Here is a 115,343-nt window from a genome sequence, read left to right on the forward strand (position 1 = left end):
TAAATAGTACAGGTGTACTACAAGCGATTATAGATGGTCCAAACCATGTAAAAGTAATTCCTACAGATCCTTTAGAACTACCAATATGGATGAGCACCAGAGAAACAGCAAAAGAGAATCCATACTACTTAACAAAAATATTAGCATCAATATCTATAAGAGATAATGGAGGACCATGTAATGTCAGCAGTGATTGATAATTTAATTAGTAAAGAAGAGTATAATATTTATGTAAATGAATATATAAGAGATGAAAAATTATGTGAATTAGCCTCTTTATTAGAAAAGGAGGATGATAATTTAGAAACTTATTTTAACACAAGGAGATATAAATCTAAATTTTTATGGGTTAATATTTTATATATTATAGAAAGAATGAGCTATGCTAAAAGAATAGAATACATACCATTTTTAATAGAGTTTTTGCAAGATGTAAACTGGCCAGTATTTAGATATACTATTTCATCACTTATGTCCTATAAGAAAACTGATTTAGTACCATTTGTAGAGCAAGCACTATGGACTGCATATAGAGATGATGATGAAATGTGGATAGCAGGAATAGCTAGACTTATGGAAAAAGATAATATAAAACAACAGGATTTTAAAAATCCAGAAACTTATGATTTATTAAAGTATAGAGATTTTTAGAGTTCTTAGTATTATAAAATAATGCATAGGATTAATTTAAAGAAGAAAAAGGGAGTATACCCTAATAGGGAATATAGTTATGATAAAAGAGGTAACTTAAAGTCTGTATTAAGAGGAGGTGAACTTATAATTAGATAAGGTTCAAAATTCGTTTGTAAAAGTTACATTATTTGATGTAAGTCCTGGTGATAAGCCAATTAGAAGTAATTATAATATACAAAAATTCAAAGTTGAAGAACATACAGAATATATAAATAAAAAATCAAGTATATATGGAGAGAGGTATCTGCTAGTAGGGATTGGGTTACTTAAAAAAACAAAGAATATAGATGATTTAAGTAAAGGAATGGAAAAAACTTTTGCTAATATAAATCAATATTTTAATTCTGGTAGGTAAAATGGTAGAGATGAAAAATAAACATATTATTTTTGGGCTGATTTGCGTTTGCTTTGTTTTATACTTTATTATTACGAATTTGAAATGCAAAACAATAATAAAAGGGGATATTTTAGTTAAGATACAAAGTGGTATTATTGAAAAAAAAGAAGATATTGCAGAGTTTAATGTTCCTGAAGGAGTAACTATTATTGACAACTATGCTTTTGGAGAATGTTGGAATTTACGTGTGATTAATTTGCCAGATACAGTTAAGATTATAAGAGAAAAAGCATTTTGTAATTGTATTAGCTTGGAAGAAATTATTTTACCAAATAGTTTAGAAAGGATAGAAAATGGAGCTTTTTTAAATTGTAAATCATTAAAGAATATTAAATTACCAGAAAAAATGATTATTATTGAAGGTAACACTTTTTCGGGATGTACTTTATTAGAAAATATTGATTTACCTCAGAAACTAACAGAAATAAAAACAAGTGCTTTTGAGGATTGCAAAAGCTTAAGAAAATTAGTGTTACCAAATAGTATTAAGAGTATTGAGAATTGGGCATTTAAAAATTGTAGTAGTTTAGAAGAAATCAAAGCACCAGAAAATATCAGAAGCATTGGGGAAGATATTTTTGAGGGAACAGCTTTTCTGACTCAAGCACAAACTGAAGAAGATGGGGGTATATATTGGGGAAGAATACTATTAAAGTACACGCTGTTAAAAGAAAGTGTAAAGATAAAAAAATTTACTAAAGTTATTGCAGCCAACGCATTTAGAGAAAATAAAACAATAAAAAATATTGAGTTACCTGAGGGCTTATTAGAAATAGGAAATACAGCTTTTGCTTATTGTGAAAGTCTGGAAGATATAAACTTACCTACGAGTATTGAAAAAGTAGGATTGGATATTTTTGAGGGGACAAAATATTTAAAAAAATTACAGGTAGACGAGTATGGTTGCAAGTATTCAGAAAATATATTGTTAGAATATAAAACTAAAGGAATTGATAAAATAAAGATAAGAGAAAACACAAGGATAATCGCTGGAAATGTATTTTATAAAGCAGAGGATATCAAAGAGGTATATATTCCTGAGAGTGTGAATTGTATCTGCACTCAAGCTTTTATTGATTGCAATAATTTAGAAAAAGTTGAGTTTGAAGAAGGTAGTAAATTGGAGACCATTGAGAGTTATGCTTTTTCAAGTTGTAATAGTTTGAAAAGTATTAGCTTGCCGATAAATCTTAAGAGTGTATCCCAATTTGCTTTTTGGTGGTGTGGTTTTGAAACTATAAGAATACCAGAAAATGTGGAATATTTAGATTTATGGGCTATTGCAGATTGTCTTTATCTAAAAAGGATAGAACTTCCTAAAAGCCTAGAGGGGAAGTATTATTGGATTTCTGATAGACCAAAGCCAGAAATTGCGTTTTATTAGGACTAATATCTACTTATTACTAATTGAATATTGAAGTTTGACTAATAATAAAATAAAAATAACTAAGAGGTACTTATGAACGACTATATTGATGAAAAAATAATACCAATAAAGGTAAGTAATACCGATGAATCTCACCAATCCCTAGAAGAGGGTTACTACATATCAGGTAGGCTTGAAACTTTCTCTAAGGAAAAGTATTTTGACGCGTGACACTCAACTTTAGAGGCTTTAAATAGTACAGGTGTACTACAAGCGATTATAGATGGTCCAAACCATGTAAAAGTAATTCCTACAGATCCTTTAGAACTACCAATATGGATGAGCACCAGAGAAACAGCAAAAGAGAATCCATACTACTTAACAAAAATATTAGCATCAATATCTATAAGAGATAATGGAGGACCATGTAATGTCAGCAGTGATTGATAATTTAATTAGTAAAGAAGAATATAATATTTATGAAAATAGAAATATATCAGATGAAAATTTGGAAGAATTAGCCTTATTATTTCAAATGGAAGGTAATAATTTAGAAGATTATCTTTATTTAGGTAACTACAAATCTAAGTTTTGCTGGTTTAATATTCTATATATTATAGAAAAAATGAAATATTCTATGAAGATTAGATATATACCGTTTTTGATAAGATTGTTACAAGATGCCAACTGGCCTGCATTTGAATATGCAGTTTCTTTATTATCATCTTATAATAAAAGTGATTTGATTCCATTTATAGAAGATGCATTGTGGAAAGCATATAAAAGTGATGATGGAATGTGGATATCAGGAATTGATATACTATTGGAACATATCCCTATAAAGCCAAGTGAATTTGAAAACCCTAAAACCTATGGCTTGTTAAAATATGGAGATTTTTAGAGTTCTTATTTTTTGAAGGTGTGAGAATTATATTTTAGCTCAGCTTGTAGAAGAAAGTGGAGTATCTCCTAATAGAAAATATAGTTACGATAAAAGAGGTAACTTAAAGTCCGTATTAAGTGCAGGAGAGCTTATAAGAGCTTATGAGTATGACAGTACAGATAGGCTTAGTTTAAGTTATGATTTTTCAGGACAAGCAAAGAATTATATCTATGACGGATTAGGAAATAGAATAGGAAATAATGAGTATAGAGTAGACAAGGATGATTTAAAAGATATTTCTAAAGACAGTCTACAAGAACTTGATATAGTAAGTAAAGAAGAATATCTACTTGATATAACAAGACCATACCATAATCTACTGCAAAGAAATGAGAAGTTTAGGAATATAGAACACAGCCAGAGCTTTATATGGGATTATAACACTGCTTTTATGGAAGAGAAGGATAAAACCTATACCTACTTGCAAGATGAGCTTGGAAGTCCTATAAGGCTACTTGAGCTTGGAGAAACAGAGGAAACTAGGCAGATGGTATATGGCTATGATGAGTTTGGAGTGGATACATATAAAATGCAAGGTAGGATACAACCATTTGGCTATACAGGATATAGGCATGATGAGGTAGCTAACACCTACTTTGCACAGGCAAGAGAGTATATGCAGGGTATAGTGGTGTAGTTGTCAAGACAAAAATCTAAGATTTTTATAATGAACTGATATAGCTGAATAATCTGTGCCTCAATGAGCCACCTGTCCGGTGAGATTGAGCCATCAGTCCGTTTTGCTGTGAGCCACCATTCCGGTCACAATGAGCCACTTGTTTTATAATAGAATTATGCACAATTATTGTGTAAATCTATTATACAGGAGGTCACCATTATGTAAGCGCCTTATAAGATAATGCCTTATATCCAATAGATAAAGAAGCAGTAGTTAGAATACGTGTTAATCAAGGTGTATTCAAGGAACAGTTATTGTGTAGGTATAGTCATTGTTGTTTATGTAATGTAACACAGAAAGATTTTCTTATTGCAAGTCATATTAAACCATGGAAAGATAGCGATGAGAATGAGCGTTTGGATATTGACAATGGATTATTACTTTGCCCAAACCATGATAAGGCATTTGATAGAGGGTATATATCGTTTGATGATAATGGTTTGATTATAATTTCAGATGAGCTTGATGATACAAATAGAGTATTCCTAAATCTTAGACAAGATATGAGTATAAAGCTTACAGATGGAAATAGAGAATATTTGAAATATCATAGAAAAAATATCATGGTGATAAACAGATAATTTTATAGATACATAGTCTCATGATTATTTTATTAGCCAAAGAGTTATTTGAACAATTGGATTTTACACGGAGGTAAATATGTTTATAGGGAATAAGTGGGAATGGTCTGAAGTATATGTCCTTTTAAGACTTTTGGCAGAAGAAAAGATATATGCTAATGACAATGAATTAAATAAGCTTGAGGATGTTTATTTTCCTATTATTAAAGTGCTCAGAGAAGAAAACAAGGGTGAAATAAAAGAGTATACCGCCGGAGAAATGATATCGATTTATATTGATGGAGCAAAAGTGAAGGAATTACCTGTGACAGAGTTTGAATCGGAGTACGGAAATTTGTTGAATGAGATTAACAGCAAAGATTCAAAGTGCACATTTCCTGTAGAAAGTACGCAGAATTTCATAGATAAAATTTTGTGTTATAAGATTTTTACACCTGCAACGGATAAAAGTGATATCAAGGTAAAAATAATTGATGCAGATACAGTATACAGTCCTACTATAGGTTCATCAATGAAATCCGAATTGGGTTCATCTCCGACTTTGTTGAATGCAGGAAAAACTACAAACTTTATCTATAAGATAGTACATAATCATCCTGACTTGATAAGAGAAGCGAACGGAATATACAAGGTGTCAGGAGGTAAGAATCATACTGATGTCAGGGGACGTATAAATAAGATAATTAAAGAAAACGGAACTCTTGAATATCGAAAGATGAACAATCAGATTTTTGAAGATAATCTGGTGCTTATCGACAGTAATATGGATAAAATTATTGCAGAGACTCTTTTATATTTTTATAAAGACGGAATCAGCAACTGCAATGAGATGGTTGAAAAACTTGAACAGGAAAATCCTATGAACTACGGTAATGTAAATGCCTATAAATATAAGTTCAAAAAGTTTTTGACAGCTGTAGCATTGGGAATGAAACCTGCTACAGTGTGGGACGGTTTGGATGAGGCTACAGGTGGATATATTGTAGTTACAAAGGAAGGCAATGTTCTTGCTTATCATATATACAACAGAAATCACTTTGAAGAATATTTGTTAAGTAATACAAAATATGAAACAGCATCCACATCAAGACATGATTTCGGGGAAGTGTACAGTGAAAACGGAGAAGATTTTATAAAACTTAATTTGCAGGTAAGATTCAGATAATGAAGAAGAGTAAGCCGATGACCAGAAGTGAAAATATGGCAAAAGTTAAAAATAAGAATACACAACCTGAAGTTTATTTGAGGAAGCTTTTGTGGCATAGGGGGTTTAGATACAGATTAAATTATAAGAGTTTACCCGGAAGTCCGGATATCTATATTTCTAAATATAAGATCGCCATATTTGTAAACGGGTGTTTTTGGCACATGCATGAAAATTGCAGGTATGCATCCATACCTAAGAATAATCATGATTTTTGGAAAAACAAGTTGGAGGGGAACGTTCAAAGAGATAAGCAAAACTACATCAAACTTGAGAGCATGGGTATTAATGTTATAGTGGTGTGGGGATGTGAAATCAAACAGATGATGAAAGATAAGATGATAGAACAGGAAAAAGTGGATAATCTCGCCAAATACATTTTTTCTACGCCAAAATCCGAATAATGGCGAGATTATTCTCGTCTATAGTTATTTTTCATAGCCAAATACTCCAAAATGGCTATGAAAAGTCATTTTAAATATATTAATTTTAGATGATTTGGATATCTCGTTTCAGCTTTTTAAAAATAAAACAGAGAATAAAAATTGAGGGTACTATGACGGCGCTACAAAACAGATATGAAGAATTGAAAAGACAAAACTTCCCCGATAGCGAAAGAATAAAATTTATTGCAGACTTAGGAGCAAGTGAAGAAATAGAATATCATTATCAATTAATTTGCACAGACCGGGATGAAGGTACTAACCTAAATCTGTCAGGCAGTTTTTATAAACATGATAAAGAAGGCTTGGAGTATTTGTTTGAAGTTTTAGATAATGAAAAAGACGAAAGTATAAAAGTATTTGCCGCATACCTTACGGCAGAAACTCTTTCCAAACTAAGACATAGAGATTTTTACGTAGAATTTTGCAACAGACTTATTCCTGTTATGAGTTCATTGATAGAAATAAGAGATGATTTGCTCCGTAGAAAAGTTATTATAGCTCTCGGTTGGATAGGATCTTCAGATGAGATTGATATTTTGACAAAACGGATGTCGGAAGATAAAGACAGTCTTTGCAGAGCATGGTCTGCATCAAGTCTTATGCAAATGTCGTTTCACGGAGTTAAAAAAGAATTGCTTCAGGAAAAGACGAAGGCGTGTCTGGCTTTGGCAATTGCTAAAGAAGACGATTTATATGCCTGCGGTATTATGATAGAGGCTACACAGATTTTATTCGGAAAGAAATGGATAAGCTCATCGGCTGTGGAAGATGTTGATGCCGAAAAAATAGAAAAGGCAAGGAAATCGGCGATGAGATTTTTGAAGAGGTAGGAATATAAATAAAAATCAAAAAAAATAAGTTTTGGTAAAGTTACTGAATTGTAAGTTGTATATTCATATATTATGAATACTTTGTATAATGAGATAAGATTATTTTATTTGGAGAGATTGTAATGATTGAGATGGTGACAGATAAGCATTATGATGCAATAGTATCATTGTTTGAAGAAGCGCAGAATGAAATAAAAATTATAAGCCCTTTTTTATCTGAAAAGACAGCAGAATTGCTATGTAATGCAGCTAAAAGAGGGATAGTCTGCTCATTTATAACAAGACTATATCTCCAAGATTTCTTAGATGGTTCTAATACACTTGAGGGATTACAAAAAATGCTAAGTTCTGGAGTAAAGTTACATGCGCTCATTGGTTTACATACTAAGCTTTACCTTTTTGATTCAGATGATGCAATAGTTGGAAGTGCTAATTTTACAGAGAGTGGCTTGACTAGAAATATAGAGCTGTCTATACATTTGAATAGAGAAATAACTATTAACAGCTTACATAAATACTATGATGATATAGCTGCTAAAATAAATGATACTAAGGATGGCTGCATTACTCAAGATATACTAGATTATTATAAATTAAGGTATCAAGAGCATAAAAAATCTATATCCAAGGTTGATGGAGGGAAAAAAATTGTAACAACGATTTATGGTGCTGCCCTTGATACAAATGCAAAACGTATTAAGGAAGATAGAAATGAGGCGTATAATGAAATCGATAGTAATACTTCAGAACGACGGACAGATCCGGTTTATTCTGCGTTGGGTGGAGAAACATCTATAGTATCATATAAAAGTTTAAAAAATATATTGTTAAAATTCTCTGCTTCGGCCAGTAACAGAGCTGATGGAAAAGAAGCGATGTATATGTATGCTTTTGATGACAATGGAAAAGAAATATATATATCAAATTTTTCAGAGGCAAGAGCAAAGAGTGCAAAAACTGTAGAAGAAGGAGATGAAACCTTCTTTTGTGTGCATTCTTATGATAAAAGTGGCAAGGAGTGCCCTTTAATTGTAGGAAAAGGATATTTTAAAGCATTTAACTCGAATAATGATGCCAGAAAAAAAACATGGAGTAAGCAATTTGATTGGCTTAAAAAATATCCTATTTATTGTGTTATATCAGAAGCAAAAATTATAGATGCTCCTGTAAATTGTGGTATTCCGCTTCGTGAAGTTACGGATGCTCTAGGATATAAGACTTATATTCATACTAAAGATAGTCCGGATAAATATACTGAGGAAAAAGTAGCAAAGGCTCATAGACAGCAGGCTATGCTTGCATTGTCTCATGAAGCGAGGGAGTATATTGATAAAAGATTAGAAGAGATTGGAAAACAGCATGGTTGGAAAACATATAGGTCAGAGTAGTGAAAAACTATTGTAAATTATTTAAAAAAAACCAATATTATATTAGAAAATAAATGCTCAAAGGTATAGATGCCTTTTATAAGTATTATTATATAGATAAATAGATTGAATTAGTGAATAGTATGAGTAAGAAGAGGGGTGAATTATAATAGGTAAACCACCCCTAAATATATTATTGTATTTTTTTCACACTATCCCTTACATAAAGTTTTGTCGGTACAAGTACTTTAACTCCTATTGTTCTACCGTCCTTGATTTTATGCTCAAGCACCTCGACGGCATGCTCACCCATAAATTCCATATATACTCTGACAGTTGTAAGAGGTGGAATCATGTACTTTGCTCCGGGGATATCGTTAAAACCTATGACGCTTATATCGCTGGGTATATCCAGTCCAAGCTCATATGCGGCTCTGTATATTCCGGTTGCAACGGAGTCATTTGAGGCAAATATGGCAGTCGGTAGATTGCCTTCATCATATAATTCTTTAAAAAGGTTTCTTCCTGACTTGGCCTTATAAGGGCATATCTTTATAAATTTCTCATTATAGAGGCTCTTCTTTTTTAAATAGTCACAAAATTCCACATATCTGGAATCATCTTGGGAGCTTTCCTCCGGATTTTCCGCTGCTCCTCCAATAAATCCTATTTTGCTATGTCCGTTATTTATAAATTCATCCAAAATGTTTTGTACTGCACCCTTGTAATCGACTGTTATGGTATCACTTTGTGGAGTTCCGGAATATGTATCTATAAAAACAGTGGGTTTGTTCCATCCTTCAATTGTCTTTAGCATATCTTTTGTAAAAGTACCTGTGCATATAACTCCATCCAAAGAGTTTACAGTATCCTGTGATGTGTTTAGAGATAAAACCGCCTTTTTATGTCCTTCCTGCTTTATCTTTTTTTCAATAGCCAGGCGTATACAAAGATAGTATGGATCTTCCAGCTCTTCTTCAGGAGAATAAGAGTAGAATGTACCTATTTTAAGTTTTTTTGAAACCTGTTTTGTTATTTTTCTGGAATACTCCAGTTCCTCTGCAATCTCGAAGATACGTTTTCTTGTTGTTTCTTTTACATTTAAAGAATCATCATGGTTTAAAACTCTTGAAACGGTTGCAGGAGAGACTCTTGCTTTATCTGCAATATCTTTTATTGTTACCATACAGTTGCCTCCGTATGTTTTATTCTTGTTTTTCTTTGAAAATTTGTAATTCGGACATTAAAACAGCAGATAATATCATTATTCCACCTATTATCATTTTTATTGTGAGTTTTTCGCCCAAAAGTATGATTGAAAATAATGTTCCGAATACCGCCTCCATTGACAATATTATTGCTGATTTTGTTTCATCCACATATTTTTGTGCAGCAGTCTGTAGGAAATAACATATTGCGGTACTTACAACTCCAAGATAAATTATAGCAGAAATTCCCTGTGTTGAAAGTGATAAATTAATTTTACCACTGAATAAGGGTCCTATAACCGACAAGCAAAATGCCGTGAACATTTGTAAAAAGTTCAGTATTGAAGGCCTTATTTGCTTTCCGAATATTCCTGTCAGATATATTTGGAAAGCAAAACCCATGGCACAGAAAAGCGTAAATATATCACCGGTACCTATGGAGAAATTGCTTTGTAAAGATAATACGCCTACACCTATCAATGCTGTAAAAGATCCGACTATATCTGCTTTATTGAGTTTTTTTCGTCCTATAATATATGCGATGAAAGGGACCATGACTACATTTGTTGCTGTGAGAAAAGCATTATTTGAAGGAGTTGTGTATTTAAGTCCTATTATTTGCAATGCAAATCCTGAAAATAATGCTACACCTAAAACAGAGCCGTATATGATCTCGTCTTTACTTATTGTTTTTAAATTTTTCCATGCAAATATTCCCATCAAAATACTTGCGATTAAAAATCTATAGCTCATTATTTCAAAGGGGCTTAGTTCGTTTAAGGCAATATCACTTGCTACAAAGCCACCACCCCAAATAATAGTGACAATTACAAGTCCTATTATACCTAAAGTTTTCTTCATATCTTACCCTTTATATTAAAATTCAAAAGTCAAATTTAAATTATAGTCGTTTAAACGTACCTTGTTTTTATAGGTCTGTTCTTCACCGCAGGAGTTACTTCCAAGTCCTGAATGTTTTGCATCTATGTGTAAGATTACCTCATCGATTGTCTCGAGTTCATTCCAATGTTTTGCCTTTTCTAAAGCCTTTATAGTATAGTTATGGACATCAAAACCTATCGGTTTTAAAGAGTTTATAACAAGAGTATCTTCTTTGCTGTTTAATTCTATAATATCTGTTCCTTCACGGTGACCGTTTTCTTGAGGTTTTATGTAAACATTGCTCATATCTTCTATGTTTTTTGAATATACTCCGTATTTAACATGTGATTTCATATCAGGATAATTTTCATAAGGACCTAATCCATACCATTTTACATTTGTAAATGCTGAAGGTAACCTGAGTTCTATTCCTATTCTTGGAATAAACTCCGGGGCGAAGCTTGTTTTCCTAAAGCCATTTAGATCAAGGTTCATAATTATCTTTCTATCAGGGAAAATATAGTAAGTGTATTCGGCTTTAAATCCGAATGCCATACTCAAAGGTGAGAAATGTTTACCTATACTTACCTTTACAAAGCCCTTATATTCATGTGCATCAAAATATTCTAATTGTTCCTGCTGTTTTTGTATAAAATATTTGTTGTACCAGTCACCAACCTTATACATATCATTATCTATAGCGGCTCTCATCATATTTAAGGAAGGACCTTTATTGAATATATTTTGACCTTCACTTTCTAAACTAAGCAAATCTCCTGTTACTTTATCAAATTTCACAGAGTAGCCTTTACCTCTGACTTCAAAACATGTATTAGTTTCAAATATTTCACAACATGAATTTCCGGACTTTTCTTCATAAATTTGTGTATCATTTTTTAATGCCGCTTTTATTAAAAGCTGATCAAATGAAACTTCATATCCTTTTTCGCAAAACGGCATATCCTTATTGTAGATAAATGATATATCAATATAGCAGTCGGCAGTATTATCAAAATGATTATATGCCGATACAATATCCGGAATAATCAGCTTTGATTCACATCCTGCTTTTATGTTAATTGTTGGAATCCTACCTTCAAAAATACAGTTTCCGTTTTGATGAATTTTATAAATAAGACTTATATAGGAAGTATCTGCAAAAATATTTTTGTTTTTAACACTTATTTCGCCTGTTTTAATATCAGTTATGCTTGCTTTAAAAGGTCTTATTACCTGCTTATAATTTTTTAGTCCGGTAGAAATCTTTCTGTCAGGGGATAGAAGTCCGTCCAAACAAAAATTGCTGTTATTGGGGGTATCGCCATAGTCCCCTCCATAGAGATAAACTGTATTACCGTTTTCATCTTTTTCGGCCAGTCCCTGATCATACCATTCCCATATAAAGCCTCCCTGAAGTCTGCCATATGCTTCAAATAACTCTTGATACTCATCAAGGTTTCCCGGGCCTACTCCCATGCTATGTCCGTATTCACATAAGATATGCGGCTTATTATGAGCATCATTTCCATGTGCAATCTTAAGCATGCCGTCAAGCCTTGTATACATGGTAGAGTAAACGTCGCTAATATCGGCATTCATATCACCTTCATAGTGTACAATTCGGCTTTTATCAAGCTTTCTTACAGACTCTGCCTGTGCATCTACATTTGGTCCGGTAGATGCCTCATTTCCCAAAGACCACATAATTATAGAAGGATGATTTCTATGCTCCCTGACCATTCTCTCAACCCTGTCAACATAAGCACTTTCCCAGCTTTTTTCTTCATTGAGCCATTTGTAATTCTCAACCCATTCAAAACCGTGATTTTCAAAATCCGCTTCATCTATTACATATAAACCGTATTTATCACAAAGACTGTAGAAGTAGGAAGCTTTAGGATAATGAGCACATCGAACAGCGTTGATATTGTGGCACTTCATTATTTTTATATCTTCTTCTATTATAGCTTTATCGACAGTTAAACCGCCTTCGGGTGAGAAGTCATGCATATTTACGCCATTAAATAATATGGCTTTTCCGTTTATGCATATCTGATTATTTTCAATACTGACCCTTCTAAAACCTATATAGCTTGAGACTTCATCAATGATTTTTTCATTATCGGTGATTTTTAAATTTAATTTATACAGATTTGGACATTCAGCGCTCCATGGATAGACTTTGAGTTCATCTTTGAAAAAATGAAAGGAATCTTCACTTGAAAGAGTGCTTTCCTTAAAAATAATCTTATCATTTGAATCAAGCAGTTCAACGTATATTGTTTGGTCTTTGTCTATATAAAAGTAAAGAGACAGATCAATGGAACCCGAATTTTTTGAAGAATCAAAGTCTGATATTATATGAAGATCTTTTATACCGTTTTGTGGTACAAAAAGTAAATATACATCTCTGAATATACCTGATAACCACCACATATCCTGACATTCAAGATAGGAACCGTCTGACCATTGGTAGACTCTTACTGTAAGTTGATTGATTCCCTCGCGTATATATTTTGATATATCAAATGAACTACCAAGTCTGCTTACTTTACTGTAACCTACATGTTTTCCATTTATCCAGAGATCGTACGCGCTGCTTACACCGTCAAATCTTAGGATGATTTTTTTGTTTGGATCTAGTGTTTCAATATTAAAATCTCGTCTGTATATTCCGGTCGGATTTTTTGACGGTACAAAGGGGGGATTAATAGGGAACAAATACCATACATCAGTATAGTGGTTGTGCCCGTAGCCTTGTCTTTGCCAGCAAGATGGGACTTTGGTGCTGTTCCAGATACTGTCATCAAAAGTTGTTTCAAAAAAGGCATCGGGGGAATATTCCGGAGCATCTAAAAATAAGAATTTCCAATCTCCGTTAAGACTTACAGTGCGTGAAACTGTAGTACTATGCATAAAATCCGCCCTTGCTTCTTCTCTTCCCATCATCAGCAGCTCTTCGTTTTCCCAACGTTTTTTTTGCCTTATCATAAAACCTCCAAAGTACTGTAAAAATATAATATATGGTAAAATCTTTAGTTTTAAACTTATTTGTAATAAATAAAGATTAGCATAGAATAGGGGGCTGAGTCAATTGATTTAGTAAAAATTTACTTATTTAAAATATGATATAATAAGCTTAAAAAAGGCTTATAAATACAGATAAGAAATAAGGTTCAAATAGTATTTATTTACTTTTTAATTAGTAAATGATATAATAAATTTACTAAAATTTACGTGAGGTGTTTATGAAAAAGAAAATAGCTATGAGTTGCATCGCGCTTCTTTGCGCAAGTACAGTTTTATCAGCCTGTGCATCAGGTGGTAACAGCAGTGAGTCTAAGAATGGTAAGGTTAAGGTTAGATTTGCTTCATGGGATGTTGCGGAAGATATTGATAAGCAACAAAGCCTTGTAGACAAATTTAATGAGTCACATGATGATATTGAGGTAGTGCTTGAGGCCTATGGAAGAGATTTTGACACTAAGATAAGTGCCGGTATGGGCTCTAAGGATGCACCGGATATTATGTATATGTGGAATTATCCTGCATACTATGAAGGATTAGAGCCACTTGACTCATACATTGAGAAAGAGGGAGAGGATTTTAAGAAGAATTATTATTCGGCTCTCTGGGATTACAATTCTATAGAAGGCAATATTTACGGTATGCCTGTAGGTTTTACTACACATGCTTTATTCTATAATAAGGATTTATTTGAAGAGGCAGGGGTTGACTTACCGGGTGAAAATTTTACATGGGATGACTTAAGAACTACGGCTAAGACAATTTCTGAGAAAACAAACGCAAAGGGATTTGCCTTCCAAATGAAGCCGGATCCATATGATTTTGAAATGTATTTATGGAGTAATGGTACAGCTTATTGTGATGATAAAGGAGATATGAAGGGTAAAATAGACTCGCAAGAATCACAGGAAGTATTTAAGATGTTCCAGGACATGGCAAAAGAAGAGGTTGCGGCTGTGACTGAAGGAAACGGTACGGATGAATTCCGAGCAGGACAGGTTGCCATGTATATATACGGTTCATGGTCTATAAATTCTTTAAATGAAGACAATATGAACTATGGAATAACTAAGCTTCCAAACTTCGGTTCAAAGCCATCTGTAAGTATATTAAGTTCTTCAGGTATAGCAATGTCAAAAGACAGTAAGAATAAGGATGCCGCATGGGAATTTATGAAGTATTGGACAGGTGAAGAAGCTAATAGGGCAAGGATAGGTCTTGAACTTCCGGTTCTTGAGACTGTAATAGAGTCGGAAAAAATAATGGAAGACAGCACATATGCACCATTTTATGAAATGCTTAAGCAAAGTGCGGGATATACACCTGCAAGCTTCATACAGAAGAATTGGTCTGAGGTTTCTGAGAATCTTTCTCTAAGCTTTGAAGAAATGTTTAACCCAAGTACATATAAAGATGTAAAAGCAACACTTGAACAAGCAGCACAACAATAATTATGCAAAAATCAATTAAAAAAATAACACCATATTTATTTATTCTACCTTGGATAATAGGCTTTTTGGTATTTACACTTGGACCTTTGATATTTTCTCTTATAATGAGTTTTTATAATTGGTCACTGACAGGTAAACCTGAGTTTGTAGGATTTGGAAACTATATCGAGATGTTTACAAGTGATAAACAGTTTTCAAAATCTCTGATTATAAGCTTAAAGTATGCGGCGGTTTTTGTACCGCTTAATATGGCAATAGCTTTGTTTTTAGCCATGCTTATAGCTCAACCTGTAAAACACACAAAGATATTCAGAACTATTTTTTATATTCCTTCTGTAATATCCGGAGTAGCTGTTTCTATAATATGGAGTTGGATACTTAACAGTGATTATGGTATTTTAAATTATTTACTTTCTCTTTTGGGTATAAAGGGACCGAAATGGCTTGTGGACCCGGGGTATGCAATGCTGGCTGTTATAATAGCAAGTGCATTCGGAGTAGGATCTATGATGCTTATTTTCTATACTGATATTAAAGGGATTTCAACAACTCTTTATGAGGCGGCTTCGCTTGACGGAGCCTCCTCTTTTAGGCAGTTTTTCTCTATTACATTGCCACTTATAACTCCGACACTATTATTTAACTTGATAACCTCAATAATAAGTTCGTTCCAACAGGTGACACTGGTTATGCTTTTAACAGGTGGAGGACCTTTGAAATCAACCTATTTTTATGGTTTATATACCTACAATAATGCTTTTAAACATCATAAACTTGGATATGCAAGTGCAAATGCATGGGTTATGTTTGTTATTATTTTGATATTAACGATGCTTGTTTTCAAAACTTCATCAAGCTGGGTATTTTATCAATCAGAAAACTCAAAAAACAAAAAAAGGAGGAAGGCATAGATATGCATTTATCTAAAAAAACAAAATTTATTATCTATTTTCTTTTGATAATATTTGCGATTTATTTTACCGCTCCTTTTATTTATATGGTTTTCTCGGCATTTAAGACAGAAGCTGAAGCTATAGCTTATCCGCCAAAGTTTTTACCATCACAATGGCATTTTGAAAATTTTATAAAGGCATGGAAGTCACAGCCGTTTGGCACATACTTGTTTAATTCAATTCTTGTTACAGCTCTTACAACACTTGGGCAGGTTATTTCCTGTTCATTGGTTGCATATGGATTTGCGAGATTTGAGTTTAAAGGCAGAGATATTCTTTTTATGATACTTATGGCCACAATGATGATTCCATGGGATGTTACAATGATTCCACAATATATGGAATTTAACAAGTTCGGATGGATCAATACACTTAAACCTCTTATTGTACCTGCATGGTTCGGATCTGCTTATTATATATTTTTGATGAGGCAGTTTTTGCTTAGTGTACCTAAGGACTTTGAGGAGGCGGCAAGAATAGACGGGGCAAATGCTTTTCAGATATATTTGAAAGTATTTATGCCTATACTGAAGCCTTCTCTAATATTGGTTGCAGTGCTAAATATGATTACGGTATGGAATGATTACCTGGGTCCTTTAATATTCTTGCAGGAAAGAAATAAATATACTCTGGCTCTTGGTTTGGCGGCATTTAAGGGAGTACATTCCACAAAGATAATACCAATGCTTTGTATTACGATTATTATGATAATACCTCCTGTGCTTACATTTATATTCTCAGGAAAGCACATAGTTGAAAGTACAGGCGGAGGAATAAAATAATGGAAAGAAAAGATAGTATAAATATTTTTGAAGATAAAATTAAAGCACTTAAGAGTACGGATGAGTTTATTATTCCCGAAGATCTTTATAATGAGAAAGAGAATCTTAAATTTGAAAGTTTATTTGCCTTGTCAAATTCCTACCTTGGTATAAGAGGAAGTCATGAGGAAGGAATGAAGATTTCTCTGCCTTACTTTTATATAAACGGAGTTTTTGATAAATCCGAAACCTTTATGAGAGAACTTGCGACATTGCCAAATCCTTTGGGAATTAGATTCTATATAGAAAAAGAGCTTATAGGAATAGAAGATTGTGAAATCTTGGAATATTTAAGGGAGCTTGATCTAAAAAATGGTATTCTGTGGAAAAGTCTGATCCTTAGAGACAGCAAGGGAAGAGAGACTAAAATAGAGGGTTGTCGTTTTGTAAGCAGAAAAAATGTACATAGAATAGGGATGATCTATAATCTTATTCCAATCAATTATGATGGAATAATAGAGGTGGAGAGCGAAACTGATGGAACCATAATCAACTTTGCGGACGCTCCCAGATTTAAGGTTAAACATACCAATACTTTAAAGAATGAGGAGTTAAGTGATTTTGGTGGAAACTATATTGAAGTTGCTACAAGAGATAGAAATCTTCATATTGGTGTGGGTAGTTATATAGAAGCTTTTAAAGAAGGTGAACCTGTACTTAGTAATCGAAATTTTAATTCTTTTGGAGAAAAGAGTATAGAATTTGCTGATGTAAAAGTAAAAGCCGGAGAAAATATAAATTTTATAAAGTACATAGCAGTATACACAGAGAATGATGTACACAAAGAAGAAATAAAGAAATGTGTCACTAAAGAAGTTACAGACTTTATAGAAAATGGATTGTACAAAGAGATTGCAGACCACTGCTTAGAGTATAGCAAACTGTGGGATATGGCAGACATTAAAATTGATTGCGATGAAGAACTTAATAAGGCAATAAGATTTAATATATTCCACCTTATGAGTACCGGTAGTTCTACAAATAACAGTATAAATATAGGGGCAAAATTATTGACCGGTGAAGAGTATGGTGGTCATGCATTTTGGGATACCGAGCTTTTTATGCTTCCTTTCTTTTCATATGTTTTTCCTGATATTGCAAAGAATCTCGTTAGTTACAGATATAGACTGCTTGATGCTGCAAAGGAAAATGCGCTTAAAAACGGATATAAAGGGGCGCAATATCCATGGGAATCTGCGGATGATGGAACTGAGCAGTGTCCGGCGTATACTATAGAGCCTGATGGAAGTTGTTACAGATGTTATGTGGCAGATTATGAGCATCATGTGAGTGCGGCAGTGGCATATGGAGTTTACAATTATACACGAATTACAGGAGATTTGGAATTTTTCTATAGTAAAGGAATTTATATACTTATAGAAACTGCAAGGTTTTGGGCAAGTCGCTGTGAGTATATAGAAAAAGAAGACAGATATGAGATTCGTAAAGTTACAGGTCCTGATGAATGGCATGAACCGGTGGATAATAATGTTTATACGAATTATTTGGTACGTTGGAATTTGCTGTATGTAAAGAGAAAGCTGGATGAGTTAAAAGCTGATAACAGAAGTCTTTATAAAGATGTCCTTGAAAAGACACAGTTTTCAGATGAAGAAGCCGAAGAACTTAAGTCAATTGCAGATAAGATATATCTTCCCAAAATGGCCGGTAGAAATATACTTGAGCAATTTGAGGGATACTTTGGATTAAAGGACTGTATTATAGAAAAATATGATGAAAATGACTGGCCAAAAAGGCCTGAGATATTAAAAGAAATTACTATTGATAAGACATCTCTGATAAAGCAGGCGGATGTAGTTATGCTTATGTATCTTTTAGAGAATGAGTTTACTGCAGAAGAAATAAGAGATAATTATCACTATTATGAAAAAAGAACATTGCATGGATCATCACTAAGTCCTGCAATATACTCTATAGTAGGTTTAAGAACAGGTGATAAAGGTAAGGCATACAGATATTTAAGGAGAGCGGCTTTTATTGATTTACTCAATTTGCAGAAGAACACAAGAGAAGGTATACATGCGGCAAATGCAGGGGGTGTATGGCAGGTAATTGTTTTTGGCTTTGCGGGAGTTAAGACAGATGATAAGGGAGAACTTATCATTGAGCCTAATATGCCAAAGGATTGGAAGAACCTTAACTTTAAGCTTTGGCATAACAATAAGCGCTTGAATATAAATATTTATGCTGATAACAGCTACAATATAGAAGAAATTTAATATATACGATTTGACGTCCGGCCTGATTTTCTGTATAATACTTTTCGTCAAAAAATGACGTAGACTTAAAGGGGAGCATAATATGCTACCCTTTTATTATTCAGTTAAGGAGGTATAGCGTATTAAAGGTATAAGAAAGAACTTAAGCTTTGTATTTATTATATTGATGTTTGCACTGTTGGTTTCAGGCTGTGCAAAGCAAAGTGAAAATAATAATATTCATATCGGAACAGGTGGGACAGGCGGTACATATTTTGCATATGGAAATGCCCTAAAGGATATTGCCGAGCAGGAAAGTGATATTGAAATGAGCATACAGATGAGTGCCGGTTCGGCGGCAAATCTAAGATTGCTTGAAAACAATATCGTCGGTATGGCAATAGTTCAAAATGATACTCTTACAGACGCTTACAACGGAAAAGGTGAGTTTGAGGGGAATCCCTTAAAAATAACCAAGGCTGTTGCGGGCCTTTATACGGAGAGCTATCAAATAGTCGTAAATAAGAAATTAAAGCTGAACTCTGTGGAGGATTTGGCAGGACTTAGAGTTTCGGTAGGTGAAGAGGGATCAGGTGTTTTAAAAAATGCAAAGAATATCCTTAGAGCCTACGGTATGACTGTAGATGATATTGATGTGAGATATCTTTCATTTGAAGATGCCGCAAATGCCTTAAAAAACGGGGAGATAGATGCATTCTTTGTAACGGCGTCGGCACCTACAAAGGCAATTTCAGATTTGGCTGATTCAAATGTACCTATTGATATTCTTTCATTGGATGAAAGGGCAATAAGATTTCTTCAAAACAGCTATAACGGATATAGCGTTACTACAATTAAAAAAGGAACGTATAAGGGTATAAATAAGGATATTACTACAGTTGGAGTAATGGCTGTGCTTGTGGCAAACAACAATATGAGTTCAAGCAATATTGAAACTGTATTAAATCTTATAAAAGCACATCAAGACAGCTTCAATAAGATATCAGGTAATACTGTAGATTTTTTTGATGAAGCAACTTTAAACAGTATTGTGGTACCTTTCCATAAAGCGGCAAGTGAATGGTACAGTGCAAACGGAATAACAGGATTAAAGGCTGAGGTTAAGGCTGATAATGTTTCAAGAAAAACTTTGAATCTGGATATGTATCAGACGGTTGCGGTAGCGGTACTTGCACTATTTATAGGAGTACTTTTAAAGGAAAGAATAAAGTTTTTAACTACATTTTGCATTCCCGCTCCTGTGGTAGGAGGAATGATTTTCGCTATAATATTCTGTGCATTGTATGCACTTGGCATTCTTGAGATAAATTTTGATGAGACTCTTAGAAATGTATGCATGGTTATGTTCTTTACCTCAGTAGGATTCCAGGCAAATATGAAGGTACTAAAGAGTGGTGGTAAGGGTACATTTATTTTCCTTGCGTTGGTATTGGTACTCATAATATCTCAGAATTTTGTAGCTGTCGGTCTATCAAAACTTCTTGGTATAAATCCGCTTATAGGTATGTGTACAGGTTCTATATCTATGATTGGAGGACATGGTACTGCGGGAGCATTCGGTCCTTTGCTTGAAGATATGAATGTTGACGGTGCGACCACTTTGGCTACAGCAGCGGCTACTTTCGGTCTTGTAGCCGGTTCACTGATGGGTGGTCCATTGGCAAACGGACTTATAAAAAAGAAAAATCTTATGGATACTGCAGTGTATGAAGATGACAGCATGCTTGTTGAAGAGGAGATAAAGCATAGAAGAGAGGTTTCAATGTATGCACCTGCAGTGTATCAGCTGACTTTGGCAATGGGTATTGGAACTGTTATATCTTTTGTACTTTCAAAGACAGGTATGACCTTCCCTATATACATAGGCTCTATGATAGTGGCGGCTGTAATGAGAAATATCAGTGAATATACAGACGGCTTTAGAATACATATGGGTGAAATAAACGATCTTGGAAGTATTTGTCTTTCACTTTTCCTGGGTGTAGCTATGATTACACTCAAGCTTTGGCAGTTGACTGCACTTGCCCTTCCTCTGTTTATACTATTGGCAGGTCAAGTAGTTCTTATGTATATCTTTGCAAGATTTATTGTGTTCAAATGTATGAGAAGTGATTATGATGCGGCTGTTTTGGCAGCAGGCACATGTGGTTTCGGTATGGGTGCAACACCTAATGCCATGGCAAATATGCAGGCTGTTACAGAGAAATATTTGCCTTCGGTAAAGGCATTCTTACTTGTGCCGATAGTCGGAAGTATGTTTGCGGATTTCTTAAACAGTTTGACAATAACATTTTTCATAAACTTCTTAGGTTAAAAATAATTTAAGCCAATTTAAAAGCTCACCTTATAAGAGGTGAGTTTTTTTATTGGAATAGTATATTTTGACTAAGATTTTAGTTGAACTTTTTGTAATAAAATATTATATTTTATAGTATAGCTTTTGTAAAAAGTCTTATGTGAAGTAGAAGAGAAAATGTTGGAGAGTACAAGACTTTTTGACTTAAAAATTATAAATATAGATACCTAGGGGGTCAAATGTTAAAAGGAAGGGTAACAATACCTACAGATGTTGATATCATTGAAGAGACAAAGGAAATAATGGAGCTTTGGGGTGCTGACGCTATCAGAGATTGTGACGGAACAGATATGCCGAAGGAAATAGAGGAACTGGATGCGAAGATCTATGCCACTTATTATACCACCAGAAAGGATAATGAGTGGGCAAAGGCTAATCCTGATGAAGTGCAGCAGATGTATATAATGACTGACTTTCATATGGCAACTGAGGATACTCTCAGAATCAGATTGATGGAAGGCTTACATCCGGATCTTTTAAAGGTCAATGATTATGATGATATAAAAAGATGGTGGGAAGTCATGGACAGGACAATCGGAGAGCCTGTGAGTGACTGGAGTTATGAAGACGGTGAAGTAATTATAAATGCAAAGAAATATCATGAATATACAGTAAGTTTCTTAGCTTATATAATTTGGGATCCTGTACATATGTACAATGCGGTGACAAACGGCTGGACAAATTTTGAAAAGCAGATAACTTTTGATGTGCGTCAACCAAAAACAAAAGTTTATTCTATGAAGAGACTTAGAAAGTTTTTGGAGGAGCATCCAAAGGTTGATGTAATAAGATTTACCACATTCTTTCATCAGTTTACATTGATATTTGATGAACTTGCAAGACAAAAGTATGTGGATTGGTATGGATATACAGCTTCTGTAAGTCCATATATTTTAGACCAATTTGAAAAGGAAACCGGTATTAAGTTCAGACCTGAATATATTATAGATCAGGGTTATATGAACAATACTTACAGAGTTCCGTGTAAGGAATATTTTGCCTTCATAGATTTTCAAAGAAGAGAAGTTGCAAAACTTGCCAAAGAGATGGTGGATATAGTTCACGAGTACGGCAAGGAAGCTATGATGTTTTTGGGTGATCACTGGATAGGCATGGAGCCGTATATGGAAGAGTTCAAAAATATAGGTCTGGATGCAGTGGTTGGAAGTGTAGGCAACGGTCAGACACTTAGACTTATCAGTGATATAGAAGGTGTGAAATATACAGAGGGCAGACTTTTGCCATATTTCTTCCCGGATACATTCCATAAGGGTGGTGATCCGCTTGGAGAGGCAAAGAGAAATTGGATAACAGCCAGAAGAGCAATACTTAGAAAGCCTGTAGACAGAATAGGCTATGGCGGATATTTGAAGCTTACACTTGATTTCCCTGAGTTTATAGATTATACAAAGCAGGTATGTGATGAGTTTAGAGAACTGTATGCAAATGCACAAGGCTGCAAGGCTTATTGTATCAAAAAGATTGCCGTGCTCAGCGGTTGGGGAAGGTATAAGGCATGGGGAAATCATATGGTACACCATGCTATATATTATAAGAACAACTATTCATATGCAGGAGTAATAGAGGCACTTAGCGGTTCACCTTTTGATATTGACTTTATCAGTTTCGAAGATATCTTAAAAGATAAGGATATATTAAACAGATTTGATATAGTAATGAATATCGGTGATGCGAACACAGGACAAACCGGTGGAAAGTATTGGAGTGATGAGAGAATACTTACAGCTGTAAGGGATTTCATATATAATGGCGGAGGCTTTATAGGTGTAGGTGAACCAAGCGGATATAATTATCAGGGAAGAACATTGCAGCTTGCAACTCAGCTTGGGGTAGAGCTTGAAAACGGCTTTACTTTGGCAAAAGGCAAGTATTATAAAGAAGTAAAATCACATTTTATTACAGAGGAAGTTTGTGATGAGATATATTTCGGTGAAGGTAAGGACTTCATATATGCACTTGACGGTACAGAAATTCTTGCACTAAGAGGAGATTCAGTACAGCTTGCATGTAAGGAGATTGGAAAAGGGCGTACGGTTTATATCAGCGGTTTGCCTTACAGTTTGGAAAACAACAGATTGCTATATAGAGCAATACTTTGGGCTTCACATGATGAAGAGGGTATACACAGATGGTTTAGCACTAACTTGAATGTAGAGGTAAATGCCTATGTGGAAAATAATAAATTCTGTGTGGTAAACAATACCTATAAATCTCAGGTTACAAATATATATAAAGGGGATGGAAGTTCGTTTGAACTTAAACTTGAGCCTAATGAAATAAAATGGTTTGAAATAGAGGGGAAAGTATGAAATCAAGTATAATAGAAGTATTGCAGCAATATGATAATTTTACCGAATTAAAAGAGTTTTCGGAGTATGGTAACGGTCATATAAATGATACCTATCTTCTGGATTATGAGGGATCAGGTAAGGTTATTTTACAAAAGATAAATAAATCAATATTTAAAGAGCCTAAGAAGCTTATGGAAAATATTGCCTTGGTAACATCATTTTTGAGAGATAAGATTGAAAAAAACGGCGGAGATCCGGACCGTGAGACTCTAAATCTTATAAAGACCAAAGACGGACAAAGTTTTTATGAAGACAGTAAAGGGGATATTTGGCGAGCTTATAATTTCATAGCGGATACTATATGCTATGAACAGGTTACAAATGCTAAAGAGTTTTATGAGTCAGGCTTTGCTTTTGGAAATTTTCAAAATCTTTTGGCAGACTTCCCGGTTAATAAACTTAGTGAAGTTATCAAAAACTTCCACAATACTGAGGACAGATTTGCTACATTTAAAGCACAGATAAATGAAGATCCTTTGGGCAGAGTAAAGGATGTCAAAGAGGAGATAGACTTTTTCTTAAACAGAGAGGAATATACCCATATCTTTAACAGAGCACTTGCAAATAATGAGATCTCATTGAAGGTTACACATAATGATACCAAGCTTAACAATATTTTATTTGATAAAGATACAAAGAAGGCATTATGTGTAATAGATTTAGATACTATAATGCCGGGAGTTGCGGCTTTTGATTTTGGTGATTCCATTCGTTTCGGTGCAAATAAAGGACTTGAGGATGAGGTTGATCTGTCAAAGGTAGGTCTTGATATTGAACTGTTTGAAGCTTTTACAAGGGGATTTTTGGAAGCTTGCGGTAAGAGTTTAAATAAAAGAGAGATTGAACTTTTGCATATGGGAGCTGTAGTAATGACTTATGAATGCGGTATAAGATTTTTGGGAGATTATATTGCAGGTGATAAGTATTTTAAGATAGCAAGAGAAAATCATAATCTTGACCGTGCGAGAACTCAAATAAAGCTTGTTTCGGATATGGAAGAACATATTGAAGAGATGAAAAAGATTGTAGAAAAGTATATTTAGTTTATGAGTTGGAAGCCACAAGTGTAGTAAAACATTTGTGGCTGTTTATAGAAACGGATACTGATATATGTTAAATAAAAAAATTATACTTTGCGGTTTTATGGCAAGCGGAAAGACAACTGTAGGAAGAGAATTGGCTAAGGAGATTAATACTCATTATATAGATACCGATGAGCTTTTGATAGAAACTTATGAAATGGATATACCGACTATATTTACTAAATATGGTGAAGACTATTTTAGAGATTTGGAGCATGAAATAGCTATAAAGGTTTCCGAAATGCCGGCCGGAGTTATTTCCACAGGCGGAGGAATGCTTACCTTTGACAGAAACGGTGAGGTTTTGAAAAAGGGAGGCACTATCATATGCCTTGTAAGGGATTTTGATAAGATTTATGAAGATTTGCTATCAGATACAAACAGACCTCTTGCAAGAGATAAGTCAAAGGAAGAACTTAAGCAGATGTATGATATGAGAATTTTAAAATATCAAAAGTATGCCGATTATACTGTTGAGAATAACGGCAGTATAGAAGATTGTGTAAAAAAGATAATATCCATTATTGACGTAAATTAAAATAAATTATATACTGTTACGAAAGTATGTTCGAACTGTTCGAACATGTTTATGGAGATAATAATGGATACAAAATATATAAAAATAAGAGGTGCCAATGAGCACAATTTAAAAAATATATCAGTGGACATACCAAGAGGAGAATTGGTTGTTTTAACAGGGCTTTCCGGTTCCGGAAAGTCCTCTTTGGCGTTCGATACCATATATGCTGAGGGACAAAGAAGATATATGGAGTCAATGTCTTCATATGCCAGAATGTTTCTGGGACAGATGGAAAAGCCTGATGTGGAAAGTATAGAGGGGCTGTCCCCTGCGATTTCAATAGACCAAAAGTCTACGAACAGAAACCCGAGGTCTACAGTGGGTACCGTTACGGAGATTTATGATTACCTCAGACTTTTGTATGCAAGAATAGGCATTCCTCATTGTCCTTGTTGCGGTAAGGAGATACATAGACAGAGTATTGATCAGATGGTCGACAGGGTGCTTACACTTCCTGAAAAGACCAAGTTTATGATACTTGCACCTGTGGTAAAGGGTAAAAAAGGAAGACATGAGAAGGTACTTGAAAGTGCAAAAAAATCAGGCTATGTGCGTGCTATGATAGATGGAAATATGTATGAACTCAGCGAGGAGATTACACTGGAAAAGAACATCAAGCACAGCATTGATATTGTAATAGACAGACTTTCAGTAAAGGAAAATATAGAAAAAAGGCTTACAGATTCATTGGAAGCCGCTCTAAATCTTGGTGGAGGCTATGCAACCATTGATGTAATAGACGGTGAGCCTATGAAGTTTTCACAAAACTTTGCCTGTCCTGATTGCGGTATTTCAATTGATGAGGTGGAGCCGAGAACCTTTTCTTTTAACAATCCATTCGGAGCCTGTCCGGACTGTGCAGGACTTGGATACACCATGGAATTTGATGAAGATCTGATGATTCCCGATAAATCACTTTCTATAAATCAGGGAGCTATAATAGTACTTGGTTGGCAAAGCAGCAATGATAAAAAAAGCTTCAGCAATGCTATGCTAAGAGCACTTGCAGAAAAGTTTAACTTCAGTCTGGATACACCTTTTGAGGATTATCCGAAGGAAATACATGATATATTGATTTACGGTACTACTGAGCAGGTGGATGTAGCTTATACCGGCCAGAGAGGTAGCGGAGTATATCCTGTTATATTTGAAGGTCTTATAAAGAACATGGAAAAGCGTTATAGAGAGACATTTTCACAGTCTGCCAAGGAAGAGTATGAGCAGTATATGAGAATTGCACCATGTAAGTCATGTGGTGGAAGGAGGCTTAAAAAAGAGGCTCTGGCTGTAACTCTTGGCGGAAAGAATATATATGATGCTACAGATGCGTCTATTACCGATTTTAGAAACTTTATAGATTCTTTGGAACTTACAAAGATGCAGGAAGCTATAGGAGCATTAATTTTAAAGGAGATCAGAGCAAGAGTTACATTCCTTATAGATGTAGGTCTTGACTATCTAAGCCTTACAAGAGCGACAGGTACACTTAGCGGCGGTGAAGCACAAAGAATAAGACTTGCTACTCAGATAGGTTCTGGGCTTGTAGGTGTGGCATATATACTGGATGAGCCGAGTATAGGACTCCATCAAAGGGATAATGATAAGCTGCTTGCTACTTTAAAGCATCTAAGAGATATAGGAAATTCAGTTTTGGTGGTGGAGCACGATGAAGACACTATGATGGAAGCCGACTATATAGTTGATATAGGTCCGGGAGCCGGAAGTCATGGCGGAGAGGTAGTGGCTACAGGAACCGCCAAGGAAATAATGGCAAATCCGGATTCAATTACCGGTAAGTATCTTTCAGGTGAAATAAAGATACCTGTTCCGGAAAGCAGAAGAACACCTACAGGTTGGCTTAAAGTCAAGGGTGCGTCTCAAAATAATCTAAAGAGTATAAATGTAGATATACCTACAGGAGTGATGACCTGTGTTACAGGTGTTTCAGGCTCAGGTAAGTCTTCTTTGGTAAATGAAATAGTATATAAGGCATTGGCAAAGAAGCTAAACCGTGCTCATACTATTCCGGGCAAGTATAAGTCAATAGAAGGTACAGAGCAGCTTGATAAGGTAATTGCAATAGACCAGTCACCGATAGGAAGAACTCCAAGATCAAATCCTGCCACATATACAGGTGTATTTGATATGATTAGAGACTTGTTTGCGGCAACTCAGGATGCCAAGATGAGAGGATATAAGAAGGGGAGATTTAGTTTCAATGTAAAGGGTGGAAGATGTGAGAGCTGTTCAGGTGACGGTATCATAAAGATAGAGATGCATTTCCTGCCTGATGTATATGTACCATGTGAAGTTTGTGGTGGAAAGAGATACAACAGAGAAACTTTGGAAGTAAGGTATAAGGGTAAATCCATATATGATGTACTTGATATGACTGTGGAGGAGGCTTTAACATTTTTTGAGAATGTGCCTACTATAGCAAGGAAAATACAGACTTTGTATGATGTGGGGCTTTCTTATATCAAACTTGGTCAGCCGTCTACAGAGCTAAGCGGTGGAGAGGCTCAGAGAATAAAGCTTGCAACTGAGCTTTCAAAGAGGGCTACAGGAAAGACTATTTATATCTTAGATGAGCCTACTACAGGTCTTCATTTTGCAGATGTACACAAACTGGTGGAGATACTTAGAAGACTCTCAGACAGTGGAAATACAGTACTTGTTATAGAGCATAATTTGGATGTTATAAAATGTGCCGATTATATAATAGATATAGGTCCCGAAGGCGGTGCAGGAGGTGGCGAAGTGGTAGCTACAGGTACACCTGAGGAAATAGCTGATATAGAAAAGTCATATACGGGAAAGTATGTGAAGAGATATTTGTATTAAAGTTATATAAGTATACTGTATACATGTGCAATAAGAGTTGATTTAGCAATAAAAAATGATAAAATATAATTGCCTCTTGATAGAGACTATCATTTCAAAAGTTTTATATCAGCAGATATATTTGAAGCTTAATATTAATTTTTGAAAAGTTGGAGGTGATAGAAATGGATTGCATAAATGGTATTGTTTTGCAGAAAGGAATATTTTATGAAACAGGAATTACTTGCAAAAATGAATGCTTATTTAGCAAATCAGGAGATTATGTACATCAAACTACATAATATGCACTGGAATCTGAAGGGACATGGATTTTTCACTCTTCATTCCAAATTAGAGGAATATTATGATCAGACAGCCGATATTATTGATGAGGTGGCTGAGAGAATACTTGCTAAGGATGCTCTACCGATAGCTAACTTAAAAGAAGCGTTGGAAATTAGCAAGGTAAAGGAACTTCCGGACAAAGCCATCAACATTGACGAGGCTATTCGCATACTCACTATTGATGTTGAATACTGGGTAAACGATTCAAAGGAAATTGTGGAATTGGCTGATAAGGAAGGCGATGTCGTTACCGCAGATATTTTTACAGGCTATGTAAAAGAATATGAGAAGACATTGTGGATGCTTAAGGCATTTGCACAAAACTAAACACTAAAAAGCTCAAGGCACAGTCGGAAATGGCTGTGCCTTTTAAAAATTTAAATATCCAAAACAGCTACTAAAATATAATCACTCGGATTTTTAAAATCATGTTTGATATTTGAAACATCAAGGCTCCAGTTTCCGATTCCCGAATACTTTGATGACAATATCATATGGAAGTTGAGCATTGCAGCACCGAGTCCAAGGAAATTATCATCATCTGTAACCATCTCGTCAAGCTGGTTAAACAGATAGATATGAGTTCCGTTTATAACGAAGCGATAATTTTGATGATTCAAAAAGCTTGGTGAAAGGCTGGCTGCATAAAGTGCATCGGCAATGACAGGATCCGCATATTCATCATCAAAATTATATGGGGTATTGAAGTCACTATCAAATGCCAATGCAGTAACAGCAATTTTTGGAGCGATATGTCCGGATTTACTGCTGATACTTACATTTGAAGGTGAGTGTATATCTATCTTTGTAGTATCCTTTTCTTTTTTGCCATAACCAAATGCAATCACAGTTGCTACAGCAAGGTCTGAATCAATAAGTAAAGCCTTCTTTACTATATCGTCATCATCGCATGTAAGGTAGCATGAGGACAATCCCATTTCTTCAAGCTTTAATAAAATATGCTCAGACACAAATCCTGCATTTATAAGGTAATTATCCTTTTCTTCAGATAACATAACAAGATAGGAAGGAGCATTAAAGGCATTTCCACGATATCCGACCACGCCTGTAAGTCTTTGAGCAGTATCTTCATTTGAAAATATAAGTAATTGAGTATTCACGTCAAAAAGATTTTGAGCTGAATTAAAAAATCCTGTTATCTCATCTAATTTAGCTTGCTCAACAGGTTTTCTGAGAAAATCTCTGATAGAATTTCTCTTTTCAATAAGTTCTAAATAATTCATACATTTATTCCCTCCACAGTACAAATTCCAAAAGATTAAATTATATATATTATACAAAAAAAAGTCTGTAAGGTCAATTTTATATATGTTTTTATTTGAAAAACATATTGCAAAGGCATTTTTTATCGGATTGTTAAAGATAGTTTTTTAAAATAAAATTTTACTTTAGAGTTATGTAAGAATATAGAGAAAAATGCACAAAAAATAAAATATATTATCGCTATATAAAATTATAAAAAGTTAAAATAGCTAAAAATAATTAAAACAAAAATCCTGACGGGAAATATGTACAATTATTTAAAGTAAGTATAGTAAATTTGCCTATATACAAAAATATAGTAAGTGATATTATCATATTTATATAAGATGAAATCGGTTACATAAATACTGATACAGGATGGTTTTAAATTGAACATAAAAGAGATTGCCAAACTGGTTGGAGTGTCATCGGCTACTGTATCCAGAGTGTTAAATAATTCAGGATATGTTAAAGCTGAAACCAGAGAAAAGGTTTTACAAGTAATAAAGGAGAACAATTATATACCAAGTGCTATTGCCAGAAGTCTTAGTAATAAAGAGACCAATAGCATAGGTGCCATTATTCCGGATATTCAAAATGAGTTTTTTGCAAAGCTTATTTCAGGAATAACCGAATCGGCAGATAGACATGGTTATAATATGGTGCTTTTAAATTCCAATGAAGATATAAATAAGGAACATGAGATACTTTCAATGGTGGAATCACAACACTTCAAGGGAGTTATTATAACGCCGGTTGCATATAATGATACTATAACCAAAGATTTTTTATTAAGATTTGAAAATGTAGGAATACCGGTTGTACTTGTAGATAGAGATATAAGATCGACATCTTTTGCAGGTGTATTCGTAGACAATTTTAAAGGTGCATTTGACGGTGTAAATGAGCTGATAAAAGCGAATCACAAAAGAATTGCTATTATTAGCGGACCTGAGACATCCAGACCGGGAAAAGACAGGTACAGAGGATATATAGCCGCATTGGAAGAACAAGGTTTAGATGTAGATAAAAAGTATATAGTACATGGAGATTTTAAAGTAGATAAGGCGTATGAGTGTACAAAAGAGCTGTTAAGTTTAGAGCAAAAACCTACTGCTATATTTACGTCAAATAATCTTACAACAATGGGATGCTTGAAGTATCTTACTGAGAATAATATAAAACTGGGAAAAGACATTTCAGTTCTTGGATTTGATGATATAGATGCTTTAAAAATGATTGGATATAATATATCAGTCGTAAGCAGGGATGCAGGTTTGCAGGGTGAAGAGGCAATGGAATTGTTACAGGAACGTTTTATAAAGCGGGACGGTATAGACGGAAAACAGGTAATGGTTCCATACAAGATTATACTTAGAGGCTCTGAAAAGTGTGAGAAGTGAACTTAGACTATATTTTTGTTGTAAAATATGTAACCGATTACATAATAAAAATATAGACGAAATAAATTTATAAAAAAGGGAGGTAAAATGAGCAAAGCAGTTGTTTTTGGAAGTTTTGTGGTCGACTTAATGGCCAGAAGTCCACATCTTCCGGTTCCCGGAGAGACAGTCAAGGGAAGTTATTTTAAGATGGGGCCGGGAGGAAAGGGATTCAATCAATGTGTAGCGGCTCACAAAGCCGGAGCGGATGTTGTCATGGTGACAAAACTGGGAAAAGATACCTTTGGGAAAGTAGCGACGGATACTATGGACAGCTTAAATATGCCAAAGGAACATCTCTTATTTTCAGATACTGAGGATACGGGAATAGCACTGATCTTAGTTGATGAAAATACGGCACAAAATGAGATAATTATAGTTCCATGTGCGTTAAACACAATAACAGATGAGGAAGTAAAAGGAACTGAGAAGATTCTGGAGGATGCCGAATATGTATTATTACAATTGGAAGTGAATCAGAGTGCAAATGAAAGCATAGTTAAGTTGGCTAAAAAGCATAATTGTAAGGTGATAGTAAATACGGCACCATATTCTCCTGTTTCAGATGAGTTCTTGTCAGATGTATATATGGTAACTCCTAATGAAGTAGAGGCAAGAGAAATCACTGGGGTAGAAGTAAAGGATCTTGAAAGTTGTGATAAGGCTGCAAAATTCTTTAAAGAAAAGGGGGTTGAAATTGTAGTTATTACTTTGGGTGAGATGGGTGCCTATGTTTGTACAAATGAACAGTCCACAATAATTCCACCGTATAAAGTAAAAGCGGTCGATACTACCGGAGCGGGTGATGCATTTAATGGAGCATTATTAGCAGCGCTAACAGAAGGAAAGGATATTTTTGAGGCGGTAAAATTTGCTAATGCAGTAGCAGCATTATCTGTACAAAAATATGGAACAACACCTTCTATGCCTGACAGAAATGAAATAGAAGATTTTATTTTGGCCCAAACCAAAAAATAGGGCAAAATATAAGATAGTAGTATTAAGTTCAAATTAAGGAGAGATGGTATGTTAAAAGGAATTCCTGAAATAATAGGTTCAGATTTACTGAAGGCTATGGCGGATATGGGACATGGTGATTTATTGGTTATTGCAGATGATTTCTATCCACCATTCAGTAAAAGTCCAAATGCAAGAAGTATACAGGCAAAGGGAAATACCGCACCTGAGATGTTGGAAGCAATACTTAAGCTTTTGCCGATTGATACAGAATATGTAGCTCATCCTGTGGAGTACATGGTTCCGGATAATGATTCGGGAATAGTTATGGAGAGCAATCCTGTATGGAGCGATATTAAAGTTGTAATGGAAAAGTATGGTTACAAGGATGCAGTAGGTACTATTGAAAGAACAAAGTTTTATGAAAAAGCAAAAGATGCATTTGTAACGGTGTGTACAAGTGAGAGACAGCCTTATGGCTGCATAATATTACAAAAAGGTGTAATGTAAAAGGAGGACAATATGAGAAAAACAGCTTTATTTTTAGCGGCAATGATGGTTTTAGCAACCGGTTTAACAGGATGTGGTGGAAAGACAACTACAGGAGAAAATACTCAAAACAGCAGTGCAAATGAACAGGCTGCTCAAGGAGGAGATGAGAAAACTTATGATATAGTATATCTTTCTCCATCAACAGCTTCACAGTTTTGGACTTATGTAGGTATTGGAATTGAGAATGCTAAGAAGGATTTGGAAGAAAGTAAAGGCATAAAGATTAACTTTTCTACTGTAGGTCCTGCACAGGAAGCACAAACAGAGGACTATATAACAGCTTTTGAACAGTGTATAGCAAAGAAACCGGCAGCAATTGTAACTGCAACTTTAGCAATAGACGCAACTATACCAAAGGCTGCAGAAGCTACAAACAACGGTATTGTTTTAAACTTTGTAAACTGTGGCTTAGGAGTTGGAGATGATGGGGCAAATGCAGACACATATAATCAATTCTACTATTGCTCTAATGATACTATTGGAGAAATGGCTGCAGAGGCATTTGTAAATGCGGCTAAAGAAAAAAATATTGCTTCAGGTGTAGTCGGAGTAAATATGAATGTTGAAAATGAAGCTTTAAATCACAGAATTCAAAGTTTCAGAGATTATATGGCAAAGAATGCGCCGGAATTCGAATTAACAGATACATACTATAACGGAAATGTTGTAGAGACAGCTCAAAGTAATGCAGAAAATGTTATTTCAACATATGGTGATAAGCTTGTAGGAATGTATTCAGGAAATAACATAACAGGTGACGGAGTTTGCCTGGCAGTAGCTTCAGCAGGTATTGGATCAAAGATAGTTTCAGTAGCTGTTGACTCAGATGATAGTGAGATTGAAGCATTGAAGGCAGGAAATTTAAATGCAATTATTGTTCAGGATGCGTATGCACAGGGTTATAAGTGCATGGAGAATGCAATCTTAACACTTTTAGAAGGGAAAAATCCTGAAAGTAAGAAGCAGGTAAATTGTCCACCTGTAGTTATAAATTCTGAGAATATGGCATCTGAAGAAATGCAAGATCTGTTAGATCCTACAAGACTAAAAAAATAAGATTAAGGTGGCATAAACCATGGAAGACTTAATATTGAAAGTGGAAAATGTATCTAAATACTATCCGGGAGTTACAGCACTGAATAATGTCAGTTTTACAATAAAAAAAGGTGAAGTAAGAGCACTGGTTGGAGAGAATGGTGCGGGAAAGTCTACATTGATTAAATGTATTATGGGTGTTGAACGACCGGATACAGGTCATGTCGGTATGAACTATAATGGTGAATGGGTTATAAATACCGATGCATTGGAAGCACAAAGGCATGGGGTATTTGCTAATTACCAAAATGTAAATATTGCAGACGAATTGAGTGTGGCAGAGAATTACTTTTTAGGGAATCAACCACGCAATGCTTTTGGTATTATAGACTGGAAGAAAATGAATGAAGAAAGTTCCAAGATATTACATAAATTTTCTATGGACATTGACCCAAGAGAAAAAATAAATAGGCTGCCACTGGCAATGCAAGCAATGGTTACCATCAGTAAGATAGACCTAAATAAAAATATAAAACTGGTTATTTTTGATGAGCCTACCGCACTTTTGGAGAATGAAAAAACAAAGATTCTCTTTGACTTTATAAAGTCTTTGAAAGAGCAAGGAGTAAGTGTCATTTATATTTCTCACAGGCTGGAAGAAATAATGGATATATGTGATAGTGTAACAGTACTAAAAGACGGTACTTATGTAGACACTCAGCCTATTGAAAATGTGAGTAAAGATATACTTATTTCAATGATGGTAGGTAGAGAAATGTCAGACATATATAATATCAGACATTTTAAACCGGGAAAAGAGTTGCTGAGAGTAGAGCACTTTTCAGATGATGATAATTTTAGAGATATAAATTTTCAGGTTCACGAGGGTGAAATAGTCGGGTTTGTAGGGTTGGTTGGTGCCGGAAGAAGTGAAGTGATGAGAGCTTTATGTGGTCTAAGTCATAAAACAGGAGATGTTTATATTAGAGAGACTAAAACTGATATAAAAAATCCGGCAGACGCTATGGAAAAAGGTATAAGTTTTTTAACGGAAGACCGCAGAAAAGACGGATTGGCACTGCAGTTACCGATAAGTATAAATATTAATATGAATTCCTATAAAATGATAAGTAGTAACGGAGTTATATCTTTAAGCAAAGAGATTGAAAGAGCAAAGGATTTTTGCAAAAAGGTAAATGTAAAAACTCCGAATATTTCACAATTGGTGGGAAATCTTTCAGGTGGTAATCAACAAAAGGTCGTTATTGCAAAGTTACTTTGTTTAAATCCTGATATATTGATTTTTGATGAGCCTACGGTAGGTGTAGATGTAGGTGCCAAGGAAGAAATATATAAGATCATGGAGGATCTGACTTCGCAAGGTAAGGGAATTATATTGATATCTTCATATCTACCTGAAGTGATGGGATTATCAGATAGACTTATTGTGATGGCAGGTGGACAAGTCACGGGTGATTTTAATAGAGAAGAAGTAACTAAGCTTCGAGAAGAAGATGTGCTTTTATGTGCATCACATGAAGCCGTAGTATAGGGGGAATAGATGTTAAATAAGGATAAAACATTCAAATTAAAAGATTTAGCTAAACATACAGAGTTTACATTAATAATTATTATAGTTGGTTTGTTTATATTGGCATCTGTTTTTACCGAGAATTTTTTCTCAACCTATAACATTACAAATCTTATGAAGCAATGTGCTATCATTGGAGTTTTGGCTGTAGCACAGACCATTATAATATCAACAGGCGGTATAGACATAAGTGGTGGTGCTATAACAGGGCTATCCTGTATGGTTTTGGCACTGTTACAAAGAGATACCAATTTAAATGTATTTGTTACACTGATTATAGCTGTCATAGTATCTGTTATTGCAGGATTTATTAACGGATTTATAATACATGATTTTAAAGTACCTCCAATGATTGCTACATTGGGAAGTGCAACAATTATCAGAGGTATAGTAAAGATAATCAGTAAAGCGCTGACAGTCAGTGGATTAAATAAGGGTATTTTGGATATGGGTAATCTCAGTCTTTTCAATTTAATACCTGTATTGGCTATCATATGGATAGCGGTAGCGATTATTATTTTCTTGGTATTGAAGTATACAATATTTGGACGAAATCTGTATATCATAGGTAGTGGAGTTGAAGTAGCAAGGCTTAGCGGTATTAAAGTAAGAAAAATGTTCTACTCTGTATATGCTTTGGCAGGATTATTATATGGAATAGCAGGAATAATGTTGGCCGCCAGAGTACAGTCGGCACTTCCTACAGGAGGTGAGGGCTATGATATGAATGCCATTGCGGCAGCTGTAATAGGTGGTGCATCACTTTCAGGTGGAAGAGGAACTGTAAGCGGTACTTTACTCGGAACTATACTCATGGTTATTATTAATAATGCCGGAGTACAATTCGGATTGAATACCCATATTCTGGAAATAACAAGTGGTGTTTTGATAGTATTTGCTGTAACAATGGATATGTTAAAGAATAGAGTAAAAAAATAGAATACGAATATTTCCAATAAAAACGTCAAGTCTTGTTGCTTGGCGTTTTTATTAGAAAACGATTGTTAAAAAAGTATTCTTTCTATAAAATTTATTGTTATAATTGCATTTATTAGATATTATGATATAATAAATTTACAATATTATTAAGTGGAGTAGGGTATAAATATTAACAATTATGAAGTGATTTTATACTCATATGTCTAGACAAGGAGGAATTTTATGACAGGTTTACCACTTATATTCGTGTTTATTTTGGCGGTTATCGTTATGATAGTTGCCATCTCAAAGTTTGGTGTACATCCGTTTATATCGATTATGTGTATATCACTTATTTTGGGACTTGTAGCAGGAATACCGCTTGTAGATAAGACATTGGAAGACGGAACAAAGATACAAGGTCTTGCAAGTGTTATCGGAGCAGGATTTGCAGGTACTTTTTCAAGTATAGGTATTGTTATTATACTTGGTGCTCTGATCGGAACAATTTTGGAGAAAACAGGTGCGGCTTTTAAACTGGCAGATATGGTTATAAAGCTGGTTGGAAAAAATAATCCTGTTTTGGCAGTAGAGCTTATGGGTTGGGTGGTTTCAATTCCTGTATTCTGTGATTCGGGATTTGTTATCTTAAACCCTATCAGAAAGGCTTTGGTAAAGAGAACCGCTCAGTCATCTGTAGCTATGACAGTTGGACTTTCTGCTGGTCTTTACATTTCACATGTATTTATACCGCCTACACCGGGACCTATAGCGGCAGCTTCTACACTCGGTATCGGTGATAATCTCTTACTTGTAATGGGTATGGGTGCAGTATGTTCTATATTCCCTCTTTTAGCCGGTTTATTCTATGCTAAATTCATCGGCAAGAGAGTAAAAGCTGATGATGAGGCTGATTCAGGTGAAGTTACAAAGACATATGAAGAGCTTGTGGCAGAATATGGAAAGCTTCCAAGTGGATGGCTGTCTTTAGCACCTATTTTAGTTCCTGTATTACTTATGGCTATTGCATCAATAGTTGCAATGATGAAGATGAGCGGTACAGGTGCGGATGTTTTAAAGTTCCTCGGAACACCTATTATAGCTCTTGCAGTCGGTACAGTTTTCGGTGTATTACAGCTCCAAGGTGCAGGTAAGATGAAGGACTTCTACAGCATTACAAATGATACGTTAAAGACTGTAGGACCTATATTGTTTGTGACTGCGGCAGGTGGTGTACTTGGTAAGGTTATAGCATCTTCAGATATGGTGAACTTTATAAAGGATCATGCAGCGGTTCTCAGCACAATGGGTATGCTTTTCCCATTCTTATTATCTGCTATTTTAAAGAGTGCACAGGGTTCATCCACAGTAGCTCTTACAACTACTGCAGGTATTGTGGCCCCACTGTTGCCGGCTCTTGGATTTGCAAGTCCAATGAGTGCTACACTTGTAACTATGGCAATCGGTGCAGGTGCAATGACAGTTTCACATGCTAATGACTCATATTTCTGGGTTGTTACAAACTTCGGTGCAATGACTCCTGAAAAAGGATATAAGACACAGACAGTGTGTACATTACTTTTAGGTATTGCAGGTATTGTTGAAATAATGCTTCTCAGCTTATTTTTACATTAATTAAACAGACTTTTATTAAGAGGCACAAATCTTATTTGCTTGTAAGACTTGTGCCTTATTTTTATTGAAAAATATTATATTATAAAATCTGCTGACAGTAATTTTTATATATGGTATATTTATATTGATTGCGCTTAAGGCGTTTTAAGGATGGATTCCTAAGTTTACTGATATAAGATCAGTAAGATAAAAATATAAATTTTATAGGAAAATAACATGGAATTACTTGAACAATGTAAAACCTGGAATGATGACGGTGAGTATGAGAGTGTAGTTGATGCACTTGAGATATTGCCGGAGAATGCCAGAACACCTGAGATGGATTCGGAACTTGCAAGAGCTTATAACAACATTGGAGAACCGGGGGAATATAAGTTGTTTGCGCAGGCACTTGAACTTTTAAAGCCTCATGAGGAGTACTTTAGAGGAAATCATAAGTATTATTTCAGGCTGGCATATTCATACTATTATTTGGATGAAGACGGACTTGCCCTACACTACTTCAAAAGAGCTTTGGATTCAAAGCCGGGAGACAGTGATACCATAGAAATGATGACTTCCTGTGCCGATATGCTGTCAGAATCGGATTTAAGAATAAAAATGTCTGACAGAGTAAGTTCAATGTGGGAAGGTGTAAGCAAAGATATAAATAAGTACAACAAACTTGATAAAGACTTTTATTCAAATGCTTTGTCCATCATTGCAAAAGGTATTAAGGAAATATCAAAAAGAACCGATGCACATATAATAGGTGACAGAGCAATGGAACTTGAGGCAGGTGATGATAAATCCGATATTTTCATGCTTCAATATATACTTGATAGGATGCCGAAAGACTTAAGAGAACATGTTGATTTAAAAATAGGTATATCACCGAAATCGGATATTCCCGATACATCTTTTTTTAACGACAGAGAGTATGATATAACAGGACTTAGATTTTTTGTCAGTGATGACAGGCAGATAGTTATCTATGCGGATGAATTCGATATGCCTCTGGAGGTGTTTGAGAAGCTCTTTATTGATATATTCGGTGAAATAGATCTGATGGCAAATGATTTTGAGTTTGATTTTGCAGATAAAGAGGATTTTGATTCTCCTAACGATGAGACTTGCAGCATAGTACTTAAATTTAAAAACAGAGAAGATTTTTTAAAGGAATGTGTTGACTACAGAGGACTTAGAGCATGTGCCGAGAGTAAGGGCGCAAGACTAGGAATAAATGCAAAAGACTATCTTAAAATGTATTCAGGCTATCAGTTGCCGTCTATAGTAGAGGATGAAATAAGAGAGGATATATATACAGGAACTACCTGTTTACCTTCTCTTGTAAGTGAGTATATGTCCTCGAATCTGTTTGATAAAATGCCGATAATGGATGAGTTATACAGAAACGGAGTTGCGGCCGGATTTTTCTGCTTCAGCATTGACCAAAAAAAATACTCGGATGATATGCTGGAATATGAGTTTGAAATAATGAACTTAAGGAATCAGCTTATTGAATATATCATGAAGAGGTTGAAAGAAAAAAACAGAGAACATGATATCGCATTCCTTGAGGGTGCAACCGGTAAAAAATACGGATATCTTGATTTTTTAATATTTGGAAGTTTTATGCTTATAATGAATACTGCATGTGATTTTTTTGAAAAGAATAAAATACCTTTTGCAGGCTATAAAACTTTTAGAAAAATATCAAAAATAATAACTTTTGTGGAGGACTAATGTTTAATTTTTTTAAGAAAAAGCAAAATGAGGTAGAGATACCACAGGTACAGCCTATGGCTGCATGGGAGGAAAACTCTTATATGCATGTACTTTCTGACCGAGTAGATGATGAAGATCTTAGCGGAGCCAAGAAAAGAATAGAGGCAATTGAGGGTGTAAAACTTATAGAGTTTAACGAAAGAGATGACGGATCAGGCAATCTTACATTGGAATATAAGGGTGAAGAGTATGGTGTAGGATTCTATTTTGAGGACTTTGTTTTGGAGAGTTTGTATTCTTTGCAGAACCAAAAGATTCATGATGAAGACTTTTTAGAGATAAAGGAAAAGGATTCTTCATTTGTTATTCATATGAATTTCAATAAAAATTATTTTGATTCATATCATTTACAGCTAAAGCTTATAATGGCATTTTTCCCGGATGCACTCGCTGTAGTAGATGAAAGTGCAGAGAGGCTTTTAAGTGGAAGATGGGTAAAACTTGCGGCAGAGTCAAGTGTTACACCTAATGCAGAAAGCTTATTTACAGTACAGGCAGTATTTGATGATGAGACAAAGAAAGTATGGCTTCATACACATGGTATGTGTAGAACGGGATTTTCAGAGTTTGAGCTCCTGGATATAAGCCAGGAAAATGCAAATGATATTTATTACTTACTAAATACAGTGGCTTGCAGAGTATTGTATCAGAATGAAGCTATAGAAGATTATATATTCCTTGGGGAGTTTATAGATGGAAATGAGATAGTTGTGGCACCACTGCCTTGGAATGTTGCTATTGAAAAATATCCTTCTACCATACTTGGAGGTCCTGCAGACAGAGTCGACAGTCATAATACAAACAGTCAGGTTATTTTCCTGTTCTTATCAGAGGAAGATGCAAACAATGCTAAATATACAAAGCCTTCCGAGGTAGAGGAAAAGCTTATTGAAAATCCGCTCTATTATTATACAAATGAGCAGACTGAACATATGAAGTTTATGGCAAGAGACAGATATGAACTTATGAAAAAGTCAATCCTGGAAAATCCAAGTTACAGAGCATTGATAAAGGTCGGATTACCTACAGACGGTGAGGATGGAAATCCTGATTATGAAAACCTTGAGCATATCTGGTTTGAACTTATAGAGTTTACAGAGGAAGGATTTAAGGCGGTGCTTACACAGGCTCCATACAGGGTTGCGGCCATGAAAGAGGGCGATGAGGGTGAATATACCGTCAATGATGTAACTGATTGGATTATTTATACAGATGAAATGAGTATAGATCCGAATACTGCATATTTATTATAAAGGGGTGGGGGTATGTTTTTTACAAACATAAAGCTTGCTGAGAAGTATAATTATTTAAATGAAAAGTTTTTGGCCGCATATGACTGGTTAAGAAACAATGATTTAAAGGCGTTGGAGCCGGGGAAGTATGAAATAATGGGCGATGATGTTGTCGCAAATATACAAGTATACGATACATTGCCTGTTGAAGAAAAAAGATTTGAGGCACATGATAAATTTTTTGATATCCAGTGTCTGGTGGAGGGTGTTGAATTTTTCGGAGTATGCAGTAGAGACTCTCTTAAAGTAATTGAAAGTATACCTGAAAAAGATGTAGTGTTCTACGATAAACCGGAGGTATACGGACATGTTATACTTTATCCGGGAGATTTTATAGTAGTAGCTCCGGAAGATGCACATATGCCCGGATGTGCACTTACTGCTCCTGCAGCTGCAAAAAAGGTGGTTGTAAAAGTAAGAGTATGATAAAAAAAGGTTTTTTAATCGGGCTGTTACTTTTCGGTATATTTTTTGGGGCGGGGAATCTGATTTTTCCTGCGGAACTTGGGTTTAGAGCCGGAGAGAATTTCTATCCTGCCATACTCGGTTTTGTATTATCAGGTGTAGGCATTGCGATAATTACCTTGGTACTTGGCACTATGGTAAAAGGCGGGTATAAAAATGAGATCAGCATAAAGGTGGACCCACATTACGCAACAGCCTATTTGACGTTACTCTACCTTGCTATCGGACCCTTCTTTGCAATACCGAGAACGGCAGGAACTTCATTTTCCATTGGAATAGCTCCTGTGACCGGCAATGGAAGATTGCCGCTACTTATATTCAGTGCAATTTATTTTTTATTTGCATATCTTATAGCCATCAATCCTTCAAAGTTAATGGATAGAGTAGGTAAGATACTTACTCCTATGTTTGCAATGCTGATAATTATTCTTATAGTGATTGGAAATATGAATTTCCATGCTATAAATCAGGGTGAGATGAGTGGTGTAATGTCGGCATTAAAAACCGGATTTCTTGAAGGCTATAATACTTTGGATGCACTGGCTGCAGTAAGTTTTTGTCTGATTGCCACTTCGAGTATAAAGACTTTCGGATTTTCTTCAAAGAAGGAATATATAAAGATAATGACTGTAGTGGGTATAGTAACAACTATATTCTTCAGTACACTTTACATAGGTCTTGGAGCATTGGGAAATAAATTCGGTATACCTGCAGATGTATTGGCAGATCCTGACACAAATATAGGAACTTATATATTGTCAAAAAGCTCATATGAGCTCTTTGGTAGCTTCGGACAGGTGTTTTTGGGTGCAATGACTATACTTACCTGCTTTACAACTACTGCAGGTCTTATAGTAGTGGTTTCTGAGTATTTTGTGGATACGTTCCCAAGATTTAAGTATAAAACATATGTGAATATATTTACTCTTATAGGATTTGCTATGTCAAACTTCGGACTTAATACTATAATTAAGATATCGGTGCCTGTACTTAGAATTTTATATCCTATTACAATAGTTATGGTTGCAATAATTATCTTAAATAAATTTGTAAGACTTTCAAAGTCGGGTATGGCAATTACAATGATTCTAACAACTGTTTTTTCAGGAATAGAAGTAATGGGAAGTGTCTTAAAAGTGAAGTCAATAAACTCTATTATGGCTCTGTTCATAGGAGGAGATTCCGGATTTTTCTGGATTAATATTGCTGTTTTGGGAATAGTATTATCACTTTTACTGAAAGATAAAATAAAGGGCGATAGCTTTGAAATATAAAAATGAGCTGTTATAGGGAAGACCTTATAACAGCTCGTTTTTTAGAATCTTAAAACTTTCATAGATGTTGCTTCATGTGATGCAAGACTGTAGGCACAGTTCTTATCAAGGGATTCCATTCTTACCCATTCAAGGGAACGCATGGTTGCTTCTTTATCAACTGTAACAGCAGGAGGAGCAAGCTCTTTCCATGCAAGTTCTCCGTATCCGGCATCAGAGTACAATAAAGTAAATTTGTTATTTTCAGATGTTACTTTTACTCCAAACATTCCTGCGGAATGTCCGTAAAGCTTCATAAGTATAATGGAGCCGTCGCCTAAGAGATCCAAAGATTTTTCAAAAGGACCTTCTTTGCCGTTCCAGTCAAAAATTGAAATATTTGCATTCTTCCACCAGCTTCTGGAATATCTTAAAGGATTTTTTACAGCAGCCTTTGCCTCATCTCTGGAAACAAGTATCTTTGTTTCTGAAGAAAAGTCTGCAACACCGCTGACATTTTCAAAGTCCAGATGTGTAAGAAGCACGTAGTCAATATCTTTTGGTGAAAGATTCAACTCTTCAAGTCTTGAAACAAGTGAAGAATCCTTTGGCAAATGAAAGCGTGTGGAAGCAAAGGTGAGAGGTGCTTTTATAGCTTTCAACTGCTTGTCAAAGCTAAGTGGTTCTTCAGATTCCAGCTCTCTTTTTATGCCTGTGTCTACAAGAATATTTTTGTTACCGGTTTGTATAAGGAATGAAAGTACCGGAATATTTACTCTATCATCACTTTTAAGTAATAAACCATGTGTCTGCGGATTAAAGCCGGTGTTTCCATTATATGCAAGAGAAGGAGCTACCATCACTTCTCCGGTTTGTAATATATGTATTTTCATAAATAACCATACCTTAAATTTATTTTTAGTTGTTTCAAATACTATTATACAAAACATAATAGCCAAGGTCAAACTTAATATATTTTTTGGTTGCTAAGACTTACCTCATTACGTATAATTATAGAAATGTGAGGTAAGAGAGAAATGACAAAAAAGAAAAAAGACGGTGGAAGTTTGCTGAAAAAACTGCTTTGGTGGCTTCCGATAATAATACTTGGCTTAATGTTTGCTCTGGGTGCATGCACAAGGCAGGAAGCAAAGAAAGAGAGCGCGAAAACAGAAAGCTCTAAGATAGAAAGTTCTAAAACGGAAAGCGTCAAAGACGGAAAAAATCAAAGTAAAGATTCGACAAGCAAAGAAGATACTACCACGATTGCCGAGTCTGAAGAAGAAACGCTTCAAGAAAGCGTAACAGAAAAAGAAGTACAGGTAGAAGAAAACGGAAATTATACTTCCAAGGAAGAAGTTGCACTATACATTCATACTTATGGAAAACTTCCGGTAAACTATATTACAAAAAAAGAAGCACAGGATATGGGATGGGATCCTTCAAAGGGAAATCTCTCAGATATACTGCCGGGAATGAGTATAGGCGGAAGTGCTTTCGGAAATTATGAGGGCGCACTCCCAAGAGCAAACGGAAGAAGATATTTTGAATGTGATATTGATTATGACGGTGGATACAGAGGTGCCAAAAGGCTTGTTTATTCAAATGACGGCCTGGTATTCTACACAGAAGATCATTACAATACTTTCGAACAAATATATTAGGGAAAATTAAATGAATAATATAACTTTGAAATTAGATAAATTTAGCGGTAAAAATGAGATACATAATTATTTGAAAAAGAAAATGAAATTTCCTGATTATTACGGCGGAAATCTTGATGCACTTTATGATTGTCTGACAGATATAAGTACAGATACAGCTGTAGATATAAGATATGATGAGGAAAATGATATGCAAAGAGCCGTGCTTGAAGTATTCAGTGATGCAGTGGCTACAAATACACATTTGGCTATAATAAAAACAAAGGTAAATAAGAAAAAGCAATTGTAAGTTCGTTTTGAAATTTTAGATTGGAGAATAGATGGAGTCAAAGTGGATGCTTTATACAAAGCGGGCTGAGTTTGAAAAAATATCAGCCCGTTTTAATATTTCACCGGTATTGGCAAGGATTATAATAAACAGGGATATAAAGGAAGAAGATTTTACGATATTTCTTCAAAATGATATGAGCCTTATGCATAATCCGAAAGACTTGACCGGCATAAATGAGGCTTATGATATCATAACGGAAGAAATAAATGCAGGAAAAAAGATAAGAGTAGTAGGAGACTATGATATAGACGGAGTATGCTCGTCTTATATTCTGGTAAGATCATTAAAATATTTCGGAGCAAATGTAGATGTTAGGATACCGGACAGAATAAAGGACGGTTACGGAATCAATGATAATATAATAAATGAAGCCGCAAATGACGGAGTGGATATGATTATTACCTGTGATAACGGTATTGCGGCACATTCTCAGATGGAGCTTGCAAGAAAACTTGGAATTAAAGTAATTATCACCGATCATCATGAGGTGTATCAAGAGAATGATAAAGATCTTTTACCTGTTGCAAATGTAGTAATAAATCCGAAAAGAAGTGATTGTGAATATCCTTTCAAGAGTATATGCGGAGGTCTGGTGGCATATAAGCTTATGGAATATATTTATGAGAAGCGAAATAACACAAAAAAGATTTATGATGATCCGGAGCTTAAAGATCTCTTAGAAGTAGCGGCTATAGCTACTGTCGGAGATGTTATGCCGTTAATTGATGAAAACAGGATATTGGTAAAAAACGGGCTGAAAAGTTTGATGAATACAAATAATCTTGGGCTTCAGGCTCTTATAAGGGCTACAGGTATGGAGGGTAAAAAACTCAGTGCGTACAGTATCGGATTTGTACTAGGACCATGCCTAAATGCCGGAGGAAGACTTGAAAATGCTCTGATTGCACTTAATATGTTTATGGCTGAAAGTAAAGAAGAAGCGGATGAATATGCCGCTCATTTAAAGGAATTAAATGACGAGCGAAAAGACCTTACATTAAAGAATGTAAAAAGAGCTATAGAGATTGCAGAAAATGAATATATAGATGATGATATTCTTGTAATACATTTAGATGATTGTCATGAATCAATTGCCGGAATAATAGCCGGAAGAGTAAGAGAGGCTCTTGGAAAACCGACTATCATACTTACGGAAGCCTTCGGAGAGGAAGATATGATAAAGGGATCTGGCAGGTCTATAGAAAGCTACAACATGTTTGAAGCACTATATGAAGTCAAAGATGTATTTGTAAAATTCGGCGGACATCATATGGCTGCCGGAATGAGCCTTGAAAAGAACAGGCTTGATGAGTTTAGAAACAGGCTTAATATGAATTCAAAACTTTGTGAAGAGGATTTTGTGCAAAAGATCTGGATAGATATTGCTCTTCCGTTTTCATATTTGAACCTCGATTTCGTGAGAGAACTTGAAAAACTTGAGCCTTTTGGAAATAAGAATGAAAAACCCAAGTTTGCCAGAAAAGATATAAAAGTACTTTCAAAAAAGGTACTCGGAAAGAACAAAAATGTTGTAAAGATGCTTTTGGAAGATACAGACGGGACTGTAGTGGAGGGAATCTATTTCGGTGACGGTGAAGAGTTCTTTGAAGACATAAAGGAAAGAAAAGAGATAGATATTATATATTATCCTGATATTAATGAGTATAATGGAAGAGAAAGCCTGCAGATAGTTATAAGTAATTATAGGTAAAAACATATAGCAAAGAGATTTGATTTATTGTATACTTTCATAGACAACAGCAATATAGTTGTAGTTAGGAGATAAAGATATGGTTAATGAAGTGATGAACTTTTTAAAGGAACTTGACCCTGAGGTTGGCATTGCGGTAGAAAAAGAGGCAAACAGACAGAGAAGAAATCTTGAGCTTATTGCATCTGAAAACATTGTATCCGAAGCTGTAATGATGGCAATGGGAACAGTCCTTACAAATAAATATGCCGAAGGATATCCCGGGAAGAGATATTACGGCGGATGTGAAGATGTAGATATAGTAGAGAGTATTGCAATTGAGAGAGCAAAGAAGCTTTTCGGCTGTGACTATGCAAATGTACAACCACACTCGGGAGCACAGGCAAATATGGCTGTATTTTTGGCAATGCTTGAGGCCGGGGATACAGTGCTTGGAATGAATTTGAATCATGGAGGACATTTGACACATGGTTCAGCTGTAAACTTTTCAGGAAAATATTTTAATATAGTACCTTACGGTGTAAATGATGAAGGCTTTATAGACTATGATGAGCTTGAAAAGATTGCCATCGAGTGTAAGCCGAAAATGATAATAGCAGGTGCAAGTGCATATGCAAGAACTATCGACTTTAAGAGATTCAGAGAAGTTGCAGATAAGGTGGGTGCATATCTTATGGTTGATATGGCTCATATTGCGGGACTTGTAGCTGCAGGACTTCATCCATCACCTATCGGAATTGCTGACGTTGTAACTACAACAACACATAAGACACTTAGAGGACCGAGAGGCGGACTTATTTTGGCAAACAAGGAAGCCGCTGAGAAATTTAACTTTAATAAGGCTGTATTCCCGGGAATACAGGGCGGTCCGCTTGAGCACGTAATAGCATCAAAGGCTGTATGCTTCGGTGAGGCTCTAAAGCCTGAATTTAAGACATATCAGGAGCAGATAGTAAAGAATGCCAAGGCATTGGCTGATGCTTTGATAGCTGAGGGATTCAATATCCTTACAGGAGGTACAGACAATCATTTGATGTTGCTTGATCTTAGAGGTACAGGTGTTACCGGAAAGGAACTTCAAAATAAATGTGATGAAGTATATATTACTTTGAACAAGAACACTGTCCCAAATGATCCTGAGAGTCCTTTTACAACAAGTGGAGTAAGAATAGGTACTCCTGCCGTAACAAGCAGAGGACTTGTGGAAGAGGATATGAAGACTATAGCAAGACTTATCAGAATGACTGCATTTGAGTTTGATACAAAGGCAGATGAGATAAGAGCTGAAGTTACAAAGCTTATGGATAAGTATCCTATCTATAAATAATATTGTAAATATTTCAGAAAGGCCGGCCCAATAGATATTTTGGGACGATTTGGTGTGTATTATGAAAGAATTAAAGGACTATGTAAGAAGTATCCCTGATTTTCCGGAGCCGGGAATCATATTTAGAGATGTTACCACTATATTACAGGATCCCGACGGACTTGCCCTGAGCATAGACGGCTTGAGAGCCGAGATCAAAGATCTTGATTATGATCTTATCTTGGGCCCTGAATCAAGAGGCTTCATCTTCGGTGTACCTGTAGCCTATGCAGAGCATAAGGCTTTTATCCCTGTAAGAAAAAAAGGTAAGCTCCCATGTGAGACTGTAAGCATGGATTACGATCTGGAATATGGCAAGGCTACAATAGAAATTCATAAGGATGCTATAAAGCCGGGCGACAAGGTTGTTATAATAGACGATTTGATAGCTACAGGCGGTACAATAGAGGCTATTACAAAACTTGTTGAAAGTCTTGGCGGTGAAATCGTAAAGATTGTATTTGTAATGGAGCTTGAGGGACTTAATGGCAGAGAAAAGCTTTCAAAATACAATATTGCCAGCCTTATAAAGTATGAGGGGAAATAAAAATTGAAATAGTATATGGGCATAACTCTTTATATACAAGGGTTATGCCTTTTTTGATTGTATAAAGGGTAGTACTAAATGCAACTATTGTAAAAGTTGAATATGTGTAAGACTAAATTTAACTTTAATATAGGGATAGTGAAAATAGACTTTTCATCTTAGGTATTACTTCTATATCAAAACTTGACAAAATTGTATTGGATTATTATAATTAAAATACAAATATCGTCGAATATTTAAGCAAATCAAATTTGATGTAGAAGTGAAATTTATAATTGTTCTTGAAAATCAAAAAGTATTGTTCGAATTAAACTTTACAAATATCACTTCAAAATACGAGCTGAAAATATGGTAGAACCATAAAGAGGAGGAAAAAATGAAAAAAAGAGGGTTAGCGTTAGCGGTTGTATCAGCCATGTTGATTACAACATTGGGTGCGTGTGGAGGTGGCTCAAAGCAGGCTACAAGTGACAGTACTACAGCGGCAGGACAGTCACAGGAAGCTGCAGAGACTACAAAGGCGGCTGCAGAGAATCTTACAGGTGTAGATGCGATAATTGCAGAGGCTCAGGGGATGACATTGGAAGAACTTGCAAAGAAGGCTATTGAAGAGTCTAACGGACAGACATTCTATGGTGTAGGAAACTCAAGCCGTGGAAAGACTGCAATACCATTATTTATTTCATATTTGCAGACAATCAATCCAAGTTATAATATGAATTTTGAGTGGCAGCAGCCTAAGAATAATAAGATTTTTGAGCAGCTTAGTGCAGATTCATTAAAGCCTACAGGTACATTTGCAATGACTTTGATACAGGACGGAAACCAGATACAGACTAAAATGGTAGAAACAAATATATTAAAGACATTTATCCCTAAGGACTGGGCAGATGCTAATAAGGTGACTGCAGACAGTTATACAGGATTCCTTCCTCTGCAGACATTGAATAAAGTATTTATGTTCAACAATACGGGAGATGCAAAGTTTGCTAACTGCTGGGACTTTGTATATGAAGGATCACATCCTTTGTTTATGGATATAGACTCCGAGCTTGTAGGAAAGAACTTCCTTTATATGCTTACAAAGGATACATATGCGGATAAGTTAAAAGAAGCATATGACAAGCTTGATGAAACTAAGAAGGCATACTTTGATCCAACTATTAAAGAAGTTGAGACAGATGCAAAAGACCTTGGATTGTCTGATAATGGAAAGTACGCTCTTGCATGGATTAAGCTCTGGGTTGAAAACTATACAGAAGAAACAGATGACGGACCTATATGTAATACTCTTGTAGATGCATCAGCAAAGAATCAGTCAGGACTTTTGGTTTATTCAAAACTACGTTCTATAGAGGAATCTTCAAATATATCAGTAAATAATGTAACTGTTGCGGCATATCAGGATGATTATACAGGTATGGGTGGTTACGGATATAACCACTATCTCTTCCTTACAAAGAACAGTCCTCTTCCTTGGACAGCATGTGCATTTATAGCATATATCACATGTACAGAAGATGGATTCAGCGCATGGGGTAAGGATATGGGAGGATATTCTTCAAATCCTAAGGTTATGGAAGAAACTGAGGCTAAGTATCAGCATCAAAAGGGTGGATACAATGAGGCAGGAGAGGACCAGTTCCCGGCTAAGAATGATAGAGGCTATGAGTGGTGGACAACTGATGGAGGTCTTGTACTTGAAGACCCACAGTACTGTGCAGAGGTTTCATTTACTGTAGGTAGCTGGATTGAAATGTTAAGTAAAGCTTCAGATAAGAACTAATTTGACCGGTGCTGCCTCGTGCAGCACCTTTTTAAGGAGAAAATTATGGGAATACTAAAAAATAGAGTTAAAACTTTTTTTAGCAAGCCACAAAATATTATTTTGCTTATTTTTGGAATAATGCTGACATTCAGTACGATCGCACCGGTCATTGCCATAGTAAAGGATACTTTACAGATACATCCCGGTACAATTGATCAGCATCTTACAGGAAAGGCATCAGGCTACAGTATTGTAAACTATACAGACTTATTTACAAGTAAACTTGCGATGTCCAATCTTTGGAGACCGCTCTTTAACACAATACTTTTGGCTGTACTTACATGTATAATATCTATTCTTTACGGTGGATTTTTTGCATTTCTGGTTACAAGAACCAATATGAAGTTCGAAAAATATCTGAGCTCAATTTTCATTTTTCCATATATAATGCCGCAGTGGACATTGGCAGTTGTATGGCAAAATATGTTTAATTCCAATGCTGTTCTAGGAACTTCTGACGGTTTAATTGCCTCACTTACAGGCATTACTTTCCCTAAATGGTGGTGTCAGGGACTATTTCCAAGTGCTGTAGTATTAGGCCTTCACTATGCACCTTTTGCATATATTATGATTGGTGGAATTTTCAAGAACATGGATGCCAATCTTGAAGAGGCGGCTACAATACTTGATACACCTAAATGGAAAATTATGACAATGATCACATTGCCTATGATCACACCTGCTATACTCAATACTATTTTGCTGGTATTCGGTTCGGCAATGGGCTCATATCCTGTGCCTCATTATCTTGGGCTTACCACATTGTCAACAAAGTATATTTCTATGAACAGTAAATATACAGGCGAGGCAAGTATACTGGCAATCATTATGATGGTATTTGGTATAATGATACTTGGAATAAATCAGCTTTCCCTCAGAAGTAGAAAAAACTATACAACAGTTACAGGAAAATCAGGTCAGCTCTCAAAGATTAATATAGGAAAGATAGGAAAATATGTCGTAGGAGCAGTATTTGCAGTACTGACTTTCTTTACAAGTATTTGGCCTATTATGCTTTTTGCACTTGAAACATTCCTTCCAAATCCGGGAGATTACAGCTTCCTTTACACACATGATTTCAGTAATCTCACTACAAAATGGTGGTTGACAAGTGAAAATGTTACAGAAAACGGACTATACGGTCAGTTTGGTATACTACACAACCCTACTATATGGAAAGCATTCTGGGGTACACTACTTTTAGCATTTGCTTGTGCGGCCATTGCAGGTACTATAGGTACTTTGATTGGCTATGCGGTAGCAAAGAACAGAAGATCAAAATGGGCCTCATATGTAAATAATATGGCTTTTTTACCTTATTTGATGCCTTCTATAGCAGTGGGTGCAGCGTTCTTTATATTATTTTCAAATGAACATATAAATTTATTTAACACATATTATCTGCTTATTATAGCAGGTGTTATAAAATACATTCCATTTGCAAGTAGGGCATCTTTAAACTCAATGCTTCAAATCAGTAATGAGCTTGAAGAGGCTGCTATAATTCAAAATACAGGATGGTTTAAGAGAATGGTAAGAATAATTATACCGATTCAGAAATCTTCTATTATAAGTGGGTTTAGCTTACCTTTCATGACTTGCCTCAGAGAGTTGTCATTATTCCTCTTACTTTGTACACAGGGATTTATATTGTCAACTACACTTGATTATTTTGATGAAATGGGATTGTACGCATTTTCAAGTGCTATAAACTTAATTTTGATCGTAACTATACTTTTCTTTAATACATTGGCAGATAAACTTACAGGTTCAAGCCTGGACAATGGAATAGGAGGTTGATATGCCGGCAATTACATTAACAAATATTACCAAAAGATGGAAAAACTATTTTGGTGTGGATAACTTAAGTCTTGAGATACCTGACAATTCATTTATTACATTGCTTGGACCTTCGGGTTGCGGAAAGACAACTATTCTTCGTATGATTGCAGGTTTGGAGACACCTACAGAAGGAAGAATAACTATCGGAGATAATGTGGTATTTGACAGCGAGAAGGGAATTAATGTACCGGCAAATAAGAGAAGAGTAGGATTCTTATTTCAAAACTACGCTCTTTGGCCAAATATGACTGTTTATCAGAATATAATGTTTGGACTAAAGAATATAAAGGAAGAACTTCCGGTAATAGATGTAGAAGCAAAAAGATATACAGATATTATGAGAGCATTACAGAATGGTAAAAGAATAAAGGCCGAAGTAATGGATTGCTATGATAAAAACGGAAAGCTGGATAATAACAGAGCCTATGTAAAACTGATAGATGCTTTTGAACTGTCAATATTCAGTGCAAAAACTGTATTTGAATTAAAAATTCATGAAAGTGATAACCCGGATGAGGTTGCCGATAAGTATAGAGCGGAGTATGAGCAAAAACTTGTAAGCATTGTAGATGCACATAGAGCAAAGGGAGAAGAACTGAATAAAGACTTTGAAGTTGTTAAGGCAGGTAATGTAGTGACAGAAGTCCGTAAGCTCACTGATGAGGAAATGGATTCAAGACTTCGCCAGGTAGCAAGAATTGTTAAGATCGGTATGTTTATGGACAGATATCCGGCAGAGCTTTCAGGTGGTCAGCAACAAAGAGTTGCTATTGCAAGAACACTTGCACCAAGGCCACAGGTTCTTTTTATGGATGAGCCACTCTCAAATCTGGATGCAAAGCTTAGACTTGAAATGCGTTATGAGCTTCAAAGACTTCATGTAGAGACAGGAAGTACATTTGTTTATGTTACACATGACCAGATGGAGGCTATGACACTTGCAACTCAGATTTGTCTTGTGGAAAATGGTGTATTGCAGCAGTATGCACCTCCACTTGAGGTTTACAGAAGACCTGAAAATCTCTTTGTTGCCGATTTCGTTGGAAATCCTTCTATTAACTTTGTAGAGGCAAAGGGTACTCAGCAGGGTGATGGAAGTATTTCTTTGGACATCCTTGGCGGTGTAAAGGCAAAGTTTGTCACAAATGAAAATATAAAGCTGAATGAATGGTTTGAAAAAAGAGATAGCGATGCAGCAAAGAAGCAGGAACTGCTTAAAGGACTTATGAAGGATAAGCATTATGTGGAAAAGGCTAACAAGGATGAGGTATTTAAGTATCATATAGCAAAGGTTATGGAAGAGGACAGCAGCATACAAAGTGAGCCTGTTGTAAGTAATGAGGACTTTGTAGTTGCAATAAGACCGGAGGCCATAGGAATAACATCAGGAGAAGGGCTTCATACAACTATTTACGGTGCGATGCCTACAGGAATGGAAAGCACATTGAAGTTAAGATTTGGAGATTATCTGCTTACGGGAGTTATATTTGGAAACACAGCCTATAAAATAGGTGAAAATGTAAACATCAATATAAACGGAGATGATATATTATTGTTTGACAGAAGATCGGGCATGAGAGTTGCAACAGGACATCTGGTGCTTGAGAATGCCTAAAAAGCGTGTAAGTTTTCATAAAAAAGCTCAAATATTGGTATTGACAAATAAAGGTAAGTTAAATATAATTATTAATTGTGACATTAGAGATTAATGCTTATTCCAATGCCCCGGAGAGCATTTATCCATATAAAGCGAAGTTAAAAGATTAATGGAGGTCAGTCAATGAAAACTTTTATGGCTAATCCGGATAAGATCGACAGAAAATGGTATGTTGTCGATGCAAAGGGAGCTACATTGGGACGACTTGCTTCAGAAGTTGCAAGTGTATTAAGAGGAAAGAACAAACCGGAATTTACACCACACGTTGATTGTGGAGATTATGTTATCGTAATCAATGCTGCTGAGGTAAAGGTTACAGGTAAAAAGTTAGATCAGAAGATTTATTACAACCATTCAGAGTATGTTGGTGGTATGAGAGAGACAACTCTTCGTGAACTTCTTGCAAAGAAGCCTGAGAGAGTAGTAGAGCTTGCCATCAGGGGCATGCTTCCAAAGGGACCACTTGGTAGAGATATGTACAGAAAGCTTCATGTTTATGCAGGAGAGACTCATGGACATCAGGCACAGAAGCCGGTAGTATTGGAAATTAAAGGCTAATAATCTTTAAGAAGGAGAATGGTATGACTAACGATAAGTTTTACGGAACAGGTAGAAGAAAAAGTTCTATCGCCAGAGTATATCTTGTACCTGGAACAGGTAAGATAACAATAAATAAAAGAGATATTGATGAGTATTTTGGTCTTGAGACATTGAAGGTTGTTGTTCGTCAGCCTTTAGTGGCTACAGACAATGTAAATAAGTTTGATGTACTTGTAAATGTTTGCGGTGGTGGTTTCACAGGCCAGGCCGGAGCTATCAGACATGGTATATCAAGAGCACTTCTTCACGCAGATGAGGAGTACAGACCAACTTTAAAGAAGGCCGGATTCCTTACAAGAGATCCAAGAATGAAAGAGCGTAAGAAATACGGTCTTAAGTCAGCGAGAAGAGCACCACAGTTCAGTAAGAGATAATCGAGACTTGGAAGAATCAAAAAACCCCGGAAAATCAATGGTTTTCGGGGGTTTTTTGTTGCCAAAAATTCTGCTGTAATTTGTTATCAGGCGTCATCATTTATTAGCATCTGTTGTTTATGAATCAAATTTTAGATACATAGAGCGTTAGCTCATTCTTTAAAGTTGAAGAATGAGTTGAAGCTCTTTTTTACATACCATCACAAATCTAGAGGAGATTTTTATATTCAGTAACAAAAAAGTGTCGTATTTATACGGCTTTTGGCGTTTCGCAAACGCCTATAAGTATTCAACATCTAAGGAACATTCTTGGGGGACAAAGGAACTGTCCTCATGAACTATTAGTAGAGATTGCTTGTGTATCGGATATCAGTATGGAAAAATAATGTTCCGAAATGTCTCGTAATGTTATTGGGATAGCAAAATAAGCATTTAGAATTTTTTTGAGGAGACAGTGTATAATATCTATTGAAATTCGTAATGCTTCGCAATGTGTCCGTAATGTTCCGAAATGTTATTGCAATGTTCTGAAATGTTTGGTATGTTTTATAAGAAGAATATTGGAGGTACTTGGATGCAAATAAAAGAATTATATCCGGATGTAATTGCAGAGGATATAGAGTATGAATATAAAGCAAGGTTAAACTCTGATAAACCGATTAAATGGGCTAAAACTATTGTAGGATATGCAAATGGCAATGGTGGAACCATGTTTGTCGGAGTCTCTGATAGTGGGGAGGCTTTTGGTATTGATTTGGATGAAATTGATAAAACAAAATTATTGATATCAAAAATTAATGATAGGCATATTTTCCCACATGCAAAAATTCGCTATATGATGAGGAGTGTTGATGCAGATGCAGAGAAATTTGTTTTAGCTGTCAATGTTATTCAAGCTGATTCTGTTGTGAGATACAAAGAAGGAGATTTTAACGAAACTGTATATATAAAAGGGGATGGAAATTCAACCACGGCTTCACCGGAAGATATTATTTCATTATCCAAAAGAAAATTTGGGGTTGATAATGAAACAAGTGAAATACTTTATGCTGAAAATCAATGGAGAGAGTATCTTGATTTGTGCAGGGAATACAGAGAAGAGTCATCCATACCTACTATTAAGGATTTGCAAAATGAAGAAATCGTTTCTAAGGAAGGGTATGCAAAATCCGGTTTTCTTATGTTTAGTGATGACTATGATGGTGATGACTCGTTAATTTGCTGTCGGCTTTGGAAGGGAAAAGATAAAACAGGCATAGTGCTGGATAGTGGAAGATATAAAGGTTCCTTAGCTAAAGTTTTTAAAAATGCATTGAACTTTATAGAGAGGAATACACGAACCGGATGGCGAAAAACGGAGTCAGGTGGTCGTGAAGAGGTTCGTGCCTATCCCAAAGAAGCCATTAGAGAGGCATTAGTGAATGCGATTGCACATCGAGATTATTCTATTGCCGGCACACAGATTGATGTGGACGTCTATATTGACAGGATTGATATTGTGTCCCCGGGGTCGTGGCTATTGCCAAAGAGCTATAATCGATATCCGGTAGGTTCTATTCCTTCTATCCGGAGAAATTCGATTATAGCGGCATGTTTGGATATGGCAAATTTGATGGAGCGTGGTGGAACAGGATTTCAAACAATGGTTGAAAGTTATAAAGGCAGTGCAGAACATTTGCAACCCGGAGTTTTGATCTATCCCGGGTTCCTTGATCTACGGTTATTTGATCTTATATACGAAGATAGTGCAATGCCGGTGGTACAAGATGAATTATCTGATAGACAAAAGATTTTGGAGATTCTAAGAACGGAAGGATCAAAGCATGTGAAGGAACTTCAGATAGTTACAAGTTATAAAAGCAGGAGCCAATTTTTGGTTGAAGTTATAAATCCTCTGATAGAAGAAGGTGTTATCTATAGGGATGGCAATGTAAAGTCTCCAAAGTCTCTAATAAAGTTGAAAAACAAATGATGATTTTATAGGTGTGGGAACGATTGCTCTCACAGTAATGTGGGGGTGATCGTTTTTTGTCTGCATAATAATATTGAAAATCCTCTTCAACCCGGTAATCGTTAATAACTGATAATTTCCATAAACTGATACATGCAAGGACAAAAGTTTTTTAGCAGCTCCTTGAAAACTGAATATCATTCACTTGGTACATTACTTTTTGTGGGGGCCTGAAATACGTGATGATGTCCATTGGGACGGTAGCGGATACGTATTGTAGAAATGGTCAAGGATGTCAGTATGCAGCCGGCATTATAAGGATTACAAGAAGGGACAATGATACTTCCGTAATTCGCGGCCCGGTCATAGATATTTAAAGCGGCTCTCGATAGTCGTGTGATTGGAAAAGATCCGACACTCTATCTTTCATCAGAAGGCGGAGGTATACTGCAGAAAGACAAGGAGGCACTTACGGACGAACAGGCAGAACGTCTGATAGATGAGGTAAGAGGTCTTTCAATCTACACATTTGTAATGCTTGGTTTATATGCAGGTTTACGATGAGAATAAATTCTGGTATTGCAATGGGATTGTGTTTTTCTGGATGCATTAACACCGTACATTTCAGTAAGAAAGGCATGGAGAAATGATCATAACAGAGCAGATATTAGTACTAGCGAGAAGAGCGCCCCAGTTCTCAAAGAGATAATCAGGTATTGCAATATTACACTCCGAAACAATGTTTCGGAGTTTTTTGCGTTTTAATAAAAGGTTGAAAATTATGAATATAAAAAAGTCTACAACTTAAGCAGTCGTAGACTTTGAATAATTGTACTCGATTTTAAAATTTATTATTTACTCTACCGTAACAGACTTTGCCAGATTTCTTGGCTTATCAGGATCTAATCCTTTTAGGAGGCTGACCTGATAGGAGAGAAACTGTAGTGGAACTACCAAAAGGCTTCCGGCAAAGAGAGGATGGGTACTTGGTACACTAAGATTTTGTACAAAGTCATTCTCATCTATAGAAATATTTTCCATTGTGAGAGCAAAGCATTTTGCTCCACGACTTTTCACCTCGTGAATATTTGAAATACTTTTTTTGGAGAGTTTCTCTTGGGAAAGAAGAGCGATCACAGGACTGTCTTTTTCTATTAGGCTTATTGTGCCATGCTTTAACTCACCGCTGCTGTAGCTTTCACAGTGAATATAACTGATTTCTTTAAGCTTCAAAGCTCCTTCCATGGAGATGGCCCAGTCAAGACCTCTTCCAAGGAAGAAAATATTGTCTGAGTCCTTCAGCTTCTTTGCCATAGGTAGGATTTCGCCATCCAGGGAAAGACATTGTTGAATCTTACCGGGGAGAAGGAAAAGTTCATCTCTGAGGCTTTGAGCTTCTTCATCTTTAATTTTACCATTTGCTTTAGCTAAAAGTATTGAGAAAATGTATCCGGCAACAAGCTGACAGCTATATGCCTTTGTAGTGGCGACTGCAATTTCAGGTCCTGCCTGTGTATAAAAGGCAAAGTCGGATTCCCCGGCAATTGCAGATCCCTTGACATTTACAATGGAAAGAGTTTTTGCTCCCAATTTCTTTGCTTCTTTTACCGCAGCTAAAGTATCCGCAGTCTCTCCGGACTGGCTTATACTGATAACCAGTTCACCATCTTCTAAAATCGGATGATTGTAGCGGAACTCACTTGCAAGTTCCACCTGTACCGGAACTCTTGCCAGGCTTTCACAAACTGACTTTAATACATAGCCTACATGGTATGCAGATCCACACGCGATTATTCTGACTCTTGAAATATTCCGGAAATCCCTTTCACTCATAGAGAAGGCCTCATAGGAAAAGTCATCATTTTCTTTGCCGCAGGCATAAAGTAGAGTATCTTTTACAGCCTGTGGTTGCTCAAAGATTTCCTTCTCCATAAAATGCAGATATTCTCCTTTATGAATTCGGCTTTGATCAAGATCGGCTATACCGGAAGAGCGTTTTACCTCTTCCTTATTTTTGTTATAAATATGTATTTCATTTTCGGAAAGGCTTAAAATCTCCTTGTTTTCCAAGGCATATATTTCATTTGTATAGTCCAAAAATGCGGAAATATCTGAGGCAATATAAAAAGAATTTTCACCTTTTCCTACAATTAAAGGACTGTCCTTTCTCATTGCATAAAGAGTATTTGCATCATCTTCGAACATAATTGCAAAGGCGTAAGAACCTTTCAACTCTCTTTGCACTAAGAAGAGAGTATTTAAAATATTCTTTTCTTTCAAGTAAAAATATTCAATCAGGTTTACAGCAACCTCGGTATCGGTTTCTGAGTAGAAACTGTATCCTTTTTCTTGTAAAAAGTTCTTTAAATCTGCAAAATTTTCAATAATACCGTTATGAACCAGCACCACTTCTTTATTCATAGATAAGTGTGGATGAGAATTTTTTTCGTCAGCTTTACCATGAGTTGCCCAACGTGTGTGACCGATTCCCATAGAGCATGGAAAATCACATTCTTTGGAAGCAACAACCTTTTTTTTCAATTCCTCCAATTTACCTACAGATTTTACTACAGTAAAAGGATGAGAATATAGAGCTATTCCGGCAGAATCATAGCCTCTGTATTCTAGACGCGAAAGACCGGACAGTAGAATATCCTTCGTATTCCCCTGCCCAACAAAACCAACAATACCGCACATAGTATTTTACTCCTATTTAATTGTTTATTGTGCGAAGAAAGCTTTTGTTACGATCTTGATTTCGCTTTTTTTCTTTCTTTTACGATGCACTACTCCGAAACAGCATCCGCCGAATCTTTCGATAACTGTTTACCTCGTCAGCTAGGGGAATCCCCGAAGCCCTGGCGCTAATTTTCCCTTATTCCTCAGTAAAGAAAAATTTGTGTTATGATAACATATGAAAAAGAAATTTGGAATGCTTTTTTGCAAAAATTAAAAAAATTATATAAAATATGGTAGAATAATCATATGTAAATACGTAAATAGGAGGGTAAGTATGAGCGCCAGATTATTATTTATAGGGTTAATGGTTTTCCTTGGAGTTTGCTTTATTGCTATAGCACTTTGGCTTAGAATCAGCTTGAAGAAAAGTTCAGCATACGGTATGCGAGGAGCGGCAAATAATCAAACCGATACAAGTAAAATGAAAATAGGTGAGATATTTTTATATATTCTAAGTATAGTTATCACGGTACTGATAGTTCTGAAGTTAATGAGTGTTATGGGATCAGGGGCTGCGGCTCTTGGCGGAATGATTATAGCAATACCTGTAAGAGCTTTTTTTAATGCAAGAAAGCGTACATATAATGCTATATTTTCTCTTGCAGTATTGGCATTATTGATTGTCTTTTTATGCTTCGGATATATTCTTATAGGTTTACCGGTAAAGCCCCCTGTAATGAGTGTAGGAGGGATGAAAATAACATTGAGTAAGACAAGTGTAGAAGACCTCTTAGACGGAGGATTTGATATATACATTATGAATGATGAGGATACATATGAGTACAGTGAATTGCTGACAAGCGGTTCTTATACAAAGTTTGAGAGAAATCAAAATATTACTGTAGAAAAGGGATATAGAAGTACAGGAGAGACTCTAAGGGGAGCGCCATATTTATTAGTTAAAGATGATACACTTATAGGTGCAATAGATTTGTACGGAAGTCTTGACAAAGATGTGGATATAAAGGATGCCAAGGTCGTGAATTTCTATATGGATAATGACTGTGAGAGTGCAGTGAAAAATGCCGGTATAGATATTGAGCTTGAAGTGCTGGATCTGTTAGATACTTTTGATACAGATAATATAAAAAATATATTTAAAAAGAAACTTTGGCTAATACCGGATGAATCCGAGCCTACAGACTCTGTATATGGAATAGCATGGCGTACCAACAGTGATTCTATATTCTGGAATGAGTATTATGCTTATATACGAATTGATGAAAATAAGAATATGAGAAATTTTATAGTTTCAACAAGCGTTGCTAAGGACAAACCTGAAAAGTAAAATTATACGTTTAAGAACAATAGAATATTTGCGTTTTTTTTCTATTTAGGATATATTATTGTATGTACAAATTAATTTATCAAGTATAGGAGATACAGATGGAATTAAAGCAGGAACTTATAATTGTTTTGGACTTTGGAGGCCAGTACAACCAGTTGGTTGCAAGAAGAGTAAGAGAAAACAATGTATATTGTGAGATCTATTCATATAAAACCCCTTTAGAAGAGATCAAGAAGAAAAATCCGAAGGGAATCATACTTACAGGAGGACCGGACAGTTGCTATCTGCCTGATTCAGCTACATATTCAAAAGAGCTTTTTGAACTTGGAGTTCCTGTACTTGGACTATGCTACGGTGCACAGCTTATGCAGCATCTACTTGGCGGAAAGGTAGAAAGAGCAAGTGTAAGAGAGTATGGTAAAATCAAACTGACAGTGGATAAGACTGACAGTGCACTGTTTGAGAATGTGCCGAAGGAAAGTATTGTGTGGATGAGCCATACAGACTATATAAGTAAAATTGGTGAAGGATTTGAGATTACATCACATAGTGATGACTGTCTTGCAGCTTCATATGAGAATACAGCGAAGAATCTATACGGAATTCAGTTTCACCCTGAAGTTTTGCATTCAGAGTACGGTTCTGTAATGCTTGGAAACTTTATAAAGAATGTCTGCAAATGTGAATGTAACTGGAAAATGGATGCCTTTGTAGAAAACAGTATAAAGGCAATAAAAGAAAAGGTAGGCAACGGTAAGGTACTTTGTGCACTTTCAGGCGGTGTTGACTCATCGGTTGCAGCAGTAATGCTAAGCAAAGCGGTAGGTGAAAACCTTACCTGTGTATTTGTTGACCATGGACTTCTTAGAAAAAATGAAGGTGATGAGGTTGAGGCCGTATTCGGACCGAACGGCAATTATAAGCTGAACTTCATCAGAGTAAATGCAGCGGAAAGATTCTATTCAAAACTTGCAGGTGTAAGCGAGCCTGAAAAGAAGCGTAAGATAATAGGTGAGGAATTTATCAGAGTCTTTGAAGAAGAGGCGAAAAAAATCGGTAAGGTAGATTTCTTAGTACAGGGAACAATTTACCCTGATGTTGTGGAATCAGGACTTGGCGGAGAGAGTGTAGTAATCAAGTCACATCACAATGTAGGAGGACTCCCTGACTATGTTGATTTCAAGGAAATCATAGAGCCGCTTAGAGATCTTTTCAAGGATGAGGTAAGAAAGGCGGGACTTGAGCTTGGCATACCGAAGCATCTTGTATTCCGTCAGCCATTCCCGGGACCGGGCCTTGGTATAAGAATAATAGGTGAAGTGACAGCAGAAAAGGTAAAGATAGTTCAGGATGCAGACGCTATATACCGTGAGGAAATAGACAAGGCAGGACTTTCACAGGAAATCAACCAGTACTTTGCTGCTCTTACAAATATGAGAAGCGTAGGAGTAATGGGCGATTACAGAACTTATGACTATGCCATAGCACTTCGTGCAGTAAAGACAATAGATTTTATGACAGCAGAGGCTGCCAGACTCCCTTGGGAAGTACTTGAAAAGGTGACCAACAGGATTATCAATGAGGTAGACCATGTAAACAGGGTACTCTATGATATCACAAGCAAGCCACCGGGAACTATTGAGTTGGAATAGCAGAAGCAAATATGTTACTGCTATAAAACTGTTGAAAACAATGAGTTTCAGCGATTTTGATGTAGCGAATTTCTCTAAATGATACTATTTTGATACTAAAAAGCTGAAATAGTAGGTTAAAAAGGGAGTTGTTGAATTTAGGTGAATTGTTTAAAAAGCGGTAACTAGTAAATATATATTTTTGGAGAAGAAAACTATTATGGAGAATATAGAGATATTTTTTGCTAAAAATCCTGACACACCGCCAAGGACGACAGAGACTACTACTTCTGAAGAACGCAAATCAAATTGGGATAAGAGGATTATCAAAGCGAAAGAACAAGCTAAACTTAAACCTATCTTATTTACTAAAGTGTTTTCGTTTGCAAATGAGTTTATTAATATGTTAAGGTCAAGAAACGAGTTAGATGAGAAAGAAAATATTGCTCTACTTGCATTAGATGATGAAAATCAGGCTATTATTTTAGGCAACGGCATTATTGCGTGTGGATGTAGTTGGGAAGATACAAAATGGAATAAAGAAGAACGTAGGTATGAAAAATATGATTTCAAATACGAACGAATAAAAGAAAGATTTGATCTAACATATCCGAGCGATATAATTTGGATGAAATTTACTGATAAGGGTCATTTGGGTGTTGTTGCTAAAAGTTTTGATATAAACTTTGAAAATGATAATACCTCTGGAAAATTAATAAATGAAGTTGGTGAAAAATGGGATGACTCATTTGTATTTATATTTCCTTTGACAAAAGGGATACTTAATGTTTATAAAAAAGATGATATTGAAAGAGCTATTGGGAATTATCTCATTTCGAAAGGCATTCCCATAATTGATTTTTACTCACATAATTACTAGTAAATAAATCATCGTTTGTCGGGGTAGTTCGATAAATTATAAGGCGAAAGCACATAACTTTAAGACCTAAAAATCTTTTGGCTATGTGCTTTTTCTGTGCTTATTTTATATCTGGTGGAATCTTAGCAGATATACCTTTTTTATAAAACTTTACATTGCTTTCTTCAAAAGGAACATAATCTTTCTTCAGGATGTCAGGATAGTTAGCTTTCTAATCTTGCAATGCTTCTTTTGTAATTTCGTTATTCTCATATTTTTCTTTCATTTTCTTCCAATTATCAAGTATATCGTAAAAATATAGATGTAACTGTTGACATTACATCCACATAGCGATAATATAAGCCCACAAGATGAAAAAATAAAGGTTACATCAATGCAATAAATCAAATTCAGGAGGAAATTATCATGACAAACAAAGAGAAAGCATTGGCACTTATCAGCACATTTGCATCAGGATATACAATGAAGGCAAAGGAACTTCTTGCAGAGGGTTACATTCAGCATAATCTTGCTTATGGAACAGGAAGAGATGCTTTTGTAGGAGCAGTGGAATATCTTGCATCGGCACCGGTTAAAACAACAGTTAATAATATTCGTGCATTTGAGGATGGCGATAAGGTGTTTCTACAAACGATATATAATTTTGCAGGAGAAGGAGAGCAGGTAGCATTTGATATTTTCAGATTTGACTCAGAAGGAAAGATTGCAGAGCACTGGGACAATCTGGCTACAAAAACGGAACCTAATCCGTCAGGGCATACACAGATTGACGGCAACTTAGAGAAGAAAGATGTGGATAAGGAAGATACAAGAAAGGTTGTAGAGGGATTTGTAGGAGATGTCCTTCGTGGAGAAAATCCTGATAGGCTCACTTCATACTTCTATGGAGATAATTATATTCAGCACAATACAGCAATTGCTGATGGACTTTCAGGGCTTGGTGCAGCACTTGAAGCGTTGGCAAAACAGGGAATACAGATGATATATAATAAGACTTATTTTGTATTGGCTGATGGAGATTATGCACTTGCAGTAAGTGAAGGAACATTTGGTGGTGTGGCAACATCCTTCTATGATTTGTTCCGTGTGGAAAATGGGAAAATTGCAGAACACTGGGATGTTATGGAAATAATAGCTGACAAAACGACTTGGAAAAATCAGAATGGAAAGTTCTAATGTAACTTTTGATATTATAATATAAGGTGGCAAGGGGTACAGGAAAATCATGATGGAAGCGAAGAATTATTTGAAATATATAGTAGATGGAATTCATACAGTTATAGTTGCGACTGTAGATAGCGAAGGTCTTCCGGTCACAGCAGCTATTGATATGATGGATGCAGACGATTCAAGTTTATATTTTCTGACCGCAAAAGGTAAGAACTTATATGATAGATTATCAGATAGGAGATTTCTTGCATTTACAGCGATGAAAGGCGAGGACACAATGTCACGAGTGGCGGTATCTGTAAGAGGGAAAGTTAGAGAACTTGGATATGAAAAAATCCCTGAGTTATTTGAAAAGAATCAATATATGTATCAAATATATCCAACTGCAGAATCAAGAAAAGCCCTGACAGTATTTCAAATTTATGAAGGTACAGGAGAATGGTTTGATTTATCTAAAAAGCCTATAGAGAGAGCAAATTTTTCTTTTGTAGCTAAAAAAGATGAAATGAAAGGTTATTTTATTACGGATGGTTGTATCGGATGTGGAAGGTGTGTGGAAGTTTGTCCACAAGATTGCATTAACCAAGAGACCATACCCTATGTAATTGAGAATAAGCATTGTCTGCATTGTGGTAATTGCTTAACGGTTTGCCCGGTTGGTGCAGTGGATAGAGTGTAAAAGTTGAGAAAAATATAGAATTTGTATTTGAAGGAGAATATTGGACATACTAAAATTGGGTCTGTAGGACTCATTCAAATAATGGGTTCTTTGTCAAGTGTTGGGGTGGGTTGATTTTTTAACCCACTTTTTATATGTGGTTTGAGTGTTAATTTAAAGTTTTGGAGGCAGTTTAAATGGATGATAAAGTTAGAGCGTTTTGAAGAGTTTTTCTACAGGCCCGGACTAAAAGATGGACTGAATATGAAAAGTACAGTAAAATCTATATTAGAAATGCTATCGGGAAATATTCGTGGAGGGTAACTAAAGAATGAAGAATGAAATTGTATTATTTACAGATGGTGATATTAATATAGAAGTTCAAATCAATACTGAACTGGAGACCGTTTGGCTGACACAAAAGCAAATGGAAGTATTGTTTGATGTTAAACACGCTACAGTAAGCGAACATATTTCAAATATTATTGCTTCAGGAGAACTGGATGAGACTTCTGTCGGTTTTTCCGACAGAAGTACAGGGGGAAGAAAACCTAAAATTTATAATTTAGATATGATTTTGTCTGTCGGATATCGAGTTAATTCAAAAAGAGGTATAGCTTTCAGAAAATGGGCAAATAATGTTCTTAAAGAGTATATTTTGAAAGGCTATGCAATCAATGAAAAGCGTCTTCAAGCGCTTAAGAAAACAGTTGATATCCAGTCAAGGATGATTGCAGATGCACTCGATATAGAGGAAAAAGATGTGCTCAGAGCTGTGAATGAATACACGGATGCATTGATTCTTTTGGATCAATATGACCATCAGGCATTAAGTAAGCCGGAGGGAAGTGCTCCTGTATACCGCATTACTTATGAAGAGTGTATTCGTATGGTTTATCAGATGAAAGATCCTTTTGAAACAGATGTATTTGGTGTAGAAAAAGAGGCCGGCAAGGTAGAAGGAATTATTGACGCTGTTTACCAGAGTGTGTTTGGTCAGGATGTGTATCAATCTTTGGAGGATTGCTGAATCAAAACCGGAAGAAAAAGATGTGATGGTAAAAATGGTAATGAATCTGTTGAATTTATAGTGGTATTGTATCGTTTTTATATTACAGTAGAAATTATGTAACAAGTGGGAATGTAAAGCAAAAGCACATAACTTTAAGATTTTAAAGTCTTTCAGCTATGTGCTTTTTTATGTGCCTATTTTAATGAAATATATCTCAACAGATCCATAAAATTTTTACGGTTATAATTTAGTTATTTTTATCGGCTATAACAATACCATAAAAATGATGGAGGTAAATCAAATGAGTATTATATTAGAAACGAAAGGACTGACAAAAAAATATAAAAACGGGATTGCACTGGATAATGTTTCAATTCAAGTGGAAAAAGGTATGGTATATGGTCTGTTGGGGCCTAACGGTGCCGGGAAATCGACATTATTGAAAATCATAACAAGAGCGATTCCAAAAAGCTCGGGTGAAGTGATGTTTGAAAATCATCTGTTAGCTGCAGATGATGTAAAGAAAATTGGGGCGATTATTGAACATCCTGCTATTTATCCTAATTTAACGGCTTATGAAAATTTAGAGGTTATTACAACTTTACTGAATATTGACAGAAAGAAAATTGATGAAGTACTTAGCATGGTTTCATTGAATAATACCGGCAAAAAGTTGGCAAAAGAGTTCTCCCTAGGTATGAAACAAAGACTGGGTATTGCAATGGCACTGATTAACAGCCCGTTATTATTAGTTCTTGACGAACCTACAAACGGGTTAGACCCTGTAGGAATTCAAGAATTAAGAGAGTTGATAAAAATGCTTTCAGGTCAAGGCATTACAATAATATTATCAAGTCATATTTTGAGTGAAGTAGGACAGATTGCAGATAAAATAGGTATCCTAAATAAAGGACGTTTAAGTTATGAAGGTCAAAATACCGATTCGTCTAAGTTGGAAGATTTATTTATGGAAATTATTAGAAAGGACGTGATGAATGATGATTAAGATGCTGAAAGCGGAATGGATTAAGGAAAAAAGAGCTGCCAATTCTACACTAAAATATATAGTACCTGTTATTTTTGTGTTATTTAATCTTTTTATGGTCAGTATTATGGGGCAAAGCCCTGTAGGAAGAAGTTATTTAATGGCCACAGCATTTAATTGGTATCCTGTTCTGATTTTACCTATTGTATTAAGTCTGCTTGTAGTTAATATTGTTAGTAAAGAGAAAGAAGAGCATGTTGCCTTGTTGCGAAGATTGGATATACTCCCGGAAAAGATGTTAATTGCCAAGAACAGAATAGTTATTTTTGAATTATTTACTGTTTTGATATTGTCATCGACAGGAATTTATTTAATAGGTAGATTTTTATTACATGAGGAGATTAGTCTTAAAATCATGATAGTAGCTACCTGTTGTTTATTTATTGGAAGTTTGCCGGTAGTTGCTTTATCTTTTTTTATTTACAAATTATTTCATAAAAGGTTTTTAGTGATTTTAATTAATTTTATATTTACCTTTCCGTCGGCAATTATTGCTGTAACCTCGTATTGGGAATTTTTCCCTTGGGATTATAATTTACGTATACTATGTCCGATTATTGAGGTTCATCCTAACGGTACTTTTTTGGAAAAATCATCCCCTTTAACATCTATGAATGCAGTATATGTCGGATTAGTGTTAAGTGTCATGGTGTATATCATAATAACAGCTATAAATATAGTGATGGAAAGAGGAAAAGGTCATGCTTAATATTCTAAAGTCTTACCTGTTAAGAATCAAAAGAACACCGGCCATAATGGTAATTATCTTGTGTCCTTTAATTTTTACCGGTCTTTTTATTGTATATCTTTTAAGTGCAACAGGTTTGAAAGGAGTAGAACTTGCCTATTTTTTTGTAGCATATACGATTTTAGCAAGCTTTTCTGTCAGCTTTTTTATTCCCATGTTATATGAAAGCGACAAAAAAGCCGGGAACTATGCCAATGATTTAAGAATAGGAATTTGTCGAAAAAAATTGTTTTTTGTTAGATTTATATTTATCTTTATACTATTAATGACTATTGAAGGGATAGCGATCTTACCGTTTATGTTATTTTTATACTTTTATGGAATCAATGTTCAAATATTGAATTTGGCAGTTTATGCTATGATCGGGTCTGTGGGATTGATTAGTATGGTACCTGTTTATCAATTTTTAAGTTTAAAATTCAATTATACAGGCTCTATTTTAACAGGTGTTATTTGTACCTTGGCTGCCGTTCTTTTAGGCACAACAGATTTGGGAAGCGGTATATGGTATTACTTTCCGTTTGTTTATCCTATAAGACTTATATACGGATATGTCAGTGGATCTTTTAATGTAGATACTGTTATTTTTTATCTTTTTATATCTTTTTTGATCTCATTTGTAAGTGTGGTAATATTATCATTTTGGTATAATAGATGGGACGGAATAAGTGAAATGGAGGAATGAAAGGTATGAATCTTCTCATAATAGATGATGACAAAGATTTGCTTAAATTATTAAAGCTAACCTTTGAGAAAGAATATAATGTCGTTATTTGTAATTCGGCACTGAAACTCCGGCCAAGTGATTTATGCAAATATGACTTGATTATTCTGGATATCATGATGGAAGAAATGTCGGGTTTTGAATTTTTGACTAAATACAGAAATATTATAGATATTCCTATTATTTTACTTACAGCGAAAGATTTTGAAAAAGACAAAGTAGAAGGATTTGCATTAGGAGCGGATGATTATGTGACAAAACCTTTTTCTCTTGCTGAAATTAGAGCGAGGGTAGCTGCACATATTCGGAGAGAAAAAAGAGAAAAACATTCAAAACTTATAGATTATCCGATATCTTGTGATTTGCTTTCGAAAAAAATTTATTTTGATAATGTAGAGATAAGCTTTACAAATAGCGAATACGAAATTTGTGAGTTTTTATTAAAAAATAGAAATCAAGTATTTTCGAAAGAAAAAATTTATACGGAAATTTATGGTTATGATAAGGAAGGCGACAGTTCTACAACGATTACCGAAAGAATCAAATTAATAAGAAGTAAATTTGAGCCATATTATATAAATCCTATAAAAACAGTTTGGGGAGTTGGTTATCAGTGGGAAATAAAAAAAGTTTAAGATATTTAATCAGCAAATATGCAATTATAGAGTTGGTATATACTTTATTTATCATTGTGCTGTTTTATGTTGGATTAAATGTATTATTAAATACCGGAGTAGTATATCCTGCCAACTATGCTGATATTCAGTCCGGAAAAGTGGAAACAGGTTTTCAAACAGAAGATTGGACACCGGCTGAAATACCATATTATTATGATTTTTTATATTTGAAAGACGGAAAAATAATAGAAAATACTATTGATAAAAAATATGATGATTTAGTACAGGAAGCCATAAAAAACGGAAAGTCAACAAGCGATGAGGTTATAGGTTCAAATATTTTTAAAGCTTATGCAATGGGAAATAGACAACTGGTAATAAGATACAGGGTTAATGTTATATTTACCAATAAAAAGCTTTATAAACTCTTTGAAAATTTCGAGTGTGGATATATTGTCCTGATACTAATTATTTGGTTTTTGGGATTCGCTTTGTTTCTTATTCGCTCATCAAATATATTAAAAAGGGAAATCCACAAAATTGCTATGGCTAATGATAACATCAGTCGTATGGATTTGGATTATGAGAGAGAATATTCTAAGTATAAAGAAATAGATGGAGTACTGGTTTCGATTGATGTACTGGCTGAAAATCTAAAACAATCTCTTGGTGAGCAATGGGATATGCAAGTTAAGCAAAAAGAGTTGGTGGAACAACTTACCCATGACATAAGAACACCGATAACACTGATTAAAGGAAATTTAGAATTATTAAAAGAAGAGAATCCCGGTTTATCTTCTGATAGATTTGCAGATATTTCAAACGGTATTGACAGGCTGGAAAAGTATATTGATAAATTGAAAAAATTTTCTTATACAATGGAAGGAAAAAAAGATGTTGTAAGTAATGAAGTGATTTTATATTGGATTGAGATAATGTCCGGGATATGTAGGTTAAACGGTTTGAATTTAGAAATAATAAAAAGTGAATGCAGTAATATTAAGCTGGATAAAGAGGAAGTAGCTGTAGCTCTGCAAAATATAGTTACCAATGCGGTTGAATATTCTAAAAAAGGTTCTAAAATAACGGTAGAGTTTAAAGATGAACCTGAAGAGTTTATTTTGACAGTCAGAGATGAAGGAACAGGTTTTAATAAAGACTTATTACCTTTACTTACAGAAAAATTCATTTCCGGAAAAGTAAAAGATAAGTCTAATAAACATGGTTTAGGCTTATGGGTAGTAAAGAATATTGTCTCGGCAAATAACGGCAACTTGTATTTGAAAAATTATACAGGAGTAAATGCAGGGGCTGAGGTCAAAATGGTTTTTAATAAATGATTGAAGAATAATTACGGTTATGGATACCATTTTCCAATAGGAGTAAGGAGGCTAAATGAACGAATTTAATAAGTACAAATTATTAAGCGAAGGTAAAGCATTTGGAGATAGAGCTAAAATTGCTTTAGTATTACTTGATAGCAACACAGCTTATGAAGAACTAAAGGTGGAAGGTGCGCAAACTTCAGTTGCCGGAAGTTATAGCTGTGTCGGAGGGGATCCGGCTTCAATACTTGAAATGATAACGATAGAGTTGATATGCCGCAATCCTCGTGATACATGGTATTTGCCTGACAATGTAAAATATTGGGACAGGAGATTTGGCAGTCTGTTTGAAACAAAGTTCTTTTGTTATGATGATGATGTAGAAACTTGGAGTAAAATACTGAATAAATTCTTTATAAAGCTGCAGTGGATGCCTAAAAGAGAAGATTATAGTTCAACAAAAAGTTATAATAATGCCTGGGGATATTTTGCAGAGCTTTTAGCGGTTGTAAAAGAAAATAATCATCCTGAATTTAATACTTATTATGAGATTGCTACCGGGAAAGGTATGAGTGAATCAGTATTTGAAAGAAAGCTAAAAGAGCTGGCAGAATTAAAACTGTCATTTGTAAAGGGTTAAATGTCACCATTTAATAAAGCCGACAGAGTTTAAATTCTGGCGGCTTTTTGAAAATTCTACTCAATTTCTTCTGAGGCTCTAAGCCCCAATATAAATTCTTCAAAGTTATCTGCAAGTACAATTATCTCGAAATCATCTTCTTGTATACATATTGATACCTTCGGTTCTCCATCTTTGCCACAATCTCTGTAGTCTAAATATATCATTTCATGTCCGCCTGAGATTGTATCGGCAATAATAACACCTACATTTCTTGGATATTCCCATTCATCATACCAAAACTCATTTCCGAATTTTCCAAATAAGGAATCTTCTTTTTCTTCCGATATACTGTATAATTCATCTACATCAACACGGTACCTATTCTTATCATCAAACCAAACATTCTTATTGGGTTTACCACCGTTTTGTGTTTTCATAAGCTCTATATATGACTTCGGTAACTTAACGCCCAGTCTTTTTTCAGCTTCTTGCACCATCTCATCTGTTAAATTCTCACCGGTACAGACTTTATTTATATACTCACTTTCCTTCCAAAAACTTTTTAATTCAATATTATCAAACATTGTTGATCCCCCGCTTTTTCCAAACTTGAATTAACTTATCAACTTATATTATAATCATGTTTAGTAATTAAAGTAAATATTAATAAAGATAAATCCTACCTGGGGGAGGTTTTAATGAGTGAAAATGGACTTATGGATTTGAAACAAAAAATGATCAAGCTGATTGAACATTTAGGCAATGAAAATATTATTACAGGTGTAAGTGCAAAGGATTTAGGTAGTCAAACGTTTGAGGAGTTGGTTATTTTACTGAGAGATACACTTAAAGAAGAATACCCGAAGACAAAGTTGAAAAGAATTATGAAAAGCGTTCATTATGCAAATGGTTTTAGTGATTTGGATTTAAAACAAAGTGCATTTATACTTGATGAAATTGAACAGTATCTTTGTATAAATAAATTTCTTAATCATGATAAGTTGGTTAAGTATTTTAATAAGCGTATAGTATCAAACGAGTTTGAAATAAATCCACAAAATATGGTTTTGGTTATGATAGAAAGCTTACTTTACAGTAAGAGTAAGTTGTAGTTTTAAAATATTTTTTGGAGAATTGAAAATGGGAATAATAGCAAATTATCAATATTTAAGCGACAGAAACTTAAAAGAAATGAAGAACTTTTATAATGAAGCGGTTGAGGATATTGAAGATGATAAAGATTGTAATGATGATATAGAAATACAACTTGACATGGATAAGATGTGGGATGCGCTTCACTTCGTGCTTACAGGAGTGGGTAAGGATGAAGCTATGGAAAATAATCATCTTAGTGAGGCTGTTTTTGGGGTGAATACTATTAAAAACTCACAGGAGTATATAGCTTATACACAAAAGTCGAAGGTTAAGGATATAGTATTTGCACTTGAGGATTTTGATATAGAGAAAGCATTGGAGAACTTAAGTATGAGCCGGTTTAAAAAAGCAAATATATACCCGAACATTTGGGATTATGAAGAAGATGCTGATAAAATAAGAGAAGAATTAATGACATATTTCCAAAGACTAAGAGATTTTTATAAGAAAATACTTGAAGTAAATGGAAATGTAGTGATTATTATTTGTTAGTATAAGTGTTTAGAAATAATAGGGGGATTAATATATAAATAGTTATGTGTGATTATTGTTCCAATATCAAAAAAATAGAATCCTTTTCTTCGCCCAAACTATATAAAGAAACTATAGAATATATTAAGGATCTTGTTGAAAAAAGAGGTTTTATAATTGTTGAAGGCAACTGTAAATTAGGTGAGCATATGAAAGACGGACATTGGATTGATGATATTATTTACCATATTATCAAATGTCCGAAGTGCGGTAAAAAATTCACCTGTATTGTAAATACCTATAGAGGTGGAGGTTCTTTTGAATAACTATCACTTTGGAATAAATATGTATTTTTTATTTAACATAGAGAAAGAGATTTTATGATAGAGTATACTAGTGGAAATATTTTTGAGAGTGGTGCAGATTGCTTGATAAATGCGGTAAACTGTGAAGGAGTTATGGGAAAAGGAATTGCTTATCAGTTTAAGTTGAAATTTCCTGAAAATAACAAGTCGTATATTAAAGCATGTAAGTCAAGTGAATTGACAATTGGAAAAGTACATTATTTTACTGAAAATGGAATTACTATTGTAAATTTACCTACTAAAAATAAATGGCGTGAAAAATCAAAGATAGAGTATATTAAAACGGCAATGGATTATTTTGTCGATATATTACCAAAACTGCAAGTGAAAAAGATTGCTATTCCACCTTTAGGATGTGGCAATGGAGGTCTTAATTGGGAAGATGTTAAAAAGGTAATAGAATGTAAACTGGAAAATATTTCGGATAAATATATTTTTGAATGTATTGAGTATCTGGAAAGTACATCAATTATATCAAAAGATATAAATGGTAATTATTTTATTAGGGATTAAAATACCGGAGAAATTAATGAGTTTTTTATTTGTAGCACTTGGTGGAGCGGTTGGGGCAATGGCAAGATATGCGATAAGTCTTATACCGGTTAAAACAGGATTTCCGATACTTACACTTATTACAAATATAGCGGGTGCAATATTAATCGGTTTTATTGTCGGGTTTACAAGTAACAAAGACAATATATCAGGTAATACAGTACTGTTTTGGAAGACAGGTGTATGTGGCGGATTCACTACATTTTCAACATTTTCACTGGAAGCGTTTAACTTGCTTGATAATAAGCAATACACATTAGGCGGATTATATATTGTAATAAGTGTTGTATGCTGTATATTCGGTATCTTATGCGGAAAGAGGTTGGCTTCGGTGGTAAAGTTATAAGTAATGAAGTCTTGAAAAATTGTCATAAGGGAGAATCTGTATATTTGACTAAGAATGGCGGAGGACGTTTTGTAGTTATGGATATTGAAGATTATGAGCGTGATCATGCAGAGAAAAAGCTTTTGACGAAGTTGCAGGAGGCTGAAGAGGTTGTAAAAGATTGTGAAGGTTGGTTGAATTTGGACGAATTGAAAGCAATGATGGAGGAATAAGATATGCTGTTGGATGAAGAAAGATATGCAAGTGTCATAGAATACGGTAAGGATGCAGTAACTAAAATTAACGAAGGAAATATTAAAGAGGGATTTGAAAGTGCAGATAAAGGCTGGAGAGCATTCCCTGAGTCCGGAGCTAAATGGAATCAGGGATATGGATATGCAAAAAACTTCTTTAAAAAAGCACTGGAAAATAATGATTTGTTGAATGCCAAAATATGGCTTGAGAGAATGACAGAAAATAATGCCAATTTGCATTTATTTGATGAAGAGCTGGAGCATATGAAGGCAAAGTATGCATATGAAATAGGTGAGCTTGATAAGGCCTTTGAAATATGGCAAAAACTTGTAAAGATAAAGGCGGTAAGCTTCAGATACTTTGATAATGATGATCCAAAGTATAAAGAGTTCTATAAGTCAAGAAGATAAAACAAAAGCACATAGCTTTGAGAAATTCTTTTGCTATGTGCTTATTTAGTTTATGAAAATCTACCCTTAGCCATCTCATAGGTTTTATCTGCAAGTGACATTGTAGATTTTCTATGAGAAACGAGAACAATAGTCTTTCCGGCACTTTCCTCTGAGAGTGACTTTAAGATAATACCCTCATTTAAAACATCCAGATTGCTGGTAGGTTCATCCAAAAGCAGGAAGTCACCGTCATGTAAGAATGCTCTGGCAAGTCCTACACGCTGCTTCTCACCGTCAGAGAGTGAATCACCCAGTTCGCCGACACTCGTATCATAGCCATTTGGAAGACTTATTATAAAGTCATGTATACTTGCTTTTTTAGCCGCCTTTTGAATCTCTTCAATAGTAGCATTTTGCTTTGCAACTCTTATATTATCTGCAATAGTTCCTTGGAACATTACAGTTTCCTGAGTTACATAGCCTGTCATTTCACGAAGATTCTCAGTATTAACATCCTTTATATTCTTTCCTGAAATATGCACTTCACCTGTTTTTACATCCCGGAATCTCATCAGCAGTTTTAATAGTGTAGATTTACCGGAACCGCTCACACCATGTATTCCAAGCACCTGACCTTTCTTTATATCAAGAGAAACATTATCAAGTATAGTTTCGTCACCATATGAGAAGTTTACCCTTTCAACATCGGCACCTTCAAATACAGTATTTTCTTTACCGGATACTTCTTCAACTACCGGTTCTTCCTCAAGCAGCGAAAGTACACGCTCACCACAGGCAAGAGTCTGATTGAGATTATTTGATAAAGAAGACAGTGCAACAGTAGGTCCGAATGAACTCATCATAGCCAGGGTAGCAATCAGCATCTGAGAAAAAGTTATACTCTCATTTTTGTAAAGTATCAACATAGAAAAGAACATTACCCATGAGAAAAGTTGAATAACAAGATTTGTAGCTGCTCTTTGAGAACCCTCAAAAAAGCTTAGTTTTCTTTGATTATCCGCCAACTCTAAAGATTTTGAATTCATCTCATTTAAGCGCATATCCCCCTGATTGTATTGAAGTATCTCATCTACACCATACATACTGTTGATAACAAAGTTATTGAGTTCGCCTACATTATTTCTAAATTTCATTCCGGCATCTGCACTGCGACTTCCATTCCAAAGTGGAAGAGCAATTCCTACAGTCATGTATGCAAGCAATGAAATAATACCTGCAATAGGATGTTGTGACCATATAAATATAACCATTATAAGAGATGTGATAAAAGCAATGGCTATAGGTGATATTGTATGTGCAAAGAACACCTCCAAAAGTTCGATATCACTTGTGATAATGGCAATAAGATTTCCCTTTTCCTTTCCATCAAGCTTTGCAGGACATAGCTTTCTAAGCACTGCAAAAACCTTGTGTCGTATTATTGCAAGTATACGAAAGGCAATATAGTGATTACAGTATTGTTCACCATAGTGCAGAATACCTCTGGCAACAGCCATTACAATAAGCGATATAAATATTACTTTTGAAATGTCGGGAGCAGAAGTAAATCCGTTATTTAACAGGGTATAAAGTCCGTAAATAATACCATATCCGCCTGTTATTGTAAGGAAGATAGCACATAAAAAGCCGATGACACCAAGAAAAATTCCAAGTAACATAACACCTGTCAGAGGCTTTACCAAAACGATAAGACTTCTCATAATTGAAAGTCCGGATCTTCTTGTGGTTTGTTTCATTATCCTACTACCTCCTTTCTTTTTGAGAAATTCTCAAGATTCATCTGCTCTGTAAACAGCTTCTCATAAGCACCTTTATTGTTCATAAGCTCAGAGTGAATACCGGATTCAACAATGTTTCCGTTTTTAAGCATAAATATCTTATCACTGCCAACTACATTTGCCAGTCTATGTGATATAAGTATAACAGTTTTGTTTTTTGACAACTCATGTATTACATTCATTATTATCTCTTCACTGCCTGCATCAACATTTGATGTTGCTTCATCAAATATATATACCGGAGTATTGTGAAGAAGAGCCCTTGCAAGTGAGAGTCTTTGCTTTTGTCCTCCGGAGAGATTGCTTGCATTGGAAGTAAGCTTTGTATCAAGTCCGTCTTGAGAATTGATGAAGGCAAGAAGATTTACTTTCTCAAGAGCATCATTCATTTCTTTTTCTGTAGCACTTGGATTGCCAATCAAAAGATTATCTCTTACAGTACCTGCAAATATCCAACTGCTATGGCCTACCAGAGTAAAATGACCAAGTATGGTTTCACTTGTGAGTTCACTATGCTCATCATTATTTATCTTCAGACTTCCACTATACTTTGGATTTTTACCCATAAGAATACCTGCTATGGTAGATTTACCTGAGCCCGATACACCTACTATTGAAACAAATGATTTTGGCTCGATAGTCATATTTATTTTATTCAATATGGTCTTATTTGAATCATATGAGAAAGAAAGATCTTCAAGTGATATTTTAATTTCATTATCACTTATCTCTTTACTACCTCTTTGTTGCTCGGGAAGATCAAGGAATGCAAATATACGATCACTTGCCTTCATTCCGTTCATACCTATATGGAAGAAACTTCCTAAGATTCTCATTGGAAGAAAAAATTCAGCAGCAAGGAATAAAATCATAAGCATTCCGTAAAGAGAAACTTCAGCTTTATAAAACTGTGACAGTGCACTGATAATACCTACAGCTGCACCACCATATGCCACTATATCCATGATAGAAGTACTGTTAAGCTGCATCATCAAAACTTTCATGGTTATTTTTCTAAACTGCTCCGATTCTCTGTCCATATCATCTGCAGCAGTTTTATCAGCCTGATAAATCTTTAAAGTTGTCATACCTTGAAGCTTTTCAAGGAAACTGTCACCAAGACCGTAGTAGATGTCAAAGTAATGGCTTAGAAGTCTCTTGGCAATAATCATTACAAGCATGATCACTATAGGAATCAGAGGAACTGCTACAAGAAGAATAACAGCAGATTTCATACTGATTCTCATAACAACTATAAAAAGTGTTAAAGGTGCAAGCAGTGAATAGAAAAATTGACTCAAATATCTGCTAAAATATACTTCAAGTTGTTCCACACCCTCACCTGCCATTTGCACTATTTCAGATGTATGTACCTGTTCTCTGTAAGCAGGACCTAAGCGAAGTACCTTTTCATAGATACGATTACGCAAGATTCTCTTTACATTTACACCTGCATGAAAACTTGCTTTAGTGTAGAGTTTGTCACATATTGCTCTTATCAAAACACCTACAATGACGACAATAACAACTCTTGGAATATGAGATTCAAAGGTTGTATCTAAGAAAACTTCTTGAATAAGCCCGGTAATGTTTATTGCAATGATTATTTGCATAATAAGAGATATCCATTGCCAAAGAACCTGGTAGAGGATATACTTTCCGGAGCCTTTCAAAAGACGAATAAGTCTCATTTTGATCATAGACTAAAGACCTCCATATTATTTTGTAATATCAATAAATATAGCATATTTGGAATACCTAACTTTAGGCTATATTTTTAATTTAGCTGTTAAAGATGTAAGAGCATGCTTTATACACATGACCGGGTGGTAAAACATGATACGCGGTCCTGAATAACGCATTACCTCCTTGATTTTTACTCTCATATCAGGAGAATAACAGTGAACCGTACAATTACTGCAAAAACTTTTACTTTCCATAAATGGACAATGCTCAATTCTTGAGCGTGCATAGTCCATAAGCTTCTGACAATCTTTACATAGAGCGGTATTATGGCCATGCTTTCCACGACAGTATATTTCTATCATCCGGGTTACGGCCTGTAATTCATCATGCATTTTCTTTTCTGTTTTTTCTGAATTCATACAATTTATCCTTTCAATATAGGAAAATGAAAGATTCAATAATAAACGTAGATTATGTATATATAAATATAGCATGATTTAAGGTGTTTTTCTATGATAAAAGGTTAGGGAAGCCTAAAAAAATGACATAAAATTAAATATAGTTAATATTGAGAAGATAAAATCGATATTTAGTACTTGGTTTTTTTAAAATTTAATGTATAATAGTATCTAACAGAGTTGCCCAGTCATTGCATTGGGGACCGGGTCGAGATTCTTATCTCGACCTTTTTACAATTTAGGAGATAATATAATGGAATTGATCTTGAAAGGAATATATAAATGTTTTCAAAAATAAAAGAAAGAGGCTTAAATACAGGTGATTTAAAGTTAATTGCTATTGTGGCAATGACAATAGATCATTTGGCATGGTTGCTTTTTCCGGGGCTTCAAAGAGTTTGGTTTGTATGTGCATTGCATATAATAGGACGTCTTACCGCTCCTATCATGTGGTTTTTTATAGCGGAAGGCTCGTATTATACCGGAGATTCTGTTAAGTATATAAAGAGATTGTTTTTATTTGCTGTAATATCACATTTTGCATACAGTTTTGCCTTTGGACTTAGTCCGGTGCCTTTTAAAAGCGGAATATTCAATCAAACAAGTGTCATATGGTCACTTGCCATAGGTGCAACGCTGATATTTGCAGTGCAAAAACATAAATTGCCCGGTATTGTAACGGTATTTCTTATAATACTTGCAAATCTGCTTTCATTCCCTGCGGATTGGTCCTGTATTGCGGTTATGGTTCCTTTTTTCCTATATATGCACAGAGGAGATTTTAAAAAGCAGGCAATTGATTATATTATTTTTGCCATAGTATATGCGGCAGTTTATTTTATATTTATAGACAGAGTCTACGCAGTGCTACAGCTGTGTATATGTTTGTGCCTACCGCTTTTAAAAATGTATAATGGTGAGGTCGGTAGCAATAAAAGTATGAAGTGGTTGTTTTATATTTACTATCCGGCACATTTGTTTTTAATAGGTTTTATCCGAATATTATTATATGGAAATGTAAATATTTTATTTTAAGGGGGAAATATGGTCAAAGGTTGGAAGGATAAGCTTGAAAATTATGTAAATCTAAATGAGAATATCTTTGTTGATATGAAGGTAAAAGGCAATGCGGAGTATGACTTTTGTTGTTTTGGAGTGGATGGAAACGGAAAACTCTCGGACGAAAGATATATGATTTTCTACAATCAAAAGATGAGTCCAAACGGTGAGATATCTGTTGAAGATATTCCTGACGGGGCAAGATACACATTAAAATTATCTGCTGTTCCCGACTTTATCAACAGACTGGTATTTACTGTAAGCATTGACGGTAACAAGACTATGGGAGAGATGAATAGCCTTGAGACTAAAGTATATCAATCCGGAGCCAAGGATATAGAAATGACACTTGGAGGCAATGATTTCTCCAATGAAAAGGCAGTTATTGTTATGGAAATATACCGCAAAGATGTTTGGAGAATAGGCTGTGTGGCAAGCGGATTTGACGGTGGATTGTCTGCGCTTTTAAAATATTTCGGTGGGGAAGAAGTAGTAAGTGATCCGGTACAAGAGCCTGTTGCGGCGGAACCTGTGAAAGTATCCCTTGAAAAGAAGATGGAGAAAGCACCTGAGCTTGTAAGTCTTGTAAAACCTTTGGTATTTGAGCTAAAGAAAAAGAATCTTGAGACTACAGTGGCAAGAGTAGGCCTTGTTCTTGATATTTCAGGATCTATGGTACCACGCTTTAAGAACGGCACGGTACAGTCCATTGTAAATAAGACATTGCCTCTTGCAGTACAGTTTGATGATGACGGGGAACTTGACTTTTGGTTTTACGGAACTACAGCCAGAAAGATGGACATCGTAAATTTAAAAAACTATACGGTGGCTGTTCCTGAAGATTGGAAACATCTGATGTTGGATCTTGGAGGAAGAAATAATGAGCCTATTGTAATGAGAATGGTAGTGGATGAATATAAGGATACCAAGATACCTGCCTATGTACTTTTTATTACAGATGGAGGAGTAAACCAAAAAAGGGAAATACAAAATATCATCACAGAGGCCTCACATCTGCCGATTTTCTGGCAGTTTGTGGGTGTAGGCGGTAAGAATTACGGTATACTTGAAAAGCTGGATACCATGAGCGGAAGATATGTGGATAATGCAGGATTTTTTGCTTTGGATGATTTTAAAAAGGTATCAAATGAAGAACTCTATGCCAGACTATTGGAAGAGTTTCCGTCATGGCTTGAGGAAATAAAGAAAAAAGGAATGATATAAGTATTTGCATGTATTTAAGGAGATAATGGATGTACTATACAATAACATTAAATCCGGCGATAGATATGCTTACTAAGGTTGAAAACTTCGAACTTGGTAAGTTAAACAGAACCGGAGAATCCGATTACGTTGTAGGTGGTAAGGGAATAAACATTTCCCTTTTACTTAAAAATATCGGTAAAGAAAGTAAGGCATTGGGCTTTATTGCAGGATTTACAGGATATTTTATAAAAGATGAATTAAAAAAGCTGGGAATAGAATCTGATTTTGTTGAAACAAAGGGATTTACAAGAATCAATATAAAATTGACTACAGATACAGAGACTGAAATCAACTCTCAAAGCAGTAAGGTAAGTGCAGAAAATGTAAAAGAGTTTTTTGGTACGCTTGAAGGATTAAACAGTGAGGACACCGTCTTTTTATCAGGTAATATTATACCGGGTATGGAGAGCGATGATTTTGTAAAGATAGCGGAGAAGGTAAAACAAAAGGGTGCAAAGCTGGTTGTGGACAGCAATAAAGATATGGTACTTAATACTTTAAAATACAAGCCTTTTATCGTTAAGCCTAATGAATTTGAGCTGGGAGAAATGTTTGGAGTCAAGCCAAATTCCGTTGAAGATATAAAAAAGTATGCAAGAAAGCTTCAGGAAATGGGTGCACAAAATGTACTGGTTTCAAGAGGTAGTAAGGGCGCAATACTTTTCACATCAAATGGTGATGTACTCGGTGCAAATATTGCAAAGGGAAAAGTCGTTTCAACCATAGCTGCAGGTGACAGTATGCTTGCCATGTTTGTAGCAAAGTATGATGAGACCAAAGACTTTAAACTCAGTTTGCAGTATGCATCAGCGGCAGGCGGTGCAACGTCATTTTCTGCAGGAGTAGGTAAAAAAGAACTGATAGAAGAACTTTTAGTACAAATAAAGGTTGAAGAGGTACTATAATTTTTAAATCGAATGGAGATAAGATGGAATTTAGAGAAATGAGAAGATTTAAACAGCAGCTGTCAAAAGAGGAGTGCTTTGAAATACTGAAGAGTGCACCAAGAGGGGTTATAGCTATGAACGGTGAGAACGGATATCCTTATGCAGTTACGATAAATCAATATTTTGATGAAACTGACGGTAGAATATATTTTCACGGTGCATTGCAGGGGCTTAAGGTAGATCTTTTGGGAAAAGATAACAAGGTATGCTTTACAACTACAGATAAGGGGCATATAGAAGAGGGCGACTGGGCAAATACATTCAAAAGTGTTGTATGTCTGGGGCGTGTGGAGGAAGTGAATGACAAGGAAAAGATATATAATCAGTTGAGAAGACTTGCTGAAGGATTTTATCCAAGCCCGGAATCCATTGAAAAGGAAATTGAAAGCGCAGGCAGCAGAGTGAAAATGTATGTAATGAGTATTGATCATATGACAGGTAAACTGGTGCATGAAAAGTAAATAGCATGTATAGGTGGAATGGGCGGATAGATTAGTATATAATTGGAATATAAAAATGGAGGTAGTATAGTGCCTTTTAAGATTATAAGAAATGATATAACTAAGGTAAAAGCGGATGCCATTGTTAATACAGTAAATCCTTACGGTTTTATCGGACGTGGAGTTGAGACCGCCATATATCATGCGGCAGGAAGCGAAGAGCTTTTAGAGGAAAGAAGAAAGCTTGGAATTTTACATACCGGAGATGTAGGTATTACACCTGCATTTAATCTTGATGCCAAATACATTATTCATGTAAGCGGTCCGGTTTGGAAGGACGGAAGAAGTAATGAACTCGCTATACTTAGGCAGTGTTATGATAAAGCGTTGTATATGGCAGTTGAAAATAATTGCAAATCCATAGCATTTCCTTTGCTTGCAACAGGTACATACAGGTTTCCTGAAGAAATCGGTGTAGCTATAGCTGTAGAAGCCTTCACGGAATTTTTAAAAGAGTATGAGATAGAAATATTTCTTGTGGTTTTCGGAAGTGATGCGGTACGGGTTTCCGGCACTCTGGTGGATAAAGTTACAGAGTTTATAGATGATGATTATGTAGCGGCAGCCAATGCTACTGAGTATCTGACGGTGGATGAAGATTACAACGCATATGAAGATGATTATTACCATGAAGATGATAAGGAATGTTTCGGTTACAAAGAGCCTCCATATCCGAGTCTGAAAGAATTTGAAACAGGAGTAGGAGAATTTCAACATGAGTATAGTCATTCACCTTTAAACATACCGGATTTCTTGAGAAAAAAGAAGGCTGAGAATGTTTCTGAATCTCTGGAAGATGCGTTAAAGAAGATATATACTGAATCTTTTGAAAAACATTTACAGCAACTTATAAACAAGAAGGGATTGAAAAACTCCGAGGTTTACGCAACTTCAAATATATCAAAGCAGTATTTTTCAAAGCTTTTAAAGGGAAAGGTAAAGCCTTCAAAAGAGAAAGTACTGGCACTTGCAGTCGGACTTAGGTTAAATATTGATGAAACAGTGGATTTTTTAAGGATTGCGGGATATGCACTTTCACCTATTTCACAGACAGACAAGGTGGTGGAATACTTTATAAGGAATGAAGATTACAATGTAATCAAAATAGATATTGTGCTCTTTGACTTCGGTTTAGAGCCACTTTCAAGTTAAATATAAAAGGTCGCCTTTGGGTTGACCTTTTTTTGCTTCGATTAATGTATCATAAGCTTACAAAACAATTTTAAAGGAGAAATCTTATGAAAAAGACATTAACAGAAATAGTTTATATTTTGGACAGAAGCGGATCAATGAGCGGTCTTGAGGCTGATACAATCGGAGGATTCAATTCAATGATTGAAAAGCAAAAACAGACAGGAGAGAAAGCATATGTATCAACAGTATTGTTTGATGACAGAACCGAGGTTATTCATGACAGAGTGCCGATTGAAAAGGTGGATAAGATAACAAGTAAAGAGTATTTTGTAAGAGGATCGACAGCACTTTTGGACGCAGTTGGTGGTGCAATCAAACATATAATCAATATCCATAAATATGCAAGGGAAGAAGACAGGCCTGATAAGACTATATTTGTTATCACAACGGATGGAATGGAAAATGCAAGCATCAATTATAACTACAAGCAGGTTAAGAAGATGATTGAAAAAGAGCAGAAAGAGTATGGCTGGGAATTTATCTTCATAGGAGCAAATATAGATGCATGTGCAGAAGCCGAGAGATTTGGAATAAGAAAAGAAAGAGCTGTAAATTATATACATGATGATATAGGCACAAAGCTGATATATGAAGGAGTATCACAGGCTATGTGTGCTGCAATGGAAGCAGATTCTCCAATGGTTATGGAAGAGAGTTTATCTAATAATAGCTGGAAAAAAGGAATAGTTTTTGATTATCTGAGGCGTAAGAAATAAAAAAAGTAGAGGATTAAAAATATGCCCATATATACAATATTTGCCGGAGTAAACGGTGCAGGAAAGTCAACTTTATATAGTACATTACTACAGGAAAATCATGATTTCGGAGTGAGAGTAAATTCAGATGAAATCGTAATATCCAATGGTGGAGATTGGAGGAATCAATCCGATCAGGCTAAGGCAATGAAGATGGCCGTAAAACTTATAAAAGACTGTATGAATAAAGGTGTTTCATTCAATCAGGAAACTACATTGACCGGAAGAAGTATGATAATTCAAAGCATATGAAGTTGGTAGCTAAGGAGATTGGAGGATACGGTACATTGCTTGATACTGACTGCTTATGGTTGAATTCTTCTCACTTATTTGATAGATACACAAATGAATTCATGCTATAATGGAAGATGTGCGATATGGTAACATAGATATGTGAAGGTATCGCACAGAAAGAAATTAAATATAAGAGAGGTATTATTTATATGAAGAAGATAGCAGGAATTATATTAACAGGAGTTTTACTCACAGTTGCAGGATGCTCAAACAATGCAAGTATGCAGGAGACTACAGCAAAGGAAACAGCTGTAAGCAGTGTAGCTGCAAGCGAAAAAGCCGGAGAAACTATGAAGGAAAGTGAGGAAGCTAAAAAAGACAGCTATACACATATTGATCAGGAAACTGCAAAGCAGATGATGGCAAATGAAGACGGCCATGTGATTGTTGATGTGAGAAGCAAGGATGAGTATGCAGCAGGTCATATTCCGGGGGCTATATGTATACCAAATGAGAGTATAACAAATACTCAGCCTACAGAGCTTCCTGACCTTGATCAGGTTATACTTGTATATTGCAGAAGCGGAAATCGCAGCAGACAGGCATCAGAAAAACTTGCAGCTATGGGATATACAAATGTATATGAATTTGGCGGTATCAAAGACTGGACAGGAGAAACAGTAGCAGGTAATTAATAATAATCCAAATTAGGATAAGTATAGAGTGAAACTTTTAATATAGAACTTTAAAAGGCATTGATTATAGGAGATATTATGAGTACAAGTACATTAATAAAGACAAACAGCGGTATTACACAGATATCACTGGAAGCAAAGTTTTTCAGTAAAAGATGTATAAATATCAATGGAGAAATAACAGATGAGCTGGCTGTTGATTTTACAGACAAGATATTGGAACTCAATCTGGAGTCAAATGAGCCTATTACAGTGCTTATAAACAGTCCGGGAGGAGAAATAAACAGCGGTCTTTTGATGTATGATGCAATAGTAGGCTCCATAGCACCTGTAAGGATGATATGTAGGGGAAAAGCCTACAGCATGGCTGCAGTGCTTTTGGCATGTGCAGGCAAAAGATATATGCTTCCAAACAGTGAACTTATGCTACATCAACCGATGCTTGGCGGAAGAGTATCAGGAAATGCTTCAAGTATCAAGAGTATTTCAGACAGCATGCTTGAAACCAAGAAGAAAATTAACAGTCTACTGGCAAAACATACAGAAAAGACCGAAGAAGAGATTGACAAAGCTACTGATTTTGATCATTATTTCTCACCTGATGAAGCAATTGCATTCAATCTATGTGATGAAATAATAGAGTTCTCAAAAGTTATTGATTTTGTAAAAGAAGCGGAGTGGTAATGAGAGATAAAAATGGTAAGCAGATACAATCCCAAATTGACAGGGTGATTTTAGGTGAAGGCGAAGATTGTATATTTTCTACAGACAGTAATATAACCGGTATAAACAATAATATCTTGGTAGTCGGAGGCTCAGGTTCAGGTAAAACCCTTTCCATAACGGAGGCATTTCTTCTGGAATCATATAACAGAAATATCATTACTTCTGTAACAAAGAGAAGAATTGTAAATAAATATTTTTCATTATTGGAAGAAAGAGATTATAAGGTCTGGGATCTTGACTTTGTACATCCTGAAAATGGAAATATAGCTTATGATCCGCTTGATTTTATCAAGAGTTATCAGGATATAGTCTTTGTAGCCAAGAGCATTGTTACAGCAAATAAGAAAAAAGAAAACAGTAATGCGGATCCTTTCTGGGATGAGGCGGCTACTTCACTTTTTGCGGCATTTATATCCTATGTACTGATGAAAAAGGATGATCCGAGCTTTATAGATGTTCTTGAGATGATTGATAAGCTTAGCTTTGAGGATGATACAAGCGAGATAAAGACTAATTATGATTACAATTTTTTAGAGCTTGAAATTGCTAATTCTTTTAACTTCGCTACAGTTAACTGGAAATCTTTTAGGAGATTGCCTATAAAAACCGCAAGTTGTGTTTTCGGAACATTGAATACGGCCATCGGATATGTTTTTACACCTGAGCTTAGAAGAATGTTCAAGATGGAAAATAAGATAAGCTTTGAGAAGCTGGCAATGGAAAAGAGAGCATTGTTTGTGACTACCAGTCCGGTAAATCCAAGCTTAAACAGTTTTATAAATATGTTTTATGCACATATATTTAAAGAGCTGTTTGAAATTGGAGAAAGACAGGATGGAGGTGTATTGCCAAGACCTATTCATTTTCTTGCGGACGACTTTGCCACCGGATGTCCGGTACCTTTATTTGACCAGTATATTTCAATATTCAGGGAAAAGGGTATCTCAGTTACACTTTTGATACAGTCGGAGTCACAATTGTCCTCACTTTATGGAAAAGACAGTGCTACAACTATTATTAATAACTGTGATACATATGTTTATATGGGTTCAAATGATTTGGATACTGCAAGAAATATCGGAATGAGGGCCGGAATAATGACAGAGGATTGTCTGAATATGAAACTTGGAAATCAGATTATATTCAGAAGAGGCTCAAAACCTAAGTTTTCAAAAAGATATAATATAATGGAAAATGAACTGTATAAAAAGCTTACAAATAATATGAAAGAGCCGAACGTATTTGAAGGATTTACTCAAGAAAGAAGCTTATTTATAGAAGAACTGAAAAACAGTATAAAGCTATATGAAACAGATATATATGAAGACGATCAATATGAAACAGACGAGTTTGAACCGAAGTCATTTAAAATAAAGCCCATAGCTGAGATGGTAGAACTATATGGGGGAGCGGAAAATGGAAAGGATGAAATTTTCTATGACTTTTTTGAATTCAGGGATGACTTTTCTGAAGACGATGATGACTTTCCTGAAGACGATGATGACTCTCCTGAAGACGATGATGACTTTTTCGACATTTTCTAGGTATTAGAGACAAAATTTAAAATACAGGGTGATCAGGGAGAGTATTGATGAAAATAGGTGGTAATTTGATGAGGAAGATTTGTTTTACAAGAGATTTGGAGTTTATATATGAAGATTAAGAAAACCGGATATTTGCTTATTTTTATATGTGCCGCCATTCTTAGTATATACAGTTTTTCTTTATTGGCTGAAAAGACTTATATATTATTTGATATCGGTGAGATGGAAACAAAGATGCTTTATTTTGAACATATACTGCTATTTGTTATATTTTATCTGATATTAAGATTGGTGAAAAACAATTATATAAGACTTATAGGTATAGGATTTTTTAGTCTGATATATATGATTTTACATCAGGATGCCACCGCTTTTATAGTAGATTGTATCTTCCTTATGGTACTCATTTGGCTTGGTGAAATAATACTTGTAAAAGTGAGAAAAATCTGTGTGGAAGATGGCATTATAGCCCGTTATTTAAACAGCTTTACCGCCGGTAGCCTTACATATATTATTTTCATATGTGTACTTTCAGCACTTCATCTTGCTTCAAAAAAAGGAGTAAGATACTTTACTCTGGGACTTGCAATGCTTGTTGTAGTCACTTATATTTTGATGAGATTTTTCAAAATAATAGTACCGGTAGTAAAGAATAATACAGAAAAAAAGAAAGAGTTCGAAAATAAAAATTTTTTCTGCCTAGGTTCTGCAATATCACTTTCAGCAATTCTGTTACAAATTGGAAGAATCAATATTACTTTGGACTATGATTCTTTAAGGTACGGACTTAGAAGCTTGTCAGTACTTATCGGAAATACAGGGATATATGACAATCTGGGAACTGTAAACGATGTATATGTCTATCCCAAAGGTCTTGAGATACTTACCCTTGTACTTAATACAAAGAAAAGCTTCGGATTTGTACTGAGCTTTTCTTACATATGTGCAATAATGGTACTTTTTACGGTATTTGAGATAGTAAAAGTCTGTAGTGAAAAAAGGACTGATAAGTCATGGCTTGCAGTAGTACTGGTATCAGTGACACCTGCAATTATGAATATGGGGCTGTCGGCAAAGACTGATATGATTACATTATTAATGCAGCTGATATCAATACTGAATATGTGCCTGTATGTGAAAAAAAGACATAGTTACTATATTACATTTGCATTGATAGCACTGCTTGCAAGTATTATATATAAGCCTACGAGTCTATTGTTCAGCTTCGGTATAGGCATTGCAAATATTATTTATCTTGTTACAGACCTTATAAAGAATAAAAATAAAATCAAAAATTTATTCGAATTTGCCTACCTGTTAATTATTCCGATAGCTGCAATAGTACTTGTATATGCAAGAACATATATACTTACCGGACATATTATTACTTCGGTATATTCTTCTGTATGGTATAAGCTTGGAATAGAGACAAAATATCCTTATACTATCGGAGATTATAGAAGTGCCGGTATGAATATGTCATCAGGTGAGAGCGTGGATATATTTTACAGACTATTCCAGCTTTTCATATCACCTACAAATGAGACGCATATTTATATAGCTTCACCTACTGTACTGATAACCGTATTATTTATAATTCTGGCTGTATTTACTCTTAGATACTGCATTAAGAATAATAGTAATAAGGATATATTTACATATATAATGATTATTCTCGGAGTAGATGCTGCGGTCAGTCTGTTTAGCTTATTTATATTAAATCAGGTAGACGGTAATTATTTCATATTGTTGTTTGTCTTGGTTATCATTACGGTTTGTTTTTTGGTTGAAGAAACAGGAGTTAAGAGTTTATTCTATTCATTGATACCATGTATAGCATTTTCACTTCTTATAACGGGTGTTACAAACTGGGCAGGTATCAGAGGGCTGACTGAAAATCCGAAGTATATTAGAGAACTTGGAATCTATAATCATCATGACAGATATATCGACAAAGAAGTGCTGGGAAACACAGACAGCAAATTTGTGGATGTATATATGGATTTGATGAAATTGGGAAATCCAAGAACACTATTATTGTCAGAGGACAACTTACTTAAAATATTAAGTGCGGATATAAGGACTTATACGGATATTACAGGAAGCGGAGGTAATTCGGCGGTTGTAAGAACACTTGATAATTTTAAGGATTATCTGCATTATGCGGATATAAAATATATCTGTGTTGAAGATGAGTATCTGGAAGGCAGAGAAAGAGCTGCGGATGTTGTAAGATATTTGTTGGAGGATGGAAGTACTACAGTTTATAAAGATTATGGAGATGTAATACTTTATAAAGTGATGATAAATTAAAAAAATGTGCAAGTTTTGGGGCTTGCACACTTTTTTTACCAAATACCAAGTATATGCTGCATTATAAGACTTACTGCGGTAATACCTACCCAGCATATACCGCCTAGTATAATAGGCTTGCCACCTGATTTGATAAGCTTTATCAGATTACTGTTCAGTCCGATTGCAGCCATTGCCATAATAATACAGAACTTACTGAAATCCTTTAAAGGGGCAAATGAATGTGAAGGTACACCTGCACTTAGGGCAACAGTAGTGATAACAGATGCGATAATAAAAAATATTATAAACATCGGAAATGATCTTTTAAGGCTGAAACTATTCTGATTATCATTTGACTTTTTTGCATTGATTATTGCAAGCACCAAAGTAATGGGAATGATTGCAAGAGTTCTGGTAAGCTTTACAGTAACCGCCTTATCAAGAGTCTGAGTGCCCAGATTCCACATACTGTCCCAAGTGGAAGCGGCGGCGGTAACGGATGAAGTGTCATTTATTGCAGTTCCTGAGAATATTCCGAAAGCCTCTCCGCTTAGAGTATCAAAGCCAATCATCTTGCCGAAAACGGGAAAGAGCAATGCAGCCAATACATTGAAAAAGAAAATAACGGATATGGCCTGTGCCACCTCGTCATCATCCGCATTTATTACAGGTGCTGTTGCCGCTATGGCTGAACCTCCGCATATGGAAGAGCCTACCCCAACAAGAGTTGAAATATTGCCGGGGATCTTCATCAGCTTATGTAAAATAAAGGCAATTATAAGCGCAGTGGATATCGTGCAGATGATGATAGGAAGAGACTGCTTACCGGTTTGGAGTACAACACTTAGATTAAGGCCGAACCCAAGGAAAACTACAGCCGCCTGCAAAACATATTTTGAAGTGAACTTTATTCCGCTACCTGCCATGCCCTTATCATTCCAAAAAAGTGTAATAATCATACCGGCAATAATCGCAATCACCGGACCTCCGATTATAGGAAATCTCTTCCCCAGAAACCAAGCCGGCAAGGCAATAATAAAGCATATAAGCATACCTATAAGATTTTTTGATAAGAAAGATTTTATTGAATTCATCTTAATGTCCTTTCTGAATTTTATAGTATGATTATAGTACAATGAGGGGAAATGTGGGGAGAAAAAATGTGTGTGATAGAAAATATTTATAAATAAAATAAGGTTATTAAAAACCTTAAAACTAGGCTTGACTTTCGTATTTTTTAGGTTTATTATAACCTTAAAAAATAAAGGTTATTAAAAACCTAGAAGGGGTGGCATGGATATATCATATCTTAAAAGCTTGGAAAAGATTGATACATCAGATATTTCAGATGCTATAAGCAGTGAGCTTCGTATAATATCAGGTGATAATAAATCAAGATATTCAACCATATTAGCATATTTATTGTACAGGGCAGCTAAGGACAAAATTAAAAACCTTGACAGTATCGAATTAGTTGAGAATATCTGTGATGTAGATGACGGCATAAAAAGTGAGTTAATCTATTATTTTCCTGAGATATCGTCTATATTATATAGATTAAAGGTATATGGATTTGATGCAGAGAATCTCCTTGCATATCTGTTATTTAATAATGACTTAGAAGATGTTTTCCAAGAGTCATCTACGCCAAGAGGAATATTAAAGCTGGTTGCTAAGATATTGAATGTACAGGAAAATGATAGTGTATTGGAGCTTTGTTCAGGCAAGGGTAATTTTTTTGTTGAGCTAGCATTGCTGAGAAATAAGATAAAATACACCGGTATAGAGCTTAGTATGGCAAATAACTTTATTGCAAATATAAGGGCATCACTATTGGGCAGGGATATATCTTTAGTTTTAAATGATGCTATAACATACAAAGCGGAAAAGAATGTAGATAAGCTTTTTGCAAATTATCCTTTTATGATCTCTATTCCTGATATTGAAGATATTGTGGATTTTCCGGATAATATAAAGAGAGTTTCTTCAGACTGGATATTTAACTTGAAATTAGTTGAGCAGATGAAATTGGATGGAAGGGCTGTAGCCATTATGACAAATGGAACAACATGGAATTCTACAGACAGAAAAATAAGGGAATACTTTGTTGAAAACGGTCTTATAGAAGCAACAGTTTTATTGCCTGCAAAACTACTATTCGGAACATCTATTGCAACAACTCTTGTTATTTTCAGTCATGGAAACACTAATATTAAGATGATTGATGCCGGTGAGAGTTTTACAAAAGAAGGAAGAAGAACTATATTATCGGACAATGACATATCAGATATTATGGAATTATTACAAAAGAACAGTAATAAATCTATAACAATAAGCATAAATGAGATTGCAGAAAATGATTATATTATTAATGCAAGTAGATATTTGGAAAAAGCACCGGAGATTAAAGACGGAGTGGAGCTTGCGAGTATTGTAAAGAGTATAACAAGGGGAGCACAGGTAAAAGCATCATATTTAGATGAAAATAGAGCAGGTGAACCCACACCTTATAGATATATAATGATTTCAAACATCAGTGATGGAGACATTTTCTTTACGGATAATCAGTACTTAAAGGATATACAGGCTAATGTAAAAAAGTTTTGTATAAGAAATAATTCAATCGTTTTGACTAAAACAGGATCACCGGACTTTAAATCAGCGGTTGTAAAGGTAGCAGAAGGTATGGAAATATTGGCAACCGGAAATATGTTTATTCTTGAAATAGATGAGATAAAAGCTAATCCATATTATTTACAAGCACTTTTTGACAGTGAGCTTGGAAGAGCCTTATTTAAAAGTATATATGTAGGCAGCGTAATACCAACAATTTCTTTAGAAAAGCTGAGAAAGCTTGAGATTCCTTTGCCTTCGCTAGAGGAACAGAATATAATAGGAGAGAAATACAAAGAGGAACTTGAGAGGATGGCTGACCTAAAAGAAAAGCTTTCGACTTCAAGAGAAAAATTGAAGAAAATTTACAATATAAAAAATAATATGGAATAACATAAATGTTATCTTTAAAAAAGTGGAAAGGGATATTATGACAGGCGAATTAAAAAATAAGATTGACGGATTATGGGAGATATTTTGGACAGGGGGTATTACAAATCCTCTTGAGGTTGTAGAACAGATGACATATTTGATGTTTATCAAAGATATCGACAGTGCCGACAATATAAGAGCAAAAGAGGCATCTATGCTTGGATTACCTTTTAAGAGTATTTTTGACGGTGAGGTAGAGATAGGAGATAGAAAAGTAGAAGGTGAACAACTTAAATGGTCTGTTTTTCACGATTTTCCTGCACAAAGAATGTATAGCATAGTGCAAGAATGGGTATTTCCATTTATAAAAAATCTTCACGGTGACAAGAATAGCGCCTACAGTAAGTATATGGGAGATGCTATATTTAAAGTAAGTACACCTTTGATGCTGTCAAAGATAGTGGATGCCATGGATGAGATATATGCCATGATGGATAAGATACAGAGTACGGATGTAAGAGGAGATGTATATGAGTACCTGCTTTCTAAAATTGCACAGTCAGGTGTAAACGGTCAGTTTAGAACACCAAGGCATATCATAAGGATGATGGTGGAAATGATGGATCCGCAGCCAAATGAGACTATATGTGATCCTGCATGCGGTACATCAGGATTTCTTGTAATGAGTGGTGAGTACTTAAAAGAAAAATATAAAAAAGAAGTACTTATGGATAAAAAGAATAAAGAACATTTTATGAATAACATGTTCTACGGATTTGATATGGACAGAACCATGCTTCGCATAGGTGCTATGAATATGATGACTCATGGTATAGAAAATCCTTGTATAGAATACAGGGATAGTTTATCCGATCAAAACCCCGATAAGGATATGTACTCTCTTATACTTGCAAATCCACCATTTAAGGGTAGCCTTGATGCTGACATAGTATCTACAGATATTCTAAAAATATGTAAGACTAAAAAAACAGAGCTTTTATTCCTAGCACTCTTTACAAGAATGCTAAAGATAGGTGGAAGATGTGCCTGTATAGTACCTGATGGTGTGCTTTTTGGTTCTTCCAATGCTCATAAGGCTATAAGAAAAGAATTGATAGAAAATCAAAAGCTGGAAGCAGTAATATCTATGCCTTCCGGAGTCTTTAAACCGTACGCGGGAGTGTCCACAGGTATACTTATATTTACAAAGACTAATCATGGCGGAACTGATAATGTATGGTTTTATGATATGACAGCTGACGGTAAGAGTCTTGACGATAAGCGATCACCAATAGCAGAAAATGATATACCGGATATTATAGCTCGTTTCAAAAACCTTGATGGTGAAAAGGACAGAAAGTGTACAGATAAGTCCTTTATGGTACCTAAGAGTGAAATCATAGAAAAAGATTATGATCTATCTATCAATAAATATAAGGAAGTTGAGTATATACCTGTAGAATATCCGCCAACATCTGAGATCTTGGATGAAATAGAGAGACTAAATGAGCAGATAATGGAAGAGACCAGAGTCTTGAGAGAATTATTGAAAGGGACCTCAAATTGAGGTTTGTGTGGGATCGTAGATGAAAGTGAAATTGGAAGAAGTCTGTAAGAGAATCTATGCGGGCGGAGATGTACCTAAAGATAGGTATTCAGAAGAAAAAACAGAATATTATAAAGTCCCTATCTTTGCAAATGCTGAAAAAGATGAAGGTTTGTACGGATATACAGATGAAGCAAGAGAAAAAGAGCTAAGTATTACTGTTGCAGCGAGGGGGACTATAGGATATACAGTAATTAGAAGGGAACCATTTTTACCAGTTGTTAGGCTTATAACTGTTGTTCCTGATTTGGAGAAAGTATCAGAAAGATACTTGTTCTATGCGTTGAAAATGTGTAAACCACAGTCTAGTGGTACATCTATTCCGCAACTTACAGTTCCTGATATAAAGAGGAATACTCTTAATCTGTTAGATATTGCTGAACAGGAGTCTATAGCAAATATATTAGATAAATTAAAAGGAATTATAAAATTGAGAACAGAAGTGATTTTTAAATTGGATGAACTTATCAGAGCCCGATTTGTAGAGATGTTTGGAGACTTGAAAAATACGATTAGATTGGGAGATTGTTGTAAGGTTCATGCAAGAATAGGATGGCAAGCATTAACTAGAGATGAACATATGAAAACGGGGGAATATATGCTTGTTACAGGGACAGATTTTATTGATGGTAAAATAAACTACAATACGTGTGTATACGTTACTAGGGAAAGATATGAAATGGATCCACATATTATTCTAAGAGAAAATGATATTCTGATTACGAAAGATGGATCTATAGGAAAAGTTGCTATTATACATAATTTATCAAAACCAGCAACGCTAAATAGCGGAGTATTTGTGGTTAGGCCAAAAGATATATTTAATAAAGAATATATTTCAGGTGTTTTTAGAGGACCGTTATTTGAAAAATTTATAGAATTATCAAAGACAGGAGCGACGATTAAACATTTGAACCAAAAACATTTAGTTGAATTTAGAATTCCTTTGCCAACACTTGAAAAGCAAGAAGTTTTCGCTAGATTTTCAAATCAAATCAACAAATCAAAAGTTGAGGTGCAAAGGGCACTTGATGAAGCACAGTTATTATTTGATAGTCTTATGCAAAAGTACTTTGGATAGGAAATAAATAATAAAAACTAGGATAAATGTATGAAAAGCTTTTAGTAATGAGTATAAACAAATCAGGATATGAAATAAAGTATTAATTGGTGTAGGATGATGGTATATAAGGGAGTATACTATCATGGAAGAAAAAATTGTAATCATACTAAATGAGATGTCAGAGTATTTATCTATTTCGCAGATGAAAAAGCTTCAGGAGGTTATCTTGAAAGCTTTTTCTGATTGTGAAGCTACTAAGCAGGAAATATCAAATGAAGAGTTTTTGAAACTTTTTTTAGATGCAAAGAAGGTAGAAGGATGTTCTGAAAGGACAATACAATATTATAAGGCAACTATAGAACATTTGTTAAAGAATAAGGAAACACCGGTAAGAAGAGTAACTACCGAGGAGATGAGGGAATACCTTTCAGACTATCAAAAGATAAATAATTGCAGCAACACAACTATTGATAATATAAGACGAAATATTTCAAGTTTCTTTTCATGGCTTGAAGAGGAGGACTATATTCTAAAAAGTCCTATGAAGCGTATACATAAGATAAAGACCAAGACTGTGGTGAAGAGTGTTATTTCTGATGAGAGCATAGAAAGGCTTAGAGATAATTGTGCATCAAAAAGGGATAGGGCGATAATTGACTTACTGTATTCTACCGGTATAAGAGTAGGAGAACTTGTTAATTTAAATATAAGTGACATAGACTTGGAAGGACGTGAGTGCGTAGTATATGGCAAGGGGAATAAAGAGAGAAAGGTATACTTTGATGCTAAGGCAAAAGTACATCTTATTGACTATATTGAAAGTAGGGATGATGATAAGGAAGCCCTCTTTGTAACTTTGGATGCACCACATGATAGATTGAAAATAAGTGGAGTGGAGATTAGATTAAGAGAACTTGGCAGAAAGTTGAATCTTGAAAAAATCCACCCACATAAGTTCCGTAGAAGCATGGCGACCAGAGCAATAGATAAGGGAATGCCAATTGAACAGGTGCAAAAGATACTGGGACATTCTCAAATAGATACTACAATGCAATACGCCATGGTAAACCAAAATAATGTAAAGAACTCCCATCAGAGGTATATTGCTTGATCTTTTTGCAACTTGAGGTTTGGTGAAGGCATAATAATGGAATTTATGTTATTAGAAGATTGCTGCGAAATACTAGATTCTTTGAGAATACCTATAACTGCATCAGATAGAGAAAAGGGAATATATCCATATTATGGAGCTAATGGAATACAAGACTATGTTTCAAGTTATATATTTGATGATGACCTTGTTCTTTTAGCTGAAGACGGTGGTAGTTTTGGATCAAAAACAAAACCTATCGCATATAGGGTATCTGGTAAATGTTGGGTGAATAATCATGCACATGTACTTAAGCCAAAAGAAGGAATAGATGTAGATTTCTTATGCTATTCGTTGATGTTTTATAATACGAAAGGTTTGGTTAATGGAGCGACAAGGCAGAAATTAACTCAATCTGCAATGAGAAAAATGAAAATACCTAAACTGCATATAGATATACAACTAGATATTGTAAAAGAAATAAAATCAGTAATATCAATAATTGATATTAGAGAAAAACAATTGGAAAAATTAAGCTTACTAGTAAGAGCCCGATTTGTGGAGATGTTTTGTAATAAAGGATATCCAGTTTTGGGATGGAATGATGTTTTCAATACTACTACTGGAAAACTTGATTCTAACGCAATGGTAGAAAATGGGGATTATCCTTTTTTTACATGTGCAAAAGAGGTATTTAGAATTGATAAATATGCTTTTGAACAAGAAGCTCTTATTTTAGCGGGGAATAATGCAGCTGGAAAATATGATGTTAAGTACTATAAAGGTAAATTTAACGCTTACCAGAGAACTTATATATTAAGTCTTAAGCAAGATTGGTCATATAGGTTATTCCAATATCAGCTAGAAGACAAACTTGTTTATCTTCAGAAGCATTCATTAGGGGGATTAACTAAGTATTTAACATTGAAAATATTAGGAGACTTATCATTTATTATTCCACCCATAGATAAACAAGCTTATTTTGAAAAGTTTGTTGAACAAGTCAACAAATCAAAATTGATAACTTACTATCACCTCAAATCCATATATACAAAACCTCAACTTTGCTGTAAAATGGTCATAGTTAACGATTTTCTTAATACAAAGAGGTTTTGGATAAATAAAACCTTAAGAATATTCTCACCAAGGTGAGATATTCATTATTTAATACTACTTACTAAAACTATGGGGAGGTTTGCCATGGGCAACTTTGACTATTTGAAAGAGGAAAAAAGGTTTGATACTTTTTCAAATGTGGCTATTGCGGCAGAAAAAGTTTTATATATAGATCCGGGACTATGTGTGATGAATTGCCGTAGAGCGATGGAGTTTGCAATCAAGTGGATGTATTCAGTCGATGCATCATTGACTAAGCCATATCAGGAGAATCTTATAAGCTTGATGAATACGGAAGAATTCAAAGATATTATTGATGAAGACCTGTTCAAACGTATGGATTTCATACGAAAGATAGGTAATGAAGGTACTCACAATGCAAGGAAAATAACAGAGGAACAGGCAATACTTTGTCTTGAAAATCTGCATATATTCTTTGACTTTGTGAGCTATTGTTATGCGGATAATTATACTGAACAAAGATTTGACAGATCACTTATGACTAAGGAAGTGGAGCTACCAAAAACCCCTGAGATTTCAAATATAGATTTAGATAAGCTGATGGCAGAAAATGCATCACTTAGGGCTTCACTTACAGAGCAGAGAGAAGAAAAGATTCAAAGCTATGTTACAAAACCGCTGGAACTTTCAGAATATTCAACAAGAAAAATATACATCGATGCTATGCTCTTAGATGCAGGATGGAGAGAAGGTAGCGACTGGTTAAATGAAGTAAAATTAAAAGGATTACCTACAAAATCAGGTGAAGGTTTTGCAGACTATGTACTTTATGATAGTGTAAATAGGCCAATTGCAGTGGTAGAAGCAAAGCGTACATGTGTGGATGTTGTAGCCGGAAGAAAACAAGCGAGCGACTATGCAGATGCCATTGAGAAAGAGACCGGAAGACGTCCTTGTATTTTCCTTACGAATGGATTTGAAACCAAAATAATAGACGGAAAATATCCGGAAAGAAAGGTAGCAAGTGTATATTCAAAAGAAGATTTGGAAAAGATGTTCAACTTAAGGAAGATGAGAACATCTCTTGAAAATGTTGTTATAGATAAGAATATTGCAGGTAGATATTATCAGGAGGCGGCAATTAAGGCAGTATGTAATGCTTTCGATAGAAAAAATCGTAGGAAGGCATTGCTGGTTATGGCAACAGGCTCAGGAAAGACAAGAACTGTAATAGAGTTATGCCATGTACTTCTTGATGCCGGATGGATCAAGAATATCTTATTCCTTGCGGACAGAATAACTTTGGTACGCCAAGCAAAAAGAGCATTTCAAACTAATTATCCAAATCTTTCACTGACGAATCTTTGTGAAGACAAGGAAAATTATAATGCTCATTGCGTTTTTTCTACATATCAGACTATGATGAATTGTATAGATTCTGTTAAGGATGAGGATAGAAAATTATTTACATGCGGACATTTTGATCTTGTGGTATGTGATGAAGCACACAGGTCTATTTATAATAAATACAAGAATATCTTCACATACTTTGATGCTCCGCTTGTAGGACTTACGGCTACCCCTAAGGATGACATTGACAAGAATACTTATGAAAGATTTGATCTGGAGCAGGGTGTACCTACATATGGATATGAACTTGCAGAAGCTGTAAAAGACGGATATCTTGTGGACTTTTTATCTGTTGAGACGAAGCTTAAGTTTATTGAGGACGGAATTGTATATGCTGATCTTTCTGATGAAGATAAAGCAATATATGAAAATACTTTTGAGATGGAAGATGGTAGTTTGCCTGAGGCAATAAATTCATCTGCACTTAATGATTGGATATTTAATACAGATACTATTCGTCAAGCTCTTGATACATTTATGGAAAATGGAATAAAAATAGACTATGGACAGAAGATTGGGAAGAGTATTATCTTTGCAAAAAACCATGCTCATGCTGAGAAAATTCTGAAGATTTTTAATAAAGAGTATCCGCATTTAATAGACCATGCTCAGGTTATTGATAATAGAATCAAGAATGCACTGAATATTATTGATGAATTTTCAGACGCAAATAAACTTCCTCAGATAGCTATTTCTGTTGATATGCTTGATACCGGTATTGATGTGCCGGAGGTTGTAAACCTTGTATTTTTCAAGAAGGTAATGAGTTATGCAAAGTTTTGGCAGATGATAGGGCGTGGAACAAGACTGTGCCCGGGGCTTATTGACGGTGTGGATAAGTCTAAATTTTATATTTTCGATTTTTGTGGGAATTTTGATTTCTTTAGAATAAATAAAGGTAAAGCTGCTGCAAATGATACTTCTATTCAAAGTGCTATATTTAGTTTGAAGTTTGAAATAGCGTATAGATTGCAGGATATGGACTACCAGACAGAAGAGTTGATAGCATTTAGAAAAAGACTTGTAGAGGAGATGGTAGGAAAGGTAGTCGAACTTCCAAGAGATAATTTTGCTATAAGACAGCACTTGAAATATGTTGAAATGTATTCTTCAGAAGAAGGATATAAAGCTCTTACATTTGAAGATACTGTACTGATAAGGGAAGAACTCGCACCACTAATTTTACCTGAAGATGATGAGATCAGTGCAGTTCGTTTTGATGCGTTAATGTATGGAATAGAACTTGCATGTTTGGCGGGTAAATCATATAAGAGATTCGTTACTGATTTAAAGAGAAATGTGAAAAAACTTGCAAATATTGCAAACATTACAGAGATAAATGAGCAATCAGATCTTATAGGAGATATTTTACATACGGATTATATAGTAGACTGTGGTGTAAATGAGTTTGAGAGAATCAGAGAAAAGCTTCGTGATCTTATGAAATATATTCCTAAGGGAGGTGTTATATATGAGACTAACTTTACAGATGATATTATTTCTATAGAATGGAATGACTCGGATCTTGAAAGCGATTCACTCAAAAACTATCGTGCAAAGGCTGAATATTATATCAGGGAGCACCAGGATAATGAGGCTATAAAAAAGCTGAAATCAAATATACCTTTAAGTAAAGAGGATATAAAGGAACTTGAAAATGTTCTTTGGTCGGAGCTTGGAACTAAAGAGGAATATGAACATGAATATGGACAAAAACCGCTTGGAGAACTTGTTCGTGAAATAGTCGGTCTTGATATGAATGCGGCAAAGGAAGCATTTTCAGAGTACCTTGAGAACAGTAATCTTGACAACAGACAGATTTACTTTGTAAACCAGATAGTGGAGTATATAGTTCACAATGGAATGATGAAGGATCTATCTGTATTACAAGATGCTCCATTTACAGATCAAGGAAGTATAGTCGAAATATTTACAGACATAAGTGTATGGATGGATATCAAAAGTATTATTGATAATATTAATGAGAATGCGGCTGCGTAGTTATGGTACTTTTAGTACTCTCATATTATTGTGAATTGTTTTTTAAAAATGGAACTAGATTATGAGATATGTATATGAGTTAAAAGCGAAAGAACATAGGAATTATATTAATTTACAAGATTATGAAAAGGATATTTTATATTCAATAAAAAGTTTTTTTGAAGATATAGGAGGTACTTTAGTTGAAATTTAAAAATTATTTATTTGAATTATATCAGGACTTTCCAAAATGTTTTGATATAAAAAACATAAAAGAAGTTGATAAAGTGAGCAACGATTTATATGATGATTTGAAAAAAGCTTTCTTTGATGACAATGCTTTGAAGAAAATAGGATTAGATAACATTACTAAAAAGCTTCAAAACGTAGGAAATGGACCTTACTATACACTATTTGCCGATGAGGATAAATTTTTATTATCAGCCGATTATATTGGAGCATCGATATATTGGGCAAAAAAAGCAGGATTGTCTGATATAGAAATAATAAGTTATTTGTTTATTTCGAGAACTATAGGAGGTCATATAGTTTTTCCGAGGGGTAATGGAGTTACTACAGTTAATCAAGCAAGGGGTGGAGAGCCACAAACAAAAGGTGGACGATATAAAGGGTATTATGACAGATTCGATTTAACACTCTATGCAATAAAGCATTGGTTTGCAAGGAAAAATTTTTCCAAGATAAATTATGCCATTGATAATTATAAGGAATGGTTTAAACTATTTATTAATGACATAGAGTTAGAAGATGGATTTAAGAATTTTATCAACTTCTTTTATTTAGAAGATTTTGTATCTGAAAATCTTGAAATTATTGATTTGGTCAACTCTGATTTAAAGAATAATAAAAAACTATTTTTGGTTAAGGAAGATATAAGTGTTCCGAGTACAAGAGAAAGTTATCTGCAATATGTTATAAATAGTAATATTATTATTTGGAAAAGGACTAAGAAACTATTGGAGAAATAGATTAAAGAAAGTATCTTCATTAAAAAATTTCATAATTCAAGTTACCGCTAAGGATAAATTTTCACTATTAAAGTGTAGGGAGAATTTATCCTTTTTTTCTTTTTGGTAGAAAAAAATTATTTCACATATATGCAAACTTCCTACATGGTTAAAAACCAAGTGTACATTGAAAACTTAATAGACCAGGGTAGGACGTTATCTATTTGTTGAGAATTATGACCTACGCAATGACTTTTCTGTTGAAAATATTTGGTTTAAAGGACAAGAAAAATATGGTTTCACTTTCCATGTACTTTATGAAAGCCGGAAATGTTATCGTAAAATGTAGTTATGCAGAAAATGGAAGAAGTTTAGCAGATTGCTTTTTATCCTATTTAGAAAATAAAGTGATGTTGCTTGATTAAAAATATGGGCGTCTTATTTTAATAACTTGGGCGTCTTATTTTAATAACTTGGGTGTTGTAAAAAAACGAATCATATGCTACAATTTAGGCAAGTAAATGTTAGCCGTTTCTCATAGTACGGGATATAAAATTATGAGGTGTAATTTAGCCACTTGCCGATGGTGTGGGATATAAGTAATTCGGTGCGTAAATGTAGCCACTTACTATATGGGTGGGGTATAAATAATATAGTGCGTAAATCCCTCTAATCGAAATGATAGAGGGATTTTTTTGGAGGTTTGTATGGAGGTAAAACAAGGATATTCTTATCATATAAAGGATCATTTCTTTTCTGATGTGTCAGATTCCTCTCTAATGAGCAACAAGGAAAATGGAAATTATAGACCGCATTACTATGCAATTGAGGATTCAAAGAATAAAGATATTTTTTGGATGATACCGATTAGCTCAAAAGTAGAAAAATACAAAAAGATAGTTGCTTATAAAATAAAGAGAAATGGCAAGTGTAGCACGATTGTAATTGGGACATTCTCTGGAGAAGAAAATGCGTTTTTGATACAAAATGCCTTTCCGGTTAAAGCGGTTTATTTTGATCATGTGCATACGATTCAAGGGAATCCGATTACGGTACACAAAAAATTGGATAAAGAACTTCGGACAAAGCTGAAGGAAGTCATCGCTATGAAGAAAAGAGGAATCAATCTGTTTTTTACAGATGTAGATATGATTTTAGAGCTTATGAACAGGTTGAAATAGGGAGTAAATTTTAGAACTTGATTGCTATGCTAAGTTTCAAGGTGCAAAAATTTCACCATGAATACGTGTAAAGCAAGAGTGATCAAAAATCTTGACCTTAAAAAAGAAATTTCTGAAAGAAAAAATGTATCCAATACTTGACAAAAGGGTGGAATGTAAAGGCAAGTAACATCTTATAGCCACATTCAGGGCATCGATTTGTATATAACCAGATTGGAATGTAAAGACTAATATTATGCTCATTTGCGTGATTGATACCGAATTTGAATATATCCATACTGGAAAATAAAGTGTTCATGGCCACGTTTTGTGAACATGAAAGTTTATAATTTAATATACCGGATCATAATGTAAAACTACCACATTGACAATCGAATAAGTGTTCTATACAATCTAAATATAACCGGAATTGGGATATAGAACTTAATACAGTATTCGAAATAGTAAATATACTACTTGACTTGATTCTAGGAGGGCAAATATTGAAGTGGGAAAAAAACTTGAAATCAATTATTGAAGAAAATGCTCCCGGCAATTGCCATGTTTGTAATAGTATAAATACAGATTATTCAATGCATATAATAGATGATAAGACAAATATGGGATATGGTGTCATATGGTGTAATGATTGCAAAAATGCATTTCATATATCGAGGATAAAAGTATCTCCAAATATGAAAAATATCCCGGTTCCGGAAGGGTTAAAGTATTAAGTAACATTAGTAGCTTATTTTTAGTTTTATAGGAATCAAACCCGTAATTAATAAAAAGACAGTACAAGAATCTATGTGTTATATATTAGGAATAATTTTATATGAAAACTTACTATATATGGATTGCTACATTTGAAGAGGATGATTTTGAACGGTATTGGGATAATGAGCCATATGAAAATGAATTAAAACTTTTCAAAGAGGGGCTTGGAGCTAAACCTGATATTAGCCTAAAGTGTGGATTTTGCAGGGAAACGGGATTGGAAGAACTGGATGAAAAGGACTTTTGGTTTTGTTTTAGGGCTTCTTTATGTAATGTACGCGAGCTTGCAAAAGATTATATCTCTGATTTGGATGAATTTGAGAGGGTGTGTAATGCAAAAGGGATTTTAGAAGGAAATGTTATTTGGGGAGTAGCTGTTAAAGATTTTCCGGATTTAGATTCGGAAGGTTGCAGTAGTATGAAGTATGTAGGTATATTAAAGGTGTAAAGTTTTCTTAATTCCCTTTATTTTACTTTCTATATTGTGCTAATATATCAGAAAATAAATTTTACAAAGAATAAGTATATCAGTATTAAAATTTCAATACAGGGTATATGGGAGATATTTATGTACAAGATATTTGTATATGGGACTTTGAAATCTGAATATTTGCAAAATAAGCTCTTAGGGCATACTTTGGAATCATATGATGCAAGACTTGAGGGATATTCTATAAATACAGGTGAGAAGTATTTCAATGTAGTTCCAAATGAGGGAGGATGTGTTAAAGGTAAGGTTTTACTTGTAAATAAGGAGGACATGTTCTATATAGACCAATGGGAAGTAATTCCTATGTATATAAAGGCAAAGGTGAGAGTACATTCAGAGTATGGTTATGAGGATGCTTTTATTTACATAAAAAAAGATAAGGAAGAGAAGATACATTTGCAGGATGAGGTCAGCAATATGTGCAACAATGAAAATCTTGAAGCTACAATTGATGAATTTGCGAATGTGAGAGATATGGAGTTTCCAGTCTGTGATCTATACCTTAATTACCCTATAGAAGACTTAAATAATCTATCAAAAAATAATGATATATTCACTGAAAAAGTAAAAGAGGTAGTTACAGATAAAGAGTTTTCATTTATCGGATATGAGTATTTAAGCTACAAATATGGCGATTGTCAAGTAACTGTAAGAGTATCACTTTATATTATAGAGAATAATGAAAAAGCCACATTAAGCGTAATGCTACCTGTTTCGACATGTAATCCTACAAAGTTTTGGGAGAAGGCTTTTACCCGAGAGTTGGAAATAGAAGGAAGAAACTTTGCGGAATTTATTTATTCAAAATATAATCTCAAAGTCTTGGATGCACCGAAATTTATCATATATTCATCAGGTGAAATTGATGAGTCAAAAAGGCTTGATGTTTTCTCAGTTGAAAAGGGTTTTAATAAAGCGTTTGATATTAGTAAAGCGGTAAATACGGATATTTCAAAAAACGAGGATGTTAAGGTTTATCTTTCTGATAATGTAAAAATCGAAATACCATATAACTTTGATGTTTGTTATACCGACAGATTAAAATCTGTTATGTTGACTCTATCTGTATAATATTCATTAGTAAAATATGATAAAATAGCCTATATCTATAAATAAGGAGAATACTATGTTGGAAGTAGGAATAAAGGGACAAAGAGAAATCATTGTAACAAAGCAAAATACTGCAGCAGGTATAGGAAGTGGAAGTTTAGAGGTGTTTTCCACACCGATTATGATACTTTTGATGGAAGAGTGCTGCTTTATGAGTGTTGATGATAAGCTGGAGGAAGGTTTTACGACTGTAGGCATTTCGGTTAATGTAAAGCATGTATCAGCCACACCGCTTGGAATGAAAGTGGAGATTAAGTCAGATCTCATAAAGGTTGATGGAAGAGCTCTTACATTTAAGGTTGAGGCATATGATGAAAAGGGGCTTATAGGTGAAGGAATTCATGAAAGATTCATTGTAAATAATGAAAAGTTTCAGGCAAAGGCTGATAGCAAGTCAGATAAATAAGCAAATGGCTGTCACTCTAAAGGCATATACAATTTTTATTCTACTTTAATTGTATGTCTTAAGTGACAGCTGTTTAAAATTTATTATTTTGCAACAACAAATTGGGTTTCAGTAAAATTCTCACCATCTAAAATATTGATTAATCTAAATGCAGGTCCGGTCGGATGCGTCCTACCACCCTCCCAAGCCTCGACAGTCTTTTTTGATACTCCCATATATGATGCAAAAACCGTCTGTGTCATACCTGCCTTTTTACGTATCTCTTTAATCTCATTGTTTGAATACTCTCTAACAGGCATAATCATATATGTTCTTTCCTTTGCCATTTTGCTACCATTTTCATGAGCTATAGCTTCTTCTAATCCCTCTTTCAAATCATCAAATAGTGAACTCATAGCTTCCTCCTATTCTTAGCAATCTCTTCCTTTAATGATTTTACCAGCTTTTCATACTCTTACCTTTCAGATTTAATAAATATATTATAAACCCTATTTTATAGGGCGTCAACTTTACTATTTTAAGACTATCTTTATTGGTGGTATAATTGTTTTATGGTAGTATAGGCTAAAAGGAGGATTATATGAAAAAGAGCTTTATATATTTGATTCCTGCAATTTTCTTATTGGCAGGATGTGGAAAGAAAATTTCCATAAAAATAAATACAAATGAAAGTACAGTTGCTGAAAGTACTATAGAAGAGAGTATTAAAGATGAAGGAGTAAAAGTACAACATGACGTGGAAATGTTAAAGGCACACGTATATTACAAAATAGCGGATGATGGAAATACAATACCTCAACTTAGTGTAGATGGAAATGAAAAGTTGAATGATATTGTAAACAAAATAAATAATGATTGGGTAGGCGGATATTATCCAAGGATAAATCTGACCCGCACCGATACGAGTGTTTTCAGTGCATTGCTGGCTACTACTGTAATGAATGGAAGTACTGATACAAAAGAACTGCTTAGGGGAGTAAATATAGACTCAAATACAGGTAAGGAGCTTAAGGTAGAGGATGTATTAAAGGATCCCGTCGGTCTATATGATAGGATTGAAAAGGATAATTATCTTGCAGATGAATATGGAGAAGATATAGAGGGATTTAGTGAGAAGTTAAAGACTGTTCTGACAAACCCCGATACTTTTAATTTGGGAGCAAATGATAAGGCGAATCTTGCGTGGACACTAAGTAGCGGAGGTATGATGATTTATATGACTGCAAAGGGTGAATACGGAGAAAGGATAGTTTCCATACCTTTGGAGTATTCAATATATGGTGAGTTTTTCAATGAAGACATACTAAGATTGCCAAAGGACTATGCTTTTGAAATACCTACAGAAAAAGAGGTAAAGATAAATCTTGACGGTAAAATCAGAACTGTAAAAATAGAACAAGATATTGACGAGTATCTTATGTTAAAGGAAATAGATGTAACAATTGACGGTGAAAAAAGCACATATGAGGAAGGTGCAAGCTATGGAATTTCTAAGGTAAGTGTGGTGAAAAAAGGAGATAATGCCTATCTTTATATTGAATTGCAGTATGACAATGATTACAACAGTATATCAATTATTGATTTGAATAATAAATCTGAAAAGATGGAGATACAGGAGAGTTTTGCAGATACTGCCCTTTTAAACCCTGATGAATTTTATCTCGGAAACAGAATTTATACTATAAGTACATTGGGAATAGAGGGAAGATATACTCTTGGTAATAACGGAATGCCAAAGCTTTTGAAAAATTATTATAACATTACAACACCTATCAGGCTAACTACTAAAATTGATATAAAGGGGAAAAATATTGACGGTATAAACGGAAAAGAACTTGGGGACTATAACATTTCTACAGGCGCTTTGCTTGTTCCGGTAGGTACAGATAATGAAACTTTTACCGATTACACCACTTCGGATGGCGTAATTGTTCGCATACCTATGCAAGGAGGCGGAGAATACGGCTTTACGATAGAAGGTAAGAATATAGAAGATGTATTTGACGGTACAATATTTGCAGGATAATGTCATGTTGGAAGGTCAAATAATCATTCATGTGGATATGGATGCTTTTTATGCTTCCGTGGAAATGAGAGATAATAAAACTCTTATAGATAAGCCACTTATAATAGGTTCCATGCCAAATGAAAGAGGTGTTGTATCAACCTGTAATTATGAAGCCAGAAAATACGGTATACGCTCAGGTATGAATATAAAGGAGGCATTTAATCGTTGTCCTAAGGGGGTATTTATGCACCCAAACTTTGATAAATATATCAGGGTATCAAATCAGCTGCATGAGATCTTGGAAAGTTATACTGATAGAGCAGAATATATAGCTTTGGACGAGGGCTATCTTGATTTGACCGGAAAAGTGAATTCATGGGAGGAAGCAAGAAAAATAGGACATGAAATCAAAAAAAGGGTACGGGAGGAGCTCTCTCTTACCTGTTCTGTCGGTTTGGCATATTCAAAGATTGCGGCAAAGACTGCAAGTGAAGAGAAAAAGCCGGATGGATATTTTGAAATACCAAGTAGAGAAGATTTTGTAACATTGGTACTTGATAGAAATGTAAAATCACTGTATACAGTTGGAGAAAAGACTGCCCAAAAACTTCATTTATATGGTGTTGATACAGTCAGAGATCTGCAAAACAAAAGCAATGAAGTGAAAATGTTTATGGGAAAGCAGGGTGAGTATCTTGTTGACCTGGCTTTTGGATTTGATGACAGAAAGGTTACACCATATAGGGAAGAGGATACAAAGTCCATCAGTAAAGAGTTTACATTTCAAAAGGATGTATCAAGCTTTAAACTTTTAGATGATGTACTTTTTATTCTGTCTTTTCGTGTGGCGAAAAGAGCAAAAAGGCTTGGGCTTTATGGAGAAGGTGTTTCTCTTAAAATCACTTATTCCAATATGAAAACTATCACAAGGTCAATGCTTATAAGCGCAAGTACAAGTGATGCCTATACCATATATGAAAATGCGAGCAAGCTTCTAAAGAATGTATCAAAAGGTGAAGTAAGACTGGTTGGAACCGGACTTTACCATTTGAGAGAGGAAGAGGGAAGACAGCTTAGCTTTGCTGATATTTTTTCTACACAAAAGGATATGTTAAAAGAGAAGATTCAAAGCAAATGGCAGGAGATGAGCATGTATTATAAAATCGATTTTGATGAAATAAAGGACATGCAAAATAGTATAAAGGTATATGATTATATAGAGCGAATGAGGGAAGTTATGGACTCTATGCAAAAATATAACAGCTAAAAAGCGGGTAAAATTTTGTGATATAATATTACCTGAATAATTTCGGAAAGGATCAAATATGAGAACTTTTGATGAGCAGGCTATAGTTTCTATAGCACCTAATGCGAATGCGGTTTCAAATGGCAGAAAGCTGTCATCAGGGAACAATTTTGTAAAAAGAATGAAGTCGGCTGATGACAGTCTTTATTTTGGTGAGTGCAAAGGAAGTGGGAAGAGCAATTATAATGTTTCCATAGACTTTGAAAAAGAGGGTGAACCGGTATTTAGATGTTCTTGTCCAAGTAGACAGTTTCCATGCAAACATGCTATAGGCTTGATGTTTGAGATGAAAGATGGCAAGAGCTTTGAAACGGCTGAGATTCCTCAGGATATTTTGGATAAGAGAGAAAAGATAGAGGCAAGAGAAAAGAAAAAGGCCGAGAAGGAAATTGAAAAGGAGCAAAATCCTGAAAAGCCAAAGAAGACAAGTGCAGCTTCAAAGGCGGCAAAGACTAAGAAAATAAAAAAGCAAATAGAGGGCTTGGATCTGTTAAAGGATGTTATGGGTCAAATAACCGGTTCAGGTGTGGCAGCCTGCGATGATATAGCATTTGATAAAAAGTATGATGAACTGGCAAAACAGTTGGGAGATTACTATTTGCCGGGAGTACAGATAATATTTAAGAGATTTTTAAAGTATCTACGCACAGATAAAGATTTGATAGAATTAGAGAACACAAAACAAAAAGATTCTGAATATTACACTGAAGAGTTTTTGTTTAACCTTGTAGTGAAAGAGCTTACCAAGCTTAGATATATCGAAAAAAGAGCAAGGGATTACCTTAATAAAAAGCTTGAAAGTGATGATACTAACCCGGATGATAATATACTCTATGAGGCACTTGGCGGAGTCTGGAAGCTTGAAGAACTTGGTGAAACAGGTCTTAAAAAGGATAATGTATCACTGGTTGAGCTAAGTTTTATATCAGAGTTTGATGATGTAAAGGCGGAATATATAGATAAAGGCTATTGGATAGATCTTGATACCGGAGATATAAATTATACAGCCAATTATTGTCCTCTAAAAGCAAAGAAATATATTCAAAGAGATGACAGCTTCTTTGGTAAAAAGTTTATTGAAAAGCTTTATTTCTATCCTGCAAATGAGGGTGAAAACAGAAGAATTCGTTATGAAAGCAGCAAAGATGAGGATTTAGACATATCAGATATCAAAAAGATAAGAAGTTTTGCAAAAAAGAATATATCGGAGTTTTTAAAGCCGGCTAAAAATATACTGAAAGCTACTTTATCCGATAATGCTTACGGGGTGCTTTTTGAGTTTGCAAAGATAGGTACAAACGGTAGTGATGTTGTGGTAGAGGATAAAGAAGGAAAGCAGATTTTACTAAGGTCTATGACTAAGGATAAAACAGCTATGGACGCAATATTCGGACTTCCAAGTAAAGACTATCTTAAAAATCAGGTTTTATTCGGATTGGCACATTATGACTCAATGCTGAAGCAGATTTGTGTAGAGCCAAGAAGTATTATCACGGAAAACGAAATACTCAGATTGGCATATTAAGGGAGGTTATTATGAATTTGGATATTTTATATAAATTACAGGCACAATTAAGAAATAGCATAATAACAGGCAGCTCTCTTATAAAGGAAGACTTCAGACTGAAAAAGTGCGTAGATGATATGGAAGCACTTTCAAAGGTGGCACCTGTATTTGGTCAGATTAAAAAGCATGCAGATGAGCTGTTTGTATGTGATAATCCGGGTGAAAAGACTTTGGATCTGCTTGCACTTGTGGATGCAGTACTTGAAACTCAAGCCGGAACATATGAAAGCAGTGAGCTTTCAGATATTGAAAAAAGCTGTGGAAGGGTCAATGGAAATTATTCTTATAAGATGCTTGAGCCTATTATAACTGCACTTACTACAACAGGAAGCGGAAGATGGGATATATTGGTTGAAGCCAGAAAAGAAAACCCTGATATCTTCTTAGACTATAGAATATTGCCGAAGTTTATTGACGGACTGGGTGACGGATACAGTGAGATCTCATTTATGATCGGAAGATGGATAATGGAATATGGCAAGATGATGATAGAGCCGTTAAAAAAAGGCTTTGACCCTATGGGAAAAAGTGAAATGTATCTAAGATTTGATATTATCGCGGACCTTGCAAAAGAAGAGGAAAATGATTTTTATTTGTCTGTTATAAACGGCGAGGCAAGGAAAGATATAAGAAAAAGGGCCATAAGGTCTTTGAAGTATAGTGAAGATAATATAGACTTTTTGATAGAACTTGCAACAACAGCCGATAAGGCGAGTAAGAATGATGCTATAGAGACTTTAAAGACATTTAAGAATCCGAAGGCAGTTGAATTTTTGAAAACTGTAGAAGTTAAGAAAAAATAAAAGGTGATAGATATGAGCGAAGAATTACAAAGACTTCCTGCGGAGGTCATGTTCCAAAAAGAAATAGATGCACTTATTGCGGCTGAAAAAAATCCTGTTCCTATCGGATGGAAGATGTCACCAAAGTCTGTACTTACTTATATTATGGGCGGTGAGTGCAATGGTGTTGAGATAATGCCTAAGTATATAGGAAATAAAAGAATAGTTGAGATTGCCATAGCTACTTTGGTAACAGACAGAGCGCTTCTTTTGATAGGTGAGCCGGGTACTGCAAAGTCATGGCTTTCAGAACATCTATGTGCGGCTATAAACGGGAACTCAACCTGCGTTATACAGGGAACTGCAGGAACTACAGAGGAGCAGATAAGATACTCATGGAATTATGCAATGCTTATTGCAGAAGGCCCAAGCGATAAGGCAATTATAAAGAGTCCTGTTTTTGAGGCTATGGAAGAGGGAAAGATTGCCAGATTTGAAGAGATATCACGTTGTGCATCCGAGGTACAGGATGCCCTTATTTCAATTCTTTCAGAAAAGAGAATTTCGATTCCGGAACTTGGTAAGGACAGTGCGGCTAAGAAGGGATTTTCTATAATAGCTACAGCTAATACCAGAGACAGAGGTGTCAATGATATGAGTGCAGCTCTAAAGAGAAGATTCAATATAGTGGTGCTTCCAAGTCCTAATACTCTTGAAGAGGAGATGGATATAGTAAAGACCAGAATAGAGAAGCTTTCAGAGGGTATGGCATTGCTTTCAAAGGTGCCTGAGGCTGAGGTAATAAAAAAGGTCTGTACAATATTCAGAGAGCTCAGACAGGGTGAGACACTTGACGGAAAGCAAAAAATTAAATCCACAGCAAATGTACTTTCTACAGCAGAGGCTATATCCTTACTTACAAACAGTATGTCTTTGGCAGGTAGCTTTGGAGACGGAGAGATAAGTGATGCGGACCTTGCGGCAGGACTTCAAGGTGCAATAGTAAAGGAAGATTCCAAAGACTCAAAAGTTTGGGAAGAGTACCTTGAGAACATAATGAAAAAGCGTGGAAAAGAGTGGATCGGACTCTACAATGAGTGTAGGATGCTCAATGGCTAGGAGGCAGCCATGAAAACTTTTGGAATTAGACATTTTTCACCTGCCGGAGCTTATTTTGTAAGACAGTTTCTGGATAAAATAAAGCCTGATTTGGTGCTTATAGAGGGACCGGCGGATTTTGACTTTTTGATTGATGATATTGTTTCAAAAAAACTTGTTCCTCCGTTTGCTATTATGGCATATACAAAGGAAGCACCTATTGATACCATACTCTATCCTTTTGCAGAATATTCACCTGAGTATCAGGCCATTCTTTGGGCAAGGGAAAATAATAAGGAATGCCGATTTTTTGATTTGGAATCCGATATAATGCTGGGATTTGGAAGAACAGATGATGATACTAAAGATGAAGAGACGATTTCTAAAGAACCTGAAAATAATAAATCAGATGTGGATATGGAAGGATTTTGGGAGAGAAACTTAGAGCAGAGTGAGAATATGGATGCCTACAGAGCGGGCAGTGCTTTGTTTGGTGAAAGCCTTAGAAAAGATACAAAATCAGATGACAAATCTTTTGCAAAAGATATAATTCGTGAAAGCTTTATGAAAAGAAAGATAAATGAATATATAAAAAAGGGATTTGATTCGGAAAAGATAGTGGCTATAACAGGTGCCTTTCATACATCAGCTATTGAAAACCTTGAGGGTGTAATGTCTGATAAGGAATATAAGGGATTAGAAAGAAGAGAATCCAATATCACATTGATGCCGTATTCATACTACAGACTTAGTAAAAGAACCGGTTATGGTGCGGGAAATGCGGCACCGGCATATTATGAGTTACTTTGGCAGGGATTTTTAAGTGGAGATATTACTTATCATGAAAGAAAGTATCTGAGCAGTTTGGCAAAGTATATGAGAGAGCATGGCGGAATCGTTTCATCCGCTCAGGTAATAGAGGCGACAAGGCTTGCAAGAGAACTTGCTGTTATTAGAGGAGGCTCTGTTCCTACACTTGAAGATTTAAAGGATGCAAGTATTACCTGTATGGGTGGTGGAAGCTTTGGTGAGATGGCAATGGGCTTTGCCGAAACCGATATAGGCAAAAAGATAGGCAGTGTTCCTCAGGATGCTATGCAGACTTCCATACAAAGCGATTTTACTTTAAAACTCAAGCAGTTAAAGCTTGAAAAATATAAGGAGCTTGTGGCTACACCTTTGCAGCTTGATTTAAGAGAGAACTTAAGAGTGAAGTCAGAGGAAAGTGCTTTTCTTGATTTGAACAGATCTTTTTTCCTCTATAGGCTGGTTGTACTTGGAATTGATTTTGCCAAGATCAAGAAAAGTAATCAGGATAATGCAACATGGGCAGAGAACTGGATACTGCAATGGACACCTGAAGCTGAAATACAGATAGTGGAAAGTGTATTAAAGGGAGATACTATAGTAGATGCTGTAGCATTTGTGTTGGGTGAGAAGCTTTCTGAGGCGACAAAGATATCTGATATAGCGGAAGTTATAGAAGCTGCATTTAACTGTGGACTGCCAAAGATAGTAGAGGGTGCGAAAAGAAGTCTTGATGAAATGGCAAACGGTGCAATAGCTATGTGTGATATCGCGGATACTGTGAGCAAACTTTCAAATATGATATCCTTTGGTGATATAAGAAAACTTGACAGAGAACCTTTGGTGCCTATTGTAAAAAGACTTTGTATCAGAGCTTCTCTTATGCTGGTGGGAGAATCGGCCTGTGATGATATAGCTGCAGCTACATTGGCAGATAATATTCAAAAAATACATAGTGTTTTTATGATGCAGGATTTTTTGGATGAGAGCTTTTGGTTTGATAAGCTTATAGAACTTTCAAACAGAGATGATTTGAATACTAAAATATCAGGACTTGCCACGGCAATACTTCTGGATGCAGGTAAGATAGATGAACTTACTCTTAGAATGGAGGTTTCAAGACGACTTTCTATGGGTATGCCGGCAGAACTTGGTGCAAATTGGTTTGCAGGGTTGTCTATGAGAAATCACTATGCTCTTATAGGCAGGCTTACACTCTGGGAGAGTCTTAGTGAATACTTGGATACTTTGGATGAAGAGGAATTTAGACGCTCTGTGGTATTTTTAAGGAGAGCCTTTGTAGAATACAGTGCAAAGGAAAAGGATATGATTGCAGAGAATCTGGGTGAAATATGGGGACTAAATGCACAGGCGGTAAGCGAAATAATCAACTCTGAGATAAAGGAAGTGGATACGGAGATACTTGAAGACTTTGATTTCGGAGACTTTTAGGAGATATAAATGGATACAAATGAAAGACTGAGGCGTTGGAGGCTGATACTTGGATCCGAGGCTGAAAAAAGAATTGACAGTATGGATGACGGCAATGCCCTCAGTCAGGAAGATCTTATGATGGATATGGCTTTAGATGCCATCTATAATAGGGATATGAAATTCAGCTTTGGAGGAGGAGCCGGAAGGGGTGCTTCAAGTCCACAGATAAGCAGATGGCTTGGAGATGTAAGAACACTTTTTGATAAGGATCTTGTAAAGATAATCCAGTCTGATGCTATGGAAAGATGTGGTTTAAAACAGCTTATATTTGAGCCGGAACTTCTAAATAATATAGAACCTGATATGCAAATGGCAAGTATGATACTTACTCTAAAGGATC

At 35.0% G+C, this 115,343-nt stretch carries 106 protein-coding genes (1 of these 106 running past the window's edge); 94 read left to right on the forward strand and 12 right to left on the reverse strand.

Features of this window, described 5'->3' with window-relative positions; translation table 11 throughout:
• The 11 genes from HMPREF1140_RS13645 to HMPREF1140_RS09630 form a co-directional block, all read left to right on the forward strand.
• A partial coding sequence (locus HMPREF1140_RS13645; protein WP_035620309.1) for a hypothetical protein occupies window positions 1-197 on the forward strand: 197 nt, incomplete at its 5' end.
• Window positions 181-651, forward strand: a complete 471-nt coding sequence (locus tag HMPREF1140_RS09590) for a DUF5071 domain-containing protein (RefSeq protein ID WP_009663768.1) — start codon at window positions 181-183, stop codon at window positions 649-651. The genes HMPREF1140_RS13645 and HMPREF1140_RS09590, both read left to right, overlap by 17 nt.
• 398 nt (window positions 652-1,049) lie before the next feature.
• Window positions 1,050-2,474: a leucine-rich repeat domain-containing protein gene (locus HMPREF1140_RS09595; RefSeq protein ID WP_035620313.1), complete on the forward strand. Its 1,425-nt coding sequence runs from the start codon at window positions 1,050-1,052 to the stop codon at window positions 2,472-2,474.
• A 75-nt stretch (window positions 2,475-2,549) separates the two neighbouring features.
• On the forward strand, window positions 2,550-2,687 hold the full coding sequence (locus tag HMPREF1140_RS13420; protein ID WP_009663666.1) for a hypothetical protein: 138 nt from the start codon (window positions 2,550-2,552) through the stop codon (window positions 2,685-2,687).
• A gap of 199 nt (window positions 2,688-2,886) precedes the next feature.
• A complete protein-coding gene (locus HMPREF1140_RS09600) occupies window positions 2,887-3,357 on the forward strand; it encodes a DUF5071 domain-containing protein (protein ID WP_009663729.1) in 471 nt (156 codons plus the stop codon).
• Window positions 3,358-3,790: 433 nt separating this feature from the next.
• Window positions 3,791-4,036 (forward strand): hypothetical protein, encoded by a 246-nt coding sequence (locus HMPREF1140_RS09605; protein WP_009663652.1) that lies wholly within the window; start codon window positions 3,791-3,793, stop codon window positions 4,034-4,036.
• 296 nt (window positions 4,037-4,332) lie between these two features.
• Window positions 4,333-4,659, forward strand: coding sequence for an HNH endonuclease (locus tag HMPREF1140_RS09610; RefSeq protein ID WP_083846516.1), 327 nt, complete (start codon window positions 4,333-4,335; stop codon window positions 4,657-4,659).
• Between the two features lie 79 nt (window positions 4,660-4,738).
• Window positions 4,739-5,824 (forward strand): HpaII family restriction endonuclease, encoded by a 1,086-nt coding sequence (locus HMPREF1140_RS09615; RefSeq protein ID WP_009663736.1) that lies wholly within the window; start codon window positions 4,739-4,741, stop codon window positions 5,822-5,824.
• Complete coding sequence (locus tag HMPREF1140_RS09620; protein WP_009663789.1) at window positions 5,824-6,267, forward strand: very short patch repair endonuclease; 444 nt, start codon at window positions 5,824-5,826, stop codon at window positions 6,265-6,267. Before HMPREF1140_RS09615 ends, HMPREF1140_RS09620 begins: the two co-directional genes overlap by 1 nt.
• A gap of 152 nt (window positions 6,268-6,419) precedes the next feature.
• Complete coding sequence (locus HMPREF1140_RS09625) at window positions 6,420-7,139, forward strand: HEAT repeat domain-containing protein (protein ID WP_009663742.1); 720 nt, start codon at window positions 6,420-6,422, stop codon at window positions 7,137-7,139.
• Window positions 7,140-7,261: 122 nt separating this feature from the next.
• Window positions 7,262-8,527 (forward strand): phospholipase D family protein, encoded by a 1,266-nt coding sequence (locus HMPREF1140_RS09630; protein ID WP_009663741.1) that lies wholly within the window; start codon window positions 7,262-7,264, stop codon window positions 8,525-8,527.
• A 172-nt stretch (window positions 8,528-8,699) separates the two neighbouring features.
• Here HMPREF1140_RS09630 and HMPREF1140_RS09635 read toward each other — a convergent pair whose 3' ends face one another.
• Genes HMPREF1140_RS09635 through HMPREF1140_RS09645 form a run of 3 tightly spaced genes read right to left on the reverse strand, consistent with a single transcriptional unit; the run spans window position 8,700 to window position 13,587 of the window.
• Window positions 8,700-9,692, reverse strand: coding sequence for a LacI family DNA-binding transcriptional regulator (locus tag HMPREF1140_RS09635; protein ID WP_009663787.1), 993 nt, complete (start codon window positions 9,690-9,692; stop codon window positions 8,700-8,702).
• A 19-nt stretch (window positions 9,693-9,711) separates the two neighbouring features.
• Window positions 9,712-10,575 (reverse strand): DMT family transporter, encoded by an 864-nt coding sequence (locus tag HMPREF1140_RS09640; RefSeq protein ID WP_009663745.1) that lies wholly within the window; start codon window positions 10,573-10,575, stop codon window positions 9,712-9,714.
• A 15-nt stretch (window positions 10,576-10,590) separates the two neighbouring features.
• Window positions 10,591-13,587 carry a glycoside hydrolase family 2 TIM barrel-domain containing protein gene (locus HMPREF1140_RS09645; protein WP_009663764.1) on the reverse strand — a complete coding sequence of 999 codons (2,997 nt, stop codon included), beginning with the start codon at window positions 13,585-13,587 and terminating at the stop codon, window positions 10,591-10,593.
• Window positions 13,588-13,844: 257 nt separating this feature from the next.
• Between HMPREF1140_RS09645 and HMPREF1140_RS09650 the strand changes: the two genes are divergently transcribed.
• The 10 genes from HMPREF1140_RS09650 to HMPREF1140_RS09695 all read left to right on the forward strand — a co-directional run bounded on the left by HMPREF1140_RS09650 (window position 13,845) and on the right by HMPREF1140_RS09695 (window position 28,973).
• Entirely contained in the window at window positions 13,845-15,074 is a 1,230-nt protein-coding gene (locus tag HMPREF1140_RS09650) for an ABC transporter substrate-binding protein (RefSeq protein ID WP_009663651.1), read from the forward strand.
• A 2-nt stretch (window positions 15,075-15,076) separates the two neighbouring features.
• Entirely contained in the window at window positions 15,077-15,985 is a 909-nt protein-coding gene (locus HMPREF1140_RS09655) for a carbohydrate ABC transporter permease (RefSeq protein WP_009663722.1), read from the forward strand.
• Between the two features lie 2 nt (window positions 15,986-15,987).
• A complete protein-coding gene (locus HMPREF1140_RS09660) occupies window positions 15,988-16,809 on the forward strand; it encodes a carbohydrate ABC transporter permease (RefSeq protein WP_009663662.1) in 822 nt (273 codons plus the stop codon).
• Window positions 16,809-19,088 (forward strand): glycoside hydrolase family 65 protein, encoded by a 2,280-nt coding sequence (locus HMPREF1140_RS09665; protein ID WP_009663737.1) that lies wholly within the window; start codon window positions 16,809-16,811, stop codon window positions 19,086-19,088. The genes HMPREF1140_RS09660 and HMPREF1140_RS09665 overlap by 1 nt, the downstream gene beginning before the upstream one ends.
• Before the next feature lie 166 nt (window positions 19,089-19,254).
• Window positions 19,255-21,402 (forward strand): sodium/glutamate symporter, encoded by a 2,148-nt coding sequence (gene gltS, locus HMPREF1140_RS09670; RefSeq protein ID WP_009663782.1) that lies wholly within the window; start codon window positions 19,255-19,257, stop codon window positions 21,400-21,402.
• 221 nt (window positions 21,403-21,623) lie between these two features.
• Window positions 21,624-23,774, forward strand: coding sequence for a 1,3-beta-galactosyl-N-acetylhexosamine phosphorylase (gene gnpA / locus HMPREF1140_RS09675; RefSeq protein ID WP_009663705.1), 2,151 nt, complete (start codon window positions 21,624-21,626; stop codon window positions 23,772-23,774).
• A complete protein-coding gene (locus HMPREF1140_RS09680) occupies window positions 23,771-24,859 on the forward strand; it encodes a phosphotransferase enzyme family protein (RefSeq protein ID WP_009663769.1) in 1,089 nt (362 codons plus the stop codon). Before gnpA ends, HMPREF1140_RS09680 begins: the two co-directional genes overlap by 4 nt.
• 67 nt (window positions 24,860-24,926) lie before the next feature.
• A complete protein-coding gene (locus HMPREF1140_RS09685; protein WP_009663711.1) occupies window positions 24,927-25,436 on the forward strand; it encodes a shikimate kinase in 510 nt (169 codons plus the stop codon).
• Between the two features lie 63 nt (window positions 25,437-25,499).
• Complete coding sequence (gene uvrA, locus HMPREF1140_RS09690) at window positions 25,500-28,322, forward strand: excinuclease ABC subunit UvrA (RefSeq protein WP_009663682.1); 2,823 nt, start codon at window positions 25,500-25,502, stop codon at window positions 28,320-28,322.
• Window positions 28,323-28,529: 207 nt separating this feature from the next.
• Window positions 28,530-28,973: a Dps family protein gene (locus HMPREF1140_RS09695; protein ID WP_009663748.1), complete on the forward strand. Its 444-nt coding sequence runs from the start codon at window positions 28,530-28,532 to the stop codon at window positions 28,971-28,973.
• A 50-nt stretch (window positions 28,974-29,023) separates the two neighbouring features.
• Here the strand turns inward: HMPREF1140_RS09695 and HMPREF1140_RS09700 are convergent, their stop codons facing one another.
• Window positions 29,024-29,890: a nitroreductase family protein gene (locus HMPREF1140_RS09700; RefSeq protein WP_009663784.1), complete on the reverse strand. Its 867-nt coding sequence runs from the start codon at window positions 29,888-29,890 to the stop codon at window positions 29,024-29,026.
• A 408-nt stretch (window positions 29,891-30,298) separates the two neighbouring features.
• On the opposite strand from HMPREF1140_RS09700, the gene HMPREF1140_RS09705 reads away from it, so the two are divergent.
• The 11 genes from HMPREF1140_RS09705 to brnQ all read left to right on the forward strand — a co-directional run bounded on the left by HMPREF1140_RS09705 (window position 30,299) and on the right by brnQ (window position 42,837).
• Window positions 30,299-31,312: a LacI family DNA-binding transcriptional regulator gene (locus tag HMPREF1140_RS09705; RefSeq protein WP_009663714.1), complete on the forward strand. Its 1,014-nt coding sequence runs from the start codon at window positions 30,299-30,301 to the stop codon at window positions 31,310-31,312.
• 87 nt (window positions 31,313-31,399) lie between these two features.
• Window positions 31,400-32,329 carry a ribokinase gene (rbsK, locus tag HMPREF1140_RS09710; RefSeq protein WP_009663680.1) on the forward strand — a complete coding sequence of 310 codons (930 nt, stop codon included), beginning with the start codon at window positions 31,400-31,402 and terminating at the stop codon, window positions 32,327-32,329.
• A gap of 48 nt (window positions 32,330-32,377) precedes the next feature.
• Complete coding sequence (locus tag HMPREF1140_RS09715; protein WP_009663661.1) at window positions 32,378-32,818, forward strand: RbsD/FucU family protein; 441 nt, start codon at window positions 32,378-32,380, stop codon at window positions 32,816-32,818.
• Window positions 32,819-32,830: 12 nt separating this feature from the next.
• A complete protein-coding gene (locus HMPREF1140_RS09720; RefSeq protein ID WP_009663709.1) occupies window positions 32,831-33,916 on the forward strand; it encodes a substrate-binding domain-containing protein in 1,086 nt (361 codons plus the stop codon).
• 19 nt (window positions 33,917-33,935) lie between these two features.
• A complete protein-coding gene (locus tag HMPREF1140_RS09725; RefSeq protein ID WP_009663772.1) occupies window positions 33,936-35,447 on the forward strand; it encodes a sugar ABC transporter ATP-binding protein in 1,512 nt (503 codons plus the stop codon).
• A 9-nt stretch (window positions 35,448-35,456) separates the two neighbouring features.
• Complete coding sequence (locus tag HMPREF1140_RS09730; RefSeq protein ID WP_007590757.1) at window positions 35,457-36,425, forward strand: ABC transporter permease; 969 nt, start codon at window positions 35,457-35,459, stop codon at window positions 36,423-36,425.
• A gap of 222 nt (window positions 36,426-36,647) precedes the next feature.
• Window positions 36,648-38,039: a GntP family permease gene (locus tag HMPREF1140_RS09735; protein ID WP_009663723.1), complete on the forward strand. Its 1,392-nt coding sequence runs from the start codon at window positions 36,648-36,650 to the stop codon at window positions 38,037-38,039.
• A gap of 216 nt (window positions 38,040-38,255) precedes the next feature.
• Window positions 38,256-39,764, forward strand: coding sequence for a tetratricopeptide repeat protein (locus HMPREF1140_RS09740; protein ID WP_009663669.1), 1,509 nt, complete (start codon window positions 38,256-38,258; stop codon window positions 39,762-39,764).
• Entirely contained in the window at window positions 39,764-41,059 is a 1,296-nt protein-coding gene (locus HMPREF1140_RS09745) for a DUF4026 domain-containing protein (RefSeq protein WP_009663732.1), read from the forward strand. The genes HMPREF1140_RS09740 and HMPREF1140_RS09745 overlap by 1 nt, the downstream gene beginning before the upstream one ends.
• Window positions 41,060-41,071: 12 nt before the next feature.
• On the forward strand, window positions 41,072-41,524 hold the full coding sequence (locus HMPREF1140_RS09750) for a YhcH/YjgK/YiaL family protein (RefSeq protein WP_009663677.1): 453 nt from the start codon (window positions 41,072-41,074) through the stop codon (window positions 41,522-41,524).
• Window positions 41,521-42,837 (forward strand): branched-chain amino acid transport system II carrier protein, encoded by a 1,317-nt coding sequence (brnQ, locus tag HMPREF1140_RS09755; protein WP_009663775.1) that lies wholly within the window; start codon window positions 41,521-41,523, stop codon window positions 42,835-42,837. Before HMPREF1140_RS09750 ends, brnQ begins: the two co-directional genes overlap by 4 nt.
• Before the next feature lie 41 nt (window positions 42,838-42,878).
• Here brnQ and HMPREF1140_RS09760 read toward each other — a convergent pair whose 3' ends face one another.
• Window positions 42,879-43,709, reverse strand: a complete 831-nt coding sequence (locus HMPREF1140_RS09760; RefSeq protein WP_035620323.1) for an N-acyl homoserine lactonase family protein — start codon at window positions 43,707-43,709, stop codon at window positions 42,879-42,881.
• 144 nt (window positions 43,710-43,853) lie between these two features.
• Here HMPREF1140_RS09760 and HMPREF1140_RS09765 point away from each other — a divergent pair, with 144 nt between their 5' ends.
• From HMPREF1140_RS09765 to HMPREF1140_RS14155, 12 genes are all read left to right on the forward strand, one after another.
• Window positions 43,854-44,480: a ribonuclease domain-containing protein gene (locus HMPREF1140_RS09765; RefSeq protein ID WP_009663685.1), complete on the forward strand. Its 627-nt coding sequence runs from the start codon at window positions 43,854-43,856 to the stop codon at window positions 44,478-44,480.
• Between the two features lie 10 nt (window positions 44,481-44,490).
• Window positions 44,491-44,769 (forward strand): barstar family protein, encoded by a 279-nt coding sequence (locus HMPREF1140_RS09770; RefSeq protein WP_009663744.1) that lies wholly within the window; start codon window positions 44,491-44,493, stop codon window positions 44,767-44,769.
• Between the two features lie 31 nt (window positions 44,770-44,800).
• Complete coding sequence (recJ, locus tag HMPREF1140_RS09775) at window positions 44,801-46,522, forward strand: single-stranded-DNA-specific exonuclease RecJ (protein ID WP_009663684.1); 1,722 nt, start codon at window positions 44,801-44,803, stop codon at window positions 46,520-46,522.
• 79 nt (window positions 46,523-46,601) lie between these two features.
• Window positions 46,602-47,849: a serine hydroxymethyltransferase gene (glyA, locus tag HMPREF1140_RS09780; protein ID WP_009663727.1), complete on the forward strand. Its 1,248-nt coding sequence runs from the start codon at window positions 46,602-46,604 to the stop codon at window positions 47,847-47,849.
• A 61-nt stretch (window positions 47,850-47,910) separates the two neighbouring features.
• Complete coding sequence (locus HMPREF1140_RS09785; RefSeq protein ID WP_009663773.1) at window positions 47,911-48,435, forward strand: adenine phosphoribosyltransferase; 525 nt, start codon at window positions 47,911-47,913, stop codon at window positions 48,433-48,435.
• A gap of 376 nt (window positions 48,436-48,811) precedes the next feature.
• Window positions 48,812-50,221 carry a hypothetical protein gene (locus HMPREF1140_RS09790; RefSeq protein WP_009663715.1) on the forward strand — a complete coding sequence of 470 codons (1,410 nt, stop codon included), beginning with the start codon at window positions 48,812-48,814 and terminating at the stop codon, window positions 50,219-50,221.
• Between the two features lie 45 nt (window positions 50,222-50,266).
• The gene (locus tag HMPREF1140_RS09795) at window positions 50,267-52,063 is read left to right on the forward strand and encodes an ABC transporter permease (RefSeq protein WP_009663688.1); all 1,797 of its coding nucleotides are present in this window, start codon (window positions 50,267-50,269) and stop codon (window positions 52,061-52,063) included.
• Between the two features lies 1 nt (window position 52,064).
• Window positions 52,065-53,720, forward strand: coding sequence for an ABC transporter ATP-binding protein (locus HMPREF1140_RS09800; RefSeq protein WP_009663766.1), 1,656 nt, complete (start codon window positions 52,065-52,067; stop codon window positions 53,718-53,720).
• A 165-nt stretch (window positions 53,721-53,885) separates the two neighbouring features.
• Window positions 53,886-54,320: a 50S ribosomal protein L13 gene (gene rplM, locus HMPREF1140_RS09805; RefSeq protein WP_009663695.1), complete on the forward strand. Its 435-nt coding sequence runs from the start codon at window positions 53,886-53,888 to the stop codon at window positions 54,318-54,320.
• A 23-nt stretch (window positions 54,321-54,343) separates the two neighbouring features.
• The gene (gene rpsI / locus HMPREF1140_RS09810) at window positions 54,344-54,736 is read left to right on the forward strand and encodes a 30S ribosomal protein S9 (protein WP_007590784.1); all 393 of its coding nucleotides are present in this window, start codon (window positions 54,344-54,346) and stop codon (window positions 54,734-54,736) included.
• Window positions 54,737-55,310: 574 nt separating this feature from the next.
• Complete coding sequence (locus HMPREF1140_RS09815; protein WP_009663765.1) at window positions 55,311-56,708, forward strand: RNA-binding domain-containing protein; 1,398 nt, start codon at window positions 55,311-55,313, stop codon at window positions 56,706-56,708.
• Between the two features lie 375 nt (window positions 56,709-57,083).
• Window positions 57,084-57,251, forward strand: a complete 168-nt coding sequence (locus HMPREF1140_RS14155) for a hypothetical protein (RefSeq protein ID WP_009663710.1) — start codon at window positions 57,084-57,086, stop codon at window positions 57,249-57,251.
• 291 nt (window positions 57,252-57,542) lie between these two features.
• On the opposite strand, the gene glmS is transcribed toward HMPREF1140_RS14155, so the two are convergent.
• Window positions 57,543-59,384 (reverse strand): glutamine--fructose-6-phosphate transaminase (isomerizing), encoded by a 1,842-nt coding sequence (gene glmS, locus HMPREF1140_RS09820; protein WP_009663781.1) that lies wholly within the window; start codon window positions 59,382-59,384, stop codon window positions 57,543-57,545.
• A gap of 316 nt (window positions 59,385-59,700) precedes the next feature.
• On the opposite strand from glmS, the gene HMPREF1140_RS09825 reads away from it, so the two are divergent.
• From HMPREF1140_RS09825 to HMPREF1140_RS09880, 13 genes are all read left to right on the forward strand, one after another.
• Window positions 59,701-60,714, forward strand: a complete 1,014-nt coding sequence (locus HMPREF1140_RS09825; RefSeq protein WP_009663755.1) for a hypothetical protein — start codon at window positions 59,701-59,703, stop codon at window positions 60,712-60,714.
• Between the two features lie 98 nt (window positions 60,715-60,812).
• Window positions 60,813-62,366, forward strand: coding sequence for a glutamine-hydrolyzing GMP synthase (guaA, locus tag HMPREF1140_RS09830; protein WP_009663738.1), 1,554 nt, complete (start codon window positions 60,813-60,815; stop codon window positions 62,364-62,366).
• Between the two features lie 199 nt (window positions 62,367-62,565).
• Window positions 62,566-63,225, forward strand: coding sequence for a hypothetical protein (locus HMPREF1140_RS09835; RefSeq protein WP_009663702.1), 660 nt, complete (start codon window positions 62,566-62,568; stop codon window positions 63,223-63,225).
• A 405-nt stretch (window positions 63,226-63,630) separates the two neighbouring features.
• The gene (locus tag HMPREF1140_RS09840; RefSeq protein WP_009663718.1) at window positions 63,631-64,401 is read left to right on the forward strand and encodes a nuclear transport factor 2 family protein; all 771 of its coding nucleotides are present in this window, start codon (window positions 63,631-63,633) and stop codon (window positions 64,399-64,401) included.
• A 52-nt stretch (window positions 64,402-64,453) separates the two neighbouring features.
• Window positions 64,454-65,074: a DUF362 domain-containing protein gene (locus HMPREF1140_RS09845; RefSeq protein ID WP_009663655.1), complete on the forward strand. Its 621-nt coding sequence runs from the start codon at window positions 64,454-64,456 to the stop codon at window positions 65,072-65,074.
• A 180-nt stretch (window positions 65,075-65,254) separates the two neighbouring features.
• Window positions 65,255-65,377, forward strand: a complete 123-nt coding sequence (locus HMPREF1140_RS13845; protein ID WP_009663693.1) for a hypothetical protein — start codon at window positions 65,255-65,257, stop codon at window positions 65,375-65,377.
• A gap of 7 nt (window positions 65,378-65,384) precedes the next feature.
• Window positions 65,385-66,083 (forward strand): RhuM family protein, encoded by a 699-nt coding sequence (rhuM, locus tag HMPREF1140_RS09850; RefSeq protein ID WP_009663760.1) that lies wholly within the window; start codon window positions 65,385-65,387, stop codon window positions 66,081-66,083.
• Between the two features lie 283 nt (window positions 66,084-66,366).
• Complete coding sequence (locus tag HMPREF1140_RS09855; protein WP_009663646.1) at window positions 66,367-67,071, forward strand: lantibiotic protection ABC transporter ATP-binding subunit; 705 nt, start codon at window positions 66,367-66,369, stop codon at window positions 67,069-67,071.
• A complete protein-coding gene (locus HMPREF1140_RS09860; RefSeq protein ID WP_242822878.1) occupies window positions 67,061-67,819 on the forward strand; it encodes an ABC transporter permease in 759 nt (252 codons plus the stop codon). The genes HMPREF1140_RS09855 and HMPREF1140_RS09860 overlap by 11 nt, the downstream gene beginning before the upstream one ends.
• Before the next feature lie 397 nt (window positions 67,820-68,216).
• Window positions 68,217-68,543, forward strand: a complete 327-nt coding sequence (locus tag HMPREF1140_RS13790; RefSeq protein WP_242822879.1) for a hypothetical protein — start codon at window positions 68,217-68,219, stop codon at window positions 68,541-68,543.
• Window positions 68,540-69,217 carry a response regulator transcription factor gene (locus tag HMPREF1140_RS09870; protein ID WP_242822880.1) on the forward strand — a complete coding sequence of 226 codons (678 nt, stop codon included), beginning with the start codon at window positions 68,540-68,542 and terminating at the stop codon, window positions 69,215-69,217. The genes HMPREF1140_RS13790 and HMPREF1140_RS09870 overlap by 4 nt, the downstream gene beginning before the upstream one ends.
• A 140-nt stretch (window positions 69,218-69,357) precedes the next feature.
• On the forward strand, window positions 69,358-70,539 hold the full coding sequence (locus tag HMPREF1140_RS09875) for a sensor histidine kinase (protein ID WP_242822881.1): 1,182 nt from the start codon (window positions 69,358-69,360) through the stop codon (window positions 70,537-70,539).
• A gap of 55 nt (window positions 70,540-70,594) precedes the next feature.
• Window positions 70,595-71,164 (forward strand): hypothetical protein, encoded by a 570-nt coding sequence (locus HMPREF1140_RS09880; protein ID WP_009663658.1) that lies wholly within the window; start codon window positions 70,595-70,597, stop codon window positions 71,162-71,164.
• 56 nt (window positions 71,165-71,220) lie between these two features.
• Here HMPREF1140_RS09880 and HMPREF1140_RS09885 read toward each other — a convergent pair whose 3' ends face one another.
• A complete protein-coding gene (locus tag HMPREF1140_RS09885) occupies window positions 71,221-71,730 on the reverse strand; it encodes an SMI1/KNR4 family protein (RefSeq protein WP_009663700.1) in 510 nt (169 codons plus the stop codon).
• A 114-nt stretch (window positions 71,731-71,844) separates the two neighbouring features.
• Between HMPREF1140_RS09885 and HMPREF1140_RS09890 the strand changes: the two genes are divergently transcribed.
• The 6 genes from HMPREF1140_RS09890 to HMPREF1140_RS09920 all read left to right on the forward strand — a co-directional run bounded on the left by HMPREF1140_RS09890 (window position 71,845) and on the right by HMPREF1140_RS09920 (window position 74,679).
• Window positions 71,845-72,258 (forward strand): hypothetical protein, encoded by a 414-nt coding sequence (locus tag HMPREF1140_RS09890; protein WP_009663778.1) that lies wholly within the window; start codon window positions 71,845-71,847, stop codon window positions 72,256-72,258.
• Window positions 72,259-72,286: 28 nt separating this feature from the next.
• Window positions 72,287-72,793 (forward strand): YfbM family protein, encoded by a 507-nt coding sequence (locus HMPREF1140_RS09895; RefSeq protein WP_009663686.1) that lies wholly within the window; start codon window positions 72,287-72,289, stop codon window positions 72,791-72,793.
• Window positions 72,794-73,152: 359 nt separating this feature from the next.
• Complete coding sequence (locus HMPREF1140_RS09905; RefSeq protein ID WP_009663697.1) at window positions 73,153-73,650, forward strand: macro domain-containing protein; 498 nt, start codon at window positions 73,153-73,155, stop codon at window positions 73,648-73,650.
• 16 nt (window positions 73,651-73,666) lie between these two features.
• The gene (crcB, locus tag HMPREF1140_RS09910; protein ID WP_009663788.1) at window positions 73,667-74,035 is read left to right on the forward strand and encodes a fluoride efflux transporter CrcB; all 369 of its coding nucleotides are present in this window, start codon (window positions 73,667-73,669) and stop codon (window positions 74,033-74,035) included.
• Window positions 73,999-74,247 carry a type II toxin-antitoxin system prevent-host-death family antitoxin gene (locus tag HMPREF1140_RS09915; RefSeq protein ID WP_051000448.1) on the forward strand — a complete coding sequence of 83 codons (249 nt, stop codon included), beginning with the start codon at window positions 73,999-74,001 and terminating at the stop codon, window positions 74,245-74,247. The genes crcB and HMPREF1140_RS09915 overlap by 37 nt, the downstream gene beginning before the upstream one ends.
• Before the next feature lie 3 nt (window positions 74,248-74,250).
• Window positions 74,251-74,679 carry a hypothetical protein gene (locus tag HMPREF1140_RS09920; protein WP_009663717.1) on the forward strand — a complete coding sequence of 143 codons (429 nt, stop codon included), beginning with the start codon at window positions 74,251-74,253 and terminating at the stop codon, window positions 74,677-74,679.
• Between the two features lie 50 nt (window positions 74,680-74,729).
• Here the strand turns inward: HMPREF1140_RS09920 and HMPREF1140_RS09925 are convergent, their stop codons facing one another.
• The 3 genes from HMPREF1140_RS09925 to HMPREF1140_RS09935 all read right to left on the reverse strand — a co-directional run bounded on the left by HMPREF1140_RS09925 (window position 74,730) and on the right by HMPREF1140_RS09935 (window position 78,565).
• The gene (locus HMPREF1140_RS09925; RefSeq protein ID WP_009663770.1) at window positions 74,730-76,418 is read right to left on the reverse strand and encodes an amino acid ABC transporter ATP-binding/permease protein; all 1,689 of its coding nucleotides are present in this window, start codon (window positions 76,416-76,418) and stop codon (window positions 74,730-74,732) included.
• Entirely contained in the window at window positions 76,418-78,160 is a 1,743-nt protein-coding gene (locus HMPREF1140_RS09930; protein ID WP_009663650.1) for an ABC transporter ATP-binding protein/permease, read from the reverse strand. The genes HMPREF1140_RS09925 and HMPREF1140_RS09930 overlap by 1 nt, the downstream gene beginning before the upstream one ends.
• Before the next feature lie 69 nt (window positions 78,161-78,229).
• A complete protein-coding gene (locus tag HMPREF1140_RS09935) occupies window positions 78,230-78,565 on the reverse strand; it encodes a nitrous oxide-stimulated promoter family protein (RefSeq protein WP_035620334.1) in 336 nt (111 codons plus the stop codon).
• Between the two features lie 321 nt (window positions 78,566-78,886).
• Between HMPREF1140_RS09935 and HMPREF1140_RS09940 the strand changes: the two genes are divergently transcribed.
• The 11 genes from HMPREF1140_RS09940 to HMPREF1140_RS09990 all read left to right on the forward strand — a co-directional run bounded on the left by HMPREF1140_RS09940 (window position 78,887) and on the right by HMPREF1140_RS09990 (window position 89,837).
• Entirely contained in the window at window positions 78,887-79,639 is a 753-nt protein-coding gene (locus HMPREF1140_RS09940) for a TraX family protein (protein WP_009663786.1), read from the forward strand.
• 9 nt (window positions 79,640-79,648) lie between these two features.
• Window positions 79,649-80,887 (forward strand): VWA domain-containing protein, encoded by a 1,239-nt coding sequence (locus HMPREF1140_RS09945; protein WP_009663757.1) that lies wholly within the window; start codon window positions 79,649-79,651, stop codon window positions 80,885-80,887.
• Window positions 80,888-80,916: 29 nt separating this feature from the next.
• Window positions 80,917-81,834 (forward strand): 1-phosphofructokinase, encoded by a 918-nt coding sequence (gene pfkB, locus HMPREF1140_RS09950; protein ID WP_009663674.1) that lies wholly within the window; start codon window positions 80,917-80,919, stop codon window positions 81,832-81,834.
• A 23-nt stretch (window positions 81,835-81,857) separates the two neighbouring features.
• A complete protein-coding gene (locus HMPREF1140_RS09955) occupies window positions 81,858-82,337 on the forward strand; it encodes a pyridoxamine 5'-phosphate oxidase family protein (RefSeq protein ID WP_009663653.1) in 480 nt (159 codons plus the stop codon).
• 69 nt (window positions 82,338-82,406) lie between these two features.
• The gene (locus HMPREF1140_RS09960) at window positions 82,407-83,528 is read left to right on the forward strand and encodes a macro domain-containing protein (RefSeq protein ID WP_009663704.1); all 1,122 of its coding nucleotides are present in this window, start codon (window positions 82,407-82,409) and stop codon (window positions 83,526-83,528) included.
• 86 nt (window positions 83,529-83,614) lie between these two features.
• Window positions 83,615-84,286, forward strand: coding sequence for a vWA domain-containing protein (locus HMPREF1140_RS09965; protein WP_009663665.1), 672 nt, complete (start codon window positions 83,615-83,617; stop codon window positions 84,284-84,286).
• 21 nt (window positions 84,287-84,307) lie between these two features.
• Entirely contained in the window at window positions 84,308-84,577 is a 270-nt protein-coding gene (locus HMPREF1140_RS09970; protein WP_009663756.1) for an AAA family ATPase, read from the forward strand.
• A gap of 191 nt (window positions 84,578-84,768) precedes the next feature.
• Window positions 84,769-85,254, forward strand: a complete 486-nt coding sequence (locus tag HMPREF1140_RS09975) for a rhodanese-like domain-containing protein (RefSeq protein ID WP_009663683.1) — start codon at window positions 84,769-84,771, stop codon at window positions 85,252-85,254.
• Between the two features lie 78 nt (window positions 85,255-85,332).
• Entirely contained in the window at window positions 85,333-85,938 is a 606-nt protein-coding gene (locus HMPREF1140_RS09980) for a ClpP family protease (protein ID WP_009663758.1), read from the forward strand.
• Window positions 85,938-87,524, forward strand: a complete 1,587-nt coding sequence (locus HMPREF1140_RS09985) for a type IV secretory system conjugative DNA transfer family protein (protein ID WP_009663716.1) — start codon at window positions 85,938-85,940, stop codon at window positions 87,522-87,524. Before HMPREF1140_RS09980 ends, HMPREF1140_RS09985 begins: the two co-directional genes overlap by 1 nt.
• 108 nt (window positions 87,525-87,632) lie before the next feature.
• Entirely contained in the window at window positions 87,633-89,837 is a 2,205-nt protein-coding gene (locus tag HMPREF1140_RS09990; protein ID WP_009663676.1) for a hypothetical protein, read from the forward strand.
• A 35-nt stretch (window positions 89,838-89,872) separates the two neighbouring features.
• Here HMPREF1140_RS09990 and HMPREF1140_RS09995 read toward each other — a convergent pair whose 3' ends face one another.
• Window positions 89,873-90,913 carry a YeiH family protein gene (locus HMPREF1140_RS09995; RefSeq protein ID WP_009663734.1) on the reverse strand — a complete coding sequence of 347 codons (1,041 nt, stop codon included), beginning with the start codon at window positions 90,911-90,913 and terminating at the stop codon, window positions 89,873-89,875.
• 199 nt (window positions 90,914-91,112) lie between these two features.
• On the opposite strand from HMPREF1140_RS09995, the gene HMPREF1140_RS10000 reads away from it, so the two are divergent.
• From HMPREF1140_RS10000 to HMPREF1140_RS10060, 13 genes are all read left to right on the forward strand, one after another.
• On the forward strand, window positions 91,113-92,825 hold the full coding sequence (locus tag HMPREF1140_RS10000) for an N-6 DNA methylase (RefSeq protein WP_009663726.1): 1,713 nt from the start codon (window positions 91,113-91,115) through the stop codon (window positions 92,823-92,825).
• A 37-nt stretch (window positions 92,826-92,862) separates the two neighbouring features.
• The gene (locus HMPREF1140_RS10005) at window positions 92,863-94,371 is read left to right on the forward strand and encodes a class I SAM-dependent DNA methyltransferase (protein ID WP_009663725.1); all 1,509 of its coding nucleotides are present in this window, start codon (window positions 92,863-92,865) and stop codon (window positions 94,369-94,371) included.
• A gap of 19 nt (window positions 94,372-94,390) precedes the next feature.
• Entirely contained in the window at window positions 94,391-95,491 is a 1,101-nt protein-coding gene (locus HMPREF1140_RS10010; protein WP_009663783.1) for a restriction endonuclease subunit S, read from the forward strand.
• Window positions 95,492-95,615: 124 nt separating this feature from the next.
• A complete protein-coding gene (gene xerA / locus HMPREF1140_RS10015; RefSeq protein ID WP_009663699.1) occupies window positions 95,616-96,584 on the forward strand; it encodes a site-specific tyrosine recombinase/integron integrase in 969 nt (322 codons plus the stop codon).
• Window positions 96,585-96,620: 36 nt separating this feature from the next.
• A complete protein-coding gene (locus tag HMPREF1140_RS10020; protein ID WP_009663791.1) occupies window positions 96,621-97,715 on the forward strand; it encodes a restriction endonuclease subunit S in 1,095 nt (364 codons plus the stop codon).
• Between the two features lie 48 nt (window positions 97,716-97,763).
• Entirely contained in the window at window positions 97,764-101,051 is a 3,288-nt protein-coding gene (locus HMPREF1140_RS10025; protein WP_009663753.1) for a DEAD/DEAH box helicase family protein, read from the forward strand.
• Between the two features lie 182 nt (window positions 101,052-101,233).
• The gene (locus tag HMPREF1140_RS10030; protein WP_009663724.1) at window positions 101,234-102,019 is read left to right on the forward strand and encodes a DUF6994 family protein; all 786 of its coding nucleotides are present in this window, start codon (window positions 101,234-101,236) and stop codon (window positions 102,017-102,019) included.
• 203 nt (window positions 102,020-102,222) lie between these two features.
• Complete coding sequence (locus HMPREF1140_RS10035) at window positions 102,223-102,423, forward strand: DUF6870 family protein (RefSeq protein ID WP_035620338.1); 201 nt, start codon at window positions 102,223-102,225, stop codon at window positions 102,421-102,423.
• Window positions 102,424-102,705: 282 nt separating this feature from the next.
• Window positions 102,706-103,179, forward strand: coding sequence for a type III toxin-antitoxin system CptIN family toxin (cptIN, locus tag HMPREF1140_RS10040; protein ID WP_009663696.1), 474 nt, complete (start codon window positions 102,706-102,708; stop codon window positions 103,177-103,179).
• A 482-nt stretch (window positions 103,180-103,661) separates the two neighbouring features.
• Window positions 103,662-103,892 (forward strand): hypothetical protein, encoded by a 231-nt coding sequence (locus tag HMPREF1140_RS10045; RefSeq protein WP_009663667.1) that lies wholly within the window; start codon window positions 103,662-103,664, stop codon window positions 103,890-103,892.
• Between the two features lie 101 nt (window positions 103,893-103,993).
• Window positions 103,994-104,383: an immunity 22 family protein gene (locus HMPREF1140_RS10050; protein WP_009663657.1), complete on the forward strand. Its 390-nt coding sequence runs from the start codon at window positions 103,994-103,996 to the stop codon at window positions 104,381-104,383.
• Window positions 104,384-104,503: 120 nt separating this feature from the next.
• A complete protein-coding gene (locus tag HMPREF1140_RS10055; RefSeq protein ID WP_009663731.1) occupies window positions 104,504-105,496 on the forward strand; it encodes a gamma-glutamylcyclotransferase family protein in 993 nt (330 codons plus the stop codon).
• Between the two features lie 55 nt (window positions 105,497-105,551).
• On the forward strand, window positions 105,552-105,941 hold the full coding sequence (locus tag HMPREF1140_RS10060) for a thioesterase family protein (RefSeq protein WP_009663692.1): 390 nt from the start codon (window positions 105,552-105,554) through the stop codon (window positions 105,939-105,941).
• 83 nt (window positions 105,942-106,024) lie between these two features.
• Here HMPREF1140_RS10060 and HMPREF1140_RS10065 read toward each other — a convergent pair whose 3' ends face one another.
• Window positions 106,025-106,336: a helix-turn-helix domain-containing protein gene (locus HMPREF1140_RS10065; protein WP_009663785.1), complete on the reverse strand. Its 312-nt coding sequence runs from the start codon at window positions 106,334-106,336 to the stop codon at window positions 106,025-106,027.
• Window positions 106,337-106,521: 185 nt separating this feature from the next.
• On the opposite strand from HMPREF1140_RS10065, the gene HMPREF1140_RS10070 reads away from it, so the two are divergent.
• The 7 genes in view from HMPREF1140_RS10070 to HMPREF1140_RS10100 are tightly spaced (at most 58 nt apart) and all read left to right on the forward strand, a layout consistent with a single transcriptional unit that may run on beyond the window.
• On the forward strand, window positions 106,522-107,967 hold the full coding sequence (locus HMPREF1140_RS10070) for a hypothetical protein (RefSeq protein WP_009663747.1): 1,446 nt from the start codon (window positions 106,522-106,524) through the stop codon (window positions 107,965-107,967).
• A 4-nt stretch (window positions 107,968-107,971) separates the two neighbouring features.
• The gene (dinB, locus tag HMPREF1140_RS10075) at window positions 107,972-109,216 is read left to right on the forward strand and encodes a DNA polymerase IV (protein ID WP_009663670.1); all 1,245 of its coding nucleotides are present in this window, start codon (window positions 107,972-107,974) and stop codon (window positions 109,214-109,216) included.
• Between the two features lie 58 nt (window positions 109,217-109,274).
• Window positions 109,275-110,780 (forward strand): SWIM zinc finger family protein, encoded by a 1,506-nt coding sequence (locus HMPREF1140_RS10080; protein WP_009663739.1) that lies wholly within the window; start codon window positions 109,275-109,277, stop codon window positions 110,778-110,780.
• Between the two features lie 11 nt (window positions 110,781-110,791).
• Window positions 110,792-111,625 carry a HEAT repeat domain-containing protein gene (locus tag HMPREF1140_RS10085; RefSeq protein WP_009663761.1) on the forward strand — a complete coding sequence of 278 codons (834 nt, stop codon included), beginning with the start codon at window positions 110,792-110,794 and terminating at the stop codon, window positions 111,623-111,625.
• A gap of 12 nt (window positions 111,626-111,637) precedes the next feature.
• Window positions 111,638-112,723 carry an ATP-binding protein gene (locus HMPREF1140_RS10090; RefSeq protein ID WP_009663713.1) on the forward strand — a complete coding sequence of 362 codons (1,086 nt, stop codon included), beginning with the start codon at window positions 111,638-111,640 and terminating at the stop codon, window positions 112,721-112,723.
• Window positions 112,724-112,732: 9 nt separating this feature from the next.
• A complete protein-coding gene (locus tag HMPREF1140_RS10095) occupies window positions 112,733-114,961 on the forward strand; it encodes a DUF5682 family protein (protein WP_009663771.1) in 2,229 nt (742 codons plus the stop codon).
• A gap of 9 nt (window positions 114,962-114,970) precedes the next feature.
• Window positions 114,971-115,343, forward strand: the start of a protein-coding gene (locus HMPREF1140_RS10100; RefSeq protein ID WP_009663671.1) for a VWA domain-containing protein. It continues 806 nt past the right edge of the window; only the first 373 of its 1,179 coding nucleotides appear in the window; it begins with the start codon at window positions 114,971-114,973; the stop codon falls past the right edge of the window.

The sequence above is a fragment of the Lachnoanaerobaculum sp. ICM7 genome (genome assembly GCF_000287675.1).
Classification (GTDB): Bacteria; Bacillota; Clostridia; order Lachnospirales; family Lachnospiraceae; genus Lachnoanaerobaculum.

Excerpts from the sequence above, each read along its gene's own strand:
- HMPREF1140_RS09590 (WP_009663768.1), top strand. The coding sequence starts at position 181 with ATGTCAGCAGTGATTGATAATTTAATTAGTAAAGAAGAGTATAATATT.
- HMPREF1140_RS09595 (WP_035620313.1), top strand. The coding sequence starts at position 1,050 with ATGGTAGAGATGAAAAATAAACATATTATTTTTGGGCTGATTTGCGTT.
- HMPREF1140_RS13420 (WP_009663666.1), top strand. The coding sequence starts at position 2,550 with ATGAACGACTATATTGATGAAAAAATAATACCAATAAAGGTAAGTAAT.
- HMPREF1140_RS09600 (WP_009663729.1), top strand. The coding sequence starts at position 2,887 with ATGTCAGCAGTGATTGATAATTTAATTAGTAAAGAAGAATATAATATT.
- HMPREF1140_RS09605 (WP_009663652.1), top strand. The coding sequence starts at position 3,791 with ATGGAAGAGAAGGATAAAACCTATACCTACTTGCAAGATGAGCTTGGA.
- HMPREF1140_RS09615 (WP_009663736.1), top strand. The coding sequence starts at position 4,739 with ATGTTTATAGGGAATAAGTGGGAATGGTCTGAAGTATATGTCCTTTTA.
- HMPREF1140_RS09620 (WP_009663789.1), top strand. The coding sequence starts at position 5,824 with ATGAAGAAGAGTAAGCCGATGACCAGAAGTGAAAATATGGCAAAAGTT.
- HMPREF1140_RS09625 (WP_009663742.1), top strand. The coding sequence starts at position 6,420 with ATGACGGCGCTACAAAACAGATATGAAGAATTGAAAAGACAAAACTTC.
- HMPREF1140_RS09630 (WP_009663741.1), top strand. The coding sequence starts at position 7,262 with ATGATTGAGATGGTGACAGATAAGCATTATGATGCAATAGTATCATTG.
- HMPREF1140_RS09635 (WP_009663787.1), bottom strand. The coding sequence starts at position 9,692 with ATGGTAACAATAAAAGATATTGCAGATAAAGCAAGAGTCTCTCCTGCA.
- HMPREF1140_RS09640 (WP_009663745.1), bottom strand. The coding sequence starts at position 10,575 with ATGAAGAAAACTTTAGGTATAATAGGACTTGTAATTGTCACTATTATT.
- HMPREF1140_RS09645 (WP_009663764.1), bottom strand. The coding sequence starts at position 13,587 with ATGATAAGGCAAAAAAAACGTTGGGAAAACGAAGAGCTGCTGATGATG.
- HMPREF1140_RS09650 (WP_009663651.1), top strand. The coding sequence starts at position 13,845 with ATGAAAAAGAAAATAGCTATGAGTTGCATCGCGCTTCTTTGCGCAAGT.
- HMPREF1140_RS09655 (WP_009663722.1), top strand. The coding sequence starts at position 15,077 with ATGCAAAAATCAATTAAAAAAATAACACCATATTTATTTATTCTACCT.
- HMPREF1140_RS09660 (WP_009663662.1), top strand. The coding sequence starts at position 15,988 with ATGCATTTATCTAAAAAAACAAAATTTATTATCTATTTTCTTTTGATA.
- HMPREF1140_RS09665 (WP_009663737.1), top strand. The coding sequence starts at position 16,809 with ATGGAAAGAAAAGATAGTATAAATATTTTTGAAGATAAAATTAAAGCA.
- gltS (WP_009663782.1), top strand. The coding sequence starts at position 19,255 with ATGTTTGCACTGTTGGTTTCAGGCTGTGCAAAGCAAAGTGAAAATAAT.
- gnpA (WP_009663705.1), top strand. The coding sequence starts at position 21,624 with ATGTTAAAAGGAAGGGTAACAATACCTACAGATGTTGATATCATTGAA.
- HMPREF1140_RS09680 (WP_009663769.1), top strand. The coding sequence starts at position 23,771 with ATGAAATCAAGTATAATAGAAGTATTGCAGCAATATGATAATTTTACC.
- HMPREF1140_RS09685 (WP_009663711.1), top strand. The coding sequence starts at position 24,927 with ATGTTAAATAAAAAAATTATACTTTGCGGTTTTATGGCAAGCGGAAAG.
- uvrA (WP_009663682.1), top strand. The coding sequence starts at position 25,500 with ATGGATACAAAATATATAAAAATAAGAGGTGCCAATGAGCACAATTTA.
- HMPREF1140_RS09695 (WP_009663748.1), top strand. The coding sequence starts at position 28,530 with ATGAAACAGGAATTACTTGCAAAAATGAATGCTTATTTAGCAAATCAG.
- HMPREF1140_RS09700 (WP_009663784.1), bottom strand. The coding sequence starts at position 29,890 with ATGAATTATTTAGAACTTATTGAAAAGAGAAATTCTATCAGAGATTTT.
- rbsK (WP_009663680.1), top strand. The coding sequence starts at position 31,400 with ATGAGCAAAGCAGTTGTTTTTGGAAGTTTTGTGGTCGACTTAATGGCC.
- HMPREF1140_RS09715 (WP_009663661.1), top strand. The coding sequence starts at position 32,378 with ATGTTAAAAGGAATTCCTGAAATAATAGGTTCAGATTTACTGAAGGCT.
- HMPREF1140_RS09720 (WP_009663709.1), top strand. The coding sequence starts at position 32,831 with ATGAGAAAAACAGCTTTATTTTTAGCGGCAATGATGGTTTTAGCAACC.
- HMPREF1140_RS09725 (WP_009663772.1), top strand. The coding sequence starts at position 33,936 with ATGGAAGACTTAATATTGAAAGTGGAAAATGTATCTAAATACTATCCG.
- HMPREF1140_RS09730 (WP_007590757.1), top strand. The coding sequence starts at position 35,457 with ATGTTAAATAAGGATAAAACATTCAAATTAAAAGATTTAGCTAAACAT.
- HMPREF1140_RS09735 (WP_009663723.1), top strand. The coding sequence starts at position 36,648 with ATGACAGGTTTACCACTTATATTCGTGTTTATTTTGGCGGTTATCGTT.
- HMPREF1140_RS09740 (WP_009663669.1), top strand. The coding sequence starts at position 38,256 with ATGGAATTACTTGAACAATGTAAAACCTGGAATGATGACGGTGAGTAT.
- HMPREF1140_RS09745 (WP_009663732.1), top strand. The coding sequence starts at position 39,764 with ATGTTTAATTTTTTTAAGAAAAAGCAAAATGAGGTAGAGATACCACAG.
- HMPREF1140_RS09750 (WP_009663677.1), top strand. The coding sequence starts at position 41,072 with ATGTTTTTTACAAACATAAAGCTTGCTGAGAAGTATAATTATTTAAAT.
- brnQ (WP_009663775.1), top strand. The coding sequence starts at position 41,521 with ATGATAAAAAAAGGTTTTTTAATCGGGCTGTTACTTTTCGGTATATTT.
- HMPREF1140_RS09760 (WP_035620323.1), bottom strand. The coding sequence starts at position 43,709 with ATGAAAATACATATATTACAAACCGGAGAAGTGATGGTAGCTCCTTCT.
- HMPREF1140_RS09765 (WP_009663685.1), top strand. The coding sequence starts at position 43,854 with ATGACAAAAAAGAAAAAAGACGGTGGAAGTTTGCTGAAAAAACTGCTT.
- HMPREF1140_RS09770 (WP_009663744.1), top strand. The coding sequence starts at position 44,491 with ATGAATAATATAACTTTGAAATTAGATAAATTTAGCGGTAAAAATGAG.
- recJ (WP_009663684.1), top strand. The coding sequence starts at position 44,801 with ATGGAGTCAAAGTGGATGCTTTATACAAAGCGGGCTGAGTTTGAAAAA.
- glyA (WP_009663727.1), top strand. The coding sequence starts at position 46,602 with ATGGTTAATGAAGTGATGAACTTTTTAAAGGAACTTGACCCTGAGGTT.
- HMPREF1140_RS09785 (WP_009663773.1), top strand. The coding sequence starts at position 47,911 with ATGAAAGAATTAAAGGACTATGTAAGAAGTATCCCTGATTTTCCGGAG.
- HMPREF1140_RS09790 (WP_009663715.1), top strand. The coding sequence starts at position 48,812 with ATGAAAAAAAGAGGGTTAGCGTTAGCGGTTGTATCAGCCATGTTGATT.
- HMPREF1140_RS09795 (WP_009663688.1), top strand. The coding sequence starts at position 50,267 with ATGGGAATACTAAAAAATAGAGTTAAAACTTTTTTTAGCAAGCCACAA.
- HMPREF1140_RS09800 (WP_009663766.1), top strand. The coding sequence starts at position 52,065 with ATGCCGGCAATTACATTAACAAATATTACCAAAAGATGGAAAAACTAT.
- rplM (WP_009663695.1), top strand. The coding sequence starts at position 53,886 with ATGAAAACTTTTATGGCTAATCCGGATAAGATCGACAGAAAATGGTAT.
- rpsI (WP_007590784.1), top strand. The coding sequence starts at position 54,344 with ATGACTAACGATAAGTTTTACGGAACAGGTAGAAGAAAAAGTTCTATC.
- HMPREF1140_RS09815 (WP_009663765.1), top strand. The coding sequence starts at position 55,311 with ATGCAAATAAAAGAATTATATCCGGATGTAATTGCAGAGGATATAGAG.
- glmS (WP_009663781.1), bottom strand. The coding sequence starts at position 59,384 with ATGTGCGGTATTGTTGGTTTTGTTGGGCAGGGGAATACGAAGGATATT.
- HMPREF1140_RS09825 (WP_009663755.1), top strand. The coding sequence starts at position 59,701 with ATGAGCGCCAGATTATTATTTATAGGGTTAATGGTTTTCCTTGGAGTT.
- guaA (WP_009663738.1), top strand. The coding sequence starts at position 60,813 with ATGGAATTAAAGCAGGAACTTATAATTGTTTTGGACTTTGGAGGCCAG.
- HMPREF1140_RS09835 (WP_009663702.1), top strand. The coding sequence starts at position 62,566 with ATGGAGAATATAGAGATATTTTTTGCTAAAAATCCTGACACACCGCCA.
- HMPREF1140_RS09840 (WP_009663718.1), top strand. The coding sequence starts at position 63,631 with ATGACAAACAAAGAGAAAGCATTGGCACTTATCAGCACATTTGCATCA.
- HMPREF1140_RS09845 (WP_009663655.1), top strand. The coding sequence starts at position 64,454 with ATGGAAGCGAAGAATTATTTGAAATATATAGTAGATGGAATTCATACA.
- HMPREF1140_RS13845 (WP_009663693.1), top strand. The coding sequence starts at position 65,255 with ATGATAAAGTTAGAGCGTTTTGAAGAGTTTTTCTACAGGCCCGGACTA.
- rhuM (WP_009663760.1), top strand. The coding sequence starts at position 65,385 with ATGAAGAATGAAATTGTATTATTTACAGATGGTGATATTAATATAGAA.
- HMPREF1140_RS09855 (WP_009663646.1), top strand. The coding sequence starts at position 66,367 with ATGAGTATTATATTAGAAACGAAAGGACTGACAAAAAAATATAAAAAC.
- HMPREF1140_RS09860 (WP_242822878.1), top strand. The coding sequence starts at position 67,061 with ATGATGATTAAGATGCTGAAAGCGGAATGGATTAAGGAAAAAAGAGCT.
- HMPREF1140_RS13790 (WP_242822879.1), top strand. The coding sequence starts at position 68,217 with ATGATCGGGTCTGTGGGATTGATTAGTATGGTACCTGTTTATCAATTT.
- HMPREF1140_RS09870 (WP_242822880.1), top strand. The coding sequence starts at position 68,540 with ATGAAAGGTATGAATCTTCTCATAATAGATGATGACAAAGATTTGCTT.
- HMPREF1140_RS09880 (WP_009663658.1), top strand. The coding sequence starts at position 70,595 with ATGAACGAATTTAATAAGTACAAATTATTAAGCGAAGGTAAAGCATTT.
- HMPREF1140_RS09885 (WP_009663700.1), bottom strand. The coding sequence starts at position 71,730 with ATGTTTGATAATATTGAATTAAAAAGTTTTTGGAAGGAAAGTGAGTAT.
- HMPREF1140_RS09890 (WP_009663778.1), top strand. The coding sequence starts at position 71,845 with ATGAGTGAAAATGGACTTATGGATTTGAAACAAAAAATGATCAAGCTG.
- HMPREF1140_RS09895 (WP_009663686.1), top strand. The coding sequence starts at position 72,287 with ATGGGAATAATAGCAAATTATCAATATTTAAGCGACAGAAACTTAAAA.
- HMPREF1140_RS09905 (WP_009663697.1), top strand. The coding sequence starts at position 73,153 with ATGATAGAGTATACTAGTGGAAATATTTTTGAGAGTGGTGCAGATTGC.
- crcB (WP_009663788.1), top strand. The coding sequence starts at position 73,667 with ATGAGTTTTTTATTTGTAGCACTTGGTGGAGCGGTTGGGGCAATGGCA.
- HMPREF1140_RS09915 (WP_051000448.1), top strand. The coding sequence starts at position 73,999 with ATGCGGAAAGAGGTTGGCTTCGGTGGTAAAGTTATAAGTAATGAAGTC.
- HMPREF1140_RS09920 (WP_009663717.1), top strand. The coding sequence starts at position 74,251 with ATGCTGTTGGATGAAGAAAGATATGCAAGTGTCATAGAATACGGTAAG.
- HMPREF1140_RS09925 (WP_009663770.1), bottom strand. The coding sequence starts at position 76,418 with ATGAAACAAACCACAAGAAGATCCGGACTTTCAATTATGAGAAGTCTT.
- HMPREF1140_RS09930 (WP_009663650.1), bottom strand. The coding sequence starts at position 78,160 with ATGATCAAAATGAGACTTATTCGTCTTTTGAAAGGCTCCGGAAAGTAT.
- HMPREF1140_RS09935 (WP_035620334.1), bottom strand. The coding sequence starts at position 78,565 with ATGAATTCAGAAAAAACAGAAAAGAAAATGCATGATGAATTACAGGCC.
- HMPREF1140_RS09940 (WP_009663786.1), top strand. The coding sequence starts at position 78,887 with ATGTTTTCAAAAATAAAAGAAAGAGGCTTAAATACAGGTGATTTAAAG.
- HMPREF1140_RS09945 (WP_009663757.1), top strand. The coding sequence starts at position 79,649 with ATGGTCAAAGGTTGGAAGGATAAGCTTGAAAATTATGTAAATCTAAAT.
- pfkB (WP_009663674.1), top strand. The coding sequence starts at position 80,917 with ATGTACTATACAATAACATTAAATCCGGCGATAGATATGCTTACTAAG.
- HMPREF1140_RS09955 (WP_009663653.1), top strand. The coding sequence starts at position 81,858 with ATGGAATTTAGAGAAATGAGAAGATTTAAACAGCAGCTGTCAAAAGAG.
- HMPREF1140_RS09965 (WP_009663665.1), top strand. The coding sequence starts at position 83,615 with ATGAAAAAGACATTAACAGAAATAGTTTATATTTTGGACAGAAGCGGA.
- HMPREF1140_RS09970 (WP_009663756.1), top strand. The coding sequence starts at position 84,308 with ATGCCCATATATACAATATTTGCCGGAGTAAACGGTGCAGGAAAGTCA.
- HMPREF1140_RS09975 (WP_009663683.1), top strand. The coding sequence starts at position 84,769 with ATGAAGAAGATAGCAGGAATTATATTAACAGGAGTTTTACTCACAGTT.
- HMPREF1140_RS09980 (WP_009663758.1), top strand. The coding sequence starts at position 85,333 with ATGAGTACAAGTACATTAATAAAGACAAACAGCGGTATTACACAGATA.
- HMPREF1140_RS09985 (WP_009663716.1), top strand. The coding sequence starts at position 85,938 with ATGAGAGATAAAAATGGTAAGCAGATACAATCCCAAATTGACAGGGTG.
- HMPREF1140_RS09990 (WP_009663676.1), top strand. The coding sequence starts at position 87,633 with ATGAAGATTAAGAAAACCGGATATTTGCTTATTTTTATATGTGCCGCC.
- HMPREF1140_RS09995 (WP_009663734.1), bottom strand. The coding sequence starts at position 90,913 with ATGAATTCAATAAAATCTTTCTTATCAAAAAATCTTATAGGTATGCTT.
- HMPREF1140_RS10000 (WP_009663726.1), top strand. The coding sequence starts at position 91,113 with ATGGATATATCATATCTTAAAAGCTTGGAAAAGATTGATACATCAGAT.
- HMPREF1140_RS10005 (WP_009663725.1), top strand. The coding sequence starts at position 92,863 with ATGACAGGCGAATTAAAAAATAAGATTGACGGATTATGGGAGATATTT.
- HMPREF1140_RS10010 (WP_009663783.1), top strand. The coding sequence starts at position 94,391 with ATGAAAGTGAAATTGGAAGAAGTCTGTAAGAGAATCTATGCGGGCGGA.
- xerA (WP_009663699.1), top strand. The coding sequence starts at position 95,616 with ATGGAAGAAAAAATTGTAATCATACTAAATGAGATGTCAGAGTATTTA.
- HMPREF1140_RS10020 (WP_009663791.1), top strand. The coding sequence starts at position 96,621 with ATGGAATTTATGTTATTAGAAGATTGCTGCGAAATACTAGATTCTTTG.
- HMPREF1140_RS10025 (WP_009663753.1), top strand. The coding sequence starts at position 97,764 with ATGGGCAACTTTGACTATTTGAAAGAGGAAAAAAGGTTTGATACTTTT.
- cptIN (WP_009663696.1), top strand. The coding sequence starts at position 102,706 with ATGGAGGTAAAACAAGGATATTCTTATCATATAAAGGATCATTTCTTT.
- HMPREF1140_RS10050 (WP_009663657.1), top strand. The coding sequence starts at position 103,994 with ATGAAAACTTACTATATATGGATTGCTACATTTGAAGAGGATGATTTT.
- HMPREF1140_RS10055 (WP_009663731.1), top strand. The coding sequence starts at position 104,504 with ATGTACAAGATATTTGTATATGGGACTTTGAAATCTGAATATTTGCAA.
- HMPREF1140_RS10060 (WP_009663692.1), top strand. The coding sequence starts at position 105,552 with ATGTTGGAAGTAGGAATAAAGGGACAAAGAGAAATCATTGTAACAAAG.
- HMPREF1140_RS10065 (WP_009663785.1), bottom strand. The coding sequence starts at position 106,336 with ATGAGTTCACTATTTGATGATTTGAAAGAGGGATTAGAAGAAGCTATA.
- HMPREF1140_RS10070 (WP_009663747.1), top strand. The coding sequence starts at position 106,522 with ATGAAAAAGAGCTTTATATATTTGATTCCTGCAATTTTCTTATTGGCA.
- dinB (WP_009663670.1), top strand. The coding sequence starts at position 107,972 with ATGTTGGAAGGTCAAATAATCATTCATGTGGATATGGATGCTTTTTAT.
- HMPREF1140_RS10080 (WP_009663739.1), top strand. The coding sequence starts at position 109,275 with ATGAGAACTTTTGATGAGCAGGCTATAGTTTCTATAGCACCTAATGCG.
- HMPREF1140_RS10085 (WP_009663761.1), top strand. The coding sequence starts at position 110,792 with ATGAATTTGGATATTTTATATAAATTACAGGCACAATTAAGAAATAGC.
- HMPREF1140_RS10090 (WP_009663713.1), top strand. The coding sequence starts at position 111,638 with ATGAGCGAAGAATTACAAAGACTTCCTGCGGAGGTCATGTTCCAAAAA.
- HMPREF1140_RS10095 (WP_009663771.1), top strand. The coding sequence starts at position 112,733 with ATGAAAACTTTTGGAATTAGACATTTTTCACCTGCCGGAGCTTATTTT.